The sequence below is a fragment of the Pseudomonas sp. PS01300 genome (assembly GCF_029960155.1).
GTDB lineage: Bacteria > Pseudomonadota > Gammaproteobacteria > Pseudomonadales > Pseudomonadaceae > Aquipseudomonas > Aquipseudomonas palmensis.
The window spans coordinates 1-113,157 of the sequence record NZ_JASCPN010000003.1 but is presented as its reverse complement, the minus strand read 5'-3'; the positions used below and the strand labels follow the sequence as shown (position 1 = coordinate 113,157).

The following is a 113,157-nucleotide window of genomic DNA, read 5'->3' as shown; positions in this document are numbered from 1 at the left end:
GCGCTGGCGCAGCACCAGCAGTGCGGCCTGATCGGGCTCGGCCAGGGCGGCCTGCACCTCGCTCAGCCACGGGGCCATGTGCTGCGCCTGTTCGTCGTCGAGCTGGCGCCACTGACGGCGTACAGAACGGGCGATGCGCAACAGGATCAGCAGCTTCTGGCTGAGCCCGCGAATCGCCCGGGCACGCTGGCGACCCAGGCTGCCTTCGAACCAGGCGTGTTCGCGCTGGGCATCCACCGCGACGATGCGCCCCAGAATCTCCAGAAGGCCCTTGCGCCCCTGTTCCTCGCCGGTCAGGGTCGCACTGGCCGCCTGCAGGCCGCTTTGCCAGGCCTGGCGAGCCTGCCCGCTGAGCTGCTGCTCGACCCGCATCGGCCAGAGCAAGGCGCTGACCAAGGTGGCGCAGATGATGCCCAGGCTGATCTCGGTGCAGCGTGCCACCGCCTGGTCGAACACCAGCAGCGGGTGATTGATGGCCGGCAAGGCGATGATCGCCACGGTGTAGCCGGCCAGCACGAAGGAATACGCCCAGGCGCTGCGCAGCAGGGTCGAGCAGGCCGTGCACAGCGCCAGCCACAGGGCCAGCGCCAGCAGAAACAGCCACGGCGTCTGGGCGAACAGGCCCATGAACACCACTGACATGATCGTGCCGACCAGCGTGCCGAACAGCCGTGCCAGGCCCTTCTGCAGCACCATGCCCGACAGCGGCTGGGCCACGATGAAAGCCGTCATCAACGCCCAGGCCGGTTGTTCCAGCCCCCAGCGCAACGCCAGCCACAGCGCCAACCCTCCGCCAAGCAGGGTTTTCACGGCAAATTGCACAGCGAGTCGGTTGGGCGCCAGCAGGGCCTGCAGAGTGATGGGCACGGATCGAACCTTGGGAAGCGATGAAGTAAAGATAGACACAGATACGCGGGAAAGGTCAGATGCGAATTATTAGCTAGCTAACTACTTATAGTCCAGAATTTTTCTGCCTTCTCGCGCCGGTAAGGCCGGTGCCTACAGGGCCCATCCCGGCAGGCCCCGGTACTGCCACCCCAAATTCCAGGCAAAAAAAATGGGCAACCGAAGTTGCCCTAAATGCCTTGCGTGCTCGTGTATCGGAAAGGATCAGCCCTGCTTGCGCTTGTTCGAGTCCTTCCAGATGAAAATACCCAGGCCTGCGAAAAACAGCAGCATCAGGCCGACTGTCACAACGCCAGCGATAACCACATTATCGAAGAACATATCGGCCTCCATTCGCCTGCACCTGTCTGATGGGGTAACAGTAGCGAATGGGGCGGGAGAGGAAATTGACCGAGGTCAATGGCGCCCATCAACGGACGCGCGAGGCGGGTGCAGGGTTGACCTGCATCAAGAATCAGCGCTTCTTCGGCTTGCCCTTGGGCTTTTTCTTGCCCTTGCCCAGGGGCATTGCCTGCTCGAACGCCTGACGCACTTCGTTCAGGCGCTTTTCCTTGAGGTCGTGCACGCGACGGGCGCGCTCGGCGCCGAAATCGATCAGGTTGTCGTCTTGGCTCATGTTCAGGCTCGTGGAACGGACTGCGGAAGTCGCCATGATGAGGGCTCGCGCCCGCACTGAACAGCCCCGCTCAGACTTCGATGTCCACCAGCAAGCCCTGGCGCGGCTGTTCGCCCATCAACGGCGCCACCGGCACGGTGTTGTCGGCGTTGACCTCGTCGCCCGGCAGGGCCTGGTACAGCTCTTCGTCCGGGGCCTTGCGGCGTTTGCCCTGGCGGCGGCGCTGCTCGTCACGCAGCAGTACCCCCGACTCCTGCGGGTCGCGCTTCTTGAAATCGATATTGCTGTCGGTGGCGCTGGGCTGGGCCGGCACCACGGGGGCGATGGTCGGCGGCTGCTTGACCGGGTCGTGTTGCGTGGTGACCGGGGCGGCACTGAGGGGAATGATGGGCGGCAGCATGGTTGTTGTTCTCCTGTCGCCAATGTGTCGGCTGCCAAACGGCAGCCTTGAGCGCCGATGGCAAAAGTGTGGCACCCGTCACAGCCAGGGGTGTGCCTGAGTATAGTACGCTGCGCTTCCCGTTTTTCGCCCTATTAAGGCAGGAGCCTACGATGCGCATCCCCTATCGCCTCCTGGCGAGTATCGGCCTGGCCACGGCCGGCCTTGCGGCCATGGCCGACCCGGCTCCGGTGCTGTTCGGTGGCTGGCGCAACCTCGCCACGGCGGCCGATGCCGGGTATGTCGAAGAGAACATGGCATTCGCCATGCTGCCGGCAGTGGTTGCCCGCGGCACGCGCATGGCCGTGCTGGACGAGCAGCGCAAGCAGACCGTGTGTTGCCTGGAGGTGGTCAGCGTGCCGCTTGAAGACCGCCTGCTGCGCCACCGTTTCGACCTGCCGGGCGTCTGGGTGAGCGACCTGCGCAATGACTGGAACATCGACCACCGGCCCTACCTGCCCGAGGTGTTCGCCCTGCAACGACGCGACGCCCTGGTCGACTATCACTTCGATGAAAATGGCTACGGCCACCTGGGGGGCCTGCTCGTCCCGGCCGATGCGCGAATCACACCCCAGGGCACGCTGCACACCGGTGGCCAGACGTTCATCGTCGACATCGATACCCAGCCAATGGCCAACGACAACGGCTCGATGAGCCGCTACACCCTGACCGACACACGCAACCCGCAGCACCGCTATACGGTGGAAGTCCCCGTCGCCACCTACTGACGTGCCCTACTGATCGGGGTCGTCATCGTCCGGTTCGGGCGCCGCTTCGCTCCACGGGCGCTTGAGCACGCTGTTCCAGACCTTCTCCAGGTGTTCGCGCAGCACCGGCGGTGCGTCCTTGAGGGTGGGGCCGTCTTCGCGTTCACCACCAAAGGCATCCTCGCCTTCCGGGGCGATCAGCGACTGGCCGTTGATCACGTAGCTGGCGGCCCCTTCGCGCAGTTCCACATGCAGGTCCTGCGGGTCGACACCGCCGCCGCAAAAGGAATGGCTGGCAACGGTCAGCTCGGCCACACCATCGTTGTTCAGGTCGCTGGCGCCGCTGACGTCGGTATAGAAGCCCACGTCCAGGTCCAGCCCCGGGCAGGTGGTTTCATTCTCGATGGTCCAGCGCGCCTTGTAGGTTTGGGCGTCGTGGCTGCGGCCATACAGGGTGGCGGTGAGCACCACCCGGTCGACCTCCTGCTGGGTTTCCTCGTCGCTGACCTGGTCGTCCAGGCGGCTGAGTACCAGCACCGCCTCGCCGTCGCGGTCGCGAAAGTGCACGTTCTGCACCGGCACCTGCACGCCCAGCGCCGCCAGCGCCGGGGGCTCCAGTGGTGGCAGCAGTTCGAAACCCTGCTGGTCGCAGGCGCCGAGCGAGGCCAGGCTGGCCAGTACGATGCAGTGGCGTAACGGGAGGGACAGCAGAGGGTGTCGGAGCATGGGTCGAGGCCTGTGGTGGCAAAGACGGCTTTCGTCGATGAAATCGCCAGACGCTTTGGTCTGTGCAGCCCTATCCGTTAAGATAGTCGCCTTTTGAATGGCGGGAGTCAGGCAGTATGGCGCAGCAGTATCAACCGGGGCAACGCTGGATCAGCGACAGCGAAGCCGAGCTGGGTCTAGGGACCGTTCTGGCACAGGACGGCCGCTTGTTGACCGTGCTCTACCCGGCCACTGGCGACACCCGCCAGTACTCCCTGCGCAATGCGCCCCTGACCCGCGTGCGTTTCTCGCCGGGCGACCAGATCACCCACTTCGAAGGCTGGAAGCTGACCGTGCGCGAAGTCGAGGTCATCGACGGCCTGATGGTCTACCACGGCCTCGATGCCCAGAACCAGGCCTGCACCCTGCCTGAAACCCAGCTGTCGAACTTCATCCAGTTCCGCCTGGCCAGCGACCGCCTGTTCGCCGGGCAGATCGACCCGCTGGCGTGGTTCTCGCTGCGCTACAACACCCTGGAACACACCAGCCGCCAGTTGCAGTCGTCGCTGTGGGGCCTGGGCGGCACCCGTGCCCAGCCGATCGCCCACCAGTTGCACATTGCCCGCGAAGTGGCCGACCGTATCGCCCCGCGCGTACTGCTGGCCGACGAAGTGGGCCTGGGCAAGACCATCGAAGCCGGCCTGGTGATCCATCGCCAGCTGCTCACGGGTCGCGCCAGCCGCGTGCTGATCCTGGTGCCGGAGAACCTGCAGCACCAGTGGCTGGTGGAAATGCGCCGCCGCTTCAACCTGCAGGTGGCACTGTTCGACGCCGAGCGCTTCATCGAAAGCGATGCCAGCAACCCGTTCGAGGATGCGCAACTGGCGCTGGTGGCGCTGGAGTGGCTGACCGAGGATGAAAAGGCCCAGGACGCGCTGTTCGCCGCCGGCTGGGACCTGCTGGTGGTCGACGAGGCGCACCACCTGGTGTGGCACGAAGACCAGGTCAGCCCGGAGTACGCGCTGGTCGAGCAACTGGCCGAGGTCATCCCCGGCGTACTGCTGCTGACCGCCACCCCCGAGCAACTGGGCCAGGACAGCCACTTCGCACGCCTGCGCCTGCTCGACCCCAACCGTTTCCACGACCTGGCCGCGTTCCGCGCCGAGAGCGACAACTATCGCCCGGTGGCCGAGGCGGTGCAGGAGCTGCTCGATGAAGGCCGCCTGTCGCCCAAGGCCCACGCCACCATCCAGGGCTTCCTGGGTGCCGAAGGCGAGGCGCTGCTGGCCGCAGTCAACGATGGCGACACCCAGGCCAGCGCACGCCTGATCCGCGAGCTGCTGGACCGCCACGGCACCGGCCGCGTGCTGTTTCGCAACACCCGCGCCGCGGTGCAGGGCTTCCCGCAGCGCCAGCTGCACGCCTACCCGCTGCCGTGCCCCGACGAGTACATGGAACTGCCGGTGGGCGAGCATGCCGACCTGTACCCGGAGGTCAGCTTCCAGGCCCAGGGCGACAGCGACGAAGAGAGCCGCTGGTGGCGCTTCGACCCACGGGTCGAATGGCTGATCGACACCCTCAAGATGCTCAAGCGGGTCAAGGTGCTGGTGATCTGCGCCCACGCCGAAACCGCGATGGACCTGGAAGACGCCCTGCGCGTGCGCTCGGGCATTCCGGCCACGGTGTTCCATGAGGGCATGAGCATCCTGGAGCGCGACCGCGCCGCCGCCTACTTTGCCGACGAAGAGTTCGGCGCGCAGGTGCTGATCTGCTCGGAAATCGGCAGCGAAGGCCGCAACTTCCAGTTCGCCCACCACCTGGTGCTGTTCGACCTGCCGGCCCACCCCGACCTGCTGGAACAGCGCATCGGCCGCCTGGACCGTATCGGCCAGAAGCACACCATCGAGCTGCATGTGCCGCACCTGCAGAACAGCCCGCAGGAGCGCCTGTTCCAGTGGTATCACCAGGCACTCAATGCCTTCCTCAATACCTGCCCTACCGGCAACGCCCTGCAGCACCAGTTCGGCCCGCGCCTGCTGCCGCTGCTGGAAAGCGGCGACGACGGCGAGTGGGAAGCGCTGGTCAACGAAGCCTGCGCCGAGCGCCAGCGCCTGGAGTCGGAGCTGCACAGCGGCCGCGACCGCCTGCTGGAGCTCAACTCCGGTGGTGCCGGCGAAGGCCAGGCGCTGGTGGAGGCGATCCTCGAGCAGGACGACCAGTTCGCGCTGCCGATCTACATGGAAACCCTGTTCGACGCCTTCGGTATCGACAGCGAGGACCACTCGGAAAACGCCCTGATCCTCAAGCCGAGCGAGAAGATGCTCGACGCCAGCTTCCCGCTGGGCGACGACGAAGGCGTGACCATCACCTACGACCGCAACCAGGCGCTGTCGCGCGAGGACATGCAGTTCATCACCTGGGAACACCCCATGGTGCAGGGCGGCATGGACCTGGTGCTCAGCGGCTCGATGGGCAATACCGCGGTGGCGCTGATCAAGAACAAGGCGCTCAAGCCGGGCACCGTGCTGCTCGAACTGCTGTACGTCAGCGAAGTGGTCGCCCCGCGCGCCCTGCAACTGGGCCGCTACCTGCCGCCGGCAGCGCTGCGCTGCCTGCTCGACACCAACGGCAACGACCTGGCGGCGCGGGTGTCGTTCGAGACCCTCAACGACCAGCTCGAAAGCGTGCCCAAGGCCAGCGCCAACAAGTTCATCCAGGCCCAGCGCGATGTCCTGACCCCGCGCATCAATGCCGGCGAGGCCAAGATCATGCCGCGCCACGCCGAGCGTGTGGCCGAGGCGCAGCGCCGCCTGGCAGCCGAAACCGATGAAGAACTGGCGCGCCTGACCGCGTTGCAGGCGGTCAACCCGACCGTGCGCGACACCGAAATCCAGGCCTTGCGTGCGCAACGCGAGCAGGGCCTGGCGATGCTGGAGAAGGCCGCACTGCGCCTTGAGGCAATTCGGGTACTGGTCGCCGGCTGACCCACTGGCCGGCTCCTGCATGATCGATGCAGGAGCCGGCCTTGCCGGCCAAGGGCGCGACCCGGTTTTAGAACCAAACGCTATCGCCCCAATCTCCAATCCATACAAGTCAATCTGCCATTAATCCCGATGGGTTAATGCTCTCTTCCTATACTCAGCCAAAACCGTCTCCACTCCGCTGGAGGCCGCGTGCACACCGGACCAAGAGGCATGCTATGGAGTGGCAGGGGCTGCATGTACTCGCCGAACTTCCCGCAACCGGACAATTGCTCCTCGATTGCCGGCACAACCCTTACCTGGTGGCACTTGCCTACCTGGTCGCCTGCGCGGGTAGTTTCGCCACCTTCGACATCATCGAACGCGTGGGCAATGCCGAGCACAGCGCCGCCCAACGTCAATGGCGCCTGCTCGGCACCTTCTGCCTGGCCTGCAGCGTGTGGGGCATGCACTTCATCGGCATGCTCGCCTTCCAGGCCCCCCTCGAGGTGCACTACGACCTGGCCCTGACGGCCGTATCGCTGCTGCTGATGCTGCTCGCCGCCTGGAGTGCGATGAACCTGCTCGGCACACCCCAGCCGCGCCTGCACCAGCATGTGCTGGCGGCCATCGCCATCGGCCTGGGCATCGGCGCCATGCATTACACCGGCATGGCAGCCATGCGCTCCAACGCCTCGCAGTTCTACCGCGCCGACCTGCTGGCGAGTTCGGTGGTGGTCGCCTTCGGCGTCAGCCTGCTGGCGTTGCTGCTGACCCGCTACCGCCCGGCCCAGAGCAACTGGCCCAGGTACGTCGCCAGCCTGGTGATGGCCACCGGCATCATCGCCACCCATTTCACCGGCATGTGGGCCCTGACCCTGGTGCTGCCCGTGGACGCGCCGCTGCAGTTGCCGATCACCGACAACAGCCTGCACCTGAGCCTGGCCATCGCCTTCGTCGCCCTGCTGATCAGCGCCAGTTGCATCAGCGCCGCCCTGTCGGACAAGAAGCTGCAGAGCAAGGAGCACGACCTGCGCCGGGTCAACATGCTGCTCAGCCAGCTGGACCAGGCACGGGTCTCGCTGCAACAGGCGGCGCACTACGATGCACTGACCAACCTGGTCAACCGTCGCGGTTTCAACCAGCTGTTCGCCGAGCGCCTGGCCGAACAGGCGGCCAGCGGCGGCATGCTGGCGGTGATGTTCCTGGACATCGACCACTTCAAGCGCATCAATGACAGCCTGGGCCATGACGCGGGGGACCAGTTGCTGCAGGTGATCGCCGCGCAGATCAAGAGCGCCACCCGCAGCCACGACGTGGTGGCCCGCTTCGGCGGCGACGAGTTCTGCATTCTGATCGGCCTGCACAACCGCGACGAGGCCCGCCACCTGGCGCAGCGCATCATGCACAAGGTCAAGGAACCGATCGACCTGAGCGGCCGGCGCATGGTGATGACCACCAGCATCGGCATCAGCGTGTTCCCCGACGATGGCGAAAGCTGCGACGAGCTGCTCAAGCACGCGGACCTGGCGCTGTATCAGTCCAAGGGCTGCGGGCGCAACAACCTGAACTTCTTCAGCAGCAACCTGAAAACCCGCGCCACCCTGGAGCTGCAACTGGAGGAGGAGCTGCGCGTGGCCCTGCTCGAAGAACGCGGGCTGCGCATCCACTACCAGCCGATCTTCGACCTGGCCAGCGGCCAGGTGGCCAAGCTCGAAGCGCTGATCCGCTGGCAGCACCCGCAGCACGGCCTGCTCAGCCCCGACCGCTTCATCGGCATTGCCGAAGCGAACGGCCTGATCGGCGAGCTCGACCTGTGGGTGTTGCGCCGCGCCTGCCAGGACCTGGCGCAGTTGAGCCGCCATGGCTTCGACCAACTCAAGGTCACCGTCAACTGCTCGGCGCTGACCCTGGGCCGCGAAGAACTCGTCAGCGAAGTGGAAGATGCGCTGTTCAGCGCGGGGCTGCCGGCCTGGCGCCTGGAAATGGAGGTGACCGAAAACGCGCTGATGGGCAACATCCACAACACCATCGCCCTGCTCAAGCGTATCCGGGCCAAGGGCGTTTCACTCTCGATCGACGACTTCGGCACCGGCTACTCATCGCTGGCCTACCTCAAGCGCCTGCCGCTGGACACGCTGAAGATCGACCGCTCGTTCATCCAGGACATCCCCCACTCCGAGCAGGACATGGACATCGTGCAGGCCATCATCATCATGGCCCACACCCTGCACCTGAAGGTGGTGACCGAGGGAGTGGAAACCGTCGAGCAGTACCAGTTCCTGCGCCAGCAGGGCTGCGACTTTCTGCAGGGCTACCTGTTCAGCCGCCCGGTACCGATGGGCGAGCTGCACGCGGTGCTCGGCAGCCTCAACCAGTGCAGCGACCTGCCTATGGCTTGCGGCGAAACAGCTCGACCAGGGTTGCGGGATCCTTTTCCAGGTAACCCTGGCTGCCGTGCAAGCGCATCAGCTGCGCCGCCAGGCCGCTGATCGGGGTGGCCGAGCCCTGCTCGCGGGAAAACTTGACCGCCGTATCCAGGTCCTTGAGCAAGGTGCGCACGTGCCACTTAACCGGCTCGTAACGCTGCTCGGCCATTTGCGGGGCCAGGATCTGCAGCGGCCTGGAATCGGCGAAACCGCCCGCCAGGGCTTCGGCGATCAGGCTGGCATCCACCCCTGACTGTTCGGCCAGGGCCACCACCTCGGCAATCACCAGTGCGTTACAGGCCACGATCATCTGGTTGCAGGCCTTGGTCACCTGCCCTGCCCCCACCGCGCCCATGTGCGTGACCCGCTGCCCCAGCACCTGGAGCACCGGGCGCACCCGCTCAAGATCGGCCGCCTCGCCGCCGACCATGATCGCCAGGCTGCCGGCCTCGGCGCCCGGGGTGCCGCCCGACACCGGTGCATCCAGCCAGTGCATGCCGCAGGCCTGCCTCAGCTGTGCGGCCATTTGCCGCGTGGCGCCGGGCTCCAGGCTGGAAAAATCCACCAGCAGCTGCCCGGCCGCGCCGCCTGCGGCGATACCGTCGTCACCGAACACCACCTCGTGCACCACCTGGGTGTCGGCCAGGCACAGCATCACCACGTCCGCCGCCGCGCAGAGCTCTGCCGGGCTGTTCGCCTGGCTCGCCCCGGCGGCCACCAGTGGCGCGCACTTGTCCGATGAACGGTTCCACACGGTCAACGGAAAACCGGCCGCCAGCAGGCGCCGACACATGGGCAATCCCATCAGACCGATACCGGCGAACCCCAGCGAAGGTAGTGCAATGCTCATGACAGCTCCTGGCAAATTAAAGAAGTTGGCGATGCGGACGATTCAGTTCTCAGACGTGACAGGAAAACCCTTAGAGGGTTATAGGGCAGGACCCTATCGCTCACGCCAAAGGCGCACTGATACAGTCGCGAAACTTATCCCGTGATGGCTCGATGATATCGACTTTTACCAGCCGTCCACCCAGGCAAATGGCGCAAAATGACCTCAAAGAATACTTCTGCCACCGCGGTTTCCGAGCTGATGTCATCCTCCACCGCGCTCACCGCCCCGGCGCCTCGAGAATACTACAGCCCGCGCGCGGCTACGCCGCAGCAGTACCTGTATTACACCGAGACCGACATCCAGCGCATCCTGGACAACCTCGACGGCCTGCGCGACCTGGTGTTCCCGCCCAGTGTGCATGTCGAAGATGACACCCAGTTGCGCCTGGACCAGCAGTTCCCTTCGGTGTGCCTGATCGGCCTGGGTCGTTGCGGTTCGAACATTGCCCTGGATGTGGCGGAGCTGGTGTACAACGCCCGCACCTTCTACCTCAACGAATTCAACAACGAAGACCGCCACGCCGGCGAGCAGCCCTACAGCCCGGGCCGCTGGATCCGCAACAACCTGCGCCTGGTGCAGAACAAGGGCGCCAAGCCGGTGTTCCTGGTGGAACCGCTGGTGATGCTGGGCGACCTGGACAAGGATATCGCCGGGCGCATCCGTTTTTCGCGCAAGGGCGAGAAGAGCGGCTTTCTGCGCGACTACAGCAAGATGAAGATCATGGACCTGTCCGAGGTGCATGCGGGCGGCGCCGGCAACGCGCCGATCCTGGGCCAGTACCTGGCCAAGATCATCCTCAACAAGGAAACCCAGCGCTTCTCCAGTGCCGACTGGAAGCTGATCCACTCGTACCTGATCGACTCGTGCGGCATCAAGGCCAACCAGTCGCGCCTGTACTTCTACATCTTCAGCGCCGGTGGCGGTACCGGCTCGGGCATGGCATCGGAGTTCGGCCTGGCCCAGCAGTTCTCGTACATGAACAAGACGTTCGACACCAAGCCGGCCGACGAGAACGACACCAAGAGCGGGCACTCCTTCGTCTTCGAGCCGATCTTCACCAGCGGCATCTGCGTGCTGCCGAACATCTCCGACCACCGCAGCGAGATGTCCGAGGCACTGCACATCAACGCCGGCCGCCTGCTGTGCAAGTACCTGTCGGAGGAATGGGACTTCTCGTACAACTTCGACAACGAGGACAGCAGCGAAGCCAGCGTGATGGGGCGTATCCGTCCGTGGAACGCGATGATGCTGATCTCCAACGACATCATGCGCTATGCCGAGGAGAACGATGACGGCAACATCCAGGACATTGACGTCAATGCCATGGAGAAGCACGCCAACCAGTACATCTCGCAGCAGATCTTCAACATCCTCACCGCCCAGGCGGTGACCACCGACTACGACCAGAACTACTTCCGGCGCGCCGGCATCGACATCGGCGAGACCATCCGCCTGGATGCCAACGACCTGTTCATGAGCCTGGCCGGCCCGGTGGCCATCGCCTACGCCGAATCGGTAGTGCCCGAGCAGCCGACGCCAGGCAACGACAAGTTCAAGGTGTTCGAGAAAGAGAAGCCGCAGCTCAACATCGACGACCTGTTCTTCCGCTCCATCGACCTGCCGCACTTCAACAAGGTGACCCAGGCGATCGAGGGCATCAGCCTGCTGCCGATCGAGTCCAAGCGCTATCGCGCGGCCCTGGAGCAGTACAAGACCTCCGGCTACGACGCCGCGGCGCTGCATGACCTGCACTTCTTCAAGAACTGCTCGTCGGTGGTGTCGATCGTGTCCCTGCCCAAGGACTACAAGCTCTCGTACATGGACCTGAACCGGCTCAAGACCCACCTCAACAGCCTGTTCCCCAACACCACGCTCAAGCGCTACGCGCTGGTGATCGGCGCCTCGGCCAACCTGTCGCTGACCACCCTGATCGCCAAGAGCCCGTGCCTGTCGGACGACTTCCTGACCCTGATCGTGGCGTTCATCAAGCGCTGTTTCGCGCGCACCCCGTACCGTTTCGACGACACGCTGGACAACGCCATCCTCGACTTCATCACCCGTGAGGAATTCGACGAGGACCGTATCGACGACCTGCTCAACGAGTTCGAGAACCCGGCCAAGATCCTCGATACCAACTGGTACGCGATCAAGCCGATGTACGAGAAGAAGTACCGCGAGCTGATCAACGACAAGAGCAAGTTCGTGTCGATCAACGATATCCGCCTGTCACGCGAGTGCGTGAAGAAGGCGGTGAAGTACCTGCGCGAGATCTACCGTCACCGCATCGGCAAGACGCGGGTGATTTCGCTCAACAGCCATACGGGCAAGACAGACTACGAGTAATCTGCGCGGCGGCTTTGCGGCCATCGCGGGTCAAGCCCGCTCCCACCAAGGTCTCCACCAACCTGTGGGAGCGGGCTTGACCCGCGATGAGGCAAGAACTGTTACCGCGTTTTTTGAACCCCTGCCCCACTGTTACCAACAACCACCCCGCCTGAACGCCCTCGCGCACCAAAATCTTCCGGCTGTTCGTTTTTGCGCACCAGATCAGGGCGCGGACTTTTTCTGAATCACGATAAACGGCGAAACCACCACTGCCCAGATCGGCGCAATCGTGTGCGAAAGGTCTAGCGCCTGCTCGGCAGTCACCGGCACGACCGTGCCATCATTTCGCCATTTTTCCACGGTTTCACTGCGGTTTTCGGCCATTGCCGACGCCACCTCGATCAGGTCCAGCGACGGGTCGACCCAAATCAGGTCACCCTTGGCCCAAAAACGCTCCAGCGCTTTCCACTCGATGATTGCAGTCTCGCCGAGCAATTTGGCATAGAGGGTGCTTGGTTGATCTGTCATGGGTTCCTACCAGAAATAATTCGACCACTGAAAGGTCGCTATTTTTGCAGAAAAACCCAGTTTCAAATAAGTAATTGATCGACAAGGCCATGAAGATCACGCCCCGCCGCAGCATGCTGGCAAATTGGCGGCGCCTTTATGTAACTTTCTGTCGATTAGGCGACACCCCCGGATTTTGCCCCGAAAAGCCCGCTTTTCAATCGATCAAGCGGCGCTCTACACTGTACCGGTACAGTTGCCAGGGCATTTTGCGGGGGAACACGGGAAAGGCGGGACGGCGTGGCCGTCACGGTATCCCGGTCCGTAGCCCTGGGCACCAGGACTATAAAAATTACAACAGAATGAGTGGAGCACTATGAGTAAGCAGATTTCCAAGCTGTTCGCCGCAATGGTTCTGGCCGGGGTTGCCAGCCATGCAGTTGCCGCCGATACCATCAAGATCGGCATCGCCGGCCCGAAGACCGGTCCGGTTACTCAATACGGTGACATGCAGTTCATCGGTGCAAAACAGGCCATCAAGGACATCAACGCCAAGGGCGGCGTTGACGGCAAGATGCTCGAAGCCAAGGAATACGACGACGCCTGCGACCCTAAACAGGCCGTGGCAGTCGCCAACAAAGTGGTCAACGATGGCGTCAAGTTCGTGGTCGGCCACCTGTGCTCCAGCTCCACTCAACCAGCGTCCGACATCTATGAAGATGAAGGCGTGATCATGATCACCCCGGCTGCCACCAGCCCGGAAATCACCTCCCGCGGCTACAAGCTGATCTTCCGTACCATCGGCCTGGACAGCGCCCAGGGCCCGGCCGCCGGCAACTACATCGCCGACCACGTCAAGCCCAAGGTGGTTGCGGTACTGCACGACAAGCAGCAGTACGGTGAAGGCATCGCCACCGCGGTCAAGCAGACCCTGGAAGGCAAAGGCACCAAGGTTGCCGTGTTCGAAGGCCTGAACGCCGGCGACAAGGACTTCTCCTCGATCATCCAGAAGCTCAAGCAAGCCAACGTCGACTTCGTGTACTACGGCGGCTACCACCCAGAGCTGGGCCTGATCCTGCGCCAGGCTCAGGAAAAAGGCCTGAAGGCCAAGTTCATGGGCCCAGAGGGCGTTGGCAACGACTCGATCTCGCAGATCGCCCAGGGCGCTTCCGAAGGCCTGCTGGTAACCCTGCCCAAGTCGTTCGACGCCGACCCTGCGAACAAGGCCATCGTCGACGCCATCAAGGCTGACGGCAAGGACCCGAGCGGTCCGTTCGTGTTCCCGGCCTACTCGGCGGTGGAGCTGATCGCCGAAGGCATCAAGGCGGCCAAGAGCGAAGACACCGACAAGGTCGCACAGGCCCTGCACACCGGCACCTTCAAGACCCCTACCGGCGACTTGTCCTATGACAAGAACGGCGACCTGAAGGACTTCAAGTTCGTCGTCTACGAATGGCATTTCGGCAAACCTAAAACCGAAGTTTCCCCTCAGTAATCCCGTCACTCCATGACTACAAGCCCACTGTGCGAGCAGTGGGCTTTGTTTTACGAGGTTCATGGGCCTGATTCCCGCGATCCGGGAGCAGGTTCACCTGAAAATCTTAAAACCGTCACCAGCGGTTCGCTGGCAGTGCCTGTGCGAAGTGGCCTCAGACCACAAGCCGGGACGGGCGCAAGCCCACCAGTGAAATGCGTATCGGGTTTTTAGGAGCGCTGTAATGCCTGAGATCTATCACTTCTTCCAACAGCTGGTTAATGGCCTGACCATTGGCAGCACCTATGCCTTGATAGCCATTGGCTACACAATGGTTTACGGCATCATTGGAATGATCAACTTCGCCCACGGCGAGGTGTACATGATCGGTTCCTACGTGGCCTTCATCGCCCTTGCCGGGCTGGCCATGATGGGCATCGACTCACTGCCGATACTGATGACCGCCGCGTTCATCGCGACCATCGTGGTCACCAGCGCCTATGGCTACAGCATCGAACGGGTCGCCTACCGCCCCTTGCGCAACAGCAACCGGCTGATCCCGCTGATCTCTGCCATCGGCATGTCGATTTTCCTGCAGAACACTGTCTTGCTTGCCCAGGATTCCAAGGACAAGTCGATCCCCAACCTGATTCCGGGGAGCATCTCCTTCGGGCCGGGCGGCGCCGAGGAAGTCCTGATTTCCTACATGCAGATCCTGGTCTTCGTCGTCACCCTGGTGGCCATGACCGGGCTGACCCTGTTCATCTCGCGTTCACGCCTGGGCCGCGCCTGTCGCGCCTGTGCCGAAGACATCAAGATGGCCAACCTGCTGGGTATCAACACCAACAACATCATCGCCCTGACCTTCGTGATCGGTGCGGCCCTGGCGGCCGTGGCAGCGGTACTGCTGAGCATGCAGTACGGCGTGATCAACCCCAACGCCGGCTTCCTGGTGGGCCTGAAGGCCTTTACCGCGGCGGTGCTGGGCGGCATCGGCAGCATTCCGGGCGCCATGCTCGGCGGGCTGGTGCTGGGCGTGGCCGAGGCCTTTGGCGCCGATATCTTCGGTGACCAGTACAAGGACGTGGTGGCATTCGGTCTTCTGGTTCTGGTGTTGTTGTTCCGTCCGACCGGCATCCTGGGCCGTCCGGAGGTCGAGAAAGTATGAGCAGAAATCTCAAATCGGCGTTTTTCAGCGCCTTGCTGGTCTGGGCCGTGGCATTCCCGGTACTGGGCCTGAAACTCAGCATCGTCGGTATCAGCCTGCAGGTGCATGGCCAGGGGCCCCTGGCCCTGAGCGTGATTGTGGTGTGCTCGGTGCTGATGTTCCTGCGCGTGCTGTTCGACAAGCAATGGAGCGCGATGATGCGGTCCGCCCCCCGGGGTGCACTGATATCGCCCAAGGTCAGCAACTTCCTGACCCTGCCGCGCACCCAGCGCTACATCATCCTGGGCCTGATCGCGGTTGCCCTGGTGTGGCCGTTCTTCGGTTCGCGCGGTGCGGTCGACATCGCCACGCTCATCCTGATCTACGTGATGCTGGGCCTTGGCCTGAACATCGTGGTCGGCCTGGCGGGCCTGCTCGACCTGGGCTACGTGGGCTTCTATGCCGTGGGCGCCTACAGCTATGCGCTGCTGTCGCACTACTTCGGCCTGAGCTTCTGGGTGTGCCTGCCCATCGCGGGGATGATGGCGGCCACGTTCGGCTTCCTGCTGGGCTTCCCGGTGCTGCGCCTGCGCGGTGACTACCTGGCCATCGTGACCCTGGGTTTCGGCGAGATCATCCGGCTGTTCCTGCGTAACCTGACCGACCTCACCGGCGGCCCGAACGGCATCAGCAACATTCCCAAGCCGTCGTTCTTCGGCCTGAGCTTCGAGCGCAGGGCGGCTGAAGGCATGCAGACCTTCCACGAGTTCTTCGGGGTGGAATACAACTCGATCAACAAGGTGATCTTCCTGTACCTGGTGGCACTGCTGCTGGCCCTGCTCGCGCTGTTCGTGATCAACCGCCTGCTGCGCATGCCGATCGGACGTGCCTGGGAAGCGCTGCGCGAAGACGAGATCGCCTGCCGTGCGCTGGGCCTGAACCCGACCATCATCAAGCTCTCGGCCTTCACCCTCGGTGCCTGCTTCGCCGGTTTTGCCGGCAGCTTCTTCGCCGCGCGCCAGGGCCTGGTGACGCCGGAGTCGTTCACCTTCATCGAGTCGGCGATCATCCTCGCCATTGTCGTGCTCGGCGGCATGGGCTCTCAGCTGGGCGTGATCCTCGCGGCCATCGTGATGATCCTGCTGCCCGAACTGATGCGCGACTTCAGTGAATACCGGATGCTGATGTTCGGTGCCCTGATGGTATTGATGATGATCTGGCGTCCGCAGGGCCTGCTGCCTATGCAACGTCCACACATGGAGCTGCGTCGATGAGCCGCGAAATTCTGCAAGTGAGCGGCCTGAGCATGCGCTTCGGCGGCCTGTTGGCGGTCAACGGCGTGGCCCTGTCCGTCAAGGAAAAACAAGTGGTGGCACTGATCGGCCCCAACGGCGCCGGCAAGACCACCGTGTTCAACTGCCTGACCGGCTTCTACAAGCCCAGTGGCGGCAGCATCCTGCTCGACGGCCAGCCCATCCAGGGCCTGGCCGGCCACGAGATCGCCCGCAAGGGCGTGGTGCGTACCTTCCAGAACGTGCGCCTGTTCAAGGAAATGACCGCGCTGGAAAACCTGCTGATCGCCCAGCACCGTCACCTGAACACCAACTTCTTCGCCGGCCTGTTCAAGACCCCGGGCTTTCGTCGCAGCGAGCACGAGGCGATGGAGTACGCGCAGTACTGGCTGGAAAAGGTCGACCTGGTCGAGTTCGCCAACCGTAACGCCGGCACCCTGGCCTATGGTCAGCAACGCCGGCTGGAAATCGCCCGCTGCATGATGACCCGCCCGCGGATCCTCATGCTCGACGAGCCGGCGGCAGGCCTGAACCCGAAAGAGACCGAAGACCTCAAGGCGCTGATCGGCACCTTGCGTGAGGAACACGGGGTGACCGTGCTGCTGATCGAGCACGACATGAAGCTGGTCATGAGCATTTCCGACCATATCGTGGTGATCAACCAGGGCACGCCGCTGGCCGATGGCACCCCGCAACAGATCCGGGACAACCCTGAAGTGATCAAAGCCTACCTGGGGGAAGCGTAAATGCTGCAGTTCGAAAACGTTTCCACCTTCTACGGCAAGATCCAGGCGCTGCACAGCGTCAACGTGGAGATTCGCCAGGGCGAGATCGTCACCCTGATCGGCGCCAACGGCGCAGGCAAGTCGACCCTGCTGATGACCCTGTGCGGGTCGCCCCAGGCCCACAGCGGCAGCATCCGCTACATGGGCGAGGAGCTGGTGGGGCAAAGTTCGGCGCAGATCATGCGCAAGAGTATTGCCGTGGTGCCCGAGGGTCGGCGCGTGTTCGCACGCCTGACCGTGGAGGAGAACCTGGCCATGGGCGGGTTCTTCACCGACAAGGGCGACTACCAAGAGCAGATGGACAAGGTGCTGCACCTGTTCCCGCGGCTCAAGGAGCGCTTCAGCCAGCGTGGCGGCACCATGTCCGGGGGCGAGCAGCAGATGCTCGCCATCGGCCGTGCGCTGATGAGCAAGCCCAAGCTGTTGCTGCTCGACGAACCCTCACTGGGGCTGGCGCCGATCATCATCCAGCAGATCTTCGACATCATCGAACAGCTGCGCAAGGATGGTGTAACGGTGTTCCTGGTGGAGCAGAACGCCAACCAGGCCCTGAAGATCGCCGACCGTGCCTATGTGCTGGAGAACGGCCGGGTGGTGATGCAGGGCACCGGTGAAGCGCTGCTGACCGACCCGAAAGTACGCGACGCGTACCTGGGGGGCTGAACCAGACGGCCCCTTCGCCGGCAACGCTGGCTCCTACAGTGCAGGAGCCGGCGTTGTCGGTGAAGGGGCCGGTACCGGCAACGCACCCAGCGCCTGGCTGCCACGCTTGAACCAGCGCACCAGGTAATCGGCCACCACCTGCACGCGTTTGGGCATCCCGCCCTGATACGGGTGCACCAGGAACAACGGCGTACTGCGTGTCTGGTAATCGCGCAGCAACCAGCACAAGCGCCCGTCCGCCAGCTCGGCATGCAACATGTAGGACGGCAGCCGCGCCACCCCCGCCCCCACCAGCACCGCCTTCTTCAACAGGCTGTAGTGATTGCTGGCAAAATTCCCCGCCACCTGCACCCGCAGCAATTCATGCTGCTGGTGGTACAGCCATTCCTCGCGTCCGCTGTAATGACTGTTGAGCAGGCAGCGATGCTCGGCCAGCGCCTGCGGCGTGGTCGGCGTGCCGTGGCGCTCCAGGTACGCCGGGCTGGCGCAGGTCAGCTCCTGCATGGCCAGCAGCGGCCGCGCCACCAGGCGCTCGTCATTGCCCGGGATCTGTCGGATGGCCAGGTCGAAGCCGTCGCGCAGAAGGTCGCGGTAGGCATTGTCCAGTTCCAGTTCGATCTGCAACTGCGGGTACTGGTTGCCCAGCTCCAGCAGCAGGCCTTCGAAGAAGGTTTCACCCAGCGACACCGGCACCGTCACCCGCACCGGGCCCGACAGGTCATCCTTGAGCCGCGACAGCGCCTGGCGCGCCTGGGTCACCTGGCGCACCAGCGCCTGGGCCTGGGGCAGCAGCGCTGCGCCCGCGGCAGTCAGGCTCAGGCGCCGCGTGGTGCGGTGCAGCAGCTTGACCGAATGGCTGCTCTCCAGCTGGCTGATGCGCTTGGACAACTGCCCCTTGCTCCAGCCCAGCTGCTCCGCAGCCAGGGTAAAACTGCCCGCATCCATCAACACCGCAAAGGCCGCCAGATCGTCCAGCTCGCTCATGGATTGTTTCCGCATGAAAACCAAAGGTTGCCTATTAGCAGGCTTATTCACGCAAAAATCCACCCTAGACTGAAACCTCACCCCACACGCGAGGAACAGCCCCATGAAAATCATTCTGATCGGCGCCGGCGGTACCATCGGTTCGGCCGTGGCCCGTGAACTGGAACAGCGCCACGAGGTGATCCGGGTCGGTCGCAACAGCGGCGACCTGCAGGCCGATATCAGCGACAGTGCCTCGATTCGCCGCCTGTTCGAGCAGACCGGGCGCTTCGATGCCCTGGTGTGCGCCGCCGGCAACGTGGTGTTCGCGCCCCTGGACGAACTGGACGAACAGGGGTTTGCCCTGGGCCTGAACGACAAGCTGATGGGCCAGGTCAACCTGCTGCTGATCGGTCGCGAGTTCATCAATGACGGCGGCTCGTTCACCTTCACCACCGGCGTCACCAGCCACGACCCGATCCGTACCGGCACCTCGGCCAGCCTGGTCAACGGTGCCATCGACGCCTTCGTGCGCGCCGCCGCCATCGAGCTGCCACGCGGGCTGCGGGTCAACGCCATCAGTCCGACCGTGCTGCTCGAGGCCATGCCCGACTATGCCCCCTACTTTCGCGGCTTCAAGCCGGTACCGGCGGCCGACGTGGCGCTGGCCTACGCCAAGAGCGTGGAGGGGCTGCAGACCGGGCAGACCTATCACGTGGGCTAGGGCCTTGTGATTGCGCCCCAGGCTGCGTAACGTGACGGCACTTTTCTGGACCCGATGCTGGAGCCCCCCGATGCGTGCCGCCCCTTCGCTGCTGTTAGCCGCCCTGCTGCCCCTGTTCGCCGGTTGCCAGATGCTGGCAGACAAACCCGAGACGGTGTCCACCGTCGGCATGACTCGCCTGCAGGGCGAGCTGTCCGCCGCTGGCGGCCAGTTGCTGTTCAAGCCGTGCGAGGAGAGCCGCCGCTTCGTGGTCCGCGACACCGGCAACACCGGCCTGCTGCAGGAAGCTTCGGCACTGGCGGCAACCCCCGGCACCCTGTTCGCCGACGTGCGCGGCAAGCTGGCCGGCAGCCAGCAGGCCGGCAACGATGGCCAGCTCGACGTGCAACAGCTGTACCGCGTCGAGCACTCCTCCAGCGCCTGCAGCGACCCGAACTTCAAGCGCCTGATCCTGCGCGCCAGCGGCCATGAGCCGGACTGGAACATCAAGGCCAGCGGCCAGGGCATGGTGCTCGACCGCCCTGGCCAGCCCTCGTTGGCGGTGCCGTACCTGGAAGAACAGATGCCCGACGGGCGCCTGTCACTGAGCACCGAAGCCAATGGCCAGCGCATCGACCTGTGGGTCGCCCCGCAGCGCTGCGTGGACATCGCCACCGGCGCGGTCAGCCACCTGAGCGCCGAACTGCGCATCGACGGCCAGACCCTGCGTGGCTGCGGCTACTACGGCGGCTCGCGCAACGACTGACCGGCCGCACGCGTTTAAGCTGCCTTAAGCGCCTGCGAACAGCTTATACTTGGCGGTTTGTGCAAAGCCGCCGGCCCTTTGATGGCCGGGATACTGGACCCTGTCATGCTACGAATCACTGAACTGAAGTTGCCGCTGGATCACCCGGACGAAGCCCTGCGCGAAGCCATCGTGCAGCGCCTGGGGATCAGCGACGACCAGCTGCTGGACTTCACGCTGTTCAAGCGCAGCTACGATGCGCGCAAGAAGAACACCGAACTGCTGTTCATCTACACCATCGACCTGACAGCCAGCAACGAAGCTGAGCTGCTGCAGAAGTTCGCCGACGATCACAACATCACCCCGGCCCCGGACGTCAGCTACAAGCCGGTCGGCCAGGCGCCGGCCGAGCTTGCCGAACGCCCGATCGTGGTCGGCTTCGGCCCGTGCGGGATCTTCGCCGGCCTGCTGCTGGCACAGATGGGCTTCAAGCCGATCATCCTCGAACGCGGCAAGGAGGTGCGCCAACGCACCAAGGACACCTGGGGCCTGTGGCGCAAGAGCGTACTCAACCCCGAGTCCAACGTGCAGTTTGGCGAAGGCGGTGCCGGCACCTTCTCCGACGGCAAGCTGTACAGCCAGATCAAGGACCCGAAGCATCACGGCCGCAAGGTGCTGCACGAGTTCGTCAAGGCCGGTGCGCCGGACGAGATCCTGTACGTCAACAAGCCGCACATCGGTACCTTCCGCCTGACCGGCATGGTCGAGAACATGCGCCAGCAGATCGAAGCCATGGGCGGCGAGGTGCGTTTCGAGCAGAAGGTCACCGACCTGATCAGCGAGGGCGAGCAACTGACCGGCGTGGTACTCGAAAGTGGCGAACAGCTGCATTCGCGCCACGTGATCCTGGCCCTGGGGCACAGCGCCCGCGACACTTTCCGCATGCTGCATGCGCGGGGCGTGTTCATGGAAGCCAAGCCGTTCTCCATCGGCTTTCGCATCGAGCACCCGCAGACCCTGATCGACAAGGCCCGCCTGGGCAAGTATGCCGGACACCCGAAACTCGGCGCGGCCGACTACAAGCTGGTGTACCACGCCAAGAACGGACGTTCGGTGTACAGCTTCTGCATGTGTCCGGGCGGCACGGTGGTAGCTGCCACCAGCGAACCGGGCCGCGTGGTCACCAACGGCATGAGCCAGTACTCGCGCAACGAGCGCAATGCCAACTCTGGCATCGTGGTCGGCATCACCCCCGAGCAGGACTACCCGGGCGGCCCGCTGGCCGGCATCGAACTGCAGGAACGCCTGGAGAGCCTGGCCTATGAGCTGGGTGGCAGCAACTACCAGGCACCGGCGCAACTGGTGGGCGACTTTGTCGCCGGCAAGCCATCCACCGCCCTGGGCAGCGTGGAACCCTCGTACAAGCCGGGCGTGAGCCTGGGCGACCTGGCGCTGAGCCTGCCGGCCTTCGCCATCGAGGCGATCCGTGAGGCACTGCCGGCGTTCGACCGGCAGATCAAGGGTTACAACCTGCCCGATGCGGTGTTGACCGGCATCGAGACGCGTACCTCCTCGCCGCTGCGCATCACCCGCGATGCCAGCTTGCAGAGCCTGAACCTGAAGGGGCTGTTCCCCGCCGGTGAGGGGGCTGGGTATGCAGGCGGGATTCTGTCGGCGGGCGTGGACGGAATTCGTGTGGCCGAGGCAGTGGCGTGCAGCATGCTGGGGCTGGACCTGGAAGCGTGAGGTAGGGCTTGCGGGCCGTTTCGCCGGCAAGATCGGCCCCTGCAGGGGTTGGCCTTGCCGGCGGAAAAGCCGCAATAGCATATAACAAAAAAGAATATAGTTTTTGTTCTAAAGCATATCCCCACAGGGTAGGGTGTTCCTCTTCGAATTTCAGGATGGAGGAGCACCCTTGCCTCTACGCAGCACATTCACGCGTTTCTTCCAGCTCGAATCAGCCAGCGGCCTGCTGCTGATTGCCGCGGCTGTCCTTGCGCTGATCATCAACAACTCCCCCCTCTCCTACCTCTACAACGGCCTGCTCGACGTGCCCGTGGTGGCCCAGGTGGGCGCGCTGCAAATCGCCAAGCCCCTGCTGCTGTGGATCAACGACGGCCTGATGGCACTGTTCTTTCTGCTCATCGGCCTGGAGGTCAAGCGCGAGATCATCGACGGCCACCTGTCCAGGCCCTCGCAGATCGTGCTGCCCGGCGCAGCCGCCATCGGCGGCATGGTGGTTCCGGCACTGATCTACTACTTCCTCAACAAGGACAACCCCGCCGCCGTGGCCGGCTGGGCGATCCCCACCGCCACCGATATCGCCTTCGCCCTCGGCGTGCTGGCCCTGCTCGGCAAGCGTGTACCGGTGTCGCTCAAGCTGTTCCTGATGACCCTGGCGATCATCGACGACCTGGGCGCGATCATCGTCATCGCCCTGTTCTACTCCGGCGCCCTGTCCACCCTGTCGCTGATGCTGGCCGCCGCCTGCCTGGTAGCGCTGGTGGCGATGAACCGGATGGGTGTGGTGAAGCTGGGGCCGTACATGGTGATCGGGTTGATCCTGTGGGTGTGCGTACTCAAGAGCGGCGTGCATGCCACGCTGGCCGGTGTCACCCTGGCGCTGACCATCCCGCTGCGCACTCGCAACGCAGAGCCGTCGCCCCTGCTGGCGCTGGAGCACGCCCTTCACCCCTGGGTGGCGTTCGGTATCCTGCCTCTGTTCGCCTTCGCCAATGCCGGCGTGTCGCTGGCCGGCGTCACCGCCGAGAGCTTTACCCACCATGTGCCGATGGGCATCGCGGTCGGCCTGCTGCTGGGCAAGACCGTCGGGGTGTTCGGCCTGACCTGGCTGGCGATCAAGCTGGGCCTGGCCGCCCTGCCCAGTGGCGCCAACTGGGGCCAGGTGCTGGGGGTGGCGATCCTGTGCGGCATCGGCTTCACCATGAGCCTGTTCGTCGGCTCGCTGGCCTTCGTGCCGGGCAGCAGCGAGTACGCCGGCATGGACCGCATGGGCATTCTCACCGGTTCCATCCTGGCAGCGGTGATCGGCTACGCGGTAACCGCCATGGCCAGCCGCAAGGCCGTCGGCAGTTGATGCCGAACCGGCAATGAAAAACCCCGAACGGCGGTGCCGAGTCGGGGTTTTGTTTGCATGCCCGCATAACCAGAGGGCTGCAGGACAAGGTTCAGTGAGAAACCCGGCTGGTGCCATCCACGGTCATGATGCGAACGCGCTCGCCCACCCGGAAGATTTCGTTCTGCTGAACCTGCTGGACATAGGCGCGCATGCTGCCATCGTCTTCACGCACGGTGATTTCCACACCCTGGGTGCGGGTCAGGCCTTCCTCGGCTGCAGAACCTGCCAGGCCGCCGGCTACCGCACCGATGACCGCCGCGACGATACTGCCACGACCGCCGCCTACCGCGCTGCCGGCCACGCCACCCACGATGGCACCGGCGCCGCCGCCGATCGGGGTCTTGGTGCCTTCGATCTTGACCGGACGCAGCGACTCGATGGTACCCATGCGCACTTGTTGCACGCGACGGGCTTCATCGCGGGAATAGGAATCGCCGGTCAGGTTGGAGGTACAGCCGCCAAGCAGCAGCGACATCGTGGTGAACGACGCCACCAACAAAACTGATTTACGCATAGGATCATCTCCAGAAGACAGGTAGTCATTAGACTCCGCGCGTTGACCACTGTCACGACACACGGTGTATAAAATTGCTTCCATTCAGCGTCGGTACAGGCACTTGATCCCCGCCATGACCCCAACACTCAACAGGCAAGGATAGACATGGATTACTTCATCATCGCCGTAACCACCCTGGCGGGTCTGTATTTTCACGGGTGGCTGTATGTACGCATCAAGCGCTGGATGGACCGCGACCTGGCCCTGTCGCTGGCCGGGGACGACGAGCACAAACGCGTCTTCATGCTACAACGTCTGGACAGCGCCAGGGCGCAAAAGGTCAAACGCAAGGAATTGGCGGCCTGGCTGGAACGCGCGGCCGCCGAATACCGCGCCGGTTAAGGGGCCAGGCGCTCGCGCAGCCACAGGCCCTGTTTGAGCCGGTAGTTGAGACGATCATGCAGGCGGCTCGGGCGGCCCTGCCAGAACTCGATGCGTTCCGGCAGCAGGCGGTAGCCACCCCAGTGCTCGGGGCAGTGCGGCTGGGTATCGCTGAAGCGCTGCTCGGTGGCCTTGACCAGATCCTGCAGCTCTTCACGGTTGGCGATCACCCGGCTCTGCGGCGATGCCCAGGCGCCCAGGCGGCTACCCAGCGGGCGTACCTGGTAATACGCATCGGATTCCTGCGCCGTGACCTTCACCACCTTGCCTTCGATGCGCACCTGGCGTTCCAGGGTGGGCCAGAAGAAGGTCATGGCGGCGAACGGGTTGGCGCGCAGGTGATGGCCCTTGGCACTTTCGTAGTTGGTGAAGAAGGTGAAGCCCTGCTCATCCAGCCCCTTGAGCAGCAGGATACGGCAATGCGGACGCCCCTCGCCGTCCACCGTTGCCAACGTCATGGCGTTGGCTTCGACGGGCGGCTGCTCGGTCTTGACGGCATCCTCGAACCATTGGTGAAACAACGCGAACGGCTCTGCCGGCGCCTGGGTTTCGGTCAGGCCGTCGCGAGTGTAGTCGCGGCGCATATCGGCCAGGGTCTGGGTCATGCTGCGTTTCCTTGACGATCAGTTGGTCTTCGCAGGGCTGGTGCTGCTGGCAACGACTTTCTTCGCAGCCGGGGCGGCTTTCTTGGCGGCCGGCTTGGCAGCGGCTGCAGCCGGCTTCTTCTTGGCCACCGGCTTGGCGGCCGGGGCTTTTTTCGCAGTGGCTTTCGCCGCTGGTTTGGTGGCGGGCTTGGCAGCGGCCTTGACCGGCGCCTTGACGTCCTGCACGGCAACCAGTTCGGCCGGGCTAGGGGTCGGCTGTTGGTACTTGGCCACCAGCGCCAGCATGGTGTTCTGTGGCGTCAACAGCAGCTCGACGCGGCGGTTCAAGGCGCGGCCCTGCACACTGTCGTTGGCGGCGCGCGGCGCCACCGACCCCATGCCACGCAGCATCAGGCGATCACGCTGCAGGCCGCTGAGGCGAAAAATCGCCGATACCGACTGGGCGCGCTCCTGGCTCAGCTTCTGGTTGGCAGCAGCTGCGCCGCTGCTGTCGGCATGGCCGAGTACCAGCACGGCGGTCTTGGAGTCGGTCTCGATCACCTTGGCCACGCGCGTGATCGGGCCGAGGGTGGCCGGCAACAGCATGGCGGGGCGGTCAGGGTTGTACGAAGAGTCGACCGGTACGGTCACCACCAGCACGTCTTCGCGGCGCTCGAGCTCGAACTTGCTGTCCTTGATCGCTTCGCGCAGCTTGGGCTCGTAGTCGTCGAGCCAGGCCTGGGTGGCCTTGACGTCGATCTTGGGTACCGCCTGGGCCTGGCTCTGGGCCTTGTCGCTGTTTCCGAACGGCCACCACCAGCGGCTACTGCTTTCAGACTTGGCATCAGCCTGGGCAACCTTCTCGGTGACCACATCCTTCACGTCCTTTTCGGCCACCTTGTCGGAGCCGAAGGGCCACCAGCCATGGCCGCCATCGGCCGAGCCGTTCTGAGGGTGCTGTGCGCAACCGGTCACGGCCAGGCACAGGGCGAGAGCTAAGGTTTTATGTGAAGACATCAGCGATACACCATGAAAATGAAAGAAATTTGACCCGACAGCGCAGGCTGTTGGAATCCAGAATAGACAATGGGTTCCGGTTGCAGGGACTTACCCGATCAAAGGCAGCCGGCCAGCACCCGAACCAGTTTCTGTGCCCGCGGGTCCATCAGGACATACGGGCCCAGGGTATTGGTGACAAAGCCAAAGGCCACGTCGTGTTCCGGATCGGCAAAACCGACCGAGCCGCCGGCCCCCGGGTGTCCGAAAGCCTTGGCGCCCAGCCCGAACGTGGCGTTGGGCACCTGTGGCTGATCAAGCATGCAGCCCAGGCCGAAGCGGGTCTGGGTCAGCAGGGTCATGTCCTGGCCCAGGCTGTGTTCGCGGGTCAGTTCGTCGAGCAGTTCCGATTCCAGCAGGCTGCCGTCCAGCAGCCCGGCATAGAACCCGGCCAGGCTGCGTGCGTTGCCGTGGCCGTTGGCCGCCGGTTGCTGCATGCGTCGCCACTCAGGCTTGTTGGTACTGGTCAGGATGGCTGGCGGGTTGGTGAAGGCGCGGGTGGACAACGCCTCGGGCTCACGCATCGTCACCTGCAGCAGCCGCTTGGCTGCCTCGTCACCCGGGTTGCCTTTGCCCCGGGCTATGTGCGCGACACGGTAGAACTCTTCATCGTCCAGTCCCACATGGAAATCCAGCCCCAGGGGCCTGGCGGTGCGCGCCACGATCGACTCGCCCGGGCCGCGGCCGTCGGCGCGGCGAATCAGCTCGCCCAGCAGCCAGCCGTAGGTGATCGCGGCGTAGCCGTGGGCGGTGCCGGGGGTCCACCAGGGGGCTTCGGCGGCCAGGGTGTCGACCATGGTCTGCCAGTCGTACAGGGCTTCGGCGGGCAGCAACTGGCGGATCGCCGGCAGGCCGGCCTGGTGGCACAGCAGTTGGCGCAGGGTTACCGAGCTCTTGCCGGCCTGGGCAAATTCTGGCCAGTAGCGAGCGACCGGTGCATCCAGCGCCAGCTTGCCTTCGGCCACCAGTTGCAGGGCGGTGACGGCGGTGAAGGTTTTTGTGCAGGAGAACAGGTTGGCGATGGTATCGCTGTGCCAGGCTTGCTGGCCGTCCTTGTCGGCGGTGCCGGCCCACAGGTCGAGGACCGTTTCGCCACCGACCTGGATGCACAGTGCGGCGCCGCGTTCCTGGGGATCATCGAAAAGTGCTGCGAAGGCTTCGCGTACCGCCTCGAACTGGAGTTCGTAATGACCTTGAATCTGCACCCGTAATTACCCCGCCGTACTGCGCCACAAAATGGCTGGCATTGTTCCAGCACTGGAGGTTTTTGGGAACACCGCAAAGCCAGGCGGTCCCCTTGCGCTCTCAGGCGCCTACCGTGCCGGCATCACCAGCGGCTTGTTCAGTTGCTCCACCACCCCAAGATTGCTCTTGCGCACACTCTCCACAAACCCCTGAAACGGCACGTCGGTAATCCCCACCAAGCCGAAATGCCCATTCTCGCCATCGAGCAAACGCCCGCTGGCCGGCTGATCCAGGTACTGGAACCAGTGCACTCCCACAATCGAAGGCTCCTTCAAGGCCGCCTTGACGAAGTTCGCATAGGCCGGCCCACGGTCCTCCTCACGCGCCACTTCCATCGGCCCCGGCCCGAACGGCCCACGATCACGCGAGCCAAACTGGAACTCCGACACCAGCACCGGCTTGTCCAGCGCATTGAGCTGGGCAAAGTCGTAGCCATCCTGCGGCGTGGGTGCATACACATTGAAGCTCACCACATCACAGTACTTGGCACACGCCGCCACCGCTTCAGGCGTACTGACCGCAAACCGCCCACCCAGCAGCAGGTGATTGGGCGCATGCCATTTCAGCGAGTCGGAGATGGTCTTGAAGTAGGTCTCGGCAAACACCCGCTGGAAATACTTGAAGTCGGCCTCGATTTCCGGGTGCGCGGGGTCGGGCAGCGGCGGCTCGAAACCCGGGTCCTCCATCAGCTCCCACGCCGTCAGTTCGATGCCCCACGCCTTGGACAGGCCTTCCTGGTTGCGGTACTTGTCGCGCAGCTGCTTGAGAAAGGCACGCTTGGCCGGCGAGTCGGTGGTCAGGCGCAAGGTGCCGTAGGCCAGCGCATAACGCTGCTTCGGTTCATTACCCGGCACCGCCCAGGCCAGCTCGTTGTCGGCGAAATAGCCAATCAGCCACGGATCGTCGCGATGGTCGCGCGCGGCAATCGCCACAGCACGTTCGGTGGCCATGGCAAAGCGCGGGTCGAACGGGTCGGGCATCGCACCCCACCAGTCCACCCCCGTGCTGATGCTGGTGTAGTCGCCGCCGATGGACAACGGCAGGGTGTAGGCCAGGCGTTCGCTCTGCAGGCCGTTGTCGCTCCAGTTGCCCAGGGTGTTGAAACCCCAGGCCTGCAGGCGATCCAGGCTCTGGCCCTGCCAGCGCGCCTGGTCGAACGTCGGCGTGGCGTGACCACGGCCCAGGTTGGCGGCGTAGAAGTCGAACCAGCGCCCCTTGCCGAAACCGCGCCCCTGGGAAGAACCGTTGCCGTCCAGGTTGTCGCCCTGGCCGTAGTACTGCGCCAGCGGGGTCTGCGCCTCGGGCAAGGCGGTGAACATCGACTCGCGCCCTTCCACGTAGGTGCGCCCGCCATCGGCCGCCACGGCATTGACCCCCAGCGAGTAGAACGGATGCCCCAGCGGCGTGACCAGAAACCAGCGACCCTCACGCTTTTCGGTGCGAAAGAACCCCTTGGCCTCGAATGCCTCAGCGCCAAGCAGGCCGCCGAACGTGTCCAGCTTGAGCTTGCTGCGCTCGTCCAGCCAGCCCTTGAGCTGCTGCTGCTCGCGCTGGGCAGCCGCCTTGAGCTGGTCGTCACTGCTGATCTTTTCGGGCCAGCGACCACGGGTGGACTGCCCATAACCGTCGATGAGGCCGGCATAGGCGGCCTTTTGCAGCACGTCGTCGTCCTGCACGCCAAAGCGCTCGATCAGCAGACTCTGCGCCACCTTGGGCCTGGGCATCGACAGCGTGACCGATACCACCTGCTTGAGGTCGGCCTTGCCCTCGCTGCTGGTCAGCAGCACCCGCTGGCCCTGATGACGGAACGGCATCGGCGGACCGACGCGCATGCCCTGGGTGAGCGGCGAGCTGGCGGTCAGCGGTACCATCACGGTCTGTGCCGGGCCGGCCGGCAGGTCGATGCGGCTGGTGAGGGTACTGCCGTCGCTGCTGAGCACCGTCACGTCGACGCTCAGCGCCCAGTCCATGGCGCTCTGCATGCGCAAGGTCAGCGCGGTAGCGCCCGTCCAGTCCCACACCCCGGTCTGCGGGCTAAGGCGCAGGCTCGGGCGCTCCACGGGGTTGAACACCACGCGCCGCAGTACCTCGCCCTCGGCTGTCTGCTCCGCGTTGTACTGCGGCAGGCTGGCATCTTCGGTCACCACATTGACCACCGCGGCCGGGCGAACGAAGTTGAACAGCGTCTGTTGCCCGGCCAGCAGCGGCGAGCTGAACAACAGTGCAATCACGGCAGGCAGGGTACGGCGCAACATAGGGCTGGAGTTCTCCTTGATGGCCCTTGCGGGCCTTGATCTGTGCAATAGACAACGGGGCACTGCAAAGCGCTGTGCCGCTCAGGAAATTTCCCGGCGAAACGGCGGCAGCGCATTGAGGATAGCCTTGCCGTAGCGCTGGGTGACCACGCGCCGGTCAAGCAGGGTGATGGTGCCGCGGTCCTGTTCGGTACGCAGCAGGCGCCCGCAGGCCTGGATCAGGCGCAGCGAGGCATCCGGCACGGCGATCTCCATGAACGGGTTGCCGCCACGGGCCTCGATCCACTCGGCCAGGGCCGCCTCGACCGGGTCGTCCGGCACCGCGAAGGGAATCTTGGCGATGACCACGTGCTCGCAATACGCACCCGGCAGGTCGACCCCTTCGGCAAAGCTGGCCAGGCCGAACAGCACGCTGGAGTCACCGCCGTCGACGCGCGCCTTGTGCTTGTTGAGGGTTTCCTGCTTGGACAGGTTGCCCTGGATGAACACCTGCTTGCGCCAGTCGCGGTCCAGGCCGTCGAACACGTCCTGCATCTGCTTGCGCGACGAGAACAGCACCAGCGAGCCACGCGAGCCTTCCACCAGCTCGGGCAGGTCGCGGATGATCGCGGCGGTATGCGCCGGAGCATCGCGCGGGTCGGCGCGCAGGTCCGGCACGCGCAGCACGCCCGCATCCACGTGGTGGAACGGGCTGGGCACCACCGCCGTGACGGCCAGCTTGGGCAGCCCGGCGCGCATGCGAAAGCGATCGAACTTGCCCAGCGCGGTCAGGGTGGCCGAGGTCACCAGGGCGCCATGGGCGACGTTCCACAGGTTGCGGCGCAGCATCTCGGCCGCCAGGATCGGGCTGGCGTTGACCTCGATATCGAACAGCGCACCGCTTTCGGCCAGGGTCAGCCAGCGCGCCATCGGCGGGCTGTCTTCCGGGTCTTCGGCGGTAAAGGCGGTCCACAGCTCCCAGTTGCCCTGGGCACGGGTCTGCAGGCTGCCGAACAACGGGTACCACTCCTCGGCCTGGTGGCTGGGGATGCCGATGCTGACTTCGGCGTCCATGCCTTCCTTGAGCAGGTCGGTGAGTCGGGTGAACAGGTCGGTCAGGCGCGAAAAGCCCTTTTTCAGTTCGATGCCCATCTCGCGCATGTGCTCGGGCACCACGCCGCCGACGAAGCGATAGCGCGGGCGTTCGCGGCCTTCCATGTCTTCGCCCGGGCGAAACTCCGCCACCTGCTCGCAGGCGCTGAACATGAACTGCTGCTGGGCCTTGATCTCGCGGGCCAGTTCCGGCACCTGCTCGATGTACTTGCCCAGGTCGCCCGGCAGCGGGTTCTGCGCCAGCAGCTTGGCCAGGTTCTTGGCGGTCTGCTCGAGCCAGTCGGCGGTCGAGCGCAGGCGGGTGTAATGGGCAAAATGGCCGATGGCCTTGTCGGGCAGGTGATGGCCTTCGTCGAACACATAGATGGTGTCGCGCGGGTCGGGTAGCACGGCGCCGCCGCCCAGGGCCAGGTCGGCCAGCACCATGTCGTGGTTGGTGACGATCACGTCGACCTTGCCCATGCCCTCGCGGGCCTTGTAGAAGGTGCACTGCCCGAAGTTGGGGCAGTGGCGGCCGGTGCACTGGCTGTGGTCGGTGGTCAGGCGCGACCAGTCCTGGTCTTCCAGGGCCTGTGGCCAGCTGTCGCGGTCGCCGTCCCATTTGTTGCCGGCCAGCTTCTCGATCATGCTGGTGAACAGCTTCTGACTGGCCTCGTCCACCTCGATGCGAAAGCCCTCCTCCTCGAACAGCTGCGCGGTGGCGGTCTGGGCGTGGCCTTCCTGCAGCAGCAGGTCGAGCTTGGACAGGCACAGATAGCGCCCACGCCCCTTGGCCAGGGCGAAGCTGAAGTTCAGGCCGCTGTTGCGCATCAGGTCCGGCAGGTCCTTGAACACGATCTGTTCCTGCAGGGCCACGGTGGCGGTGGCGATCACCAGGCGCTTGCCAGCAGCCTTGGCCGCGGGAATCGAGGCGAGGCTGTAGGCCACCGTCTTGCCGGTACCGGTGCCGGCCTCGACCGCGACCACGGCGGGCTCGCCGCTGCGGCGGCCTTCGTCGTCCACGGCGATGTCGCCCAGCACCTTGGCCACTTCGGCGATCATCAGACGCTGGCCGTAGCGGGGCTTGAGGCTCTTGGCTTCGAGAAAACGCGAATAGGCGCCCTGAATCTGGGATTTGAGTTCGTTGCTGATCATGGTGTCGGGGCGCCCGGAGGGCTGGATAAATTTTCAGTGTTTCGAATGGGTCGCTATCATACCCCGCTATTGCCCCTTGCGCCGAATGGAGTTCCCGATGACCGCCTTTGCCATCCCCTACAGCCTGCATTTGCTGGCCGCCCTGATCTGGGTGGGCGGCATGTTCTTCGCCTGGCTGATCCTGCGCCCGGCCATGGTGGCCGCGCTTGACGGCCCTTCACGGCTGACGCTGTGGGTAGAAGTGTTTCAACGTTTTTTCGTGTGGGTCTGGGTGGCGGTCGCGGTGCTGGCGATCACCGGCGTGGGCATGATGCACATGCGCTTCTCGGGGTTCGAGACTGCGCCACGTTATGTGCAGGTGATGATTGGCGCAGGGATTGCGATGTTTGCGCTGTTTCTGAGAATCCAGGCGCTGCTGCTGCCAGAGTTGCGCAAGGCGGTGAAGGCGCAGGACTGGCCCGCCGGGGCCGCAGTGCTCGGGCGCATTCGGCGCCTGGTGGGGATCAACCTGCTGCTGGGTATTGCGGTGGTGCTGGTGGCGTCGAGCCGGCTGCTGGTGTGAGGTGACCGCTTCGCCAGCAAGGCGGGCTCCTGCAAAGGCCATGTTTGCCTGCAGGGGCCGACCTGGCCGGCGAAGCGGCCCTGAAGATCAGAGGCGCTGAAGAATCAGCTCCCCGTCAGCCCCGGCCGCCCCCGGTTGCCCGGGCTGCCCGGGTCTTCCCGTCGCCCCTGCATCGGTGCGGTACACCAGGCAACCCTTGCTGGCCCCGCCTGCGCCCGGCTTGCCCGGCGCACCTGCCAGCCCCGGCGCACCGCCGTCGAGCCTGACCTTGATCTGCTCGGCCGGGAAGCTGGCCGGCAGTGCCAGGCGCACCCGGCCTCCGGGCGCCCCGTCATGGCCATCGCCACCGTTGTCGCCATTGGCGCCACGGCTGGCCTGGCCCCAGGTGCAACCACCCGCCTTGCCGTTGCCGCCATCGAGCCCCACATACCCCGGTGCCCCCGCGCCGCCACGGGCGTCGATGGCCAGTTCTGAAGCCTCCAGCGCCTGAATGCGCAAGCTCAGGTCACGTCCGGGCCTGGCGACCCGCTCATAGGTACCCGGCGCACCGTGGGCAGCAATCTCACTGCCCTGGCCCAATTGCGCCTGGGCCACTTCCATGCTCAGCGCATGCTCGGCCGGCACGATGGCAATGCGCGCCTGGTTGCCCAGGTACAGCTCATCCACCTTCAATTCCACCAGGCTCGCCGGCAGCACCAGGGTGGCCGAATCCGCCACCTCCAGGCGCTGCAGGTGCACCACGCTGGCCTTGTTCGGCAGGCGCAGCACCGAGTGCGCCGCCACGCTGATCGCATCGGCCAGGGCCAACGGGCTGAACAGTGCTGCCAACAACACGACCTTACGCATGACCAGCCTCCTGGCGCGGGGCCGGTATCGATTGGATATGAAAGATGCCGACCAGCAGAATCTGCAAACGGTCGAACCAGCGATGGCTGCGCTCACGCAACCGTCCGTTGAACATCAGCACCTCGAGCACGTGCAGCACCAGCAGCACGGCCCCCGCGAGGTTGATCAGCTGGTGGAACGGCTTGTCTGCCGGCATCAGCAGATTCACCAGTACCACCCACCAGAACACTACCGTCAGGGCCTTGCCCAGCCCCCACAACGCCTTCATACCCGCGCCCCTTGTTGTTGCGTTTTCTTGTTTGGCGGCCCGCTTACGCGACACAGGCACTGCACGCCACATTACCGGCTGGCACCCTCCGGATGCCAGCCCCGCTGTCGATCAATTGAGGTGCAATTCGACCCGGCGATTCTGCGCGCGGCCCGCATCGGTTTCGTTGTCGGCAATCGGCTCGCGCTCGCCACGCCCCTGGCTGGTGATTTTCTGCGGTGCCAGGCCCTGGCTGATCAGGTACTCGGCCACGCTGCTGGCACGCCGCTCGGACAACGCCTGGTTGTAGGCATCGCTGCCACGGCTGTCGGTGTGTCCGATCACCTTGATGCTGGCCACGCTCGGGTCATTGAGCTTGCCGGTCAGGGTACGCAACTGCTGCTGGGCGGCCGGGGTGAGTTCGGCCGAGTCGTAGGCGAACATCACGCTGCCCTGGTCGTTGAGGGTGATCACCTCGGGCTCAGGCGCCGGGGCCTTCTCGCTCGGCGGGTATTGGGGCAACGGGCAACCGTTGTGGCTCACCGGGGTGTTGGGCGGGGTATCGGGGCACCGGTCGCGGCGGTCGAACACGCCATCGCCGTCTTCGTCACCGTCCTGGGCAAAGCAGATCAGGCCACCGGCGATGGCACCCAGCGCCGCGCCGCCACCGGCCCAGGCAGAGCTTTCGATGGCGCCCAGGCCGCCACCCACGGCGCCGCCCAGCAGGCTGCATAGGGGCCAGGTTCTTTGGTTCAACGGGGCGCTGCCATCGCTGTGGGTGGCGCAACCGGACAGCAGGCTGGCGACCACGAGCACGGGCAGCGCAGCCTTGGTGATTACATTCATGGGGAATGCTCCTGTGTCACCGGCCAGTACCGGTCACACAGGAGTAAAGACGCGCCCGCGACACTTCACAAGCCGCGGGGCGCAAGGGCTTCAGCGATCGATGCGAATTTCCACGCGGCGGTTCATCGCGCGTCCGTCGGCGGTGTTGTTGTCTGCCACCGGCTGGGTTTCACCGGCGCCCTGCACCGAAACGAAACTGCTGCGCGCAATGCCGCTCTCGACCAGGTAGTCGGTCACCGAATGGGCGCGGCGCTCCGAGAGTTTCTGGTTGTAGGCATCGCTACCGCGGCTGTCGGTGTGCCCGGTGACGCTCAGGCGTGCGCTCGGGGCTTCGGCCTTGAGGCGCGTGGCGATCTTGTCCAGGCGCAGTTTGTCGGCCGTGGTGAGCCTGGCCGAGTCGAACTCGAACAGCACATCGCGGATCACGATGACCTCTTCCTTGACCACCACGACTTCCTCGACCACCGCGACCGGCTCCGGCGGGCAGCCGTTGGCATCGACCTGAACGCCACGCGGGGTGCCCGGGCACTTGTCACGGCTGTCCGGTACGCCATCACCGTCTTCGTCGCCGTCGCCATGGGCCCAGCAGTAACCGGCCGCCAGGCCGCCGCCGAGCAGCGCGCCCCAGCCGGCCCAGCTGGAGCTTTCGATGGCGCCCAGGGCGGCACCGCCAACGCCCCCGACGGCGGCACACTTCGGCCAGTCGGTTTTTTGCAAACCTGCACAACCAGTCAATACGCTGGTTAGCAGAACCAGAGGCAATGCTGTGCGAACTATGCTCATTTTGTCGCGTCTCCTAGGGGGAATCGGTGCAAAACCGATGCTCTGGGAGTAAAGACCGGTGATTCCATCTGCGCCAGCAATAAGCCATGGCGCTTTGCGCGTGCCTCTATGCCTTGCGTCGCGGGCCGGCTAGTCTTGACGCATTACCGAGGAGCTTCGATGACTGACCGTTTTTCTTCGCGCACGCCCCAGCAGGCCCTCGCCGCCCTGCTGGAGCACCATGCCCCGCGACGCCTGTTGCTGGTGGGCACGTCGTTTCCGGCACTGGAGGCCTTCGCCGCCGCGCACCCGCAGGCGCAGATCGCCGTGGCCCGCCCCGGCGCGCTGCCGGCCGAGCTTGCCGCGCAGCGTTTCGACCTGGCGGTGCTGGTGGACTGCCTGGAACACCTGAGCAACCAGCAGGGCCTGCAACTGCTCGGCGGCATTCGCAACCTCAACGCCAGCCGCGTGGCGGTGCTGGTCGACCTTGCGGCCAGCGGCTGGCGCGACACCGACTTCTACGCACTGGCGCTGCAGGACAGCGAGCGTTTTCAACGTGACGAGCAGGTATTGAACCTGTTCACCTATGATCTACGTGACTACAAACAGGTACCCGACTGGCTCAACGCCAAGTTCTGGGCCAACCCGCAAAATTTTGGAAAGTACTGGTGGTGATGCAATGAGTGTCTCGGTTTGCCCGTGCGGCAGCGGTAACCTGCTCGATGCCTGCTGCGGGCATTATCATGCCGGCCACCCGGCGCCCGATGCACAGACGCTGATGCGCTCGCGCTACAGCGCCTATGTGCTGGGGCTGGTGGATTACCTGATCAAGACCACCCTGCCGGTGCAGCAGGCCGGGCTGGATCGCGCCGGCATTGCCGCCTGGAGCGCGCAAAGCACCTGGCTGGGCCTGGAGGTCGAGAGCGCCGAGGTGTTCGGCGGCCAGCCCGATCACGCGTTCGTCACCTTCACGGCGCGCTGGCACGACAACGACGGCGAGCACAGCCACCGCGAGCGCTCGGCCTTCGTGCACAACGGCGGGCACTGGTACTTCATCGACCCCACGGTGGGCCTCAAGGCCGGGCGCAACGACGCCTGCCCATGCGCCAGCGGGCAGAAGTTCAAGAAGTGCTGCGCCAGCTATGTTTGAACCACAACGAAGAGAGCTTGACGATGCCGCCTATGGACGAGCGTGAAAGAATACTGCGGGAAAGGTATCGACAACAGTTCGATCAGTACAGGCGCTGTGCCGAGCACTTGCGCGAGGAGCTCACCAAGACGCTGCAGGACAATAAAATCAGCGTTCATCTGGTGGAAGCACGGGCCAAGGACGAAAAAAGCTTTATCACAAAAGCCCTGAAACCTGAAAAAGACTACTCGAACCCTTTCCTCGATATCACTGACTTGGTCGGCCTCAGAGTCATTGCCTACTACGAGACCGATCTGGATAACATCGGCGATGCCTTGCTGGCTCGCTTTGGCAAACCGCAGGAACAGCAGAACAAGAAGCCGGAAAACGAGGCGCACTTCGGCTACCGCTCGCAACACTACATCATACCCTTCACTAGCGACCTGGCAGACGCTGCCCAGGTGAGTGGTGTTGAAGGGCTGAGCTTCGAGATCCAGGTGCGGACCGTGTTGCAGCACGCGTGGGCAGCCGTTTCCCACAAACTCGACTACAAGGGCGAAGGCACCGCACACGAGCAACTGAAACGAAAACTGTGCCGACTCTCGGCCCTGTTCGAAATAGCCGACGATGAGTTCGTTTCGCTAAGAAATGCGTACCAGAGCTTGAGCGCCGATATTGCCGACAAACTGAAGGAAAGCGCACAAGGCATTCCGCTGGATGAACTGTCACTGAGCCAGTTTCTCGAGGCGTCGCCGCTTGTAAGGAGTCTGGATGAAAGGGCTCGCGCCGCACACTTCATATTCAACGACCCCTTCAGGACCGAACGGGACGAGCGTGATGCGCTTGCCAAGCTGATTCAACTCTGCGCCCGTGCGGGGCTCAGGACCATCGATGAACTGGCCGAAGTACTCAAAAAAAACGATTTGGATCCTCGTGATTACCTGGGTAGGCAATACCGCGAGAATAAGAAAAAGGGCAGAGCCTACTGGTACGCAACCAGTGCGTTCATCTGCCAGTTGCTGATCATCAAGGAGCACACGCATTCGCTGGACGAAGATGACTTGATAGATCTTGGCTGGGACCAAGCAATGGCCCTGCAAGTTCTGGGGGTCGCCAAGAACTGTTGATGCTCGTCTGCCGCGCCGATGCCGGATCTCGTGATCATCGCTGCCTTCTTTCGATAGCTAGACTAATGTGTCAAAAGGAGATCAGCATGATTAGTCGAGGGTGGATGAGAGCAGCGTTGCTGCTCGCCCTGCTTGGGCTGAGTAGTTGTGCGTCTTGGTTCAGTACCGACACGGCCGCCCCTCTAGTGCATCTGCAGAAGGTCGAAGTGGTGCGTGCCAAACTGATGCAGCAGGAGTTCATCCTGCACTTTCGCATCGACAATCCCAACGACAGCACCCTGCAGGTGCGCAACCTGCATTACGCGGTGTACCTGGCCGACCTGTTGCTGGTCGAAGGCGACCACGGCCAGTGGTTTCGGGTGGACGCGCACAGTCGGCGCACCATCCAGGTACCGGTGCGTACCAACCTGTGGCGCCAGCTCAAGCCCATCGCCAAGCTGCTCAAGCGCCCCGATCAGGCCATCCCCTATCGCCTGGAGGGTGAGCTGAGCACCGGATTATTCTTTGCCCACGACCTGCACTTGTTGCGCAAGGGTGAGATAATTCCCGCCGATCTCATTCCGGAGTAACCCTCGATGACCCAGCAACCCCACGTTCATGGCCCCGACTGCAATCACGATCATGACCATCACGCGCATGATCATGACCACGGCCATGTGCATGGCCCGCACTGCAACCATGCCCCTCAGGAACCTGCGCGCAATGCCCTGAAGGACGTTGGCCGCAACGACCCTTGCCCATGCGGCAACGGCAAGAAGTTCAAGAAGTGCCACGGGGCCTGATGCCTCCCCTGTGGGAGCGGGCCTGACCCGCTCCCACACACGTTGCGCCTCGACATCAAGCACAGTTCCAGCAGACGACCATCAAACGGAGCGTGACCATGATCGACCTGTATTACTGGACCACCCCCAACGGCCACAAGATCACCCTGTTTCTCGAAGAGACCGGCCTGCCCTACACCCTTCACCCGATCAACATCGGCAAGGGCGAGCAATTTGCCGAAGACTTTCTGAAAATCGCCCCCAACAACCGCATCCCGGCCATCGTCGACCACGACACCGCCGACGGCCAGCCGCTGTCGCTGTTCGAGTCCGGGGCCATCCTGCTCTACCTCGCCGAAAAAACCGGGCAGTTCATTCCCAAGGACCTGCGCGGCCGCCAGGAGGCCCTGCAATGGCTGTTCTGGCAAATGGGCGGCCTGGGCCCGATGGCCGGGCAGAACCACCACTTCAACCGCTTCGCCCCCGAGAAGATCCCCTACGCCATCAAGCGCTACGTGGACGAAACCGCGCGCCTGTACGGGGTACTGAACAAGCGCCTGGCCGACCGACCATTCGTCGCCGGCAACGACTACAGCATCGCCGACATGGCGATCTACCCGTGGATCGTTTCGCACACCTGGCAGCAGCAGAACCTGGACGACTTCCCGGCCCTCAAAGGCTGGTTCCAGCGCATCCAGGCACGCCCCGCCACACAGCGCGCCTACGCCCTGGTCGAGCAGATCAACCCGCCGCCAGCCTGAACCACGACAAGGCCGCGCGGTACTTTGAAAATAAAGCCCGCGCCCCCGCTTGCATGGCGTGATCGCGCTCACTAACGTAGCGCCTTTTAGCGCCATCCCCTGCAGGAGCCTTGCCCATGGCCTCGCCAGCCCTTTCCCCCGTTCTACCCCGGTTCGGCGTCGCCGCGACCCTGCTCGGGCTGCTCAGCCTGGGCGGTTGCCAACTGGGCAACCATCAGGACAGCGTCATCCCCACCAGCGGCGTGCAACCGCTCAAGGGGCTGGCACAGAACGTCTCGGTGCGGCGCAACGCCCTGGGCATGCCGCTGATCGAGAGCAGCAGCTTCCACGATGCGCTGTTCACCCTGGGCTATGTGCACGCGGGCGATCGCATCGGGCAGATGGTCGGCATGCGTCTGCTGGCCCAGGGGCGCCTGGCCGAGATGGCCGGCCCGGATGCGCTGGAGGTCGACCGCTTCATGCGCGCGGTCAACCTGAAAAAGAACGCCAGCGACCTCTACGCCGACGCCTCGCCGCGCCTCAAGCGCTTCTTCGAGGTGTACGCACGCGGGGTCAACGCCTACCTGTTCCGCTACCGCGACCGCCTGCCGGCCCCGTTGGCCCAGAGCGGCTACCGCCCCGAGTACTGGAAGCCTGAAGATTCGGCGCTGATCTTCAGCCTGTACAGCTTCAGCCAGTCGGTGAACCTGCAGGAAGAAATCGCCGCACTGACCCTGGCGCAGAAAGTCGGTGCCGACACACTGCCGTGGCTGCTGCCCAGCTACCCGGACGAACCGCTGGCCATGGCCGAAGCCGACAAGCTCAAGGGTTTGAACCCGGGCAGCCAGCTGCCGGGCCTGGCCACACTGAACAAGGTCAGCGAGCAACTGGCCGCGCTCAACCTGCTGGGCACCCCGGCGTCGAGCAACTGGGCCATCGCCCCGCAGCGCAGCCGCAGCGGCCGCAGCCTGCTGGCCAGCGACAGCCAGGGCGCCTGGGCCTTGAGCCCGGTGCAGGTACGCACCACCAAATACCAGGCCGCCGGCTTCAGCCTGGCCGGCCTGCCGTTCGTGCTGTCCGGCTTCAACGGCAAGCTGGCCTGGAGCAGCAGCGCGGCAATGGGTGACAACCAGGACCTGTACCTGGAAAAACTCAAGCGCGAAGGCAACCGCGTGCTCTATGAAGTCGACGGCCGCTGGCAGCCGGTGCAGGCGCGCAACGAGACCTACTTCGTCAATGGCCAGCGCCCGCAACGCGAAACCCTGTACGAAACCCGCCACGGCGCCCTGCTGACCGGCACCCAGGGCAGCCTCGGCCTGGCCCTGAAGATGCCCGAACTCAAGGGCGACAAGAGCCTCGATGCGTTCTTCGACCTGTCGCGGGCACAGAGCGTCGAACGTGCCTTCGACGCCAGCCGCGAAATCGGCGCCGCCGCGCTGAACCTGGTGTTCGCCGACGCCGCCAACGTGGGCTGGCAGGTTACCGGCCGCTACCCCAACCGCCGCGAAGGCCAGGGCCTGCTGCCCTCCCCAGGTGCCGACGGGCGCTATGACTGGGATGGCTACGCCGACGCCATGCTCCACCCCTACGACCAGGACCCGCCGCAAGGCTGGCTGGGCAATGCCAACCAGCGCAGCATTCCCAAGGGCTATGGCCTGCAACTGTCCAACAGCTGGTACTACCCCGAGCGTGCCGAACGCCTGGCGCAGCTGGCCGGCAACGGCAAGCACGACAGCCGCAGCCTGATCGCCATGCAGTACGACCAGACCACCCTGTTCGCCGCCAAGCTCAAGGCCATGTTCGAAGCACCCGGCATGGCCCGGCCGCTCAAGCAGGCCATCGACGCCCTGCCCGCCGAGCAGAAGGCCCGCGCCCGCGAGGCCTACACCCGGCTGATGGCGTTCGACGGGCGCCTGAGCCCGCAATCGGCGGATGCCGCGGTGTACGAGCTGTTCCTGCAGCAAAGCGCCCGGCAGATCTTCCTCGATGAACTGGGGCCTGAAACCAGCCCGAGCTGGCAAGCCTTCGTCGCCAATGCGCGGCTGTCGTACTCGGCCCAGGCCGATCACCTGCTGGGCCGCGACGACAGCCCGTTCTGGGATGACCGCAACAGCCCGGGCAAGCAGGACAAGCCGACGATCCTGGCCCGCAGCCTGGCCGCGGCCATCAGCGCCGGCGAAGCGCAGATGGGCACCGACCGCCGGACCTGGCAATGGGGCAAGCTGCACCAGTACCACTGGCCCGTCAGCGCACCCTATGGCCTGGGCGACACGCTCAAGCGCGGCCCGCTGGCCACCGGCGGCGACCACACCACACTCAACGCCTCGGCCTATGCCTGGGGCCAGGACTTCGATGCCCGCCTGATGCCGTCGATGCGCATGGTGGTCGACTTCGGCCTGGCCGAGCCGCTGCAGGGGGTGAGCAGCAGCGGGCAGTCGGGCAACCCGGCCAGCGCGCATTTCGCCGACGGCCTGGATGCCTGGTTCAAGGGCAGCTACGTGACCTTCCCGATGCAGCCGCAGAACTTCGAACGCGCCTACGGCAGCAAGCGCCTGACCCTGGTGCCCGGCAAGTAACCCCTTCGGCTCGCCGTCGCCCTGGCGGCGAGCCCCTTTCTCACCCCGCGCTGATCCATATCAAAGTGCCACCCTCGTCCATCGGCTATAACCGGGTTTGTCTGATGACCCTATAAAAACGATTGCGGATACGTGCCTACAGGACCACCTGCGGCCGCATCCAAAGGACGATTGCGATGGCTTCTCTTGTATCGCGTCTGGCCATGCTTGGCTCGACGCTGCTGTTTGCGTACCCCGCGTCTGCCAGTGAGCCGCCCCCGGCAACGGCAGCCGAACGCGGCGCCTACATTGCCCGTCTGGGCGACTGCGTGGCCTGCCACACTGCCAAGGGCGGCGAGTTGATGGCCGGCGGCCTCGAACTGACCACGCCGATGGGCACCATCTACTCCAGCAACATCACCCCCGACAAGGTCACCGGCATCGGCCGCTATACCTTCGAGCAGTTCGACCGTGCCATGCGCGAAGGGGTGAACGCGGCCGGCACCAACCTGTACCCGGCCATGCCCTACCCCTCCTACGCGAAAATGACCGAAGGCGACATGCGCGACCTGTACGCCTACCTGATGGAGGACGTGAAGCCGGTCAACCAGCCCAACCTGGAAGCGGACATGAAGTTTCCGTTCAGCCAGCGCTGGGGCCTGTCGCTGTGGAACCTGGTGTTTCTCGACAAGCAACCCTTCGTGGCCGACCCGGCCCGCAGCGACGAGCTCAACCGCGGCGCCTACCTGGTACAGGGCCTGGGCCACTGCGGCGCCTGCCATACCCCGCGCGGCGTGGCCTTCCAGGAAAAGGCCATGGACGACGCCGGCAGCGGCGGCCAGCACTTCCTGGCCGGCGAGACCGTGGAGCACTGGCGCGCCCTGAGCCTGCGCAACCTGTGGACGGTGGACGACACCGTGCAGTTGCTCAAGACCGGGCAGAACCGCTTTGCCACGGTGTCGGGCAACATGGCCGAGGTGATCTCCCACAGTACCCAGCACTTCACCGACGCCGACCTCACCGCCATCGCGCGCTACCTCAAGTCGTTGCCACCGGGCAAGGACGACCTGCCGATGCCGATGGTGGAACGAACCCCTGCCCCAGCGCCGGACAACCTGTTCACCAGCCGCGGCGGGCTGGGCTACACGCAGTTCTGCAGCGACTGCCACCGCCCGGACGGCGCCGGCGTGGCGGGCATGTTCCCGCCACTGGCGCACAACCCCAGCGTGGCCTCGGCCAACCCGACCTCGCTGCTGCACATCACCCTGACCGGCTGGCAGACCGCCGAAACCGTCGCCCACCCGCGGGTGTACACCATGCCCGGGTTCTCGCGCCTGACCGACACCGAGATCGCCGAGATCCTCACGTTCGTGCGCAGCAGCTGGGGCAACGACGGCTCGGCGATCAGCGCAGCGCAGGTGGCCAAGCTGCGCCAGCAGCTCAAGCCCCAGGACCGCGACGCCTCGACCTTCGAGACCCCGCGCCTGGCCGACCTGCTGGCGGCCAGCAATGCCGATCAGGTGGTGCGCGGCATGCGCCTGCACCTGCAGACCCGTGACCTGCTGCCCGACAACGTCGGCAACGCGCTCAACTGCACCAGTTGCCACCTGAACGCCGGCACCGTGGCCGACGGTTCGCCGTTCGTCGGGGTATCGGCCTTCTTCCCCGGCTATGCGCCACGGGCGGGCAAGGTGATCACCCTGGAGGAGCGCATCAACGGCTGCTTCCGGCGCTCGATGAGCGGCTCGCCGCTGCCACCGCAAGGGGCCGACATGCAGGCGATGGTGGCGTACTTCGAGTGGATGAAGAACAACACCAAGCCCGAGGACAAGGTGCCAGGGCGCGGTGTAGGCAAGGTCGACCCGTCGATCAAGCCCGACCTGGACAACGGCAAGCAGGTGTATGCCCAGCAGTGCGCGGTGTGCCATGGCAACGACGGCGAAGGCCTGACCCGTGCCGACGGCACCTGGATCTTCCCGCCGCTGTGGGGCGAGCAGTCGTTCAACATCGGTGCCGGCATGGCGCGCACCTACACCGCGGCCGCCTTCGTCAAACGCAACATGCCGATCGGCATGCACGAGAAGTTCCCGCTCGGCCAGGGCGGCTTGTCCGACCAGGACGCGGTGGACGTGGCGGCCTGGTTCTCCAGCCAGCCACGCCCGGACTTCCCCGACAAGGTCAAGGACTGGCCCAACGGCGGGCGCCCGGTAGACGCGCGCTACTGAAGCAGCCCCCCACTGCAGCGTCGCCGGCAGCACGCCGGCGACGCTTTCGGATCGAACTTCACCGGCCCGGCCGCGCTCCTAGGTTAAACCCCCAGCGCAGCGGCCTTGGCATGGACCTGGTGATTGCACGACCCGAAGGATTGTATTGCCCACCCGGGGATTTCTACATCGACCCGTGGCGCCCCGTTGAACGTGCGGTGATCACCCACGGCCATGGCGACCACGCCCGCAACGGCAACCGCCACTACCTCACCGCCAGCCCCGGCGCGGGCATCCTGCGCAGCCGCCTGGGCGCCGACATCAACCTGCAGACCCTCGACTACGGCCAGCGCCTGGACCACGGCGGGGTGACCCTGAGCTTGCACCCGGCCGGCCATGTGCTGGGCTCGGCCCAGGTGCGCCTGGAGTATCGCGGCGAGGTGTGGGTGGCGTCCGGCGACTACAAGGTCGAACCCGATGGCACCTGCGCACCGTTCGAACCGGTGCGCTGCCACACCTTCATCACCGAGTCGACCTTCGGCCTGCCGATCTACCGCTGGGAGCCCCAGCAGCAGATCTTCGACCAGATCAATGCGTGGTGGCGCGAGAACATCGCACTGGGCAAGGCCAGCGTGCTGTTCTGCTATTCGTTCGGCAAGGCGCAGCGCATCCTGCATGGCCTGGACCCGAGCCTGGGGCCGATCCTGGTGCATGGCGCGGTCGAGCCGCTGAACCGGGTATACCGCGAAGCGGGTGTCGCCCTGCCCGCCACGCTGCATGCCAGCGAGATGGACAAGCACGACCCACGCATGCGCCAGGCGCTGATCCTGGCCCCGCCCTCGGCGGCCGGCAGCAGCTGGATGCGCCGCTTCGGCGACTACAGCGACGCCTTCGCCAGCGGCTGGATGCGCCTGCGCGGCACCCGGCGCCGGCGCGGGGTGGACCGCGGCTTCGTGCTCTCCGACCACGCCGACTGGCCCGGCCTGCTATGGGCCATCGAACAGACCGGGGCGCAGCGGGTGATGGTGACCCACGGCTCGGTGGCCGTGCTGGTGCGCTACCTGTGCGAGCGCGGGCTGGATGCCCAGGCGTTCGTCACCGAATACGGTGACGAGGATGAAGGCGCCCCGACCGAGGCCAGCGCATGAAGGCCTTCGCCGAACTCTACGGCCAGCTCGACGCCACCACCTCGAGCAACGCCAAGCGCGATGCACTGGTGCGCTACTTCGCCAGCGCCAGCCCCGCAGACGCCGCCTGGGCGGTGTACTTCCTGGCCGGCGGGCGGCCGCGCCAGCTGGTACCCACACGGCTGCTGCGCGAACTGGCAATCAGCCTGTCGGGTTTGCCCGACTGGTTGTTCGAGGAGAGCTACCAGGCCGTGGGCGACCTGGCCGAGACCTTTTCGCTGCTGCTGCCCGAAGCCGCCCACAGCAGCGACGCGGGCCTGGCCTACTGGGTCGAGGATTGCCTGCTGCCGCTGCGCGGACTGCCGCCCGAAACCCTGGCGCAGCGCCTGCCGCCCCTGTGGGCACAGCTCGACCGGCAGAGCCTGCTGGTGTGCCTGAAGCTGGTCACCGGCAGCTTTCGTGTCGGCGTGTCGAAGCTGCTGGTCACCCGCGCCCTGGCGCAACTGGCCGACATCGACAGCAAGCGCGTGGCCCAGCGCCTGGTGGGCTACACCGATCTGTCGCATCGCCCCACGGCCCAGGGCTACCTCAAGCTGATCGCGGCCGAGTCCGAAGACGAACATGCCCAGCGCGGCGGCCAGCCGTACCCGTTCTTTCTGGCCCATGCGCTGCAACAGCCGGTGGACCAGTTCGACGCCCTGCTCGGCCCGCCCCAGGCCTGGCAGGCGGAATGGAAGTGGGACGGCATCCGTGCGCAGGTGGTCAAGCGCGAGGGCCAGCTGTGGGTGTGGTCACGCGGCGAGGAGCTGCTGACCGAGCGCTTCCCCGAACTGCAGGCGCTGGCCGCCGTGCTGCCCGATGGCTGCGTGGTGGACGGCGAGATCGTGGTGTGGCGCGACGGCGTGCAGCCCTTCGCCCTGCTGCAGCAGCGCATCGGGCGCAAGACCCTGGGCAAGAAGATCCTGGCCGATGCGCCAGTGGCGCTGTTGGGCTACGACCTGCTCGAATGGCAGGGGGCCGACTGGCGCAGCCGCCCGCAGGCCGAGCGCCGGGCGCAGCTGGAGGCGCTGGTTCAGACCACTGCGCACCCGGCGCTGCGCCTGTCGCCGGTGCTGCAGGGCGACACCTGGGCCGAGCTTGCCGCCCAGCGCGAGGCATCGCGCAGCCTGGGGGTCGAGGGCCTGATGCTCAAGGCCCGCGACGCCCTGTACGGGGTGGGCCGCACCAAGGACATGGGGGTGTGGTGGAAGTGGAAAATCGACCCGTTCAGCGTGGACGCGGTGCTGATCTATGCCCAGCGCGGACATGGCCGGCGCGCCAGCCTGTACAGCGACTACACCTTTGCGGTGTGGGACGCCCCCGCCGGCAGCCCGCAGCGCAGCCTTGTGCCCTTTGCCAAGGCGTATTCAGGGCTCAGCGACGAAGAGATGCGCAAGGTTGATGCAATCATCCGCAAGACCACCGTGGAAACCTTCGGTCCGGTACGCAGCGTGACCCCGACGCTGGTGTTCGAACTCGGCTTCGAGGGCATCGCACTGTCCAAGCGCCACAAGAGCGGGATTGCGGTGCGCTTCCCGCGGATGCTGCGCTGGCGCCTGGACAAACCGGTGGACGAAGCAGACGACCTGGCCACGTTGCAGTCGCTGCTGGGGTAAGCGAAACGCAGCAATTGGGACTATGGTGCGGAAATTGCTGTGAGCTTGATGTCGAGCGGCCAGCGGTAACGCTGCGCAGCCACCCATCACTTGCGCTTGAAGGACCACACCATGAAAAAAGCTCTGCTGACGCTGTCTGCTCTGGCGCTGTGCCTGGCTGCGGGCAACACCCTGGCCAAGGACTACAAGGAACTGCGCTTCGGCGTCGATCCCTCCTACGCCCCTTTCGAGTCCAAGGCCGCCGACGGCAGCCTGGTGGGCTTCGACATCGACCTGGGCAACGCGATCTGCGCCGAGCTCAAGGTCAAGTGCAGGTGGGTCGAGAGCGACTTCGACGGCATGGTTCCGGGCCTCAAGGCCAACAAGTTCGACGGCGTGATCTCGTCCATGACGGTGACCCCGGCGCGGGAGAAGGTCATCGACTTCTCTGACGAGCTGTTCTCCGGGCCTACCGCACTGGTGTTCAAAAAAGGTGCAGGCATGAGCGCCGACCCGGCCTCGCTCAAGGGCAAGACCGTCGGCTATGAGCAGGGCACCATCCAGGAAGCCTATGCCAAGGCCGTGCTGGACAAGGCCGGGGTCAAGACCCAGGCCTACCAGAACCAGGACCAGGTGTATGCCGACCTGATTTCGGGACGCCTGGACGCCTCGATCCAGGACATGCTGCAGGCCGAACTGGGCTTTCTGAAATCGCCACAGGGCGCGGGCTACGAAGTGAGCCAACCGGTGGACAGCGAATTGCTGCCGTCGAAGACGGCAGTGGGCATTAAGAAAGGTAACAGCGAGCTGAAGGCCTTGCTGAACAAAGGTATCAAAGCGTTACACGATGATGGCACCTATGCCGACATCCAGAAGAAGCACTTTGGTGATCTGAACCTGTACAGCGGCAAGTAGGGCCGGCCTCTTCGCCGGCAAGGCCGGCTCCTACACGGGTACGCGGTGCGTGCAAGAGCTGACGCACTGCGTACCCAAGGTCCCACCCGCACAGGCTCGCCCCATGCTTGACGACCTCCTGCAACACCTGGGCCTTGGCGCCTTCAGCCTCAGGGGCTTCGGCCCGCTGCTGCTGCAAGGCACCTGGATGACCCTGCAACTGTCCTTCATGTCGCTGCTGGTCAGCGTCGGCCTGGGCCTGCTCGGCGCCAGCGCCAAGCTCTCCGCGTTGCCGCTGCTGCGCATCCCCGCGCAGCTCTACACCACGCTGATCCGCGGGGTGCCCGACCTGGTGCTGATGCTGTTGATCTTCTACAGCCTGCAGACCGGGCTCACCAGCCTGACCGACGCAATGGAGTGGGACTACATCGAGATCAACCCCTTCGCTGCCGGGGTCATCACCCTGGGCTTCATCTACGGTGCCTATTTCACCGAGACCTTTCGCGGCGCGATCCTCGCGGTGCCGCGCGGCCAGGTCGAAGCGGCCACCGCCTATGGCCTCAAGCGCTTTCAGCGGTTTCGCTTCGTGGTGTTCCCGCAGATGATGCGCTTCGCCCTGCCGGGCATCGGCAACAACTGGATGGTGATGCTCAAGGCCACCGCGCTGGTGTCGATCATCGGCCTGGCCGACCTGGTCAAGGCCGCCCAGGATGCCGGCAAGAGCAGCTACCAGCTGTTCTACTTTCTGGTGGTGGCGGCCTTCATCTACCTGCTGATCACCAGCGCCTCGAACGTGGCCCTGCGCTGGCTCGAACGGCGCTACAACGTCGGCACCCGGGAGGCACTGCGATGATCGAGCTGCTGCAGGAATACTGGCGCGCGTTCCTCTATACCGACGGCACCCACATCACCGGGCTGGCGATGACGATGTGGCTGCTCAGCGCCTCGCTGCTGATCGGCTTCGTGGTATCGATCCCGCTGTCGATTGCACGGGTGTCACGGCGCCTGTGGGTGCGCTGGCCAGTGCAGTTCTACACCTACCTGTTTCGCGGCACGCCGCTGTATATCCAGTTGCTGATCTGCTACACCGGCATCTACAGCCTGGAGGTGGTGCGCGGGCAACCGCTGCTCGACAGCTTCTTTCGCGACGCCATGAACTGCACCATCCTGGCCTTTGCCCTGAACACCTGCGCCTACACCACCGAGATCTTCGCCGGCGCCATCCGCAGCATGCACCACGGTGAAGTCGAAGCAGCCAGGGCCTACGGCCTGCGCGGCTGGAAACTTTATGCTTATATCATCATGCCGTCCGCGTTGCGCCGCTCGCTGCCGTACTACAGCAATGAGGTGATCCTGATGCTGCACTCGACCACCGTGGCCTTCACCGCCACCGTGCCGGACATCCTCAAGGTCGCCCGCGACGCCAACTCGGCCACCTTTCTGACCTTTCAGTCGTTCGGTACGGCCGCCATCATCTACCTGTGCGTGACCTTCGCACTGGTGGGCCTGTTCCGCCTGGCCGAACGACGCTGGCTGGCCTTCCTCGGCCCCGCACACTAGGACCGTTCATGCACCACAAGACCCACGACATCCTGGCCCCGGTGCCGGGGATTTGCCGCCAGATCCACAGCTTCCACTTCGGCCCGCGCGGTGCCGGCAAGGTCTATATCCAGGCTTCGCTGCATGCCGACGAGCTGCCCGGCATGCTGGTGGCCTGGCACCTCAAGCAACGCCTGGGCGAATTGCAGAGCCACGGCCGCCTGCGCCACGAGATCGTGCTGGTGCCCATCGCCAACCCGGTGGGCCTGGAACAGGTGCTGATGGACGTGCCGCTGGGGCGTTTCGAGCTGCAGAGCGGCGAGAACTTCAACCGCCACTTCGTCGACCTGAGCGACACCATCGGTGACCAGATCGAGGCGCACCTGACCCAGGACCCGCGGCACAACGTCGAGCTGATTCGCGAGTGTATGCGCCGGGCGCTGGACGCGCAGCCCGCCGCCACCCCGCTGCAATCCCAGCGCCTGGTACTGCAACGCCTGGCCTGCGATGCCGACATGGTGCTGGACCTGCACTGCGACTTCGAGGCCGTCGCGCACCTGTACACCACCCCGGAAGCCTGGCCCCGGGTCGAGGCGCTGTCGCGCTACCTCGGGGCCCAGGCCAGCCTGCTGGCCACCGATTCGGGCGGGCAGTCGTTCGATGAGTGTTTCACCCTGGTGTGGTGGCAGCTGCAGCAACGCTTTGCCAAGCAGTTTCCCATCCCCCAGGGCAGCTTTTCGGTGACGGTGGAGCTGCGCGGTCAGGGCGATGTGAGCCACCCGCTGGCCAGCACCGACTGCGAGGCGATCCTGAACTACCTGACCCGTTTCGGTGCCATCGAAGGCGAGGCCGCCCCCTTGCCGCCCCTGCCCTACCCGGCCACACCGCTGGCGGCGGTCGAACCGGTGGCCACGCCGCTGGGCGGCCTGCTGGTGTTTCATGTCACCCCGGGCCAGCCGGTGCAGGCCGGGCAACTGATCGCCGAGGTGATCGACCCGCTCAGCGACCGCGTGACCCCGGTATACAACCAGCAGGCCGGGCTGCTGTATGCCCGCTCGCTGCGACGCATGGCCACCGCTGGCATGGTGATTGCGCATGTGGCGGGCAACCAGCCGTACCGCAGCGGCTACCTGTTATCGCCATGAGGGGCCGTGCATGTACAAACTGACCATCGAAGGCCTGCACAAGCGCTACGGCGAGCACCATGTGCTCAAGGGCGTTTCACTGCAGGCCAGCACCGGCGACGTGATCAGCCTGATCGGCGCCAGTGGCTCGGGCAAGAGCACCTTTCTGCGCTGCATCAATTTTCTCGAACAGCCCGACGAGGGCAGCATGACCCTGGACGGCCAGCCGGTGCGCATGGTGCAAGACCGCCACGGCCTGCGCGTGGCCGATGCCGACGAGCTGCAGCGTATCCGCACGCGCCTGGCCATGGTGTTCCAGCATTTCAACCTGTGGAGCCACCTGAGCGTGCTGGAGAACATCAGCATGGCGCCGCGCCGGGTGCTGGGGGTAAGCCGGCACGAGGCCGAGGAACGGGCACGTGCCTACCTGGACAAGGTAGGCCTGGCGCCCCGGGTGGCAGACCAGTACCCGGCGTTCCTGTCCGGTGGCCAGCAGCAGCGGGTGGCGATCGCGCGGGCGCTGGCAATGGAGCCGGAGGTGATGCTGTTCGACGAGCCGACTTCGGCGCTGGACCCGGAGCTGGTGGGGGAAGTGCTGCGGGTGATCCAGGGGCTGGCCGAGGAAGGCCGCACCATGATCATGGTGACCCACGAAATGAGCTTTGCACGGCAGGTATCGAGCCAGGTGCTGTTCCTGCATCAGGGGCTGGTGGAGGAACAGGGCGCACCGGCCGATGTGCTGGGCAACCCCAGGAGCGAGCGGCTGCGCCAGTTCCTGAGTGGCAACCTCAAATAACCCGACGATTGTCACCCGCTAAAACTAATGCCGGGCATTGATGGTCTGTGAAGACACACCCACTGCCCACAAGCGGCCCCGGCATGCGTAAACCGTCCGACCTTGCTGGCCCCTGGTTTGCCACCCGTGGCTGGAAGCCCTTCGCCTTTCAGAAGCGCGTGTGGGCCGCCGTCGTCCGCGGCGAATCCGGGTTGCTGCATGCCAGCACCGGCGCCGGCAAAACCTACGCCCTGTGGCTGGCCGCGCTGCAACACCTCCATGCCCAGGACACGCCACGCGCCAAGCACCCGGCACCGCTGCAAGTGCTGTGGATCACCCCCATGCGCGCCCTGGCCGCCGATACCGCGCGGGCCTTGCAGGCGCCACTGGACGCGTTGCAGATTCACTGGAGCCTGGGCGTGCGCAGCGGCGACACCTCCAGCGCCGAGCGTGCCCGCCAGAGCCGGCGCCTGCCCAGTGCCCTGATCACCACCCCCGAAAGCCTGACCCTGCTGCTGACCCGCGATGCGGCGCAGAGCGAGTTCGCCAGCCTGCGCCTGGTGGTGGTGGACGAATGGCACGAGCTGCTCGGCAACAAGCGCGGTGTACAACTGCAGTTGGCCCTGGCGCGCCTGCGCCGCTGGCACCCGGGCCTGATCGTATGGGGCATCTCGGCCACCCTGGGCAACCTGGAGCATGCCCGCGACGTGCTGCTGCCCGAGGGCGGATGCCTGGTGCAAGGCCGCCAGGACAAGCGCATCGAGGTCGATACCCTGCTGCCCGAAGCCATCGAGCGCTTCCCCTGGGCCGGGCACATGGGGCTCAAGATGCTCGCGCAGGTGCGCGATGAGGTGGCGCGCAGCAGCAGTTGCCTGGTGTTCACCAACACCCGCGCCCAGGCCGAGCTGTGGTATCAGGCGCTGCTGGAGGCGCGCCCCGACTGGGCCGGCATCATTGCCCTGCATCACGCCTCGCTGGCCCGCGAAACCCGCAACTGGGTCGAGCAGAGCCTGAAACAGGGCCAGCTCAAGGCAGTGGTATGTACCTCAAGCCTCGACCTGGGGGTGGATTTTCTGCCCGTCGAACGGGTGTTGCAGATCGGCTCGGCCAAGGGCGTGGCGCGTCTGATGCAGCGCGCCGGGCGCTCGGGGCACGCGCCGGGCCGCCCTTCGCGGGTGACCCTGGTACCGACCCACAGCCTGGAGCTGGTGGAGGCCGCCGCCGCCCGCGAGGCCGTGGCAGCACGCCAGATAGAGGCAAGGCGCTCTCCGGCGCTGTGCATGGATGTGCTGGTGCAGCACCTGGTGAGCATGGCCCTGGGGGCCGGGTTTCGCCCCCCGCAACTGCTCGAGGAAGTGCGCAGCACCTGGGCCTATCGGCACCTGCGCGACGAACAGTGGCAATGGGCGCTGGAATTCGTGCGCAACGGCGGTGCCTCGCTGGGCGCCTACCCTGACTATCACCGGGTCATCGAAGCGCCGGACGGGGTATGGCGGGTGGCCAACGCACGCCTGGCGCGCCGCCACCGCATGGGCATCGGCACCATCGTCAGCGATGCGAGCATCCAGCTGAAGTTCTGGAGCAAGGGAGGCGGCGGGCGCAACCTGGGCAGTGTCGAGGAAGCCTTCGTTGCCCGCCTGCGCCCGGGCGATGCCTTCCTGTTCGCCGGGCGCACGCTGGAGCTGGTGCGCATCGACAACATGACCGCCTATGTGCGTCGCAGCACCGCGCGCAAACCTGCCGTGCCACGCTGGAACGGCGGGCGCATGCCGCTTTCCAGCGAGCTGGCAAGGGCCGTGGTCGAGCAGCTCGACAGCGCCGCGCACGGTCGCTACCACGGGCCGGCCATGCAGGCGGTCAAGCCATTGCTGGAGCTGCAGCGGCGCTGGTCGGTGATCCCCACCCACGACATGCTGCTGGCCGAGACCTGGACCTCGCGTCAGGGCTGCCATCTGTTTCTCTATCCATTTGCCGGGCGCACCACCCACCTTGGGCTGGCCAGCCTGCTGGCGTGGCGCTACAGCCGCAGCCAGCCGGCGAGTTTCTCGATTGCGGTGAACGACTATGGCCTGGAACTGCTGTGCCCTGGCGAAGTGCCGTGGGCGGCCATGCTGCCGGACCTGCTGAGCCCCGATGAACTGCTCGAGGACGTGCTGGCCAGCCTGAATGCCGGCGAAATGGCCATGCGCCGTTTTCGCGAAATCGCGCAGATCTCCGGGCTGGTGTTCGGCGGCTATCCCGGCTCGCACAAGAGCACCCGGCAGATCCAGGCGTCCAGCGGCCTGTTCTTCGAGGTGTTCCGCCAGCACGACGCGGGCAACCTGCTGCTGGGCCAGGCCCGTGACGAGGTGCTGAACGCAGAGCTTGAGATCGACCGGCTGGCGCAGGTACTGAGCCGGCTGGGCGGTTTGCGCCTGCATCTGCAGCCGCTTGCGCGCCCGGGCCCGCTGGCCTTTCCGCTGCTGGTGGAAGGCATGCGCGAAACCCTGAGCACGGAAAAGCTCGCCGACCGCATCGCCCGCATGGTCGCCGACTTGGAAAAGGCCGCGAGCCGGGAGCGCTGAATGAGTCACTGCCTGAACATCGACGTACAGGGCGAGCAGCTCTGGCTGCTGGGGGACAAGGCGCTGTACTGGCCGGCGCGCAGGGTGATGCTGGTGGCCGATGTGCATATCGGCAAGGCGGCGGCATTTCGCGCCCAGCACCTGCCCGTGCCCCGCGGCACCACGCAATCGACCCTGCAACGCCTGGACCGGCTGCTGACCAGCTACCCGTGCGAAGAGCTGATCGTGCTGGGCGACTTTCTGCACGCACGCACCGGCCGCGCCGCGGCCACGCTGGAACGCGTGCGGCAATGGCGGGAGGAGCACGCCCGGCTGAAGATCACGCTGATACGCGGCAACCACGACCTGCATGCCGGCGACCCGCCCGAAGGGCTGCGCATCGACGTGCTGGACGGCCCGCTGCTGCTGGGGCCGTTCGCCTTGCAGCACGAGCCCGAGCCCCATGCCACGCACCTGGTGCTGGCCGGCCACGTACACCCGGTGTATGTGCTGCGGGGGCGCGCGCGGCAACGCCTGCGCCTGCCCTGCTTCGTGATCGGCGAACGGCTCGGCCTGCTGCCGGCCTTCGGGGACTTCACCGGCGGCTGGGCAGTGCAGCCTCAGCCGGGTGAGCGCGTGTACCTGACGGCAGACGCGCAGGTATGGCCGGTCAAGCCCTAGGCTCAGGCAACCGGTGCCGGTGGCGGTTCATCAGGGAGTGTGGGTTCACCCGGTTCCATCGGCGGGTTATCGCCTGGCTGCGCCGGCGACGGGGTGTCCGGGCCAGGCTGGCCGGGGACGCCACCGGCCTGCATCAGTGGCGGCTGCGCAAGCAATGACCAGGCCACCAGCCCGATCTGATTGGGCTGCAGCACGGCAAGTTTGGCGCTGATTGAAGGGTCGAGTTTCATAGGCGGCTCCTGAGCGAAGTCCGACACGCCTCCTGGCGTGCCGGGACGGTTCATCTGCTTGGAGTGCCTTGCCGGCGAGTAATTCCCTCGCTTCGTCGGCTCAGGTGCGCGGCAGGGTCACACCACGCTGGCCCTGGTACTTGCCGCCGCGGTCCTTATAGGACACTTCGCACTCTTCGTCGGACTCCAGGAACAGCATCTGCGCCACGCCTTCGTTGGCGTAGATCTTGGCCGGCAGGGTGGTGGTGTTGGAGAACTCCAGGGTCACGTGGCCTTCCCACTCCGGCTCGAGCGGGGTGACGTTGACGATGATGCCGCAACGGGCATAGGTGCTCTTGCCCAGGCAGATGGTCAGCACGTTGCGCGGGATGCGGAAGTACTCGACGGTGCGCGCCAGGGCGAAGGAGTTGGGCGGGATGATGCACACGTCGCTCTTGACGTCGACGAAGCTGCCGGCGTCGAAGTTTTTCGGATCGACGGTGGCCGAATTGATGTTGGTGAACACCTTGAACTCGTCGGCGCAGCGCACGTCGTAGCCGTAGCTGGAGACGCCGAAGGAGATCAGCCGGTTGTCGCTTTCGCCGCGTACCTGACGCTCGACGAAGGGCTCGATCATGCCGTGTTCCTGCGCCATGCGGCGAATCCACTTGTCCGATTTGATGCTCATGGCGGGTGTCCTGAAATAGCGTGGTGAAGAAATTCTGTGGGGCATCTTACCGGGCCCGGCGCCGGGTTCAAAGTTCCGTGCGGTGTTGGCGGCAAGATCCGCGTCATACGGGCCCCGCGCGGGGTATCGCGGCGCCGTCAGTCTTGAATTGCACGAAAGCTGAACAAGACCATTGGCACGTTCTGGAAAAAGGGTTATGGTGACGCCACTGTGCTGCACGTGTCACTGAGAATCTCTACCTGATGCAAGATCTCGATCAACCCATCTTCATGAATTTTCTGCCTCTTTGCACTCAGTCTCGGCCAGGGCGTTTCCTGAGCCGTAATTAACTTTGTCCAAGGAGACAGACCATGTCCAATCGCCAAACCGGTACCGTTAAGTGGTTCAACGATGAAAAAGGCTTCGGCTTCATCACCCCACAATCCGGTGACGACCTGTTCGTACACTTCAAAGCCATTCAAGCTGACGGCTTCAAAAGCCTGAAAGAAGGCCAGCAGGTCTCTTTCGTCGCTACCCGCGGCCAGAAAGGCATGCAAGCTGAAGAAGTACAAGTTATCTAACTTGCGCTTCACTGCTTGAAAAAAGCCCTGCCCTCACCGGCGGGGCTTTTTTTTGCCTTGCCGGTGGGGCTGCCCGTAGGAGCCGGCGTTGCCGGCGAAGGCAACACCGCAGTGCCTGCCTGGTGAAGCAGTGGGCCCTTCGCCGACAACGCCGGCTCCTACACAGGCGAGGGTATCGACTCAGTCTTCGCTGATGGTGATATTGGGCATCGCCGGCGCCGCCGCTTCCTGCAGCACGATGCGCGCCCCCACCTGCCGTGCCAGTTCCTGGTACACCATGGCAATCTGGCTTTCAGGCTCGGCAATCGCGGTCGGCTTGCCGCTGTCGGCCTGCTCGCGAATCAGCATCGACAGGGGCAGCGAAGCCAGCAGCTCCACACCGTACTGCGCCGCCAGCTTCTCGCCACCACCTTCACCGAACAGGTGCTCGGCATGCCCGCAGTTCGAGCAGATATGCACGGCCATGTTCTCGACCACGCCCAGCACCGGGATATTCACCTTGCGGAACATCTCCACACCCTTTTTCGCGTCCAGCAGCGCAAGGTCCTGCGGCGTGGTCACGATCACCGAACCGGCCACCGGCACCTTCTGCGCCAGGGTCAGCTGGATGTCGCCGGTGCCCGGCGGCATGTCGATCACCAGGTAGTCGAGGTTGTCCCAGGCGGTCTGGGTCACCAGTTGCAGCAACGCGCCGGAGACCATCGGGCCACGCCATACCATCGGCGTGTTGTCGTCGGTAAGAAACGCCATCGACATGACTTCCACGCCATGCGCACGCAACGGCACGAACCACTTCTGGTCGCGGATCTGCGGCCGGGTCCCTTCGGCGATACCGAACATCACGCCCTGGCTGGGGCCATAGATGTCGGCATCCAGGATACCCACCCGCGCCCCTTCACGGGCCAGGGCCAGGGCCAGGTTGGCGGCGGTGGTGGACTTGCCCACACCGCCCTTGCCCGAGGCCACGGCCACGATGTTCTTGACGTTGGCCAGGCCCGGAATCTGCGCCTGGGCCTTGTGCGCGGCGATCACACAGGTGATCTCGACCTGTGCCGAGGCCACGCCCTCGATCCCCTCGACGGCGGTCTGCAGCACCTGGGCCCAGCCGTTCTTGAACAGGCCGGCGGCATAGCCCAGCTCCAGGGCCACGCTGACCCGGTCGCCCTGGATATCGATGCTGCGCACACACCCGGCGCTGACCGGGTCCTGGTTCAGGTAAGGGTCGGTGTATTGGCGAAGGACGGTTTCAACCGCTGCGCGAGTGACGGCGCTCATGGAGACTCCCGATAAAAGACTGAATGAAACAGGTCGCTATGCTAACCCGTGAAACAACGGCAGATACGTCCATGGGGTGAAATATATTTCCCATCGTTTTATAGTGGCCGATCACCGTTCATACCCTGTAGCCGAAAGTAGCCGAGCCCCCATGTCCGAGCCACGCCAGATTCTCGTCACCAGCGCCCTGCCCTATGCCAACGGGTCGATCCACCTTGGCCACATGCTCGAGTACGTTCAGACAGACATGTGGGTGCGCTTCCAGAAGTACCGCGGCAACCAGTGCACCTACGTGTGCGCCGACGACGCGCACGGTTCGGCGATCATGCTGCGCGCCGAGAAAGAAGGCATTACCCCCGAGCAACTGATCGCGAACGTGCAGGCCGAGCACTGCGGCGACTTTGCCGACTTTCTGGTGGAGTTCGACAACTATCATTCGACCCACGCCGACGAAAACCGCGAGCTGTCGAGCCAGATCTACCTGAAACTGCGTGACGCCGGGCATATCGCCACGCGCTCGGTCACCCAGTATTTCGACCCCGACAAGCAGATGTTCCTGGCCGACCGCTTCATCAAGGGCACCTGCCCCAAATGCGCGGCCGACGACCAGTATGGCGACAACTGCGAAAAATGCGGCGCCACCTACGCGCCGACCGAACTGAAGAACCCCAAGTCGGCCATCTCCGGCGCCACCCCGGTGCTCAGGGACTCCCAGCACTTCTTCTTCAAGCTGCCCGACTTCCAGGCCATGCTGCAGCAGTGGACCCGCAGCGGCACACTGCAGGACGCCGTGGCCAACAAGTTGGCCGAATGGCTGGATTCCGGCCTGCAGGAATGGGACATCTCCCGTGATGCGCCGTACTTCGGCTTCGAGATCCCGGGCGAGCCGGGCAAGTACTTCTATGTGTGGCTGGACGCGCCGATCGGCTACATGGCCAGCTTCAAGAACCTGTGCGACCGCACGCCGGAACTGGACTTCGACGCCTACTGGAAAAAAGACTCCAGCGCCGAGCTGTACCACTTCATCGGCAAGGACATCGTCAACTTCCACGCGCTGTTCTGGCCTGCCATGCTCGAAGGCGCCGGCTACCGCAAGCCGACCGCAATCAACGTGCACGGCTACCTGACGGTCAACGGCCAGAAGATGTCCAAGTCTCGTGGCACCTTCATCAAGGCGCGCACCTACCTCGACCACCTGTCGCCGGAATACCTGCGCTACTACTACGCGGCCAAGCTGGGCCGTGGCGTGGATGACCTGGACCTGAACCTGGAAGACTTCGTGCAGAAGGTCAACTCGGACCTGATCGGCAAGGTGGTCAACATCGCCAGCCGCTGCGCAGGGTTCATCCACAAGGGCAACGGCGGCGTGATGGTGGCCGGCGACGCCGCACCGGAGCTGACCGAAGCCTTCCTGGCTGCGGCACCGGGTATCGCCGACGCCTACGAAGGCCGCGACTTCGCCCGTGCGATGCGCGAAATCATGGGCCTGGCCGACCGCGCCAACGCCTGGATCGCCGACAAGGCCCCGTGGTCGCTGGCCAAGCAGGAAGGCAAGCAGGACGAAGTGCAGGCCGTGTGCGCCCAGGGCATCAACCTGTTCCGCCAGCTGGTGATCTTCCTCAAGCCGGTGCTGCCGCAACTGGCCAGCGATGCCGAGGCGTTCCTGAACGTCGCGCCGCTGACCTGGAACGACCACCTGAGCCGTCTCGAGAACCACCAGCTGAACCCGTTCAAGGCATTGATGACCCGCATCGACCCGGTCAAGGTGCAAGCCATGGTCGACGCTTCCAAGCAGGACCTGGCCGCCAGCCAGACCAGCGTGGTCACCGGCAACGGCGAGCTGACCAAGGACCCGCTGTCGGCCGAGATCGACTTCGACACCTTTGCCGCCGTCGACCTGCGGGTAGCGCTGATTCTCAAGGCCGAAGCCGTGGAAGGGGCCGACAAGCTGCTGCGACTGACCCTGGACATCGGTGACGAGCAGCGCAACGTGTTCTCCGGCATCAAGTCCGCCTACCCGGACCCGAGCAAGCTGGAAGGTCGTCTGACCATGATGATCGCCAACCTCAAGCCACGCAAAATGCGCTTTGGCGTGAGCGAGGGGATGGTCATGGCCGCAGGCCCTGGCGGCGAGGAGATCTACCTGCTCAGCCCTGACAGCGGCGCCAAGCCGGGTCAGCGCATCAAGTAAGTGCCACGCCCCGACCCTGACCGGCCGGGGCGTTCTCATTGCACCGTGATTGCCGGATAATGGCGCACAGCCTCTTGCCTGTGGCGCGCCCATGACCGAACTGCTCCTTACCCTTATCAGCGCTGCGCTGGTCAACAACCTCGTGTTGCACCAGGCCCTCGCGCTCGACCCGCTGCTGCAGCCCGTCGAGCCGGCGTCACGTCGCCGGGTGCACGCACTGGGGTTGGCGACGCTGGTGCTGATGGTGCTGGCGCTCGTACCGGGGCAGTTGCTTTACCGCTACGGGTTGCGCCCGCTGCAACTGGAGTACCTGCGCCTGTTCGTGTTCCTGCCGCTGTGCGTTCTGCTGGCAGCGCCGGTGCTGAACCGGTTGCAACGCCAACTGCCACACTGGCCGTTCACCGGCCTCAAACCCTTGCTGCTGGGCAATGCCGCCGTCCTGGGCCTTGCCCTGCAAGCCAGCGATGCCACGCTCGACCCGTTCGCCACCCTGGCCCTGAGCCTGGGCGGCGGCCTGGGCTTCTGGCTGGCGCTGTGCCTGTTCGACGACCTGCGCCAACGCAGCGACGCGGCCCCCGTGGCCTTGCGCGGCCTGCCCATCGAGCTGATCGGCGCAGGGATCATGGCCCTGGCCTTTCTCGGTTTCAACGGACTGTTCACTTCATGAGCCTGATTCAACGCATCGACGCCCTGCTGCCCCAGACCCAATGCGGCAAGTGCGGTCATGCCGGCTGCCAGCCTTACGCCCAGGGGCTGGCAGCGGGCGAGGCGATCAACAAGTGCCCACCCGGCGGCAGCGAGACCATTGCCGCACTGGCAGCACTGCTGCAGGTGCCGGTGATTGCCCTGGATACCGACCGCGGCAGTGCGCCCGCCCAGGTCGCCTTCATTCGCGAGGCCGAATGTATCGGTTGCACTAAATGCATCCAGGCCTGCCCGGTGGACGCCATCGTCGGCGCCGCCAAGCTGATGCACACGGTCATCAGCGCCGAATGCACCGGCTGCGACCTGTGCGTGGCGCCTTGCCCGGTCGACTGCATCGACCTGCTGCCACTGCCTGCCGACAGCCCCATCGTGCCGATCGTCGGCGGCCTGGCGCGCACCCGGCCACAGCAGCTCGCCCGCGCCGCCCGGCGCAGCCATGCACGCCATCGCTTCGAGCAGCGTGCCCAGCGCCTGCAACGCGAAGAGGCGCGCAAGCAGGCCGAACGCATCGCGCGCAGCCAGCGGCCCGCCCCGAACGCGGCGGCTGCGGTGCCGGCCGACGACCCGATCAAGGCCGCGATTGCGCGGGTGCAGGCGCAAAAGGCTGCAGCCGCCGATGCGGCGCTGAAAAAGGCCAAGATTGCCGCGACCATGAGTCGCGCCCAGCTGACCAAGGCGCGCACAGCCTTTGGCGACTCGCCAAGCCCGGCGCAGCAAGCGCAACTGGCTGAGCTGCAGCAAGCGCAGCAACAGGCCCAGGCTCACTTGGAATCACTGCTGGCGGTAAGCGATGCTGCCCGCGCCTGACCCGGGCGAACGCCTGCGCGCCAGCCTGCGCCTGGTGCTGCTGGCGTGCCTGCCCGGCTTGCTGGCACTGACCTGGCTGCACGGTTGGGGCACCCTGCTCAACCTGCTGCTGACCACCACCGCGGCGCTGGCGACCGAAGCGGTGTTGCTGCGCGCCCAGCGCCGCCCGGTACGTGCTGCACTGGGCGATGGCAGCGCCCTGGTCAGCGCCACGCTGCTGGCCATCGCCCTGCCCGCCTACCTCGCCTGGTGGGTGCCGGTGATTGCCAGCGCAAGCGCCCTGGCCCTGGGCAAGCATGTGTACGGCGGGCTTGGCAAGAATCCGTTCAACCCGGCCATGCTCGGCTATGCCGTGGCCCTGGTCAGCTTTCCGGCCCAGATGACCCAGTGGCCCGGACCGCAACCGCTGGACCTGGGCACCAGCCTCGAAGCGGTGTTCGGCTTGGCCGTCCGACCCGACGCCTGGGCCCAGGCGACGGTGCTGGATGTGGTGCGCCACAACCAGAGCCTGACCATCGAAGAACTGTTCGGCCAGCACCCGGCCTTCGGCCGGTTCGCCGGCGCGGGCAGCGAGTGGGTCGCCCTGGCCTTCCTGGCCGGTGGCCTGTTGTTGCTGCAGCGCAAGGTGTTCAGCTGGCATGCCCCGGTGGCCATGCTGGGCAGCCTGTTCATCATGAGCCTGCTGGGCTGGAACGGCTCGGGCTCCGACTCCAATGGCTCGCCGCTGTTTCACCTGCTGGCCGGCTCCAGCCTGTTCGTCGCGTTCTTCATCGTCACCGAACCGGTCAGCGGCCCCAGGGCGGCCAGCGCACGCCTGCTGTTCGGCGCCGGGGTGGGCGTGCTGGTCTATCTGATCCGTACCTGGGGTAGCTACCCCGACGGCAGTGCGTTCGCCGTGCTGCTGATGAACCTGTGCGTGCCGGCGCTCGAACGCTGGGCCGCGCGGCGCCAAGGGCAGCCGGCATGACCCCCCGGGCGCGTGCAGTGCTGCTGGTGGCGGCTGTGGCGTGCCTGGCCATCGGCTGCGCCATTGGCTGGGCGCAGTTGAACGCCGCGCGTATCAGCCAGGCTGAACTGCAGCTCAAGGCCAGGAGCCTGCTGAGCGTGCTGCCGGCAGAGCGCTACGACAACCAGCCGCTGCAACGCCCCCTCGCACTGCCCGCACCGACCCTGGCCCATAGCACCCTGCTGGCCGGCTACCGCGCGACCCTGCTCGGCCAGCCCAGCGCCGTGGTGCTGCACAGCCGGGTTCAGGGCTATGCGGGGCCACTGGACCTGCTGATCGCCATCGACAGCCACGGCCGCCTGCTGGCCACCCGGGTGCTGCAGCACCAGGAAACGCCAGGGCTTGGCGGCAAGTTGAGTGAACCGGGCAACACCTGGCTACGCGGGTTCGAGGGCCGCACGCTGGCGGACACCCCCGATCCGGCCTGGGCCCTCAAGCGCGATGCCGGCCAGTTCGACCAGCTGGCCGGCGCCAGCGTGACCTCCCGCGCAGTGATCCGGGCGGTGCACGATGCCCTGCGCTACTTCGACGAACACTCCCTCTATCTGCTGGGTACCGGTGAACATGAATAGCCGCAGCCTGCTCATCCTCAGCCTGGCCCCGATGCTGGGCGCCAGCCAGACCCTGGCCCAGGCCGCAGCGGTGGCGTTGTTCAGCCTGTTGAGCCTGTGCCTGCACCGGTTGTGCATGACGCCCTTGCGCCCGCTGCTGCAAGGGCTGCAGACCACGCTGGTCAGCGTGCTGCTGGCGGCGATGCTGGTGACCTGCCTGGAGCTGAGCCTGCGCGCCTGGGCCCTGGAGGTTCACGCGCAACTGGGCATCTACCCGGCGCTGATCGCACTGCAATGCGTGCTGCTGGAACAGTGCTTCGAGCGCCATCGCGGCGTCGCGCAAGGCCTGCTGGTGGTCATCGGCTTGTGTACAGTGCACCTGCTGCTGGGCCTGTGCCGCGAACTGCTGGGCTCTGCCGGGCTGCGCCTGGCCCAACTGACCCCGGGCGCACTGATCCTGCTGGGCCTGCTACTGGCCATTTTCAACCGGGTGCGGCGCAAGCCGGCCCCCTCTAGCCGTCAAGGAAGCCTCTGAGCCCATGAATGCTGCCAAACGCCTGGAAATCTTTCGCAGGCTGCACGAAGACAATCCGGACCCGAAGACCGAGCTGGCCTACACCACCCCCTTCGAACTGCTGATCGCGGTCATCCTCTCGGCGCAATCCACCGACGTGGGGGTCAACAAGGCCACTGCACGCCTGTACCCGGTGGCCAACACGCCCCAGGCCATCTACGACCTGGGCGTTGAAGGGTTGTCCAGCTACATCAAGACCATCGGCCTGTACAACAGCAAGGCCAAGAACGTCATCGAAACCTGTCGCCTGCTGATCGAGCGCCACGGCGGCGAAGTGCCGCAAACCCGCGAAGCCCTCGAAGCGTTGCCCGGGGTGGGCAGAAAGACGGCCAACGTGGTGCTCAACACCGCATTTCGCCAGCCGACCATGGCGGTGGACACGCATATCTTCCGGGTCAGCAACCGCACCCGTATCGCCCCCGGCAAGACGGTGCTGGAGGTGGAAAAGGCATTGATGAAGTTTGTGCCCAAGGACTATCTGCTGGATGCGCACCACTGGCTGATACTGCATGGGCGCTATGTATGCCAGGCGCGCAAGCCACGCTGTGGAAGCTGCCGTATCGAGGACCTTTGCGAGTACCCGCAAAAAGCCTCCGACGATTGAACAAATAGTTGAATCGGTTGCGCACGATTGAAAAAATCTTTTTTACCGGCTCTGAAAATATCGCTATAAGGTGCGCCAATAGCCCTCTTGGCATGGAGTGACTTATGAGCACCGATAACGAAGAGCTGGATATCGACGTCGAGCCGGACACGGCAGACGAACAGGAAACGGAAAGCCCGCCCGAAACGGCGAAGACCAACCTCAGCAAGCGTCGCACCATCGACAACATGCTGGAAGAACGCCGCCTGCAAAAGCAGTTGGCCGATTACGACTTCGATCTTTGACGGCCCACTTCAGGTCGCGGGCGGGCCGTCTCTAGCGCATGCAGGGGCCAGGCAGTCGCCCTGGCAAGGTCTGGTTCACACCAGGCCGTTACGCTGGGCCAGTTCGATAAGGTCCACCAGGGATCGCGCATTGAGCTTGAGCAACAGGCGCGTCTTGTAGGTACTCACCGTCTTGTTGCTCAGAAACATGCCGTCGGCAATCTCCTTGTTGGTCTTGCCGCGTGCCAGTTGCTGCAGCACCATCATCTCCCGCCCCGACAGACGTTCGACCATATCCGCTTCGCTGGAACCGCCAAGGTTCGAACGCACCGAGTGCAGGGCCTGGTTGGGGAAGTAGCTGTAACCGGAGAGGACCGCCTTGATGGCGCTGAGCAGCTCGGTAAGGTCCTGCTGCTTGCAGACATAACCCGCGGCGCCCGCCTGCATGCACCGCATCGAAAAATGCCCAGGTGCCTGTGAGGTCAGCACCAGTACCTTTATGTTCACGTCATTGGAGGTCAACCTTGCGATGACCTCCAGCCCATCGAGCTTGGGCATGCCGATATCCAGTATCACGATATCGGGCAGGTGTTTCTTGACCAGCTGCAGCGCGTCCACTCCGTTGTCGGTCTCTGCGACAACTTCATAGCCATGCCGCTCCATCAGCATGCGTACAGCCAGGCGAATGACCGGATGATCATCCACGATCAGCACTTTATTCATGGGCAAAATCCAATTTTCGCTGTTCGATTTTTTGAGCCCGCACAATAGCCTAGTCAACCGGCATAGTGCATTGCAGCTTCCTTGACAGTTGCACGACAAGACCAGACCTACCTAAATAGAAGATTATTCCTACAAAACTTCCTGATAGCAGGCGTTAAGCAGAAACAATCATTGCGTCGTTCGAGGCGTGCATGCAGTGCGAACAAACACTAACACCGCACTCTCGCCACGTTCCATATGACAACGCTCGCCCGCACGCAGGAAATATCCGTGATATTTGACTAACCCGGGTATCAATCCTGTCACGGCGTTTTATCGCGTCGAAGTTGCACCGAAGTATTTCCTGAGGACGATCCATAACCCCCTGAACACCGAAGTACCCAGGCCGCATAGTGGTTCCAAAAACAATGCGAACCCTGACCCTTGCGCCCACGAAACAGCGCTCACGCCGAGCAGCAGGCACGTACATGAGCAACGTCGAACCGAAAAGCCCACTGACGATCATTGCTATTTTCGCGGGAATCATCGAAGCCTCTGCGTTGGCATCACTGCCCTTTCTTGGCGAAGACAGCCAGGGTATCTACACGTGGTTTCTGGTGGGCTTTCCACCCTTTCTGACAATCCTGTTTTTCCTGACGCTCAACTTCAACAGCAAGACGCTGTATTGCCCGGAGTACAACGAGGACACGCCTGAAGTTCCGGATGAACCCAAAGACTGGCCAACTTCAGAACAACGTGAAAGTCACCTGCCGCCTGCCCGTTCTGCCTTTGCACAATTGACCACACAAGCCCCACCCCTGGGTTGCGACGCCATGGCACCCGCTATCTCGACCATCGTCATTTCCGGTGCACACAGCACATCGCTGATCGAATACCTTGTCACTCAGGCCATCACGCAACAGCCCAGGCTGGGCACGCTGGTCATCCACAACCTTGAAACCGGCACGCAGACCACACTGACCACCCATGCCCTGGGCGCCGAGCCACCGCAATGAAGGCATAAAAAAACCCGGCCTCAGGCCGGGTTCCTTTCGTTCAAGCGCCCCTCACACCAGTGAGCGGCCCTTGTTCGCGGCAATGCGCAGGCGCAGTGCGTTGAGCTTGATGAAGCCCGCCGCGTCGGCCTGGTTGTAGGCGCCGCCGTCTTCTTCGAAGGTGGCGATGTTGGCATCGAACAGCGAATCGTCAGACTTGCGACCGGTGACGATCACGTTGCCCTTGTACAGCTTCAGGCGAACCACACCGTTCACGTTCAACTGCGAAGCATCGATCATCTGTTGCAGCATCAGACGCTCAGGGCTCCACCAGTAGCCGGTGTAGATCAGGCTGGCGTACTTGGCCATCAGCTCATCCTTGAGGTGAGCCACTTCGCGGTCCAGGGTGATGGACTCGATCGCACGGTGCGCGCGCAGCATGATGGTGCCGCCCGGGGTTTCGTAGCAGCCACGGGACTTCATGCCCACATAGCGGTTCTCGACGATGTCCAGGCGACCGATGCCGTTCTCGCCGCCGATGCGGTTCAGGGTGGCCAGGACGGTGGCCGGAGTCATCTCGACGCCGTCCAGCGCCACGACGTCGCCGTTGCGGTAGGTCAGTTCCAGGTAGGTAGGAACGTCAGGGGCGTTTTCTGGCGACTTGGTCCAGCGCCACATGTCTTCTTCGTGCTCGGTCCAGGTATCCTCCAGCACGCCGCCCTCGTAGGAGATGTGCAGCAGGTTGGCGTCCATCGAGTACGGCGACTTCTTCTTGCCGTGACGCTCGATCGGGATACCGTGCTTTTCGGCGTAGTCCATCAGCTTCTCGCGCGAGAGCAGGTCCCACTCGCGCCATGGGGCGATGACCTTGACGCCTGGCTTGAGCGCGTAGGCACCCAGCTCGAAACGCACCTGGTCGTTGCCCTTGCCGGTGGCGCCATGGGAAATGGCGTCGGCGCCGGTTTCGTTGGCGATCTCGATCAGACGCTTGGCGATCAGCGGACGTGCGATGGAAGTACCCAGCAGGTACTCGCCTTCGTAGACGGTGTTGGCGCGGAACATCGGGAACACGAAATCGCGGACGAATTCTTCTCGCAGGTCATCGATGTAGATCTCTTTGACACCCATGGCCTGAGCCTTGGCGCGGGCCGGTTCGACCTCCTCGCCCTGCCCCAGATCGGCGGTGAACGTCACCACTTCACAGTTGTAGGTATCTTGCAGCCACTTGAGAATCACCGAAGTATCAAGGCCGCCGGAATACGCCAGTACGACCTTTTTTACGTCCGCCATGCCATCACTCCACGGGTTGTACGGAAAGCCGGTGATTCTACCGGCCTTACCGCAGAATTTACAGTGGGGCGACAGCTTGTGACGACAAAGCGACAGAAATTGTCGTCGGCGCGACCGGCGGTCGCACCGTCGAATCAGGCGGCGGGTTTGCCTGCCTGGGCGGCCGGCGTCTGCGTGGGTGCCGGCGCAGGCGGGGTCGCTGCCGGTTCGGCAGGCTTGTGCGGGGCAACCTCTGCGGGCTTCTCGACCGGGGTGACGCGGTCGAGCTGGATGTTCACCCGGCGGTTGCGTGCCCGATTGGCGGCATTGGTATTGGCCGCCAGCGGATAGCGCTCGCCATGAAAGCGCACGGTGATCTGCTCTTCGGGGATGCCATGGGCCTTGAGGTAGTCCTGCACCGCCAGGGCGCGGCGACGCGAGAGGTCACGGTTGGTCAGGCGGTTGCCGCTGTTGTCGGAGTGGCCATCGAGCTCGATGTGGTTGACCGTGGGGTCGGCCTTGAGGAAGTCGATGATCACGTCCAGGCGGGCACGTGCATCGGCATCCAGATCGATACCGCCGCCCGGAAAGCCCACGCGTGCCTGGCGCACCTGGTCATAGTTCATCGGCAGCAGCTTGGCCGCACAGGCCTGGTAGTCACCGTAGGCACGGTTGAACTTCACCGGCAGCACGCGCACTTCCATGCTGCGCCCGGCTTCGCCGGTGTAGTTGCGCACCACGGTGCTGCGCCCGTCCAGCAGGCCATTGATGAGCCGGCTGGCCTGGCCCTGGGAGCTGTTGAACAGCACGCCGCTGCGCGCCATGCGCACCGTGCCCAGGTTGATGTCGCCACGCCCGGGCTGCCACGGTGCGGCGGCGGCCAGCAGGGTCGCGGAGCCGGCGCCCAGCACATTGCTGGTGGAGCGCAGCTGGAAGGTGGCCTGCTCGCCCGCGCGGCGCACGAACTCGCCGCTGCCGAAATCGGCGATCGGCTGGATCAGCCGGCATTCGAACTGATCGCCCTCGACCTTCCACTCGACGTTCTCCACGCGAGTCTGGAAGGTGAGTGCCACGGCCGGCAGGCTGGCAAACATACTGAGCAGGGCTAGGTAACGCTGGCGCACGGGCGGCTCCACAAATTTCTTACGGCATACCTGCAAGCTATCGGACGCCCTGCGCAAAACTTGATAGCGAGTGCTCGGATCGGGCTTTTCCGGTAGCATTCACCGGGAGTTCGAACCGCCTGGAATCCCCAATGTCCGACCGCCTGACCCTCCTGCGTCCCGACGACTGGCACATCCATCTTCGCGATGGCGCTGTATTGCCCCATACCGTCGGCGACGTGGCGCGCACCTTTGCCCGCGCCATCATCATGCCCAACCTGGTACCGCCGGTACGCAACACTGCCGAAGCCGACGCCTATCGCCAGCGCATCCTGGCCGCCCGCCCTGCCGGCAGCCGCTTCGAACCGCTGATGGTGCTGTACCTCACCGACCGCACCCAGCCCGAGGACATTCGCGCGGCCAAGGCCAGCGGATTCGTGCATGCCGCCAAGATGTACCCGGCCGGCGCGACCACCAACTCGGACTCCGGCGTGACCAGCGTCGACAAGATTTTCCCGGTGCTCGAAGCCATGGCCGAGGTGGGCATGCCACTTCTGGTGCACGGCGAAGTGACCCGCCCCGAGATCGACGTGTTCGATCGCGAGAAGCTGTTCATCGACGAGCATCTGCGCCGTGTGGTCGAACGCTTCCCCACGCTCAAAGTGGTGTTCGAGCACATCACCACTGCCGAAGCCGTGCAGTTCGTCAACGAGGCCCCGGCCAACGTCGGCGCGACCATCACCGCCCAGCACCTGCTGTACAACCGCAACCACATGCTGGTGGGCGGTATTCGCCCGCACTTCTACTGCCTGCCGATCCTCAAGCGCAACACCCACCAGGTGGCTCTGCTCGACGCAGCCACCAGCGGCAGCAGCAAGTTCTTCCTCGGCACCGATTCGGCGCCCCACGCCCAGCATGCCAAGGAAGCCGCCTGCGGCTGTGCCGGCTGCTACACCGCGTTCGCCGCCATCGAGCTGTACGCCGAGGCGTTCGAACAGCGCAACGCGCTGGACAAGCTGGAAGGTTTCGCCAGCCTGCATGGCCCGGCGTTCTACGGCCTGCCGGCGAACACCGACCACATTACCCTGGTCCGCGAAAGCTGGACCGCCCCAGGCAGCCTGCCGTTCGGCGAGCAGACTGTCATCCCGCTGCGCGCCGGTGAGCAACTGCGCTGGCGCCTGCTGGAGGAGACTGTGTGAGCGACGATTACGAAGACGACCAGGAAGGTCAAGGCGGCGGTTCGCGCCATCCGATGGCAGAGCGCTTTCGCGGCTACCTGCCGGTGGTGGTGGATGTTGAAACCGGTGGTTTCAACTGCGCTACCGATGCACTGCTGGAAATAGCCGCAGTCACCATCGGCATGGACGAAAAGGGCTTCCTGTTCCCGGAGCACACCTATTTCTTCCGCGTCGAACCCTTCGAGGGCGCCAATATCGAACAGGCGGCTCTGGACTTCACCGGCATCAAGCTCGATCACCCGCTGCGCATGGCGGTCAGCGAAGAGTCGGCGCTGACCGACATCTTCCGCGGCGTGCGCAAGGCCCTCAAGGCCAATGGCTGCAAGCGCGCGATCCTGGTGGGGCACAACAGCAGTTTCGACCTGGGCTTCCTCAACGCGGCCGTGGCGCGCCACGACATGAAGCGCAACCCCTTCCACCCGTTCTCCAGCTTCGACACCGCCACCCTGGCTGGCCTGGCCTATGGTCAGACCGTGCTGGCGCGGGCCTGCCAGAGTGCCGACATCGACTTTGACGGGCGGGAGGCACACTCGGCGCGCTACGACACCGAGAAGACGGCCGAGCTGTTCTGCGGCATCGTCAATCGCTGGAAGGAAATGGGCGGCTGGCAGGACTTTCGCGACTGACCGCTTCGCCGGCCGGCGCCTGCAGACGCTACGCGACGCAGGAGCCAGCCTTGCTGGCGAACAGGCATAAAAAAACCGGCCACCAGGGCCGGTTTTTTCATGCGTGGCGCTTACAGCTTGCCAGCATTCTCGCTCAGGTAGGCAGCAACGCCTTCTGGCGAAGCGGTCATGCCCTTGTCGCCTTTTTTCCAGTTGGCAGGGCAGACTTCGCCGTGCTCTTCGTGGAATTGCAGCGCGTCGACCAGACGGATCAGCTCTTCCATGTTGCGGCCCAGCGGCAGGTCGTTGACGATCTGCGAACGGACAACACCCTTGTCGTCGATCAGGAACGCGCCACGGAAGGCCACGCCGCCTTCGGACTCGACGTCGTAGGCCTGGGCGATTTCGTGCTTGAGGTCGGCAGCCATGATGTATTTGACCGGGCCGATACCGCCGGCGTTGATCGGGGTGTTGCGCCAGGCGTTGTGGGTGAAGTGCGAGTCGATCGAAACGGCGATCACTTCAACGTTGCGCGCCTTGAAGTCGTCCATGCGGTGATCCAGGGCGATCAGCTCGGACGGGCAGACGAAGGTGAAGTCCAGTGGGTAGAAGAACACCAGGCCGTACTTGCCCTTGATAGCCGAAGCCAGGTTGAAGCTGTCGACGATCTCGCCGTTGCCCAGTACTGCAGGTACGGTGAAGTCCGGGGCGTTTTTGCCTACGAGCACGCTCATTCGATATCTCCTGATGGTATTGAATGGTTTGCGCAGCCGACCCGCAGGTCCGCTGGCATGACACAAGAACTGCCCATCATACACCGACCGACGCCGTGCGCCGAGCGAATGCCAGCCCACTGCCAGACTGACCGCCGGTCGCTCTGGAACGGGCCTCTGCACAAGGTACTTTGACAAGCATTCTCATTAGCATTAAGCTCCCCGACATCAAGCCTTTACCAGCGATGGTCTCCCTTATGTATGTGTGTCTTTGTGTTGGTGTTACCGACGGACAGATCCGCGATGCGATTTACGAAGGATGCTGCAGCTACAAGGAAGTCCGTGCCGCCACCAACGTGGGCACCCAGTGCGGCAAATGTGCCTGCCTGGCCAAGGAAGTGGTACGTGAAACCCTGACCAAACTGCAGGTCAGCCAGGCCGCCCTGCCTTATCCGGTAGAATTTACCGCAGCCTGAAAACAGCGAATTTGAAGAACCGGACCTCGTGTCCGGTTTTTTTATGCCTGCAATTCAAGTAGTTAGGCTTAAAACGCGGAACACAAACATTCTTATTCCGATTAATTTTCATTTATTATTCAATAACTTAGGTTTGACACTGGAAGTTGTCGGGCTCAGACTCGTGCTTATCGACACACTTACGCAGGGCAGGACCCCATCATGAAAGGCGACGTTAGCGTCATCCAGCATCTCAACAAGATCCTCGGAAACGAGCTGGTCGCAATCAACCAATACTTCCTGCATGCGCGCATGTACGAAGACTGGGGTCTGGAAAAGCTCGGCAAGCACGAATACAAAGAATCCATCGACGAGATGAAACACGCTGACAAACTGATCAAGCGCATCCTGTTTCTCGAAGGTATTCCCAACGTCCAGGACCTGGGCAAGCTGCTGATTGGCGAACACACCAAGGAAATGCTCGAGTGCGACCTGCGCCTGGAGCAGAAAGGCCTGATCGACCTGAAGGCGGCGATTGCGCATTGCGAGACCGTGGGCGACTTCGGCAGCCGCGAACTGCTCGAGGACATCCTCGAGGCCGAGGAAGAGCATATCGACTGGCTGGAAACCCAGTTGAGCCTGATCGACAAGGTCAGCCTGGAAAACTACCTGCAGTCGCAGATGGGCGAGTAATCACGCCCAACCGGCTGCAACCAGAGCCCCGCCTGTGCGGGGCTTTTTTTCGCCTGAGGTAACCGGCCTTGCCGGCCACCGGGCCCAGGCAGGCACAAAAAAGCCCCGCAGATGCGGGGCTCTTCAGTGCAGAACCGGATTCAGGCCTTGGCCGCCTCGGCCTTGGCAGCGGCGTCCTTGATCAGGGTCTGCAGCTCGCCGTTGGCAAACATCTCGGCCATGATATCGCTGCCGCCGACCAGCTCACCGCCCACCCACAGTTGCGGGAAGGTCGGCCAGTTGGCGTACTTGGGCAGGTTGGCGCGGATTTCCGGGTTCTGCAGGATATCCACGTAAGCGAACTTCTCGCCACAACCCATCACGGCTTGCGCCGCCTTGGCCGAAAAGCCGCACTGCGGGGCATTCGGCGAGCCTTTCATGTAAAGCAGAATGGTGTTGTTGGCAATCTGCTCTTTGATTGTTTCGATAATATCCATGAAGCACCTCGCGGCTGAACTTTCCGACCTGGTTGTCGGCACGGTGACGCATTGTATCGGAAAGCCGAGCGTGACGCTCGGCCTTGCCGATATCAGGCCGCAACCACCTCTACCACCACCCCGTTGAGCGCCGCATTGCCCGATACCGCGTCGCGCTGACGCTCGTCGGTCAGATCGTTGGCACTGGCCCCTGCTTGCGCCTGAGCGATGCCCAGGCGCATGCCTGGCCGCCCGTGGCCGAAGCCGTGTGGCAGGCTGACCACGCCGGGCATCATATCGGTGCTGGCGAGCACCTCCACCTCGATGCTGCCCACGCGCGAGCTGACGCGCACTCGCTGGCCGTCCTGCAACTGCCGGCCGGCCAGGTCGTCGGGGTGCATCAGCAGCTGGTGGCGCGGCTTGCCCTTCACCAGGCGATGGTAGTTGTGCATCCAGGAGTTGTTGCTGCGCACATGCCGACGCCCGATCAGCACCAGTTGCGTGGCGTGGGGCAAAGCTTGCGCGGCGAAGCGCTGAAGGTCGGCCAGGATCACCGCGGGCGCGGCCTCGACACACTGGCTGGCAGTTTTCAGCCGTGCACCGAGGTTGGGCTGCAACGGCCCCAGGTCGATACCGTGGGGATAGCGCTCGAGGGTGTGCAGCGACAGGTCGAACGCGCTGCCCTGGCCATGGGGCCCGCCGCGCAAGCCCAGGTCGATCATCTGCGCGGGTGTCAGGGTCGGTTTGAGCGGCTTGTCGGCCAGTGCCGCGAAGGCCTTGGCCAGGCCGACGAAGATCTCCCAGTCGTGCAGCGCGCCTTCGGGCTTGGGCAGGATCGCCCGGTTGAAGCGGCTGACGTTGCGCACCGCCAGCAGGTTGAAGGTGGTGTCGTAGTGATCGTTCTCCAGCGCCGAGGTGGACGGCAGGATCAGGTCGGCATGGCGCGTGGTCTCGTTGATGTACAGGTCGATGCTGAGCATGAACTCCAGCCCTTGCAGCGCCTGCTCCAGCTGCCGCCCATTGGGCGTGGAGAGCACCGGGTTGCCGGCCACGGTGACGAGTGCGCGCACCTGCCCTTCGCCCTCGCACAGCATCTCTTCGGCCAGTGCCGCCACCGGCAGCTCGCCTGCGTACTCGGGCAGGCCCGACACACGGCTCTGCCAGGCGTTGAAATGCCCGCCGCTGGTACTGGCCACCAGGTCCACTGCCGGCTGGGTGCACAAGGCGCCGCCGACCCGATCCAGATTGCCACTGACCAGGTTGATCATCTGCACCAGCCAATGGCACAGGGTGCCGAAAGCCTGGGTCGAGATGCCCATGCGCCCATAGCACACGGCCTTGTCGGCGGCGGCGAAGTCACGGGCCAACTGGCGGATCTGCTCGGCCTCGATGCCACAGCGCGGGCCCATGGCTTCGGCTGTGAACGGCGCGATTGCCTCGCGCACCGCGTCCAGCCCGGCCACCGGCAGGTGCGTGGTACGGCTCAGGCCTTCCTCGAACAGGGTGTTGAGCAGCCCGCACAGCAGCGCCGCATCAGTGCCTGGGCGCACGAACAGGTGTCGGTCGGCCATGGCCGCGGTCTCGCTGCGCCGCGGGTCGACTACCACCAGCTTGCCGCCCCGTGCCTGCAGGGCCTTGAGGCGCTTTTCGACATCGGGCACGGTCATGATGCTGCCGTTGGAAGCCAAGGGGTTGCCGCCCAGAATCAGCATGAAGTCGGTATGGTCGATGTCCGCAATCGGTAACAGCAGGCCATGGCCGTACATCAGGTAGCTGGTCAGGTGCTGCGGCAACTGGTCGACCGAGGTCGCGGAAAAGCGGTTGCGCGTCTTGAGCAGGCCCAGGAAATAGTTGCTGTGGGTCATCAGGCCGTAGTTGTGCACGCTGGGGTTGCCCTGGTACACCGCCACCGCGTTCTGACCATGGCGCTGCTGCAGGGCCCAGAGCTTCCGGGCGGCCAGCGCGAACGCCTCGTCCCAGCCGATGGCCTGCCATTGCTCGCCGATGCGGCGCATGGGAGTACGCAGGCGGTCCGGATCGTTCTGGATGTCCTGCAACGCAACGGCCTTGGGACAGATATGGCCACGGCTGAAGGTGTCCAGCGCATCGCCCTTGATCGACGTGATGCGCGGCGCCTGCCCAGGCTCATGGGCCACTTCCAGGGTCAGGCCGCAGATGGCTTCGCACAGATGACAGGCACGGTGATGCACGCTTTTGCTCATGGCCGCCTCTTGTTGTGGGTCTGATTAGCGACCTCGACTATGGCCCTGCCCCGCCCCCCTCGCCAGTGACGTTCGTGGCGTGAATCGCCCGGCATCAGGCAAGGCGATGGTCGCGGCGCGCTGGTACCTGTACCGCGCATGCGTTGCAAAGGCCTCGGCGGGCAGTGTACAAAGCCTGTCCGGCCCAATAAAAAGCGTCACCCAACGGCTTGCAACACATTCGGCAACGTCGAGTTCGCAGCCCCCACTTGGTAAGACGCGACATTTAATTATAGTATTGCGCCTTTCCCTATTTCGTCGCCCCGTGCGGCTTTCGCCGCAGGTCACTTCCGTTGTTTTCGAAAACCGGCTTTTGATGATCTGCGGTCTGTTGCAAAAAGGTAGTCAATGATGAGCGCTAGGCACTTTCTCTCCCTGATGGATTTCACCGCCGAAGAACTGGTCAGTGTGATCCGCCGAGGGATCGAGCTGAAGGACCTGCGTAACCGCGGCGTACTCTTCGAACCCCTGAAAAACCGCGTGCTGGGCATGATTTTCGAAAAATCGTCCACGCGTACCCGGCTGTCGTTCGAAGCCGGCATGATCCAGCTCGGTGGCCAGGCCATCTTCCTGTCGCCACGCGACACCCAGCTGGGCCGTGGCGAGCCGATCGGTGACTGCGCCATCGTCATGTCGCGCATGCTCGACGCGGTGATGATCCGTACGTTTGCCCACAGCACGCTCACCGAGTTCGCCGCCAATTCGCGGGTACCGGTGATCAACGGCCTGTCCGACGACCTGCACCCGTGCCAGCTGCTGGCCGACATGCAGACCTTCCTCGAACACCGCGGCTCGATCCAGGGCAAGACCGTGGCCTGGGTGGGCGATGGCAACAACATGTGCAACAGCTATATAGAAGCGGCCATCCAGTTCGACTTCCAGCTGCGCATCGCCTGCCCCGAGGGCTATGAGCCCAACCCGGCGTTCGTGGCCCAGGCCGGCGAGCGCGTGCAGATCGTGCGCGACCCCAAGGACGCCGTGCGCGGTGCACACCTGGTGAGCACCGATGTCTGGACTTCCATGGGCCAGGAGGAGGAAACTGCACGGCGCCTGGCGCTGTTTGCGCCTTACCAGGTCAACCGCGAACTGCTCGACCTGGCGGCTGCGGATGCCCTGTTCATGCACTGCCTGCCCGCCCACCGTGGCGAGGAAATCAGCCTGGACCTGCTCGACGACCCCCGTTCGGTCGCCTGGGACCAGGCCGAAAACCGCTTGCATGCACAGAAGGCGCTTCTCGAATATCTTGTCGAACCGGCCTATCACCACGCATGAGTCAACCTCTACTGCTTAACCTGCGCGACCTCGCCTGCGGCTATGGCGAGCAGCGCATCGTCCAGAACCTCAACCTGCACCTCAACGCCGGCGACATCGGTTGCCTGCTGGGTTCCTCGGGGTGCGGCAAGACCACCACGCTGCGCGCCATCGCCGGTTTCGAGCCGGTGCACGAGGGCGAGATCAGCCTGGCGGGCGAAGTCATCTCCAAGGCCGGCTTCACCCTGGCCCCGGAGAAGCGCCGCATCGGCATGGTGTTTCAGGACTACGCGCTGTTCCCGCACCTGACCGTGGCCGAGAACATCGCGTTCGGCATCGGCAAGCACCCGCGCCAGCGCCAGGTGGTCGATGAAATGCTCGAGCTGGTGAAGCTGGACAAGCTTGGCGGGCGCTACCCGCACGAGCTGTCCGGCGGCCAGCAACAGCGTGTGGCCCTGGCCCGTGCCCTGGCACCCGAGCCGCAACTGCTGCTGCTGGACGAGCCGTTCTCCAACCTCGACGTGGAACTGCGCCGACGCCTCAGTCATGAGGTGCGTGACATCCTCAAGAGTCGCGGCACCAGCGCGATCCTGGTCACCCATGACCAGGAAGAGGCCTTTGCCGTCAGCGACCATGTGGGCGTGTTCAAGGAAGGCCGCCTGGAGCAGTGGGACACCCCGTACAACCTCTACCACGAACCGTTCACACCGTTCGTGGCCAGCTTTATCGGCCAGGGCTATTTCATCCGTGGCCAGCTGACCAGCCCCGAATCGGTGCAGACCGAACTGGGCGAGCTGCGCGGCAATCGGGCCTACACCCTGCCCCAGGGCAGCGCGGTGGATGTGCTGCTGCGCCCGGACGACATCGTGCATGCGCCCCACAGTGCCTTGAAGGCAAGCATCGTCGGCAAGAGCTTCCTCGGTGCGTCCACCCTGTACCGCCTGCAACTGGGTACCGGCAGCCAGCTCGAAGCGATCTTCCCGAGCCATATCGACCATCAGGTCGGCGGCGAGGTGGGCATTGAAGTGGCGGCGGACCACCTGGTGCTGTTCCCGGTGGCCGGCACGGTGCCGGCACAACTGCCGGTGGCGGAGAACGGCGTGCGACGCTACAGCGCGGCGCTCTGATAACGCTTCGCCAGCAAGGCTGGCTCCTACAGGAAATTGCCTGGCCTACTGTAGGAGCCAGCCTTGCTGGCGAAAAGGGCCGCTAGAGGAACAACGTCCCGCTCGCCACCCGCGTCGCATACCCGCCAATCTTCACCCGCGCCCCCTCCAGGCGGCAGAACAGCTCCCCGCCCCGCGCGGAACACTGCACCGCGTGCAGCTCATCCTCGCCCAGGCGCTGCGCCCAGTAAGGGATCAGCGAGCAGTGCGTGGAGCCGGTCACCGGGTCTTCAGGGATACCGATCCCCGGCGCAAAATAGCGCGACACAAAATCATGCTCGCGCCCTGGCGCCGTGACAATCACGCCCAGCCCCGGCAACGGTACCAGCGCCGCCATGTCAGGGCGACAATCCCGCACCGCCTGTTCGCTTTCGAGCACCACGAACAGTTCATTGGTCTGCCACACCTCGACCACCGGGCACCCCAGCGCCTGCGCCACCGGCGGCAGCTCGGCCAGCGGCTGCGGGTCGTAGCGCGGGAAGTCCAGCACCAGGCGCCCCGCCTCGCGGCTCACGGTCAGCGGCCCCGAACGGCTGTCGAACGCCAGGCGCTCGGCATCTTCCCCATACACCTCGAACAGCACATGCGCGCTGGCCAGGGTCGCATGCCCGCACAGCGGCACTTCGGTGGAGGGCGTGAACCAGCGGATGCGCCAGCGCTGCGCCTCGCGCACGACGAATGCGGTTTCGGCCAGGTTGTGCTCGGCCGCAATCTTTTGCATCAGTTCATCGGGCAGCCATTGCTCCAGGCGATACACCATCGCCGGGTTGCCGCTGAAGGGTTGGGAACTGAAGGCATCGACCTGGTGAAATTCAAGCTGCATGGGTTGGCTCCTGCATGGGAAGGCAGCGAGCATGCCTGCCCGGGCGCTCGCGCTTCCATATACAGAATGGCCGGATTTGGAGGATACAGATGCTACTCGCGGCCGATCGCCGCAAAGCTGCCCCGGGTGTGCTCGGCCAGCACCGCCGCCGCCAGTTCCACCTCCAGCCCGCGCCGCCCAGCGCTGACATGAATGGTTTCGAACTGCTGCGCCGAAGCATCGATGAAGGTGCGCAGGCGCTTCTTCTGCCCCAGCGGGCTGATCCCGCCCACCAGGTACCCGGTGGAACGCTGTGCGGCCATCGGGTCGGCCATTTCGCACTTCTTTGCACCCGCCGCATGGGCCAGGGCCTTGAGGTCCAGGCTGCCCACCACCGGCACCACCGCCACCAGCAACTCGCCCTTCTCGGTGCTGGCCAGCAGCGTCTTGAACACCCGCGCTGGCTCCAGGTTGAGCTTCTCGGCGGCTTCCAGGCCGTAGGAAGCCGCCTTGGGGTCGTGTTCATAACTGTGGGTGCGGTGTTCGGCGCGGGCTTTCTTGAGCAAATCCAGGGCGGGGGTCATGCAGGGCTCCAGGCAGGGTGATCGGTCTCCAGTCGCTGGCTACTTTAGGGCAAAACGCCGGAGCCAACCATTACCCGCCCGGTTGCCACCGACACCACCTGAGCCACCGGCAGTCAGAATATGAATGGCAGTTCACTTTCGACCTTTGACATCAGCGTTTCTTGTCTATATTTTTTCGATTCTGAATATCGAACTGCCCCAATACCGTGCAGTTCTGCCGTCAACCCGACCAGAATGGGGATTCTGCTCGGGTTTTTGTCGAGCGCACACGCGCCTCACAACAACAAGAACCGAGGTCACGAATGACGACTGCTCTACGACAACCAACGCTGTCTGCCCAATGCATGGCCGAATTCCTCGGCACCGCATTGCTCATCTTTTTCGGTACCGGCTGCGTCGCGGCACTCAAGGTCGCGGGCGCCAGCTTCGGCCTGTGGGAAATCAGCATCATCTGGGGCGTGGGGGTCAGCATGGCGATCTACTTCACCGCCGGGGTGTCGGGTGCACACCTGAACCCGGCCGTGAGCATCGCCCTGAGCCTGTTCAGCGGCTTCGAAAAGCGCAAGCTGCCGTTCTACATCGTCGCCCAGGTGGCCGGTGCCTTCTGCGGCGCGGCGCTGGTATACACCCTGTACAGCAACCTGTTCTTCGATTACGAACAGACCCACGCCATGGTGCGCGGCAGCACCGCCAGCCTGGAGCTGGCCTCGGTGTTCTCCACCTATCCGCACCCGTTGCTGTCCACCGGCCAGGCATTTCTGGTGGAGGCCGTGATCACGGCCATCCTGATGGCGGTGATCATGGCCCTTGCCGACGACAGCAACGGCCTGCCCCGGGGCGCACTGGCACCACTGCTGATCGGCCTGCTGATCGCGGTGATCGGCAGTGCCATGGGCCCGCTGACCGGCTTTGCGATGAACCCGGCGCGCGACTTCGGCCCCAAGCTCATGACCTTCCTGGCCGGCTGGGGCAACGTGGCCTTTACTGGCGCACGTGACATTCCCTATTTCCTGGTTCCCATCATTGCGCCGATCATAGGTGCAAGCGTGGGTGCCGCCCTGTATCGCGGCGTGATCGCGCGCAACTTGCCCACGGCAGACGGCGCGAACGCCCAGACCGACGACAACGCTCGGGGCAAGACCCAGGCCTCCTGATGCCGAACCGGCGAGCCAGGCTCGCCCTGCCCCGACTTCCACCTTTTCGAGTGCAAGGCCCACACCATGACCGACACCCCGAACAAGCACTACATCATTGCCCTGGACCAGGGCACGACCAGTTCACGCGCGATCATCTTCGACCGTGACGCCAACGTGGTCGGCACCTCGCAGCGCGAGTTCGCCCAGCATTACCCCCAGGCCGGCTGGGTCGAGCACGACCCGATGGAGATCTTCGCCACCCAGAGCGCGACCATGGTCGAAGCACTGGCCCAGGCGGGCCTGAGCCACGACCAGGTGGCGGCCATCGGCATCACCAACCAGCGCGAGACCACCGTGGTGTGGGACCGCGAAACCGGTCGCCCGGTGTACAACGCCATCGTCTGGCAGTGCCGACGCAGCACCGAGATCTGCGAGCAGCTCAAGCGTGACGGCCACGCGGACTACATTCGCGAAACCACCGGCCTGGTCACCGACCCGTACTTCTCGGGCACCAAGCTCAAGTGGATCCTGGACAACGTCGACGGCGTGCGTGAGCGCGCCGAACGCGGCGAGCTGCTGTTCGGCACCGTGGATACCTGGCTGATCTGGAAGTTCTCCGGCGGCAAGGTGCATGTCACCGACTACACCAACGCCTCGCGCACCTTGATGTTCAACATCCACACCCTGGAATGGGACGAGAAGATGCTGCAGGTGCTGGGCATCCCGAAGCAGATGCTGCCCCAGGTACGCTCGTCGTCAGAGGTGTACGGCCACACCAAGAGCGGCATCGCCATTGCCGGCATCGCCGGCGACCAGCAGGCTGCGCTGTTCGGCCAGATGTGCGTGGAGCCGGGCCAGGCCAAGAACACCTATGGCACCGGCTGCTTCCTGCTGATGAACACCGGCGACAAGGCCGTGCAGTCGTCCCATGGCCTGCTGACCACCATTGCCTGCGGCCCGCGCGGCGAAGTGGCCTATGCCCTGGAAGGCGCGGTTTTCAACGGCGGCTCGACCGTGCAGTGGCTGCGTGATGAGCTGAAGATCGTCAACGACGCCCACGACACCGAGTACTTCGCCAGCAAGGTCAAGGACAGCAACGGCGTGTACCTGGTGCCGGCATTCACCGGCCTGGGTGCGCCGTACTGGGACCCGTACGCGCGTGGCGCCCTGTTCGGCCTGACCCGCGGGGTCAAGGTCGACCACATCATCCGCGCCGCGCTGGAGTCGATCGCCTATCAGACCCGCGACGTGCTCGACGCCATGCAGCAGGATTGCGGCGAGCGCCTGAGCGCACTGCGGGTGGATGGTGGCGCGGTGGCCAACAACTTCCTGATGCAGTTCCAGGCCGACATTCTCGGCACCTGCGTGGAACGCCCGCAGATGCGCGAAACCACTGCGCTCGGCGCCGCCTACCTGGCCGGCCTGGCATGTGGCTTCTGGAGCGGGCTGGACGAGCTGCGCGGCAAGGCCATCATCGAGCGCGAGTTCACTCCGCAGTTGGAGGAGGCGCAGAAAGAGAAGCTGTACGCCGGCTGGCTGAAGGCGGTGGACCGTACCCGCGACTGGGAACCGCACGAGGAATAAAACCTGCGCAGGCTTCTTCGCCAGCAAGGCTGGCGCCTACACTGTAGGCGCCAGCCTTGCTGGCGAGGCGCCCACAGGATCGTTTCAGCCAGCCCCGCGCTGGCGCCCGCCCCCATCCTGCGGCAACATGCAGATTTGCCCGGCAGCCCAAAAGGACCGCCCATGAATCTGCCCCCTCGCCAACAACAAATTCTCGAGCTGGTCCGCGAACGCGGCTATGTCAGTATCGAGGAAATGGCGCAGCTGTTCGTTGTAACCCCGCAAACCATCCGCCGTGACATCAACCAGCTGGCCGAAGTGAACCTGCTGCGCCGCTATCACGGTGGCGCGGCCTATGACTCGAGCATCGAGAACACCGCCTACGCCATGCGTGCCGACCAGATGCGCGACGAAAAGCAGCGTATCGCCGAAGCCATCGCCGCGCAGATCCCCGATCACGCCTCGCTGTTCATCAACATCGGCACCACCACCGAGTCCATCGCCCGCGCCCTGCTCAACCACAACCACCTGAAGATCATCACCAATAACCTGCATGTGGCCTCCATCCTCAGCGCCAAGGACGATTTCGAAGTACTGCTGGCCGGCGGCAACGTGCGCCGCGACGGCGGTGTGGTCGGGCAGGCCAGCGTCGACTTCATCAACCAGTTCAAGGTCGACTTCGCCCTGGTCGGCATCAGCGGCATCGATGAAGACGGCAGCCTGCTCGACTTCGATTACCAGGAAGTGCGCGTGTCCCAGGCCATCATCGCCAATGCGCGCCAGGTGATCCTCGCCGCCGACTCCAGCAAGTTCGGGCGCAACGCCATGGTGCGCCTGGGCTCGATCAGCCTGATCGACTGCCTGGTGACCGACCAGCCTCCCGTCGCCGCCCTCGCCCAGTTGCTCAACCAGCACAAGATCCGCCTGGACGTGGTGTAGCGCCATCGCGGCCCTCGCAACGGGGGTCGCTCGAATGTTCATAATTTTTCATTTATTTATCATCCGATCAGTATTTTCTATTGAAAGCGACTGGCGGGCGCCATTTTGTTGCGCTACCATTTTCGCAAACGAACATTAATGTTCATATTCGATAGAAATCAGAGGCCGCCTCGTGTCCCAGTCCAGCTCGCCATTGCCCGCCCTTGCCGAAATCTACGACGTTGCCGTGATCGGTGGCGGCATCAACGGCGTCGGTATCGCCACCGATGCGGCCGGACGCGGCCTGTCGGTACTGCTCTGCGAGAAGGACGACCTGGCCAGCCATACGTCCTCGGCCAGCAGCAAGCTGATCCACGGTGGCCTGCGCTATCTGGAGCACTACGAGTTCCGCCTGGTGCGCGAAGCGCTGGCAGAACGCGAAGTGCTGCTGGCCAAGGCGCCGCATATCGTCAAGCCGATGCGCTTCGTGCTGCCGCACCAGCCGCACCTGCGTCCGGCCTGGATGATCCGCGCCGGCCTGTTCCTGTATGACCATCTGGGCAAGCGCAAGCAGCTGGGCGCCTCGCGCAGCCTGCGCTTCGGCCCGGGCAACCCGCTCAAGCCGGCCATCACCCGCGGTTTCGAATACGCCGACTGTGCAGTGGACGACGCCCGTCTGGTGGTGCTCAACGCCATGGCCGCGCGTGAGTTGGGTGCGCACATCCTCACCCGTACCCGCTGCGTCAGCGCACGGCGCGTGGGCAAGCTGTGGAACGTGCAGCTCGAACGCCCCGACGGCAGCCAGCAGACCATCCAGGCCCGCGCCCTGGTGAACGCGGCCGGCCCGTGGGTGGCCAGGTTCATCAAGGACGACCTCAAGCTGGAGGCGCCCTACGGCATTCGCCTGATTCAGGGCAGCCACCTGATCGTGCCCCGGCTGTACGAGGGCGAGCATGCCTACATCCTGCAGAACGAAGACCAGCGCATCGTGTTCGCCATCCCGTACCTGGAGCGCTTCACCCTGATCGGCACCACCGACCGCGAGTACAGCGGCGACCCGGCCCAGGTGAGCATCACCGAGGCCGAGACCGACTACCTGCTCAAGGTTGTGAACGCGCACTTCAACCACCAGCTGGGCCGCGCCGACATCCTCAGCACCTATTCCGGTGTGCGCCCGTTGTGCAACGACGAGTCGGACAACCCCTCGGCGGTCACCCGCGACTACACCCTGGCCCTGTCGGCGTCTGCCGGCGAGGCGCCGCTGCTGTCGGTGTTCGGCGGCAAGCTGACCACCTACCGCAAGCTGGCCGAATCGGCCATGGCCGAGCTGGCGCCGTACTTCACCCAGATGACCGGTAGCTGGACCGCCACCTCCAGCCTGCCGGGCGGTGAACAGATGACCACGCCGCAGGCGCTGTGCGACGAGATTCTCGCGCGCTTCGGCTGGCTGCCAGCGGATATCGCCAAGCGCTGGGCGCTGACCTACGGCACCCGCGTATGGCGCCTGCTCGAGGGCGTCCAGGGCCCGGACGACCTGGGCGATGCGATTGGTGGCGGGTTGTTCACCCGCGAGGTGGATTACCTGTGCAGCGAGGAATGGGCGGTCAGCGCCGACGATATCCTGCTGCGGCGCACCAAGCTGGGGCTTTTCACCAGCCCGGCCGAACAACAGGCTCTGCGGGTTTACCTGCAACGGGTAGAACTGAGCCGCGGGCGCATTCAGGCGGCCTGACACCGCCAAACCGCATCGCGGGTCAAGCCTGCTCCCACAAGGTCAGCAAACCAGTGGGAGCGGGTTTGACCCGCGATGAGGCCACTAAAGCACTATCTGTTCGGTTTCCCGAACGAACCATTGGCCCTTAATCGGAAACCCGGACATCCCTCCCCCGCCATACCCCGGCAAAAAATGCCCGCCGCCGCTATTTGCATGGGGTTATGATCAAAATCAGAGTTTGGCATGAGTCATGCTCTACACTCAGTACCCGAATGCGCAACCGCTTCATTGCTGTGTTCGCTGAACGAAAGAGCCCGCCAACGGCTCAATAAGAAAAACAACGTCGAGGAAAATTTGATGCGTATCGTTCCCCATCTGTTGGGCGCCGCCATGGCGACCGCTTTGATCAGCACGCCGGCCCTTGCCGCCGAACTGACCGGCACCCTGAAGAAAATCAACGACTCGGGCACCATTACCCTGGGGCACCGCGACGCTTCCATCCCGTTCTCCTACATCGCCGACGCTTCGGGCAAACCCGTCGGTTACTCCCACGACATCCAGCTGGCTATCGTCGAGGCCCTGAAAAAGGACCTGAACAAGCCGGACCTGAAGGTCAAATACAACCTGGTCACCTCGCAGACCCGCATCCCGCTGGTGCAGAACGGCACCGTTGACGTCGAGTGCGGTTCCACCACCAACAACCTCGAGCGCCAGCAACAGGTCGACTTCTCGGTCGGCATCTTCGAGATCGGTACCCGCCTGCTGTCCAAAAAGGATTCCTCCTACAAGGACTTCCCGGACCTGGCCGGCAAGAACGTGGTGACCACCGCCGGTACCACATCCGAGCGCATCCTCAAGTCGATGAACGCCGACAAGCAGATGAAGATGAACGTCATCTCCGCCAAGGACCACGGCGAGTCGTTCCAGATGCTCGAGTCCGGCCGCGCCGTGGCCTTCATGATGGACGACGCCCTGCTCGCCGGCGAAATGGCCAAGGCCAAGAAGCCGACCGACTGGGCCGTGACCGGTACCCCGCAGTCCTATGAAATCTACGGCTGCATGGTGCGCAAGGGCGATGCCCCGTTCAAGAAAGCGGTCGATGACGCCATCGTCGCCCTGTACAAGTCGGGTGAGATCAACAAGATCTACGACAAGTGGTTCAACCAGCCAATCCCGCCTAAAGGCCTGAACCTGATGTTCCCCATGAGCGACGAGCTCAAGGCGCTGATCGCCAATCCTACCGACAAAGCTGCAGACGAAAAGAAGTCCTGACCCCCAGCTAGTTAGTGTCTAACCTTTCATCCGAGGGCGCCCAGCGCCCCCGGATGCTCGAAGGTGCCCGTGAAACAACCGATCTGAGGGGAGACCCCGATGAATTACAACTGGGACTGGGGCGTTTTTTTCAAGTCCACCGGCGTTGGCAGCGAGACCTACCTGGACTGGTATATCACCGGCCTGGGCTGGACCATCCTGATCGCCGTTGCCGCCTGGATCATTGCGCTGCTGCTGGGCTCGGTGCTCGGCGTCATGCGTACCGTACCGAACCGTCTGGTGTCGGGTATCGCCACGTGCTACGTGGAACTGTTTCGCAATGTGCCGCTGCTGGTGCAGCTGTTCATCTGGTACTTCCTGGTACCCGACCTGCTGCCCGAAGGCCTGCAGGAGTGGTACAAGCAGGACCTCAACCCGACCACCTCGGCGCTGATCAGCGTGGTCATCTGCCTGGGGCTGTTCACCGCTGCACGGGTGTGCGAGCAGGTGCGCACCGGCATCCAGGCACTGCCCCGTGGCCAGGAAGCCGCTGCCCGCGCCATGGGCTTCAGCCTGCCGCAGATCTACAACAACGTGCTGCTGCCGCAAGCCTACCGGATCATCATTCCGCCGCTTACCTCCGAATTCCTGAACGTGTTCAAGAACTCCTCGGTGGCGTCGCTGATCGGCCTGATGGAGCTGCTGGCACAGACCAAGCAGACCGCCGAGTTCTCGGCCAACCTGTTCGAGGCCTTCACCCTGGCCACGCTGATCTACTTCACCCTGAACATGGGGCTGATGCTGCTGATGCGCCTGGTCGAGAAGAAAGTCGCGGTGCCGGGCCTGATCTCCGTGGGGGGTAAATAATGGACATGGATTTCAGTGGAATCGTGCCAGCCCTGCCGGGCCTGTGGAACGGCATGAAGATGACCCTGCAGCTGATGCTCATGGGCATCATTGGCGGCATCGCGCTGGGTACCGTGCTGGCACTGATGCGGTTGTCGTCGAGCAAGCTGCTGTCGCGCCTGGCCGGCGCCTACGTGAACTACTTTCGCTCCATCCCGCTGCTGCTGGTGATCACCTGGTTCTACCTGGCGGTACCGTTCGTGCTGCGCTGGATCACCGGCGAAGACACCCCGGTGGGTGCGTTCACCTCCTGCGTCGTGGCATTCATGATGTTCGAGGCGGCGTACTTCTGCGAAATCGTGCGGGCCGGCGTGCAGTCGATCTCCAAGGGCCAGATGGCGGCTGCCCAGGCACTGGGCATGAACTACGCGCAGACCATGCGCCTGATCATCCTGCCCCAGGCATTTCGCAAGATGACCCCGCTGCTGCTGCAGCAGAGCATCATCCTGTTCCAGGACACCTCGCTGGTCTACACCGTGGGCCTGGTGGACTTCCTCAACTCGGCACGGGCCAGTGGCGACATCATCGGGCGCTCCAACGAGTTCCTGCTGTTTGCCGGCGCCGTGTACTTTGTCATCAGCTTCTCCGCTTCCTTCCTGGTCAAGCGTCTGCAGAAAAGGATAACCGTATGATTTCCATCAAGAACGTCAACAAGTGGTACGGCGATTTCCAGGTTCTGACCGACTGCAGCACCGAGGTCAAGAAAGGCGAAGTGGTGGTGGTGTGCGGGCCGTCTGGCTCGGGCAAGTCCACCCTGATCAAGTGCGTCAATGCGCTGGAACCGTTCCAGAAGGGCGACATCGTGGTCGACGGCACCTCGATCGCCGACCCCAAGACCAACCTGCCCAAGCTGCGCTCGCGGGTCGGCATGGTGTTCCAGCACTTCGAACTGTTCCCGCACCTGACCATCACCGAGAACCTGACCATCGCGCAGATCAAGGTGCTGGGCCGCAGCAAGGAAGAAGCCACCAAGAAGGGCCTGCAACTGCTCGAGCGCGTCGGCCTGTCGGCCCATGCGCACAAGCACCCCGGCCAGCTCTCCGGCGGCCAGCAGCAGCGCGTGGCCATCGCCCGCGCCCTGGCCATGGATCCGATCGTGATGCTGTTCGACGAACCCACCTCGGCACTGGACCCGGAAATGGTCAGCGAGGTACTCGACGTGATGGTGCAACTGGCCCACGAAGGCATGACCATGATGTGCGTGACCCACGAAATGGGCTTTGCGCGCAAAGTGGCCAACCGGGTGATCTTCATGGACAAGGGCAACATCATCGAAGACTGCACCAAGGAAGAGTTCTTCGGTGACCAGAGCGTGCGCGACGAGCGTACCCAGCACTTCCTCAGCAAGATCCTGCAGCACTGATGCCGCCCGGTGCCCCTGCCCGGCCCACGCCGGGCAGAGGGCGCTGGTCGTGACAAGGCCACTGTGATGAAATGCGATCCCACGCTCTTTCGCCCAGCCAAGCCTGACCTTGCCGTGAAACCTCGCCTGATCCGCCACCTGTTCCTGCCCCCACTGGTCCTGCTGCTGATGATCGGCCTGGGTGTGATCGGCTACCTGATCAGCGAGCACAACGGCATCCGCACCCTCAGCGAGACCGGCGAGCGTCAGCTTGAACTGCATGCCCGCGCGGTCGAGAGCGAGATCAGCAAGTACACCTACCTGCCCAGCCTGCTGGAACTCGAAGACAGCGTCTCCAGCCTGCTGAACTCCACCGATGGCGACCAGCGCCAGGCGGTCAACGAATACCTCGAAGGGCTCAACCGGCGCAGCCGCAGCCGCGCCATCTATGTGCTCGACACCACCGGCCGGGTGCAGGCCACCAGCAACTGGCGCGACGTCGACAGCTACCTGGGCGAAGACCTCTCGTTCCGTGCCTATTTCCAGAATGCCGTGCGCGGCCAGCCCGGGCGCTTCTACGGCATCGGCAGCACCACCGGCGAACCTGGCTACTACCTGGCCCATGGCCTGGAGGAACACGGCAAGATCATCGGCGTGGCGGTGATCAAGGTGCGCCTGGAAGCCCTCGAAGAGCGCTGGCAGCGAGCCCGCCTGGAAGCCTTCGTCAGCGACGAGAACGGCATCATCATCCTCTCCAGCGACCCGGCGCGGCGGCTGAAGTCGGTGCGCCCGCTGACCCCGGAAATCAAGGAGCGCCTGGCGCGCAGCCTGCAGTACTACTGGTTCCCGCTCAACGAACTGCAGCCGCTGGCGCGCGAGAAGCTCGCCGACGGGGTCGAGAAGCTGACCTTTCCGGCCAATGCCGAACTGGGCGACAGCAACCGCAAGGTCACCTACCTGGCCCAGACCCGGCGCCTGAGCGACACGCCCTGGCACTTCACCCTGCTGACCCCGCTGCAGGACCTGCGCCACGAATCGATGATCCAGGGCGTGCTGGTGGCCGTGGCCTTCGCCCTGCTGGCGATCCTGCTGATAGCCTGGAACGAGCGACGCAAGGTGATCGCCACCCGCCTGGCCGCCCGCGAGGCGCTGGAAGAAGCCAACAACCAGCTCGAACGCAAGATTGCCGAGCGCACCGCCGACCTGCGTGCCAGCAACGAACGCCTCAAGGGCCAGATCCGCGAACGCCGGCACGCCGAGCAGACCCTGCGCCATGCCCAGGACGAACTGGTGCAGGCCGGCAAGCTGGCGGCCATCGGGCAGATGTCGACCAGCATCGCCCATGAGCTGAACCAGCCGCTGGCGGCGCTGCGCACCCTGTCGGGCAACACCGTGCGCTTTCTGCAGCGCGGTGCGCTGGAAACCGCCAGCGCCAACCTGCTGACCATGAACGAACTGATCGACCGCATGGGCCGTATCACCGCCAGCCTGCGCTCGTTCGCCCGGCGCGGCGACGACCGTGGCCAGGCCTCGCTGGAAAAGGCCGTGACCGCCGCCCTGCAACTGCTCAATGCGCGCATCGAGGGCTGTCACCTGAAACTGCACCTCGAGTACGCCGACCAGCAACTGACCATCGACCAGACCCGCCTGGAGCAGATCCTGGTCAACCTGATCGGCAACGCCCTGGATGCCATGGCCGCGGTGCCGCTGCCGCAACTCTGGCTCGAAGGCGAGCTGGTGGGCGACAAGTACCGCCTGCGCGTGCGCGACAACGGCCATGGCATCGACGATGAAGCGCGCAAGCACCTGTTCGAACCGTTTTTCACCACCAAACCGGGCGAGCACGGCCTGGGCCTGGGCCTGACCCTGTCGGCCAGCCTCGCCGCTGCAGCCGGCGGTACCCTGAACGTCGAACACCCCGCCAGCGGCGGTACCGCGTTCGTGCTCAGCCTGCCGCTGGTCGATGCCCCCACTGAACCTGCCGAGTCCCTATGACCCCATCGCCCCTTACCGTCCTGATCGTCGAAGACGATCCGCATGTGTTGCTCGGGTGCCAGCAGGCGCTGGCCCTGGAAGATATCGCCTGCGAAGGCGTCGGCAGTGCCGAACAGGCACTGGAGCGCATCGGCGATGATTTCGCCGGCATCGTGGTCAGCGATATCCGCCTGCCGGGCATCGATGGCCTGGAACTGCTCAGCCGCCTCAAGGCCCGCGACAAGAGCCTGCCGGTGGTGCTGATCACCGGCCACGGCGACATCGACATGGCCGTGGGCGCCATGCGCAACGGCGCCTACGACTTCATGGAAAAGCCCTTCTCGCCGGAGCGCCTGGTGGATGTGGTGCGCCGGGCGCTGGAACAGCGCGGCCTGGCCCGCGAAGTGTTCTCGCTGCGCCGCCAGCTGGCCGAGCGCAGCACTCTGGAGGGGCGCATCATCGGCCGCTCGCCGGCCATGCAGAACCTGCGCGAGCTGATCGCCAACGTCGCCGATACCTCGGCCAATGTGCTGATCGAGGGCGAGACCGGCACCGGCAAGGAGCTGGTCGCGCGCTGCCTGCACGACTTCAGCCGGCGCCAGAGCCAGCCCTTCGTGGCGTTGAACTGCGGTGGCCTGCCGGAGAACCTGTTCGAGACCGAAATCTTCGGCCACGAGGCCAACGCCTTCACGGGTGCCGGCAAGCGCCGCATCGGCAAGATCGAGCACGCCAACGGCGGCACGCTGTTTCTCGACGAAGTCGAGAGCATGCCGCTCAATCTGCAGATCAAGCTGCTGCGCGTGTTGCAGGAGCGCACCCTGGAACGCCTGGGTTCGAACCAGAGCATTGCGGTGGATTGCCGGGTGATCGCCGCCACCAAATCGGACCTGGATGCCCTCGGCCAGACCGGCCAGTTTCGCAGCGACCTGTACTACCGCCTCAACGTGGTGACCCTGGAACTGCCGCCGCTGCGCGAGCGCCGCGAAGACATCCTGCAACTGTTCGAGCACTTCCTGCAGCAGTCGGCCCTGCGCTTCGACCGCGAGGCACCGCCGCTGGACAGCCAGACCCTGTCGCGCCTGATGGCCCATGACTGGCCGGGCAACGTGCGCGAGCTGCGCAACGTGGCCGAACGCCATGCCCTGGGCCTGCCGGCGTTCAAGAAGGCCGGCGCCAATGTGGCGCAGAGCCTTGGCTTTGCCGAGGCGGTCGAGGCCTTCGAGCGCAACCTGCTCAGCGACGCGCTGCAGCGCACCGGCGGCAACCTCAGCCAGGCCAGCCAGGAGCTGGGCATGGCCAAGACCACCCTGTTCGACAAAGTCAAAAAATACGGCCTGGCCTGAGCGAGCGTTTCGATGGACATGATTCTCAAGGCCTGCCTGGGCGCCGTGGTGGTGCTGATCATCGCGGCCCTGGCCAAGACCCGCAATTACTACGTGGCCGGGCTGGTGCCGCTGTTTCCCACCTTTGCCCTGATTGCCCACTACATCATCGGCAAGGGCCGCTCGCTGGAGGACCTGAAGGCCACCATCGTGTTCGGCATGTGGTCGATCATCCCCTACTTCGTTTACCTGGCCGCGCTGTACGTGCTGGTCGACCGCCTGCGCCTGGAGCTGTCACTGGCGCTGGCGGCAGTGGCCTGGCTGATCGCCGCCACCGTGCTGGTCAGCGTATGGGTGCGCCTGCACTAGCGTTGGGCCAGATGGCCCAGCTCTTCGCGGTGCGCCTTCAGGTAAGGCAGTACCGCCGCCAGCAACGGGGCCTTGAACGGCTCCTGGAAGCGATGCGCCAGGCCCGGTATCAGGCGTAGCTGGCTGCCCTGGATGTGCGCGGCCAGGTGCACGCCGTGCATCACCGGCAACAGCGGGTCGGCCGTGCCGTGCACCACCAGGGCCGGTACCCGCAGGTTGTCGAGCAGCTCGACACGGCTGGGCTCGGCAAGTATGGCCATGACCTGGCGCTGCACGCCTTCGGGGTTGAAGGCCCGGTCGTAGGCGGTGGCGGCCTGCTGCAACAGGGCCTGGCGATCATCCTGCACCTGCGGGCTGCCCAGCGCGGCCAGCAGGTCGGCCTGCTGCTCCAGGGCCACCTGGCGATTCGGCGCACCGCGCCGGGCCAACTGCCGAACCAGCGCCGGCGCAGGCGCCGGCAGCCCCTGTGCACCCGAACTGGACATGATCAGGGTCAGGCTCTCGACCCGCTCGGGCGCCATCGCCGCCAGGTGCTGGGCAATCATTCCACCCATGCTCACCCCCAGCACATGAAAGCGCTGCGCGTGCAGCGCATCCATCAGCGCCAGGCCATCAGCGGCCATGTCGCTCAGGCTGTAGGGCGCCGCCACCGGCAGGCCGAGCCGGTAGCGCAGCGCCTCGACCGTCAGGTTGGCCTGGGCGGGGGGCTGGTTCCAGCGCGACAGGCCGACGTCGCGGTTGTCGTAGCGGATCACCCTGAAGCCCTGCTGGCACAGCGCAAGTACCACCTCGTCGGGCCAGTGGATCAACTGGCCGCCCAGGCCCATGACCAGCAGCAGGGCCGGGTCGCTGTCACGCCCGATGCTCTGATAGGCCAGGCTGACCGGCCCCGCCTCGGCGTATCGGATAGCTGAAGTGATGTCGCAGCGAGGCGCCGCGAACGAAGAAAAGGCGCTGCACAGCGCCACCAGAAACAGGAATGCCCGCATGAAAGAAACACCAGAGTGCAGTTCGCCAGTAAAGCGCGAGTCTGATGAAGTTCATGCCGGCGCGCTGCCACAGATCGGTGACCGTTTGATGACAACTGCCGGGCGGTCGACAGCATCGTCAACATGAGACAAACTCAACGAATTGTCTCATCCATCAAATTCTGTTCATGGAGCACCCTGGTGCTGGAAATTCGCCACCTCAAGACCCTGCACGCCCTGCGCGAAGCCGACAGCCTGGTGGAGGCCGCCGAGCGCCTGCACCTGACCCAGTCGGCGTTGTCCCACCAGTTCAAGGAACTCGAAGAACGCCTGGGCATGCAGCTGTTCACCCGCAAGACCAAGCCGATCCGCTTCACCAGCGCCGGCCTGCGCCTGCTGCAACTGGCCGACGCCACCCTGCCGCTGCTGCGCGGCGCCGAACGGGACATCGCGCGCCTGGCCGGCGGCACTGCCGGGCGCCTGCACATGGCCATCGAGTGCCACAGCTGCTTCCAGTGGCTGATGCCCACCATCGACCAGTTCCGCGATGCCTGGCCAGAGGTGGAGCTGGACCTGGCCTCGGGCTTCGCCTTCGCCCCGCTGCCGGCCCTGGCCCGTGGCGACCTGGACCTGGTGGTGACCTCCGACCCGCTGGAGCTGACCGGTATCACCTACGTGCCGCTGTTCACCTACGAGGCGATGCTGGCGGTGGCCAACCAGCACGTACTGGCCTCCAGGCCCTACGTGGTGCCGCAGGACCTGGCCACGGAAACCCTGATCACCTACCCGGTGGAACGCGACCGCCTGGACATCTTCACGCGCTTTCTGGAGCCTGCCGACATCGAGCCCGGGCAGGTGCGCACCGCCGAGCTGACGGTGATGATGATGCAGTTGGTGGCCAGCGGACGCGGGGTGTGCGGCATGCCGCACTGGGCCCTGCACGAGTACAGCTCGCGCGGCTACGTGAAGGGCAAGCGCCTGGGTGAGAAGGGCCTGTTCGCCACGCTGTACGCCGCAGTGCGCAGCGACATGCTCGATGCACCGTATATGCGCGACTTTCTGCTGACCGCCAAGGACACCTCGTTCTCAACCCTGGATGGGGTCAGTGCGGTGCGCTGAAGGTTCAAGCGGCAAGCATCAAGCCAGTTTGCGTTGTTCCTGCACCAGGCGCAGCGCAAGGGCCGCCAGCACAAAGCCCATCACGTAGCGCTGCAACATCAGCCACAGCGGGTAGCGCGCGAACCAGGCCGACAGGCCGGCGGCGAACAGTGCGATCAGCAGGTTCACGGTGAAGCTCACGCCGATCTGGGTCAGGCCCAGGCCCAGGGTCAGGCTCTGCGCCAGCACCGAGCCGTGTTCGGGCGAAATGAACTGCGGCAGCACCGACAGGTAGAACACCGCCACCTTGGGGTTCAGCACGCTGGTCAGAAACCCCATCGTCACCAGCCGCGCCGGTGAATCCGGGGCCACCTCACGGGGCTCGAACGGCGAGCGCGCACCCGGCTTGACCGCCTGCCAGGCCATCCACAGCAGGTAGCCGGCACCGGCCCAGCGCAGCAGGTCGTAACCCAGCGGCACGGCCATGAACAACGCGGTGAGGCCCACAGCTGCGGCCGTCATGTGCACCAGAAACCCGCCCACCACACCGATCAGCGACGTCACGCCGGCCATGCGGCCCTGGCAGATCGAGCGCGAGATCAGGTAGATCATGTTCGGCCCGGGGGTCAGTACCATCAGCAGCGCGGCGCCGCTGAACAGCAGCCATTCGTGCAGCGGGATCATTGCGCGGCCCGTTGCAGGTGCAGCGGCAGGATCAGGTCGCGGGTCAGCGGCGCCAGTTCGAGGTGATCCACCTGGTGGGCGTCGACCCAGCAGGCTTCCTCGATTTCCGCTGCGGGTTCAAGCGTCAGGTCGGTGTGCAACTGAAACAGCTCGGCTTGCACTTCGAAACCCGGCTCGTTGGCCGCCGGTGCGCTGAACTGGCCCAGGTACTGCGCCTGCTGCGGGTCGATGCGCAGGCCCAGCTCTTCGAACAGCTCGCGGGCCAGGGCATCCACGGGTTGCTCGTGGGGTTCGATCTTGCCGCCAGGCTGCATGAAGGCCAGGGTGCCGCGCTTGCGTACCAACAGGGTTCGGCCCTGAGCGTCGAGCAACAGGGCAGCGGCGATACGGATGGTTTTGCTCATGGTGGGCGGCTCGTGGCGGGGAAGGCGCGCTAGGATCACATGCTGGCGCAGGGCTTTCAATCTTGCCGGCGAAGCGGCCGCAGCAGCCTGACGAAAGCCCCTTGCAACCAGGGCGCAACGACCGCATAAACAGCTGATGAACCTGCCCGCCCGCAATCACCCGGTACTCGACGGCTTCCACCCCGCCGTCCGTGCCTGGTTCCAGCACCGTTTCGCCACGGTGACCGCCGCCCAGGCCCAGGCGTGGCCGCTGATCCGCAGCGGGCAATCGCTGCTGGTGGCGGCCCCCACCGGCTCCGGCAAGACCCTCACCGCGTTCCTCGCGGTCCTCGACGAACTCTTCACCCAGGCCCTGCAAGCCGGCGGCGAGCTGCCCGAACAGACGCTGGTGGTGTACGTCTCGCCGCTCAAGGCGCTGTCCAACGACATCCAGCTCAACCTGCAGGCCCCCCTGGCCGGTATCAGCGCCGAACTGGCCGCCCTCGGGCTGCCCACCCCTACCCTGCGCACCGCAGTGCGCAGCGGCGATACCCCGCAGAAGGAACGCGCGGCCATGCGCCGCCAGCCCCCGCATATCCTGGTGACCACCCCCGAGTCGCTGTACGTGCTGCTCGGCTCGACGTCCGGGCGCCAGGGCCTGGCCTCGGTGCACACGGTAATCGTCGACGAGATCCACGCCGTGGCCGGCAACAAGCGCGGCAGCCACCTGGCGTTGAGCCTGGAACGCCTGCAGGCGCTGTGCCAGCGCCCGCTGCGGCGCATCGGCCTGTCGGCCACCCAGCGTCCGATCGAGCGGGTGGCGCAGTACCTGGTGGGCCATCAGCGCCCCTGCGCCCTGGTGGATATCGGCCATGCGCGCCAGCGCGACCTGGCCATCGAGGTACCGCGCACGCCACTGGGCGCGGTGATGGCCAACGATGTGTGGGAGCTGGTCTACGATCGCCTCGCGCAACTGGCCCGCGAGCATCGCACCACCCTGGTGTTCGTCAACACCCGGCGCCTGGCCGAGCGCCTGGCGCGCCACCTGAGCGAGCGCCTGGGGCGCGAGGCGGTGGCCGCGCACCATGGCAGCCTGGCCAAGGAATTTCGCCTCGACGCCGAGCAGCGTCTCAAGCGCGGCGAGCTGCAGGTGCTGGTGGCCACCGCCTCGCTGGAGCTGGGCATCGACATCGGCGAGGTCGACCTGGTGTGCCAGATCGGCTCGCCTGGCTCGATTGCCGCGCTGCTGCAGAGGGTTGGCCGCTCCGGCCACCAGGTGGACGGCACCCCCAAGGGTCGTGTGTTCGCTACCACCCGCGACGAGCTGATCGAGTGCGTGGCCCTGCTCGACTGCGTGCGCCGTGGCGAGCTGGACGAGCTGCATATCCCCAACGCACCGCTGGACGTGCTGGCCCAGCAGATCGTCGCCGAGGTCAGTTGCCAGCCCTGGGACGAACAGGCGCTGTTTGCGTGCCTCACCCGCGCGATGCCCTACGCCAATCTCGACCAGGCACATTACCAGGCCCTGCTGCGCATGCTCGCCGAAGGCTACAGCGGGCGCCAGGGCGTGCGCGGCGCGTACCTGCACCGCGATGCGGTCAGTGCCCAGTTGCGTGGAAGGCGCGGCAGCCAGCTGGCCGCCCTGACCAGTGGCGGGGCGATACCGGACAACGCCGACTACCGCGTGCTGCTTGAACCCCAGGCCTTGAACATCGGCAGCGTGAACGAAGACTTCGCGGTGGAGAGCATCGCCGGCGACATATTCCAGCTGGGCAACGCGTCGTACCGCATCCTGCGCGTGGAGGCCGGCAAGGTACGGGTAGAGGATGCCCACGGGCAACCGCCGACCATCCCCTTCTGGCTGGGCGAGGCGCCGGGGCGCAGCGACGAGCTGTCCTTCGCGGTGGCACGCCTGCAAGCCGAAATCGACCAGCGCCTGGATACCAGCGGCGGCCAGTTGCAACCGCTGCTGACCTGGCTGCACGCCACGCTCGGGCTGAACGCGGACAGCGCCGAGCAACTGCTCGACTACCTGGCCCGCACCCGCCAGGCCCTCGGCGCCCTACCCTCGCAGGACACCCTGATCATGGAGCGCTTTTTCGATGAGTCCGGCGGTACCCAACTGATCATCCACTCGCCCTTCGGCAGCCGCATCAACCGCGCCTGGGGGCTGGCACTGCGCAAGCGCTTCTGTCGCACCTTCAATTTCGAGTTGCAGGCGGCAGCCAGCGAGGATGCGCTGATCCTGTCGCTGTCGGCCGGCCACAGTTTTGCCCTGGAAGAGGTGTGGCGCTACATTTCCAGCGCCAGTGCCGAGCACCTGCTGACCCAGGCCGTGCTCGATGCGCCGCTGTTCGGCGTGCGCTGGCGCTGGAACGCCGGGGTGTCGCTGGCACTGCCGCGCTATGCCGGCGGGCGCAAGGTCGCCCCGCAGATCCAGCGCATGAAAAGCGAAGACCTCACCGCTGCCGTGTTCCCCGACCAGCTGGCGTGCCTGGAAAACATCGTCGGCGAGCGCGAGATTCCCGACCACCCGCTGGTGGAGCAGACCCTCGACGACTGCCTGCACGAGGCGATGGATTGCGAGGGCTGGGTGAACCTGCTGCGGCGCATCGAAGACAAGCGCATCCGCCTGATCTGCCGCGACCTGCCGGCGCCTTCGCCCCTGGCGGCGGCGATCCTGAATGCACGTCCATACGCCTTTCTCGATGACGCACCGCTGGAAGAGCGGCGCACCCAGGCCGTGCTCAACCGGCGCTGGAGCGACCCGCAAAGTGCCGACGACCTGGGCGCACTGGATCCGCAGGCGATTGCCGCAGTGCGTGCCGAGGCCTGGCCGTTGCCCGGCGGCACCGACGAAATGCACGAGGCACTGATGAGCCTGGCGGCCGTGTGCGATGCCGAGGTGCAGGCCAACCCGGGCTGGCTGGCATGGCTGCAGCAACTGGCCGCCGGCGCACGCGCCTGCCACCTGAAGCTGCCGCAGGGTGGCGGCCTGTGGCTGGCCCGCGAACGCCTGCCGTGGCTGCTGGCGCTGTACCCGCAAGCGGCGCCCACCCCATTGCCCGGGTTCGATCAGCCCATCGATGCCGACAGTGCTGCCGTGGAACTGCTGCGCGCGCGCCTGAGCGGCTTCGGCCCGCTGACCAGCAGCGAGATCGGCGCGCCGCTGTGCCTGAGCCCCTCACAGGTCGAGCAGGCCATGCTGCGCCTGGAAGCCGAGGGCTATGTGATGCGCGGGCACTTCAGCCCGGGCCACACCCCTGAACAATGGTGCGAACGCCACCTGCTGGCGCGCATCCACCGCTACACGCTCAAGCGCCTGCGCCGCGAAATCGAGCCGGTCAGCCTGCAGGACTTCATGCGCTTTCTGTTCGACTGGCAGCACCTTTCGCCCGGCACCCGGCTGGAAGGCCCGGCGGCGCTGGGCGAGGCGCTGACCCAACTGGAAGGCTTCGCCGCAGCGGCCTCGGCCTGGGAAAGCGACCTGCTGCCGAGCCGGCTGCGCGACTACAGCGGGCAGTGGCTGGACGATGCCTGCCGGGCCGGCAAGTTCGTGTGGGCTCGCCTGGCCCCTTCGGGCAAGGCTGCGGCCAGTACCCTGCGCAGCACCCCTGTCGTGCTGTTGCCACGGGCGCGGCTGGGGTTGTGGCGAGCACTGGCCGCCACCGACGACGCCCCGGCACCGTCGCCCCGCGCGCAACGTGTGCTGGCCGCGCTCAGCGAGCACGGCGCACTGTTTTTCGATGAGCTGCGCGACGAGGCACGCCTGTTGCCCAGCGAGCTGGAGACAGCCCTGCAGGAACTGGTGGCGGCCGGGCAGATCAGTGCCGACAGCTTTGCCGGCCTGCGTGCACTGATCACCCCCGCCAGCAAGCGCCAGGCACGCAGCCATCGGCGCGGTCGCGGGGCATTCAGTGGCGGCATGGAGGACGCCGGGCGCTGGGCATTGCTGCGCCGCGCCGGCACGCCGGCCGAGGACGCCCTGGAACAGGTGGCCCTGACCCTGCTGCGCCGCTATGGCGTGGTGTGCTGGCGGCTGCTCGAACGCGAGGCCGACTGGCTGCCGAGCTGGCGGGACCTGCTGCGCACGTTGCACCGCCTGGAGGCGCGTGGCGAGATCCGTGGCGGTCGCTTCATCAGCGGGCTGGCCGGCGAACAGTTCGCCTTGCCCGAGGCCATCGGCGTATTGCGCGAAGTACGCAGGCGCCCGCTGGATGGCAGCCTGGTGGCGGTGAGTGCCAGCGACCCGCTGAACCTGGTGGGCACCTTGCTGCCCGGCAGCAAGGTGGCAGCGGTGAGCGGCAACCGGGTGGTGTACCGCGACGGCGTGGCGGTGGCGGCGCGGGTGGCGGGCAAGGCGCAGTACTGGGTGCAGGAGGATGCGGCGCTGCGTGAGCGGGTGGTGCGCGATGTCCATCACTGATCCCGAAGCTTTGCGGTGTGTGCAGGAGCCGGCATTGCCGGCGAAGGCCGCAACGCTGTCTTGATGGGTTCACTGGCATCCAATCCCCCATTCGATATAAGGTCTTGGATTGCCTGCAAAAGGAACCCGCATGAGCCTCTCCCTCCTCAGCCGTTATGCCTTCTTCGCCGCGTGTGTCGTGTTCACCCTCGCCAGCCTGCCGTTCCTGCACCACGACTGGCTGTGGCCCTTCACCCTGGTCACCGGCCTGCTCAGCCTGCTGGGACTGTTCGACCTGCTGCAGAGCCGCCATGCGGTGCGGCGCAACTACCCGATTCTGGGCAATATCCGCTACCTGGTGGAGGGCATCCGCCCGGAAATCCGCCAGTACCTGCTCGAATCCGACAGCGATGCGCTGCCCTTCTCCCGCGCCCAGCGCTCGCTGGTGTACTCGCGGGCCAAGAACGAAACCGCCGACAAGCCGTTCGGCACCCTGATCGACGTCTACCAGTCGGGCTTCGAGTTCATCGGCCACTCCATGCGCCCGGCACCGCTCAGCGACCCCGAGAGCTTTCGGGTGATCGTCGGCGGCCCGCAGTGCACCCAGCCCTATTCGGCCTCGGTGTTCAACATCTCGGCCATGAGCTTCGGCTCGCTCAGCGCCAACGCCATTCGCGCCCTCAACCAGGGCGCCAAGCTCGGCAACTTCGCACATGACACCGGCGAGGGCAGCATCAGCCCCTACCACCGCGAACATGGCGGCGACCTGACCTGGGAACTGGGCAGCGGCTACTTCGGCTGCCGCACCTCGGACGGTCGCTTCGACCCCGAGCGCTTCGCGCAGCAGGCCAGCAGCCCGCAGGTGCGCATGATCGAAATCAAGATGAGCCAGGGCGCCAAGCCCGGCCACGGCGGCATCCTGCCCAAGCACAAGGTGACCCAGGAAATCGCCGACACCCGCGGCATCATGATGGGCGAAGACTGCATCTCGCCGTCGCGCCACAGCGCGTTCTCCACCCCCATCGAGCTGATGCAGTTCATTGCCCAGCTGCGCGAGCTGTCCGGCGGCAAGCCGGTCGGCTTCAAGTTCTGCCTGGGCCACCCGTGGGAGTTCATGGGCATTGCCAAGGCCATGCTCGAGACCGGCATCCTGCCCGACTTCATCGTGGTCGACGGCAAGGAAGGCGGCACCGGCGCCGCGCCGGTGGAGTTCACCGACCACATCGGCGTGCCGCTGCGCGAAGGGCTGCTGTTCGTGCACAACACCCTGGTGGGGCTGAACCTGCGCGACAAGATCAAGCTGGGCGCCAGCGGCAAGATCGTCAGTGCGTTCGATATCGCCAGCGTGCTGGCCATCGGTGCCGACTGGGCCAACTCGGCGCGCGGCTTCATGTTCGCCATCGGCTGCATCCAGTCGCAAAGCTGCCATACCAACAAGTGCCCGACCGGCGTGGCCACCCAGGACGGCCTGCGCCAGCGGGCGCTGGTGGTGCCGGACAAGGCGCAGCGGGTGTTCAGCTTCCACCGCAACACGCTCAAGGCGCTGGCCGAGATGCTCGCCGCCGCCGGGCTGGATCACCCCTCGCAGCTGGAGGCCAAGCACCTGGTGCGGCGCATGTCGGCCACCGAGATCAAGCTGTTCTCGCAGCTGCACGTGTTCCTCAAGCCGGGTGAACTGCTTACCGGCGAGGTGAACGGCGAGTTCTACTCGCGGATGTGGCAGATGGCGCGGGCAGACAGTTTCGAGCCCAACGCCGAAGCGGCGTAACGGCGTTGCCGACTCCTCACCTGCAGAAGCCGGCATTGCCGGCGAAGGGGCAGTACAGCCACATAAAAACCCCGGCCTGGGCCGGGGTTGTGTACATCAGGATGCGCTGGATGCCGCCACTGCTTCACTGTCGCCCTTGGGCGCCAGCTTGAACACGTGGTACAGCACCGTCAGCATTACAAGGAACGCCGGGCCGATGAACAGCGCCACGCGGGTTTCCTCGAAGTAGGCCATCAGGCCGACCACCAGGATCAGGAACGCCAGGGCCAGGTAGGAACTCAGCGGCCACAGCCACATGCGGTACTTGAGCGCGGCCCGTTCGGCCTGGCTCAGCCCGGCGCGAAAGCGCAGTTGCGCCAGCAGGATCATCACCCAGGTCCAGATCGCGCCGAAGGTGGCGATCGAGGTCACCCACACGAAGACCTTTTCAGGTACCAGGTAGTTGGCCAGCACGCCCAACAGCAGCGCGCCGATCGACAGCAGCAGTGCATTGCGCGGCACGCCGTTGCGCGAGGTGCGCGCAAAGCTGGCCGGGGCCTGGCCGTTCTGCGCCAGGCTGTAGAGCATGCGCCCGGTACTGAAGATACCGCCGTTGCACGACGACAGCGCCGCGGTGATCACCACGAAGTTGATGATGCCGGCTGCGGTCTTGATGCCCAGGCGCTCGAAGGTCATCACGAACGGGCTGCCCTGGCTGCCGATCTCGTTCCACGGGTACAGCGACAGGATCACGAACAGCGCGCCGACGTAGAACAGCAGGATGCGCCAGAACACCGAGCCGATGGCCTGCGGGATGGTCTTTTGCGGGTTGCGCGCTTCACCGGCGGTAAGGCCGATCATCTCCACGCCCAGGTAGGCGAACATCACCATCTGCAGCGACATCAGCACGCCGGTCACGCCGTTGGGCATGAAGCCGCCGTGACTCCACAGGTTGGAGATGCCCAGCGCCACACCGTCGTTGCCGAAGCCGAAGGCGATCACGCCGATGCCGCCCAGCACCATGGCGATGATGGTCACGATCTTGATCAGGGCGAACCAGAATTCGAACTCGCCGAAGGCCTTCACCGCCACCAGGTTGATCGCGCCCATGCTCCCCAGCGCCGCCAGGGCCCAGATCCAGCGCGGTACGTCCGGGAACCAGATGCCCATGTAGATGGCCACCGCGGTGATCTCGGCGACACAGGTCACCAGCCACAGGAACCAGTAGTTCCAGCCGGTCAGAAAGCCCGCCAGCGGGCCCAGGTAGTCTTGTGCGTAGCGGCTGAAGGACCCGGCCACCGGGTTGTGCACGGCCATCTCGCCCAGCGCGCGCATGATCACCAGGATCGCCAGGCCGCCGATGATGTAGGACAGCATGATCGCCGGCCCGGCCATTTCGATGGCCTTGGCCGAACCGAGGAACAGCCCGACACCGATACAGGCGCCCAGCGCCATCAGGCGAATGTGACGTTCGCCGAGTTCCCGCTTGAGTGGGCCGCCCTGGGCGGTCTCACCATGAGAAGGGTGGTTGCCGACTGGCATAGGAATACAACCTCATTTTGTTATTGGATATAACCCTTCGTGCAGGCTGTACAGCGCCGATAGGCTGCTGTTTCGCCGCGCCGGGCTCACCTTGTGGGCAAGCACGTCGACCGGGGCGCGGAGCACCGGCCGAGCGAAAGGGGCGAGCAGTATAGGAAGGCCGCTACAGGGCTTTTCACTATATAAACCCCGATATTTGGCGAGAACTCTCGGCAATTACCGCTTATTCGGAGTGGCATTACCCGCGCTTGGCCGTGCGGGTGTCAACCGGGCGGCTAACATAGCACCAAAACGGGGCAACACAACCTTGCACCAAAGGCGCATGTTCGCGCCGTGATTGGCGAACCTGCCGCTGGCAACCCACAAATTTTTCATCAATTGCGACCAGCGTCTAAGCTTCAGGCAAGCGAGACGAACATACGCAGCCGGGCTGAACACTATGGGCGCACAGTGGCAAACGGAACCAGACAAGACGCAGGCTGCCGCAGAACAACCGGATACTCCCGCATTGCCCAAACGTCCCCGCCGGCGCTATGGCTGGTGGCTGTTCGGCCTGCTGGTGCTGGGGGCCCTGGTACTGCTGGGCCTGGCGATCGCCCGTGAAATGCACACCTCGCGCCTGCAGGCGCGCGAGTTCAGCCAGTTCGCCGCCACCCTGAGCTATTCGATGCACAAGGGCCCCAGCGATGCCGTCATCTACCCGGGCGAAGGCCCGTTCGACAAGCGCCTGGGCTACAGCGCGCTGGGCGAGTTCCTGCCGCGGCTGTTCAAGCGCGATTACGTGATCGTCGAGCAGGCGCGTTTTTCGCCGGCGCTGATGAACTATGTGCAGCACGGGTTCTTCGTGCCCTATACCGAGAAGATCCAGGCCGGCCTGTCGATCACCGACTGCAAGGGCGACGCGCTGTACCAGTTCCATTACCCGCAGCACCTGTACCCGGATTTCGCCTCGATCCCGCCGGTGATCGTGCACAGCCTGCTGTTCATCGAGAACCGCGACCTGCTCGACCCCGCCGATCCGCGCAGCAACCCGGCGGTGGACTGGCCGCGCTTCGCCATGGCCGCCTACAGTCAGGTCGCCAAGCACCTGGCCCTGCCCGGCCAGTCGGCCGGCGGCAGCACGCTGGCCACGCAGCTGGAAAAATACCGCCACTCCCCCGATGGCCTCACGGTGTCGGGCAGCGAGAAACTGCGCCAGATGATTTCGGCCAGCGTGCGCGCCTACCAGGACGGGCCGCAGACCCTGGGCGCACGCCAGCGCATCGTGCGCGACTACCTCAACAGCGTGCCGCTGTCGGCGGTGCCCGGCCACGGCGAAGTGCACGGCATGGCCGAGGGCCTGCGGGTGTGGTACGGCGCCGACTTTGCCGAGGTCAACAAGACCCTGGCCAGTACCGACAGCGACCCGGCCAGCCTGGCCGCGCGTGGCCTGGCACTGCGCCAGGTGCTGTCGCTGATGATTGCCCAGCGCCGCCCGTCGCACTTTCTGTCCAAGGGTCGCAACGAACTGGCCACCCTCACCGACAGCCACGTGCGCCTGCTGGCCGCCAACAACATCATCGACCGCCCGCTGGCCGATGCCGCGCTGGCAAGCAAGGTGGTGTTTCGCGACTGGGTGGCGCAGCCGACCATCGTGCCCATCGTCACCAACAAGGGCATCAGCGTGGCCCGCAGCCGCTTGTCGTCGGCGCTGGGGCGCCCGCTGTACGACCTGGACCGCCTCGACCTGTCGGCCACCAGCACGCTGCAGGCCGACCTGCAGGGGCAGGTCAGCGAGTACCTCAAGAGCCTCGCCGACCCGGCCTTTGCGGCGCAGATGGGGCTGATCGGCGAACGCCTGCTGACCCCCACCAGCACCACCCAGGTGCGCTACAGCTTCACCCTGCTGGAACGCACCGCCGACGGCTCGCGGGTACGGGTACAGACCGACAGCACCGACCAGCCGTTCGACATCAACGAGGGCAGCAAGCTTGAGCTGGGCTCCACCGCCAAGTTGCGGGTGCTGACCCAGTACCTGGAAATCATCGCCGAGCTGCACGACAAGTACGTCGACATGACCCCGGCCCAGTTGAGCAAGGTGGAGGTGGCCGACACCGACTTCATCAGCCGCTGGGCCCTGGATTACCTGGCCCGCAACAAGGACCGCAACATCACCGCGATGCTCGACGCGGCGCTGGAGCGCAAGTATTCGGCCAGCCCCGGCGAAGCCTTTTTCACCGGCGGCGGCATGCATGTGTTCAACAACTTTCGCCGCGAGGACAACGGCCGCATGCCGACCCTCAAGGATGCCCTGCGCGAGTCGATCAACCTGCCCTTCATTCGCCTGATGCGCGACCTGGTGCGCTACAGCACCTATTCGGCACCGGGCAACAGCGGCAAGTTGCTCAAGGACGATGCCGAGCCGCGGCGCCAGGAGTACCTTGCCCGCTTCGCCGACCGCGAGGGCACCGACTTCATGCGCCGGTTCTGGAAGAAGTACCAGCGCAAGACCTCGCAGGAACGCCTGGACACCTTTCTCGACAGCCTGCGGGTCACGCCGATCCGCCTGGCCGCCGTGCACCGCTACCTGTTCCCCGAGGCCGACCAGGCCACCTTCAACGCCTTCGTGCGCGCGCACATGAAGGCCGAGCCAGGGGCGGCCAAGCGGCCACCGCTGAAAAAGGACCAACTGACCGACCAGCGTCTGGAAGGCCTGTATGCCGCCTACGGCCCGGGCACCTACGACCTGCCCGACCAGGGCTACATCGCCCGGGTGCACCCGCTGGACCTGTGGCTGCTGGGCTACCTGCTGAAGAACCCCACCGCAAGCTTTCAGGACGCGGTGCTGGCCAGCCATTTCGAACGCCAGGAAGTCTACAGCTGGCTGTTCAAGAGCCGGCACAAGGGCGCCCGTGACAGCCGTATCCGTACCATGGTCGAGATCGAGGCGTTCCTCGACATTCACCAGCGCTGGAAGCGCGTGGGCTACCCGTTCGATCACCTGGTGCCATCGCTGGCCACCGCCATCGGCAGCTCGGGCGACCGCCCGGCGGCGCTGGCCGAGCTGGTGGGCATCATCCAGAACGACGGCGTGCGCCTGCCGGTGCTGCGTATCGACACCCTGCACTTTGCCGCCGACACGCCCTATGAACTGCGCCTGGCCGGTGACCCGGACCGGGGCCAGCGGGTGCTGTCGGTGGAAGTGGCGCGGGCCCTGCGCGGGGCCATGTCGCAGGTGGTGGACGCCGGTACGGCACGACGGGTGTCGGGGAGCTTCAAGCTGCCCGATGGCACCCTGCTGACCATGGGCGGCAAGACCGGCACCGGGGACAACCGCATCGAGAGCTTCGGTGCTGGCGGGCGGCTGATCGGTTCGCGTTCGTTGAACCGCACCGCGACGTTCGTGTTCTTTCTGGGCGACAACCATTTCGGCACCTTGACGGCGTTCGTGCCGGGGCGCGCGGCCGAGGCATTCAAGTTCACCTCGGCGTTGCCGGTGCAGGTGCTCAAGGGCATGGCGCCGATACTGCTGCCATACCTGCAGCCGGGGGGCAACACGTTGTGCACGCCGCCGCTGGTGGCAACGCAAGACCTTTCGACGCCCTGACGCCATTCGCCCGCCTGCAGCAACCACACGCTTGCGTGCAGGAGCCGGCCTTGCCGGCGAAACAGATCAGCGCCAAATGCGAAAAATAATCATCTCCATGTCTTGCGTTAAGATATATCTTGAGTAATATCTTTAGATACATCGAAACGCAGACAGGAGACAGTCCATGCGTGACCATCACCCACCCCACCGCGACAGCGGCGAGCGCCATGACGGCTTCGAGCGCCGGCACGGCCGTGAACGCGGCGACCGTGGCCCCCGCGTGTTCGCCCCCGGCGATCTCAAGTTGCTGCTGCTGGCCATGCTTTCGGAAAAGCCCGGGCACGGCTACGACCTGATCCGCCAGATCGAGGCCGAGTTCGACGGCGGCTACAGCCCCAGCCCCGGCGTGATCTACCCGACCCTGACCTTTCTCGAAGAGAGCGAGCTGATCAGCGGCGAAGTCCACGGCAGCAAGAAGCTCTACAGCGTCACCGACGCCGGGCGCCAGTCGCTGGTCGACCAGGCCATCGCCCTGGACGGCGTGCGCACGCGCATCGAGGTGAGCAAGCGCTCGATGCGCGTGCACGACCGTCCGCCGGAAATCCACGAAGCCGTCCACAACCTGCGCCATGCCTTGCAGATCCACGCCGGGCGCTGGAACCCCGCAGAGATCGAGCGGGTACGCACCCTGCTCAACGACACCGCAAAAGCCATCGTTGCCGGCCCGGCAACCCCCACCCAGGAGACTTCCGAATGACGGACAGCCCCAACCTTTCGATCCATCGCGTCAACCACGAGATCAAGCGCCGCCGCCTCGAGGTACTGCGCGTGACCGAGCTGACCCCGCGCATGCGCCGCATCACCCTCGGCGGCGCCGAGCTGCAGGGCTTTCTCAGCGTCGGCAGCGACGACCACGTCAAACTCATGTTCGCCTGCTCCCCCGAAGAACAGGTGGCCCTGGACAACCCCGGCGCCACCGACGTGCGACCGACCATGCGCGAGTACACCCCGCGGCGCATCGACCTGGCCGCCGGCGAGCTGGACCTGGACTTCGTGCTGCACGGCGATGGCCCCGCCTCCACCTGGGCGGCCCAGGCCGAACCCGGCCATTACCTGCATATCGCCGGGCCACGCGCCTCGCTGGTGGTGCCGGACATCTTCGACAGCTACCTGCTGGTGGGCGATGAAACCGCCATCCCGGCCATCGGCCGCCGGCTCGAAGAGTTGCCAGCCGGACGCAAGGTGCTGGCGGTGATCGAAATCGAGGACGACCAGGAACGCCAGCCGCTGCCCAGCGCGGCGCAGGTCGAGGTGATCTGGGTACGGCGCCACCAGCAGGACGTGCTGCAGGTGTTGCGCGACCTGAGCCTGCCGTCGGGCACGCTGTATGCCTGGGTTGCCCTGGAAAAGGCGCTGACGCGCAAGGCCAAGAGCCTGCTGCTGGAAGAGAAAGGCGTGAACGAGGCGTACCTCAAGGCGGCCGCCTACTGGCGACTGGACCCCAACGACGAGGAATAAGCGTCGACCTTCAGGGTTGCGCCTGGGCCCGTGCCAGGCGCCTGCCCTGCCAGCGGTCGAGGACGATCAGCAGCACGCCGACCAGAATGAAGCCCCCCAGCATGGCCAGCGCATTGAGCAGCACCTGCGCATAGCCCAGGCTCGCCACATCGACGAACGGGTACGGATAGAAACCGATACCGTGACCGCGCGCCAGCACATACGCAAAGTACCCCAGCGGATACACCAGCCAGCCCAGCAGGTGGGTGAAACGCAACTGCCCCTTGGGCACGCACCACCACCAGTACAGCGCATAGGCCGCCGGCATCACGTCGTGCAGCAGCTCATCGGCCAGCCACTGCCAGCCCTGCGGTTGCCACAGGTGACGCAGCAACAGGCTGTAGGCCAGCGCCACGAACACGATGCTCACCGCCACCCCGGAACTCACCCAGGGCGACAGCCACCAGCGCCGCGCCGCCGATTCACGGCCAAAGGCCGCCTGGGTCAGCACCGTGGCCACCAGGGTATTGCTCAACACCGTGAAATAACCGAACAGATTCACCAGCCCGCCCAGCAGGCTGGCCTGATCCTGCCAGCGCGCCAGCAGCACCAGATACAGCTGGATGGTCAACGCCGCCCAGCCAAGGCCCGCCAGCAGGCCGATGCCCATGCGACGGTCAGCCACCGGCATCGGCTCAGCGACCGCGTTGCAGCTTCAGGTACAGGCGCTCGACCTTCTCCCGCGCCCAGGGCGTCTTGCGCAGGAAGGTCAGGCTCGACTTGATGCTCGGGTCACTCTTGAAGCAGCGGATATCGATGCGCTGCGCCAGCCCTTCCCATTGGTAGTGCGCCACCAGCGCGGTGAGGATCTGTTCCAGTGTCACGCCATGCAGCGGGTTGTTGTCAGCGGCAGTCATGCCTGTGCTCCAGCCAAACGAAGGTGCGCACCTTAGCCCAGGTGCGGCGGCGCGTCAGCACCTGGTGCGGCCTTTCTCGATCAAGGGCACCTGAGGTGATTCTAGTGACCGCGAAGGCTCTGGACAGCACCTTGGCATTTATTGTTTTACGGTAATGTTATATTGTAACCAAAACGATAACTGCCAAGGACCCCACCATGCGTCACCTGCCGCTCCACCTCTCCCCCCTTGCCGCCGCACTGTGGCTGGCCTCGCTGCCCAGCCACGCGGTTGAACTGCAACCCCAGGTCATCACCGCCAACCCGTTGGGCACCCCGCTGGCAGCCCCCAGCAGCGTGCTCGAAGGCGACACATTGACCCTGCAGCAAAAGGGCAGCCTGGGCGAAACCCTGAACACCCAGCCCGGCGTCGCCTCCACCTGGTTCGGCCCGGGCGCCAGCCGCCCGGTGATCCGCGGCCTGGACGGCGACCGGATCCGTATCCTGCGCAACGGCGTGGGTGCACTGGATGCCTCTTCGCTGTCGTACGACCACGCCGTGCCACTGGACCCGGTGACCGTCGAGCGCGTCGAGATCGTGCGCGGCCCGGCCGCCCTGCTCTACGGTGGCAATGCCATCGGCGGGGTGGTCAACACCTTCGACAACCGCATCCCCGACGCGCCGGTGCAAGGCATTCATGGTGCCGGCGAGCTGCGCTACGGGGGCGCCGACACCACCCGCAGCAGTGCGGGCAAGCTGGAAGCCGGCGATGGCCGCTTCGCCCTGCACCTGGACGCCAACAGCCGCCAGTTCAACGATTTGCGCATCCCCGGCTACGCCCGCAGTTCGAAGGTGCGCGATTCCGACGAACCCGGCGGCAAGCATCGCCTGGAAAACAGCGACGGGCGCCAGGACGGTGGTGCCGTCGGCGGTTCGTACAACTGGGAACACGGTTACGCGGGCCTGTCCTACAGCCGCTACGATGCCAACTACGGTTCGGTGGCCGAGCCCGGCGTGCGTCTGGCCATGGAACAGGACCACTACGCCTTTGCCTCCGAACTGCGCGACCTCGACGGCCCGTTCAGCTCGCTCAAGTTCGACGCCGGCTACACCGACTACAAGCATCAGGAGCTGGAAGGCGGCGAGGTGCATACCACCTTCAAGAACAAGGGCTACGAGGCCCGCGTCGAGGCTCGGCACCAGCCGCTGGGGCCGGTGGAAGGCGTGATCGGCGCCCAGGTCACCCGCAACGAGTTCTCGGCGTTGGGCGAAGAAGCCTTCGTGCCGCAGACCGATACCGACAGCCTGGCGCTGTTCGTGCTCGAACAGTGGAAGGCCACCGACCGCCTCGACCTGAGCCTGGGCGCACGCCTGGAGCACACCCGGGTCGACCCCGACAGCCAGGGCAGCGAACGTTTCGCCCAAGCCGACAGCGCCAGCAGCTTCACCGCCGCCAGCCTGTCCTCGGGTGCGGTGTACCAGTTGACCCCGGTGTGGTCGCTGGCCGCCAGCCTGGGCTACACCGAACGTGCACCGACCTTCTACGAGCTGTATGCCAATGGCGCTCACGTCGCCACCGGCACCTACGAGGTGGGCGACCCGGGGCTTTCGAAGGAGAAGGCGATCTCCAGCGACCTGGCCCTGCGTTTCGACAACGGCACGCACAAGGGCAGCGTGGGCGTGTTCTACAGCCATTTCCGCAACTACATCGGCCTGCTGGCCAGCGGCAACCTGCGCGAAGGGCATGATCACGATCACGGGGATGACGATCACGACCATGATCACGAGCATGGCGACGTGCCCGAATACCTCTATCACGGCGTGCGCGCCCGCTTCTATGGCCTCGAAGCCCAGGACCGCTGGCAACTGCTGGAAAACGCCTACGGCAGCTTCGCCCTGGAACTGTCTGGCGACTACACCCGCGCCAAGAACCTGGATACCGGCGAAGACCTGCCTCGCATTGCCCCGCTGCGCCTGAACAGCGGCCTGACCTGGAACCTTGAACGCTGGCAGGCACGGGTCGACGTGCAGCATGCCAGCAGCCAGCATCGCAAGCCGGCCAATGAAACCAGCACCGACGGCTACACCACCCTGGGGGCCAGCGTGGGCTATCGCTTCGAGATCGGCCAGAGTGAATGGCTGGCCTTCGTGCGCGGCGAAAACCTCACCGATCAGACCGTACGCTATGCCAGTTCGATCCTGCGCGACATCGCCCCAGCGCCGGGTCGCAGCGTCCAGGTAGGCCTGCGAACTACCTTCTGAACCCACACCGTTGCCGGATTGTTACCCATCCGGCAACGGTCACTCTTGCTGATCCGGCTTTTTTTCCGGCACGTTCGCCTATATCCTCCCCGCCTCAAGCTGAACCGCTTCACCTATTCCTGATACTGCCTTGCCCTCGACGATGCCTGCATCTCGGGCAATTTGCCGTTCTTCCAACAATCAAAAGACAGCGCTATCTCATGCATCAGTTCCATCATCTGCCCCCCGCCGCCGCGACCTTGCTGGCAGGCCTGGCCGCCAGCACCCTGGCCTGCAGCCTGCAGGCCGCCCCCCTCTTGGACGGCGACTCGCCCTGGATGCTCGGCGACTGGGGCGGCACACGCTCGGCGCTGGCCGAGCGCGGCTACGACTTCACTCTGGGCTACACCGGGGAGATGGGCAGCAACCTGCACGGTGGCCACGACCACAGCAACACCGCCCGCTACAGCGACCAGTTCAGCCTGGGCAGCCACCTGGACCTGCAGAAGATCCTCGGCTGGCAGGGCGCCGAATTCCAGTTGACCGTGACCGAGCGCCACGGCAACAACATCAGCAACGATCGCATCAACGATCCGCGGGTGGGCGGCTTCACCTCGGCCCAGGAAGTCTGGGGCCGTGGCCAGACCTGGCGGCTGACCCAGATGTGGTTCAAGCAGACGTACCTGGACGGCGACCTCGACGTGAAGGTCGGGCGCTTCGGCCAGGGCGAGGACTTCAACAGCTTCCCCTGCGACTTCCAGAACCTGGCCTTCTGCGGCTCGCAGGTGGGCAACTGGGCCGGCAGCATCTGGTACAACTGGCCGGTGAGCCAGTGGGCCCTGCGCGTCAAGTACCACCTAACGCCGGAACTCTACGCCCAGGTCGGTGCCTACGAACAGAACCCCTCCAACCTCGAGCGCCAGAACGGCTTCAAGCTCAGCGGCAGCGGCACCCAGGGCGCGGTACTGCCGGTGGAACTGGTGTGGACGCCGGCCATCGACGGCCTCAAAGGGGAATATCGCGCCGGTTACTACTACAGTAGTGCCAAGGCACAAGATGTTTACAAGGACGGCAACGGCCAACCGGCAGCCCTCAGTGGCCAGGACTATCGCAGCAGCTCGAGCAAGCACGGGTTCTGGTTGGGGGCACAGCAGCAGGTGACGTCGTTGGCCAGCGATCACTCACGTGGCCTGAGCGTTTTTGCCAATGCCACGCTGCACGACAAGAAGACCAATGCCATCGACAACTATGTTCAGGCAGGTGTGGTTTACAAAGGGCTGTTCGATGCCCGCGCCAAGGACGACATCGGCTTCGCCCTCGCTCGCGTGCACGTCAACCCGGCCTATCGCAGGAACGCCGAGGCCCGCAACCGCGCCAATGCCCTCTTCGACTACGACAACCCCGCCTTCCTGCCCGTCCAGGACACCGAGTACAGCGCCGAGCTGTATTACGGCATCCACCTGGCCCAGTGGCTGACCGTGCGCCCGAACCTGCAGTACATCCGCCACCCGGGCGGGGTCGGGCACGTGGACGACGCACTGATCGGCGGCCTCAAGATCCAGAGCAGCTTCTGAACGGGCCCTGCGGCTCGAACCTTTTCACCTTGATGGAGAACACACGATGAGCACTGATGGTGCCTTGAGTAGAACCCGCTGGCTGCCGAGACTGCTCGGCGTGCTGCTGTTGCTGATGGGGCTGGCGCTGCTGGCCGGCGGTATCAAGCTGAGCCAGCTCGGCGGCTCGCTGTATTACCTGATCGCCGGTATCGGCTTTGCCCTGTCGGGCGTGCTGCTGCTGGCACTGCGCCGCACCGCGCTGGGCCTGTACGGCCTGGTGCTGCTGGGTAGCACCCTGTGGGCATTGTGGGAGGTCGGCCTGGACTGGTGGCAACTGGTACCGCGCCTGTCGCTGTGGTTCGCCCTGGGCGTGGTGTTGCTGCTGCCGTGGGCACGCCGCCCGCTGCTGGGCCAGCCCGGCAAGCTCAACACCGGCCTGCTGAGCCTGGCGGTGGTGCTGTCGGGCGCCACCGCAGTGGCGAGCCAGTTCACCTTCCCGGGTGAAATCAAGGGCGAGCTGGGCCGCGACAGCACCGAGCTGAGCAGCACCGCGCCGGCCATGCCCGATGGCGACTGGCAGGCCTACGGGCGCACCGAGTTCGGTGACCGCTACTCGCCGCTGCGCCAGATCACCCCGAACAACGTGCACAAGCTCGAGGAGGCCTGGCGCATTCGCACCGGCGACCTGCCGACCAGCGATGACCCGGTCGAGCTGACCAACGAGAACACCCCGCTCAAGGTCAATGGCAAGCTGTATGCCTGCACCGCGCACAGCAAGGTGCTGGCTCTGGACCCGGATACCGGTGCCGAGATCTGGCGCTTCGATCCGCAGATCAAGAGCCCGGTGGGCTTCAAGGGCTTTGCCCACATGACCTGCCGTGGCGTGTCGTACTACGACGAAAACAACTACGTGAACATGGACGGCGCCCCTGCGCCGAAAATCTCCGAAGCCGGCCAGGCCGTGGTGCGCAGCTGCCCGCGTCGCCTGTACCTGCCCACCGCCGATGCGCGCCTGATCGCGATCAACGCCGACACCGGCAAGGTCTGCGAAGGCTTCGGCAACCAGGGCGTGGTCGACCTGACCCAGGGCATCGGCCCGTTCACCGCCGGTGGCTACTACTCCACCTCGCCTGCTGCGATCACTCGCGAGCTGGTGATCATCGGTGGCCACGTCACCGACAACGAGTCCACCAACGAGCCCTCAGGCGTGATCCGTGCCTACGACGTGCATGACGGTCGTCTGGTCTGGAACTGGGACAGCGACAACCCGGACGAGACCGCGCCGCTGGCACCGGGCAAGACCTACAGCCGCAACTCGGCCAACATGTGGTCGCTGGCCAGCGTCGACGAGAAGCTGGGCATGGTGTACCTGCCACTGGGCAACCAGACCCCTGACCAGTGGGGCGCCGACCGCACCCCAGGTGCCGAGAAGTTCAGTGCCGGCATCGTCGCCCTGGACCTGGCCACCGGCAAGGTACGCTGGAACTACCAGTTCACCCACCACGACCTGTGGGACATGGACGTCGGCAGCCAGCCGACCCTGCTCGACCTGAAGACCGCCGACGGCGTCAAACCTGCGCTGATCGCACCGACCAAGCAGGGCAGCCTGTACGTGCTCGACCGTCGTGACGGCAGTGCCATCGTGCCGATCCGCGAGATCCCGGCGCCCCAGGGCGCGGTCAAGGGCGACCACACCGCACCGACCCAGGCCCGCTCGGACCTGAACCTGCTGGGCCCGGACCTGACCGAGGCGGCCATGTGGGGCGCCAGCCCGTTCGATCAGATGCTGTGCCGTATCCAGTTCCGCGAACTGCGCTACGAGGGCCAGTACACCCCGCCGTCGGAGCAGGGCAGCCTGATCTACCCGGGCAACGTGGGCGTGTTCAACTGGGGCGGCGTGTCGGTCGACCCCGTGCGTCAGCTGCTGTTCACCAGCCCCAACTACATGGCCTTCGTGTCGAAGATGGTGCCGCGTGCCGAAGTGGCCGAGGGCAGCAAGCGCGAAAGCGAGACCAGCGGCGTGCAGCCCAACACCGGCGCACCTTACGCGGTGATCATGCACCCGTTCATGTCGCCCCTGGGCGTACCGTGCCAGGCCCCGGCCTGGGGCTATGTGGCCGGTATCGACCTGACCACCAACAAGGTGGTGTGGAAGCACAAGAACGGCACCAGCCGCGACAGCTCGCCGATTCCGATCGGCCTGCCGGTGGGTGTACCGAGCATGGGCGGCTCGATGGTGACAGCCGGCGGCCTGGGCTTTTTGAGCGGCACCCTGGACCAGTACCTGCGTGCGTATGACGTGAACACCGGCAAGGAGCTGTGGAAATCGCGCCTGCCGGCTGGCGGCCAGGCCACGCCGATGACCTACACCGGCAAGGATGGCCAGCAGTACGTGCTGGTGATGGCTGGCGGGCACGGTTCGCTGGGCACAAAGATGGGCGATTACGTGATCGCCTACAAACTGGCGCAGTGATCGACCGCTGAACCTGGGCTGCCGTGCAGCCCTTCGCCGGCAAGGCCGGCGCCTGCAGGACCATGTGACAGCATGGCCCTGCAG

Annotated in this window: 102 protein-coding genes and 1 pseudogene (1 of these 103 only partly in view); 68 read left to right on the top strand and 35 right to left on the bottom strand. The window is 65.0% G+C overall.

Going from position 1 to position 113,157, the window contains the following annotated elements:
* The 4 genes from QMX96_RS02875 to QMX96_RS02860 form a co-directional block, all read right to left on the bottom strand.
* Positions 1–867: the beginning of an FUSC family protein gene (locus QMX96_RS02875; RefSeq protein ID WP_043862599.1), read on the bottom strand. It extends 1,122 nt beyond the left edge of the window; 867 of the gene's 1,989 nt are visible here — the first part of the coding sequence; it begins with the start codon at positions 865–867; its stop codon lies off the left edge, out of view.
* A gap of 243 nt (positions 868–1,110) precedes the next feature.
* Positions 1,111–1,227 carry a cytochrome c oxidase subunit CcoM gene (ccoM, locus tag QMX96_RS02870; RefSeq protein ID WP_043862641.1) on the bottom strand — a complete coding sequence of 39 codons (117 nt, stop codon included), beginning with the start codon at positions 1,225–1,227 and terminating at the stop codon, positions 1,111–1,113.
* Positions 1,228–1,360: 133 nt separating this feature from the next.
* Entirely contained in the window at positions 1,361–1,522 is a 162-nt protein-coding gene (locus QMX96_RS02865) for a hypothetical protein (RefSeq protein ID WP_088513942.1), read from the bottom strand.
* Between the two features lie 70 nt (positions 1,523–1,592).
* The gene (locus QMX96_RS02860) at positions 1,593–1,922 is read right to left on the bottom strand and encodes a hypothetical protein (protein WP_043862600.1); all 330 of its coding nucleotides are present in this window, start codon (positions 1,920–1,922) and stop codon (positions 1,593–1,595) included.
* 152 nt (positions 1,923–2,074) lie between these two features.
* Between QMX96_RS02860 and QMX96_RS02855 the strand changes: the two genes are divergently transcribed.
* Complete coding sequence (locus tag QMX96_RS02855) at positions 2,075–2,689, top strand: hypothetical protein (protein ID WP_058540984.1); 615 nt, start codon at positions 2,075–2,077, stop codon at positions 2,687–2,689.
* 6 nt (positions 2,690–2,695) lie between these two features.
* On the opposite strand, the gene QMX96_RS02850 is transcribed toward QMX96_RS02855, so the two are convergent.
* Positions 2,696–3,394 (bottom strand): hypothetical protein, encoded by a 699-nt coding sequence (locus tag QMX96_RS02850; protein WP_058540983.1) that lies wholly within the window; start codon positions 3,392–3,394, stop codon positions 2,696–2,698.
* A gap of 116 nt (positions 3,395–3,510) precedes the next feature.
* On the opposite strand from QMX96_RS02850, the gene rapA reads away from it, so the two are divergent.
* Both rapA and QMX96_RS02840 read left to right on the top strand, forming a co-directional pair.
* Positions 3,511–6,357: an RNA polymerase-associated protein RapA gene (rapA, locus tag QMX96_RS02845; protein ID WP_054914722.1), complete on the top strand. Its 2,847-nt coding sequence runs from the start codon at positions 3,511–3,513 to the stop codon at positions 6,355–6,357.
* Positions 6,358–6,572: 215 nt separating this feature from the next.
* Entirely contained in the window at positions 6,573–8,825 is a 2,253-nt protein-coding gene (locus tag QMX96_RS02840) for an EAL domain-containing protein (protein WP_116052149.1), read from the top strand.
* On the opposite strand, the gene QMX96_RS02835 is transcribed toward QMX96_RS02840, so the two are convergent.
* Positions 8,725–9,612, bottom strand: coding sequence for an NAD(P)-dependent oxidoreductase (locus QMX96_RS02835; RefSeq protein WP_043862605.1), 888 nt, complete (start codon positions 9,610–9,612; stop codon positions 8,725–8,727). The genes QMX96_RS02840 and QMX96_RS02835 overlap by 101 nt on opposite strands.
* A gap of 198 nt (positions 9,613–9,810) precedes the next feature.
* Between QMX96_RS02835 and QMX96_RS02830 the strand changes: the two genes are divergently transcribed.
* On the top strand, positions 9,811–11,997 hold the full coding sequence (locus tag QMX96_RS02830; RefSeq protein ID WP_054914724.1) for a hypothetical protein: 2,187 nt from the start codon (positions 9,811–9,813) through the stop codon (positions 11,995–11,997).
* A 204-nt stretch (positions 11,998–12,201) separates the two neighbouring features.
* On the opposite strand, the gene QMX96_RS02825 is transcribed toward QMX96_RS02830, so the two are convergent.
* Entirely contained in the window at positions 12,202–12,507 is a 306-nt protein-coding gene (locus tag QMX96_RS02825; protein WP_043862607.1) for a DUF2288 domain-containing protein, read from the bottom strand.
* Positions 12,508–12,862: 355 nt separating this feature from the next.
* Between QMX96_RS02825 and QMX96_RS02820 the strand changes: the two genes are divergently transcribed.
* The 5 genes from QMX96_RS02820 (at position 12,863) to QMX96_RS02800 (ending at position 17,847) form a co-directional block, all read left to right on the top strand.
* Positions 12,863–13,981: a branched-chain amino acid ABC transporter substrate-binding protein gene (locus QMX96_RS02820; protein ID WP_043862608.1), complete on the top strand. Its 1,119-nt coding sequence runs from the start codon at positions 12,863–12,865 to the stop codon at positions 13,979–13,981.
* A 223-nt stretch (positions 13,982–14,204) separates the two neighbouring features.
* Positions 14,205–15,128 (top strand): high-affinity branched-chain amino acid ABC transporter permease LivH, encoded by a 924-nt coding sequence (gene livH, locus QMX96_RS02815; RefSeq protein WP_043862609.1) that lies wholly within the window; start codon positions 14,205–14,207, stop codon positions 15,126–15,128.
* On the top strand, positions 15,125–16,381 hold the full coding sequence (locus tag QMX96_RS02810; RefSeq protein ID WP_043862610.1) for a high-affinity branched-chain amino acid ABC transporter permease LivM: 1,257 nt from the start codon (positions 15,125–15,127) through the stop codon (positions 16,379–16,381). The genes livH and QMX96_RS02810 overlap by 4 nt, the downstream gene beginning before the upstream one ends.
* The gene (gene livG / locus QMX96_RS02805) at positions 16,378–17,145 is read left to right on the top strand and encodes a high-affinity branched-chain amino acid ABC transporter ATP-binding protein LivG (protein WP_054914726.1); all 768 of its coding nucleotides are present in this window, start codon (positions 16,378–16,380) and stop codon (positions 17,143–17,145) included. Before QMX96_RS02810 ends, livG begins: the two co-directional genes overlap by 4 nt.
* The gene (locus QMX96_RS02800) at positions 17,146–17,847 is read left to right on the top strand and encodes an ABC transporter ATP-binding protein (protein WP_043862612.1); all 702 of its coding nucleotides are present in this window, start codon (positions 17,146–17,148) and stop codon (positions 17,845–17,847) included.
* Between the two features lie 33 nt (positions 17,848–17,880).
* Here QMX96_RS02800 and QMX96_RS02795 read toward each other — a convergent pair whose 3' ends face one another.
* The gene (locus QMX96_RS02795; protein WP_043862613.1) at positions 17,881–18,831 is read right to left on the bottom strand and encodes a LysR family transcriptional regulator; all 951 of its coding nucleotides are present in this window, start codon (positions 18,829–18,831) and stop codon (positions 17,881–17,883) included.
* A gap of 103 nt (positions 18,832–18,934) precedes the next feature.
* Between QMX96_RS02795 and QMX96_RS02790 the strand changes: the two genes are divergently transcribed.
* From QMX96_RS02790 to nhaA, 4 genes are all read left to right on the top strand, one after another.
* The gene (locus tag QMX96_RS02790; RefSeq protein WP_043862614.1) at positions 18,935–19,534 is read left to right on the top strand and encodes a short chain dehydrogenase; all 600 of its coding nucleotides are present in this window, start codon (positions 18,935–18,937) and stop codon (positions 19,532–19,534) included.
* Positions 19,535–19,604: 70 nt separating this feature from the next.
* Positions 19,605–20,279, top strand: coding sequence for a membrane protein (locus QMX96_RS02785; RefSeq protein WP_043862615.1), 675 nt, complete (start codon positions 19,605–19,607; stop codon positions 20,277–20,279).
* Between the two features lie 105 nt (positions 20,280–20,384).
* A complete protein-coding gene (locus QMX96_RS02780) occupies positions 20,385–22,004 on the top strand; it encodes an NAD(P)/FAD-dependent oxidoreductase (RefSeq protein WP_282361160.1) in 1,620 nt (539 codons plus the stop codon).
* A gap of 169 nt (positions 22,005–22,173) precedes the next feature.
* Positions 22,174–23,355 (top strand): Na+/H+ antiporter NhaA, encoded by a 1,182-nt coding sequence (nhaA, locus tag QMX96_RS02775; RefSeq protein WP_282361159.1) that lies wholly within the window; start codon positions 22,174–22,176, stop codon positions 23,353–23,355.
* A gap of 91 nt (positions 23,356–23,446) precedes the next feature.
* Here the strand turns inward: nhaA and QMX96_RS02770 are convergent, their stop codons facing one another.
* Positions 23,447–23,911 (bottom strand): glycine zipper 2TM domain-containing protein, encoded by a 465-nt coding sequence (locus tag QMX96_RS02770; RefSeq protein WP_043862618.1) that lies wholly within the window; start codon positions 23,909–23,911, stop codon positions 23,447–23,449.
* A 147-nt stretch (positions 23,912–24,058) separates the two neighbouring features.
* Between QMX96_RS02770 and QMX96_RS02765 the strand changes: the two genes are divergently transcribed.
* The gene (locus QMX96_RS02765) at positions 24,059–24,295 is read left to right on the top strand and encodes a hypothetical protein (protein WP_043862619.1); all 237 of its coding nucleotides are present in this window, start codon (positions 24,059–24,061) and stop codon (positions 24,293–24,295) included.
* Here the strand turns inward: QMX96_RS02765 and pdxH are convergent.
* From pdxH to dinG, 5 genes are all read right to left on the bottom strand, one after another.
* Positions 24,292–24,939 (bottom strand): pyridoxamine 5'-phosphate oxidase, encoded by a 648-nt coding sequence (gene pdxH, locus QMX96_RS02760; RefSeq protein WP_043862620.1) that lies wholly within the window; start codon positions 24,937–24,939, stop codon positions 24,292–24,294. The genes QMX96_RS02765 and pdxH overlap by 4 nt on opposite strands.
* 18 nt (positions 24,940–24,957) lie before the next feature.
* Complete coding sequence (locus tag QMX96_RS02755; protein WP_054914729.1) at positions 24,958–25,935, bottom strand: OmpA family protein; 978 nt, start codon at positions 25,933–25,935, stop codon at positions 24,958–24,960.
* Positions 25,936–26,033: 98 nt separating this feature from the next.
* Positions 26,034–27,179: a serine hydrolase domain-containing protein gene (locus tag QMX96_RS02750; RefSeq protein WP_054914730.1), complete on the bottom strand. Its 1,146-nt coding sequence runs from the start codon at positions 27,177–27,179 to the stop codon at positions 26,034–26,036.
* A gap of 108 nt (positions 27,180–27,287) precedes the next feature.
* Entirely contained in the window at positions 27,288–29,474 is a 2,187-nt protein-coding gene (locus QMX96_RS02745; protein ID WP_054914731.1) for a beta-galactosidase, read from the bottom strand.
* 81 nt (positions 29,475–29,555) lie between these two features.
* Positions 29,556–31,700 carry an ATP-dependent DNA helicase DinG gene (gene dinG, locus QMX96_RS02740; protein WP_043862624.1) on the bottom strand — a complete coding sequence of 715 codons (2,145 nt, stop codon included), beginning with the start codon at positions 31,698–31,700 and terminating at the stop codon, positions 29,556–29,558.
* A 97-nt stretch (positions 31,701–31,797) separates the two neighbouring features.
* Here dinG and QMX96_RS02735 point away from each other — a divergent pair, with 97 nt between their 5' ends.
* A complete protein-coding gene (locus tag QMX96_RS02735) occupies positions 31,798–32,262 on the top strand; it encodes a CopD family protein (RefSeq protein WP_043862625.1) in 465 nt (154 codons plus the stop codon).
* 87 nt (positions 32,263–32,349) lie between these two features.
* Here the strand turns inward: QMX96_RS02735 and QMX96_RS02730 are convergent, their stop codons facing one another.
* The 4 genes from QMX96_RS02730 to QMX96_RS02715 all read right to left on the bottom strand — a co-directional run bounded on the left by QMX96_RS02730 (position 32,350) and on the right by QMX96_RS02715 (position 34,984).
* Positions 32,350–33,108 (bottom strand): collagen-like protein, encoded by a 759-nt coding sequence (locus QMX96_RS02730; protein ID WP_274096755.1) that lies wholly within the window; start codon positions 33,106–33,108, stop codon positions 32,350–32,352.
* Complete coding sequence (locus QMX96_RS02725; RefSeq protein WP_116052156.1) at positions 33,101–33,376, bottom strand: DUF1145 domain-containing protein; 276 nt, start codon at positions 33,374–33,376, stop codon at positions 33,101–33,103. The genes QMX96_RS02730 and QMX96_RS02725 overlap by 8 nt, the downstream gene beginning before the upstream one ends.
* A 111-nt stretch (positions 33,377–33,487) precedes the next feature.
* Positions 33,488–34,201 carry an OmpA family protein gene (locus tag QMX96_RS02720; protein WP_054914734.1) on the bottom strand — a complete coding sequence of 238 codons (714 nt, stop codon included), beginning with the start codon at positions 34,199–34,201 and terminating at the stop codon, positions 33,488–33,490.
* Between the two features lie 90 nt (positions 34,202–34,291).
* Positions 34,292–34,984, bottom strand: a complete 693-nt coding sequence (locus tag QMX96_RS02715) for an OmpA family protein (protein ID WP_043862629.1) — start codon at positions 34,982–34,984, stop codon at positions 34,292–34,294.
* Positions 34,985–35,143: 159 nt separating this feature from the next.
* Between QMX96_RS02715 and QMX96_RS02710 the strand changes: the two genes are divergently transcribed.
* The 17 genes from QMX96_RS02710 (at position 35,144) to pdeM (ending at position 53,796) form a co-directional block, all read left to right on the top strand.
* Complete coding sequence (locus tag QMX96_RS02710) at positions 35,144–35,638, top strand: DUF6231 family protein (protein ID WP_282361158.1); 495 nt, start codon at positions 35,144–35,146, stop codon at positions 35,636–35,638.
* Between the two features lie 4 nt (positions 35,639–35,642).
* Entirely contained in the window at positions 35,643–36,113 is a 471-nt protein-coding gene (locus QMX96_RS02705; RefSeq protein ID WP_054914735.1) for a YchJ family protein, read from the top strand.
* Positions 36,065–37,219 carry a hypothetical protein gene (locus tag QMX96_RS02700; RefSeq protein ID WP_282361157.1) on the top strand — a complete coding sequence of 385 codons (1,155 nt, stop codon included), beginning with the start codon at positions 36,065–36,067 and terminating at the stop codon, positions 37,217–37,219. The genes QMX96_RS02705 and QMX96_RS02700 overlap by 49 nt, the downstream gene beginning before the upstream one ends.
* A gap of 86 nt (positions 37,220–37,305) precedes the next feature.
* Positions 37,306–37,788: an LEA type 2 family protein gene (locus QMX96_RS02695; protein ID WP_054914737.1), complete on the top strand. Its 483-nt coding sequence runs from the start codon at positions 37,306–37,308 to the stop codon at positions 37,786–37,788.
* A gap of 6 nt (positions 37,789–37,794) precedes the next feature.
* Positions 37,795–38,001, top strand: a complete 207-nt coding sequence (locus QMX96_RS02690; RefSeq protein WP_078480560.1) for an SEC-C metal-binding domain-containing protein — start codon at positions 37,795–37,797, stop codon at positions 37,999–38,001.
* Between the two features lie 98 nt (positions 38,002–38,099).
* Positions 38,100–38,741 (top strand): glutathione binding-like protein, encoded by a 642-nt coding sequence (locus QMX96_RS02685; protein WP_043862633.1) that lies wholly within the window; start codon positions 38,100–38,102, stop codon positions 38,739–38,741.
* Between the two features lie 116 nt (positions 38,742–38,857).
* Complete coding sequence (locus QMX96_RS02680) at positions 38,858–41,296, top strand: penicillin acylase family protein (protein ID WP_282361156.1); 2,439 nt, start codon at positions 38,858–38,860, stop codon at positions 41,294–41,296.
* A gap of 176 nt (positions 41,297–41,472) precedes the next feature.
* Complete coding sequence (locus QMX96_RS02675) at positions 41,473–43,500, top strand: c-type cytochrome (protein WP_282361155.1); 2,028 nt, start codon at positions 41,473–41,475, stop codon at positions 43,498–43,500.
* A gap of 110 nt (positions 43,501–43,610) precedes the next feature.
* The gene (locus QMX96_RS02670) at positions 43,611–44,627 is read left to right on the top strand and encodes a ligase-associated DNA damage response exonuclease (protein WP_054914740.1); all 1,017 of its coding nucleotides are present in this window, start codon (positions 43,611–43,613) and stop codon (positions 44,625–44,627) included.
* The gene (locus QMX96_RS02665; RefSeq protein ID WP_282361154.1) at positions 44,624–46,261 is read left to right on the top strand and encodes an ATP-dependent DNA ligase; all 1,638 of its coding nucleotides are present in this window, start codon (positions 44,624–44,626) and stop codon (positions 46,259–46,261) included. The genes QMX96_RS02670 and QMX96_RS02665 overlap by 4 nt, the downstream gene beginning before the upstream one ends.
* 111 nt (positions 46,262–46,372) lie before the next feature.
* A complete protein-coding gene (locus QMX96_RS02660) occupies positions 46,373–47,155 on the top strand; it encodes a transporter substrate-binding domain-containing protein (protein WP_043861953.1) in 783 nt (260 codons plus the stop codon).
* A gap of 103 nt (positions 47,156–47,258) precedes the next feature.
* A complete protein-coding gene (locus tag QMX96_RS02655; RefSeq protein WP_043861954.1) occupies positions 47,259–47,987 on the top strand; it encodes an ABC transporter permease in 729 nt (242 codons plus the stop codon).
* Positions 47,984–48,694 (top strand): ABC transporter permease, encoded by a 711-nt coding sequence (locus QMX96_RS02650; RefSeq protein WP_043861955.1) that lies wholly within the window; start codon positions 47,984–47,986, stop codon positions 48,692–48,694. The genes QMX96_RS02655 and QMX96_RS02650 overlap by 4 nt, the downstream gene beginning before the upstream one ends.
* Before the next feature lie 8 nt (positions 48,695–48,702).
* Positions 48,703–49,818: a succinylglutamate desuccinylase/aspartoacylase family protein gene (locus QMX96_RS02645; RefSeq protein WP_282361153.1), complete on the top strand. Its 1,116-nt coding sequence runs from the start codon at positions 48,703–48,705 to the stop codon at positions 49,816–49,818.
* A gap of 10 nt (positions 49,819–49,828) precedes the next feature.
* Positions 49,829–50,593 (top strand): ATP-binding cassette domain-containing protein, encoded by a 765-nt coding sequence (locus tag QMX96_RS02640; RefSeq protein WP_210014245.1) that lies wholly within the window; start codon positions 49,829–49,831, stop codon positions 50,591–50,593.
* A gap of 83 nt (positions 50,594–50,676) precedes the next feature.
* Entirely contained in the window at positions 50,677–53,136 is a 2,460-nt protein-coding gene (locus QMX96_RS02635) for a ligase-associated DNA damage response DEXH box helicase (protein WP_282361152.1), read from the top strand.
* Entirely contained in the window at positions 53,137–53,796 is a 660-nt protein-coding gene (gene pdeM / locus QMX96_RS02630) for a ligase-associated DNA damage response endonuclease PdeM (RefSeq protein ID WP_116052164.1), read from the top strand.
* Between the two features lie 2 nt (positions 53,797–53,798).
* On the opposite strand, the gene QMX96_RS02625 is transcribed toward pdeM, so the two are convergent.
* Positions 53,799–54,026, bottom strand: coding sequence for a hypothetical protein (locus QMX96_RS02625; RefSeq protein WP_043861959.1), 228 nt, complete (start codon positions 54,024–54,026; stop codon positions 53,799–53,801).
* A 100-nt stretch (positions 54,027–54,126) separates the two neighbouring features.
* A complete protein-coding gene (gene dcd / locus QMX96_RS02620; protein ID WP_028943496.1) occupies positions 54,127–54,693 on the bottom strand; it encodes a dCTP deaminase in 567 nt (188 codons plus the stop codon).
* A 350-nt stretch (positions 54,694–55,043) separates the two neighbouring features.
* On the opposite strand from dcd, the gene QMX96_RS02615 reads away from it, so the two are divergent.
* Entirely contained in the window at positions 55,044–55,253 is a 210-nt protein-coding gene (locus tag QMX96_RS02615; protein WP_008365925.1) for a cold-shock protein, read from the top strand.
* A 180-nt stretch (positions 55,254–55,433) separates the two neighbouring features.
* Here QMX96_RS02615 and apbC read toward each other — a convergent pair whose 3' ends face one another.
* On the bottom strand, positions 55,434–56,528 hold the full coding sequence (gene apbC / locus QMX96_RS02610) for an iron-sulfur cluster carrier protein ApbC (protein ID WP_058540969.1): 1,095 nt from the start codon (positions 56,526–56,528) through the stop codon (positions 55,434–55,436).
* Between the two features lie 151 nt (positions 56,529–56,679).
* Between apbC and metG the strand changes: the two genes are divergently transcribed.
* The 8 genes and pseudogenes from metG (at position 56,680) to QMX96_RS02570 (ending at position 63,250) form a co-directional block, all read left to right on the top strand.
* Entirely contained in the window at positions 56,680–58,719 is a 2,040-nt protein-coding gene (gene metG / locus QMX96_RS02605) for a methionine--tRNA ligase (RefSeq protein ID WP_274096761.1), read from the top strand.
* Between the two features lie 91 nt (positions 58,720–58,810).
* Positions 58,811–59,386 carry an Rnf-Nqr domain containing protein gene (locus QMX96_RS02600; protein WP_282361151.1) on the top strand — a complete coding sequence of 192 codons (576 nt, stop codon included), beginning with the start codon at positions 58,811–58,813 and terminating at the stop codon, positions 59,384–59,386.
* Positions 59,383–60,198: pseudogene (locus QMX96_RS02595) on the top strand (RnfABCDGE type electron transport complex subunit B); the annotation flags it as partial. The gene QMX96_RS02600 and the pseudogene QMX96_RS02595, both read left to right, overlap by 4 nt.
* Before the next feature lie 16 nt (positions 60,199–60,214).
* On the top strand, positions 60,215–61,198 hold the full coding sequence (locus QMX96_RS02590; protein ID WP_054914748.1) for an RnfABCDGE type electron transport complex subunit D: 984 nt from the start codon (positions 60,215–60,217) through the stop codon (positions 61,196–61,198).
* Positions 61,195–61,809: an RnfABCDGE type electron transport complex subunit G gene (locus tag QMX96_RS02585; RefSeq protein WP_058540966.1), complete on the top strand. Its 615-nt coding sequence runs from the start codon at positions 61,195–61,197 to the stop codon at positions 61,807–61,809. Before QMX96_RS02590 ends, QMX96_RS02585 begins: the two co-directional genes overlap by 4 nt.
* Entirely contained in the window at positions 61,802–62,323 is a 522-nt protein-coding gene (locus tag QMX96_RS02580) for an Rnf-Nqr domain containing protein (protein WP_236176556.1), read from the top strand. Before QMX96_RS02585 ends, QMX96_RS02580 begins: the two co-directional genes overlap by 8 nt.
* A 4-nt stretch (positions 62,324–62,327) precedes the next feature.
* Positions 62,328–62,966: an endonuclease III gene (gene nth, locus QMX96_RS02575; RefSeq protein WP_282361150.1), complete on the top strand. Its 639-nt coding sequence runs from the start codon at positions 62,328–62,330 to the stop codon at positions 62,964–62,966.
* Positions 62,967–63,070: 104 nt separating this feature from the next.
* Positions 63,071–63,250 carry a hypothetical protein gene (locus tag QMX96_RS02570; RefSeq protein WP_043861968.1) on the top strand — a complete coding sequence of 60 codons (180 nt, stop codon included), beginning with the start codon at positions 63,071–63,073 and terminating at the stop codon, positions 63,248–63,250.
* 75 nt (positions 63,251–63,325) lie between these two features.
* Here QMX96_RS02570 and QMX96_RS02565 read toward each other — a convergent pair whose 3' ends face one another.
* Positions 63,326–63,952 carry a response regulator transcription factor gene (locus QMX96_RS02565; RefSeq protein WP_043861969.1) on the bottom strand — a complete coding sequence of 209 codons (627 nt, stop codon included), beginning with the start codon at positions 63,950–63,952 and terminating at the stop codon, positions 63,326–63,328.
* 467 nt (positions 63,953–64,419) lie between these two features.
* On the opposite strand from QMX96_RS02565, the gene QMX96_RS02560 reads away from it, so the two are divergent.
* Complete coding sequence (locus tag QMX96_RS02560; protein WP_282361149.1) at positions 64,420–64,947, top strand: hypothetical protein; 528 nt, start codon at positions 64,420–64,422, stop codon at positions 64,945–64,947.
* 51 nt (positions 64,948–64,998) lie between these two features.
* On the opposite strand, the gene QMX96_RS02555 is transcribed toward QMX96_RS02560, so the two are convergent.
* Positions 64,999–66,216 carry an argininosuccinate synthase gene (locus QMX96_RS02555; RefSeq protein WP_043861971.1) on the bottom strand — a complete coding sequence of 406 codons (1,218 nt, stop codon included), beginning with the start codon at positions 66,214–66,216 and terminating at the stop codon, positions 64,999–65,001.
* A gap of 134 nt (positions 66,217–66,350) precedes the next feature.
* Entirely contained in the window at positions 66,351–67,319 is a 969-nt protein-coding gene (locus QMX96_RS02550; protein WP_282361148.1) for an OmpA family protein, read from the bottom strand.
* Between the two features lie 131 nt (positions 67,320–67,450).
* On the opposite strand from QMX96_RS02550, the gene pyrC reads away from it, so the two are divergent.
* Together pyrC and rnt are read left to right on the top strand one after the other, a co-directional pair.
* Positions 67,451–68,497 carry a dihydroorotase gene (pyrC, locus tag QMX96_RS02545; protein WP_043861973.1) on the top strand — a complete coding sequence of 349 codons (1,047 nt, stop codon included), beginning with the start codon at positions 67,451–67,453 and terminating at the stop codon, positions 68,495–68,497.
* A 53-nt stretch (positions 68,498–68,550) separates the two neighbouring features.
* Positions 68,551–69,162, top strand: coding sequence for a ribonuclease T (rnt, locus tag QMX96_RS02540; protein WP_173925077.1), 612 nt, complete (start codon positions 68,551–68,553; stop codon positions 69,160–69,162).
* A gap of 110 nt (positions 69,163–69,272) precedes the next feature.
* Here rnt and QMX96_RS02535 read toward each other — a convergent pair whose 3' ends face one another.
* On the bottom strand, positions 69,273–69,875 hold the full coding sequence (locus QMX96_RS02535) for a peroxiredoxin C (protein ID WP_043861975.1): 603 nt from the start codon (positions 69,873–69,875) through the stop codon (positions 69,273–69,275).
* 236 nt (positions 69,876–70,111) lie between these two features.
* On the opposite strand from QMX96_RS02535, the gene QMX96_RS02530 reads away from it, so the two are divergent.
* Together QMX96_RS02530 and bfr are read left to right on the top strand one after the other, a co-directional pair.
* Entirely contained in the window at positions 70,112–70,330 is a 219-nt protein-coding gene (locus tag QMX96_RS02530) for a bacterioferritin-associated ferredoxin (protein WP_043861976.1), read from the top strand.
* A gap of 201 nt (positions 70,331–70,531) precedes the next feature.
* Positions 70,532–71,002: a bacterioferritin gene (gene bfr / locus QMX96_RS02525; protein WP_043861977.1), complete on the top strand. Its 471-nt coding sequence runs from the start codon at positions 70,532–70,534 to the stop codon at positions 71,000–71,002.
* A gap of 140 nt (positions 71,003–71,142) precedes the next feature.
* Here bfr and grxD read toward each other — a convergent pair whose 3' ends face one another.
* Both grxD and QMX96_RS02515 read right to left on the bottom strand, forming a co-directional pair.
* The gene (gene grxD / locus QMX96_RS02520) at positions 71,143–71,478 is read right to left on the bottom strand and encodes a Grx4 family monothiol glutaredoxin (RefSeq protein WP_038999109.1); all 336 of its coding nucleotides are present in this window, start codon (positions 71,476–71,478) and stop codon (positions 71,143–71,145) included.
* Positions 71,479–71,570: 92 nt separating this feature from the next.
* Entirely contained in the window at positions 71,571–73,679 is a 2,109-nt protein-coding gene (locus tag QMX96_RS02515; RefSeq protein WP_229589974.1) for a molybdopterin oxidoreductase family protein, read from the bottom strand.
* A gap of 390 nt (positions 73,680–74,069) precedes the next feature.
* Between QMX96_RS02515 and argF the strand changes: the two genes are divergently transcribed.
* A complete protein-coding gene (gene argF, locus QMX96_RS02510; protein ID WP_043861979.1) occupies positions 74,070–74,990 on the top strand; it encodes an ornithine carbamoyltransferase in 921 nt (306 codons plus the stop codon).
* On the top strand, positions 74,987–76,096 hold the full coding sequence (locus QMX96_RS02505; RefSeq protein WP_043861980.1) for an ABC transporter ATP-binding protein: 1,110 nt from the start codon (positions 74,987–74,989) through the stop codon (positions 76,094–76,096). Before argF ends, QMX96_RS02505 begins: the two co-directional genes overlap by 4 nt.
* An 82-nt stretch (positions 76,097–76,178) precedes the next feature.
* Here the strand turns inward: QMX96_RS02505 and QMX96_RS02500 are convergent, their stop codons facing one another.
* The gene (locus tag QMX96_RS02500) at positions 76,179–76,958 is read right to left on the bottom strand and encodes a PhzF family phenazine biosynthesis protein (RefSeq protein ID WP_282361147.1); all 780 of its coding nucleotides are present in this window, start codon (positions 76,956–76,958) and stop codon (positions 76,179–76,181) included.
* A gap of 92 nt (positions 76,959–77,050) precedes the next feature.
* The gene (gene ybaK, locus QMX96_RS02495; RefSeq protein ID WP_282361146.1) at positions 77,051–77,521 is read right to left on the bottom strand and encodes a Cys-tRNA(Pro) deacylase; all 471 of its coding nucleotides are present in this window, start codon (positions 77,519–77,521) and stop codon (positions 77,051–77,053) included.
* A 302-nt stretch (positions 77,522–77,823) separates the two neighbouring features.
* Between ybaK and QMX96_RS02490 the strand changes: the two genes are divergently transcribed.
* The 11 genes from QMX96_RS02490 (at position 77,824) to QMX96_RS02440 (ending at position 90,016) form a co-directional block, all read left to right on the top strand.
* Positions 77,824–78,675: an MIP/aquaporin family protein gene (locus tag QMX96_RS02490; protein WP_043861983.1), complete on the top strand. Its 852-nt coding sequence runs from the start codon at positions 77,824–77,826 to the stop codon at positions 78,673–78,675.
* A 66-nt stretch (positions 78,676–78,741) separates the two neighbouring features.
* A complete protein-coding gene (glpK, locus tag QMX96_RS02485) occupies positions 78,742–80,241 on the top strand; it encodes a glycerol kinase GlpK (protein WP_043861984.1) in 1,500 nt (499 codons plus the stop codon).
* A gap of 162 nt (positions 80,242–80,403) precedes the next feature.
* Entirely contained in the window at positions 80,404–81,159 is a 756-nt protein-coding gene (locus QMX96_RS02480) for a DeoR/GlpR family transcriptional regulator (protein WP_043861985.1), read from the top strand.
* A gap of 172 nt (positions 81,160–81,331) precedes the next feature.
* Positions 81,332–82,870 (top strand): glycerol-3-phosphate dehydrogenase, encoded by a 1,539-nt coding sequence (glpD, locus tag QMX96_RS02475; RefSeq protein ID WP_282361145.1) that lies wholly within the window; start codon positions 81,332–81,334, stop codon positions 82,868–82,870.
* A 339-nt stretch (positions 82,871–83,209) separates the two neighbouring features.
* Positions 83,210–84,124: a glutamate/aspartate ABC transporter substrate-binding protein gene (locus QMX96_RS02470; RefSeq protein WP_043861987.1), complete on the top strand. Its 915-nt coding sequence runs from the start codon at positions 83,210–83,212 to the stop codon at positions 84,122–84,124.
* Between the two features lie 99 nt (positions 84,125–84,223).
* Positions 84,224–84,970, top strand: coding sequence for an amino acid ABC transporter permease (locus QMX96_RS02465; protein ID WP_043861988.1), 747 nt, complete (start codon positions 84,224–84,226; stop codon positions 84,968–84,970).
* Positions 84,970–85,641, top strand: coding sequence for an ABC transporter permease subunit (locus QMX96_RS02460; protein WP_043861989.1), 672 nt, complete (start codon positions 84,970–84,972; stop codon positions 85,639–85,641). The genes QMX96_RS02465 and QMX96_RS02460 overlap by 1 nt, the downstream gene beginning before the upstream one ends.
* Entirely contained in the window at positions 85,638–86,372 is a 735-nt protein-coding gene (locus tag QMX96_RS02455) for an amino acid ABC transporter ATP-binding protein (RefSeq protein WP_043861990.1), read from the top strand. Before QMX96_RS02460 ends, QMX96_RS02455 begins: the two co-directional genes overlap by 4 nt.
* Positions 86,373–86,438: 66 nt before the next feature.
* On the top strand, positions 86,439–88,346 hold the full coding sequence (locus tag QMX96_RS02450) for an ATP-binding protein (RefSeq protein ID WP_043861991.1): 1,908 nt from the start codon (positions 86,439–86,441) through the stop codon (positions 88,344–88,346).
* The gene (locus QMX96_RS02445; RefSeq protein WP_043861992.1) at positions 88,343–89,668 is read left to right on the top strand and encodes a sigma-54 dependent transcriptional regulator; all 1,326 of its coding nucleotides are present in this window, start codon (positions 88,343–88,345) and stop codon (positions 89,666–89,668) included. The genes QMX96_RS02450 and QMX96_RS02445 overlap by 4 nt, the downstream gene beginning before the upstream one ends.
* A gap of 21 nt (positions 89,669–89,689) precedes the next feature.
* Positions 89,690–90,016, top strand: a complete 327-nt coding sequence (locus tag QMX96_RS02440) for a GlpM family protein (RefSeq protein WP_173925076.1) — start codon at positions 89,690–89,692, stop codon at positions 90,014–90,016.
* On the opposite strand, the gene QMX96_RS02435 is transcribed toward QMX96_RS02440, so the two are convergent.
* A complete protein-coding gene (locus QMX96_RS02435; RefSeq protein ID WP_100633593.1) occupies positions 90,013–91,005 on the bottom strand; it encodes an alpha/beta hydrolase in 993 nt (330 codons plus the stop codon). The genes QMX96_RS02440 and QMX96_RS02435 overlap by 4 nt on opposite strands.
* Positions 91,006–91,185: 180 nt before the next feature.
* Between QMX96_RS02435 and metR the strand changes: the two genes are divergently transcribed.
* The gene (metR, locus tag QMX96_RS02430) at positions 91,186–92,103 is read left to right on the top strand and encodes a transcriptional regulator MetR (RefSeq protein ID WP_043861995.1); all 918 of its coding nucleotides are present in this window, start codon (positions 91,186–91,188) and stop codon (positions 92,101–92,103) included.
* Between the two features lie 18 nt (positions 92,104–92,121).
* Here the strand turns inward: metR and QMX96_RS02425 are convergent, their stop codons facing one another.
* Both QMX96_RS02425 and QMX96_RS02420 read right to left on the bottom strand, forming a co-directional pair.
* A complete protein-coding gene (locus QMX96_RS02425; RefSeq protein WP_282361135.1) occupies positions 92,122–92,766 on the bottom strand; it encodes a LysE family translocator in 645 nt (214 codons plus the stop codon).
* Positions 92,763–93,170 (bottom strand): NUDIX domain-containing protein, encoded by a 408-nt coding sequence (locus QMX96_RS02420; protein ID WP_043861997.1) that lies wholly within the window; start codon positions 93,168–93,170, stop codon positions 92,763–92,765. The genes QMX96_RS02425 and QMX96_RS02420 overlap by 4 nt, the downstream gene beginning before the upstream one ends.
* Positions 93,171–93,306: 136 nt before the next feature.
* Between QMX96_RS02420 and QMX96_RS02415 the strand changes: the two genes are divergently transcribed.
* Positions 93,307–97,575 (top strand): DEAD/DEAH box helicase, encoded by a 4,269-nt coding sequence (locus QMX96_RS02415; protein WP_282361133.1) that lies wholly within the window; start codon positions 93,307–93,309, stop codon positions 97,573–97,575.
* A gap of 130 nt (positions 97,576–97,705) precedes the next feature.
* On the top strand, positions 97,706–99,322 hold the full coding sequence (locus QMX96_RS02410; RefSeq protein ID WP_054914757.1) for an FMN-binding glutamate synthase family protein: 1,617 nt from the start codon (positions 97,706–97,708) through the stop codon (positions 99,320–99,322).
* A gap of 96 nt (positions 99,323–99,418) precedes the next feature.
* On the opposite strand, the gene QMX96_RS02405 is transcribed toward QMX96_RS02410, so the two are convergent.
* Positions 99,419–100,843: an amino acid permease gene (locus tag QMX96_RS02405; RefSeq protein ID WP_043862000.1), complete on the bottom strand. Its 1,425-nt coding sequence runs from the start codon at positions 100,841–100,843 to the stop codon at positions 99,419–99,421.
* Positions 100,844–101,282: 439 nt separating this feature from the next.
* Here QMX96_RS02405 and QMX96_RS02400 point away from each other — a divergent pair, with 439 nt between their 5' ends.
* The 3 genes from QMX96_RS02400 (at position 101,283) to QMX96_RS02390 (ending at position 105,929) form a co-directional block, all read left to right on the top strand.
* A complete protein-coding gene (locus QMX96_RS02400; protein ID WP_282361128.1) occupies positions 101,283–104,429 on the top strand; it encodes a transglycosylase domain-containing protein in 3,147 nt (1,048 codons plus the stop codon).
* A 166-nt stretch (positions 104,430–104,595) separates the two neighbouring features.
* On the top strand, positions 104,596–105,168 hold the full coding sequence (locus tag QMX96_RS02395) for a PadR family transcriptional regulator (protein WP_054914759.1): 573 nt from the start codon (positions 104,596–104,598) through the stop codon (positions 105,166–105,168).
* Entirely contained in the window at positions 105,165–105,929 is a 765-nt protein-coding gene (locus QMX96_RS02390; protein ID WP_043862003.1) for a siderophore-interacting protein, read from the top strand. The genes QMX96_RS02395 and QMX96_RS02390 overlap by 4 nt, the downstream gene beginning before the upstream one ends.
* Before the next feature lie 10 nt (positions 105,930–105,939).
* Here the strand turns inward: QMX96_RS02390 and QMX96_RS02385 are convergent, their stop codons facing one another.
* Together QMX96_RS02385 and QMX96_RS02380 are read right to left on the bottom strand one after the other, a co-directional pair.
* The gene (locus QMX96_RS02385) at positions 105,940–106,599 is read right to left on the bottom strand and encodes a Pr6Pr family membrane protein (protein WP_253086752.1); all 660 of its coding nucleotides are present in this window, start codon (positions 106,597–106,599) and stop codon (positions 105,940–105,942) included.
* Between the two features lie 4 nt (positions 106,600–106,603).
* Positions 106,604–106,825, bottom strand: coding sequence for a VF530 family protein (locus tag QMX96_RS02380; RefSeq protein ID WP_043862005.1), 222 nt, complete (start codon positions 106,823–106,825; stop codon positions 106,604–106,606).
* Between the two features lie 197 nt (positions 106,826–107,022).
* Here QMX96_RS02380 and QMX96_RS02375 point away from each other — a divergent pair, with 197 nt between their 5' ends.
* The 3 genes from QMX96_RS02375 (at position 107,023) to QMX96_RS02365 (ending at position 113,073) form a co-directional block, all read left to right on the top strand.
* Positions 107,023–109,065: a TonB-dependent receptor gene (locus QMX96_RS02375; RefSeq protein WP_282361120.1), complete on the top strand. Its 2,043-nt coding sequence runs from the start codon at positions 107,023–107,025 to the stop codon at positions 109,063–109,065.
* A gap of 200 nt (positions 109,066–109,265) precedes the next feature.
* The gene (locus QMX96_RS02370; protein WP_054914764.1) at positions 109,266–110,618 is read left to right on the top strand and encodes a carbohydrate porin; all 1,353 of its coding nucleotides are present in this window, start codon (positions 109,266–109,268) and stop codon (positions 110,616–110,618) included.
* A 46-nt stretch (positions 110,619–110,664) separates the two neighbouring features.
* Positions 110,665–113,073 carry a glucose/quinate/shikimate family membrane-bound PQQ-dependent dehydrogenase gene (locus QMX96_RS02365; protein ID WP_043862008.1) on the top strand — a complete coding sequence of 803 codons (2,409 nt, stop codon included), beginning with the start codon at positions 110,665–110,667 and terminating at the stop codon, positions 113,071–113,073.
* The last annotated feature ends 84 nt before the right edge of the window (positions 113,074–113,157 follow it).

What these genes read in the sequence shown, in the direction of transcription:
- dinG (WP_043862624.1), bottom strand. Translation starts at nt 31,700, where the DNA reads ATGATCAGCAACGAACTCAAATCCCAGATTCAGGGCGCCTATTCGCGT.
- QMX96_RS02600 (WP_282361151.1), top strand. Translation starts at nt 58,811, where the DNA reads ATGACCGAACTGCTCCTTACCCTTATCAGCGCTGCGCTGGTCAACAAC.
- QMX96_RS02650 (WP_043861955.1), top strand. Translation starts at nt 47,984, where the DNA reads ATGATCGAGCTGCTGCAGGAATACTGGCGCGCGTTCCTCTATACCGAC.
- QMX96_RS02480 (WP_043861985.1), top strand. Translation starts at nt 80,404, where the DNA reads ATGAATCTGCCCCCTCGCCAACAACAAATTCTCGAGCTGGTCCGCGAA.
- QMX96_RS02820 (WP_043862608.1), top strand. Translation starts at nt 12,863, where the DNA reads ATGAGTAAGCAGATTTCCAAGCTGTTCGCCGCAATGGTTCTGGCCGGG.
- QMX96_RS02640 (WP_210014245.1), top strand. Translation starts at nt 49,829, where the DNA reads ATGTACAAACTGACCATCGAAGGCCTGCACAAGCGCTACGGCGAGCAC.
- QMX96_RS02725 (WP_116052156.1), bottom strand. Translation starts at nt 33,376, where the DNA reads ATGAAGGCGTTGTGGGGGCTGGGCAAGGCCCTGACGGTAGTGTTCTGG.
- pyrC (WP_043861973.1), top strand. Translation starts at nt 67,451, where the DNA reads ATGTCCGACCGCCTGACCCTCCTGCGTCCCGACGACTGGCACATCCAT.
- dcd (WP_028943496.1), bottom strand. Translation starts at nt 54,693, where the DNA reads ATGAGCATCAAATCGGACAAGTGGATTCGCCGCATGGCGCAGGAACAC.
- QMX96_RS02395 (WP_054914759.1), top strand. Translation starts at nt 104,596, where the DNA reads ATGCGTGACCATCACCCACCCCACCGCGACAGCGGCGAGCGCCATGAC.
- QMX96_RS02420 (WP_043861997.1), bottom strand. Translation starts at nt 93,170, where the DNA reads ATGAGCAAAACCATCCGTATCGCCGCTGCCCTGTTGCTCGACGCTCAG.
- QMX96_RS02560 (WP_282361149.1), top strand. Translation starts at nt 64,420, where the DNA reads ATGAGCAACGTCGAACCGAAAAGCCCACTGACGATCATTGCTATTTTC.
- QMX96_RS02400 (WP_282361128.1), top strand. Translation starts at nt 101,283, where the DNA reads ATGGGCGCACAGTGGCAAACGGAACCAGACAAGACGCAGGCTGCCGCA.
- QMX96_RS02665 (WP_282361154.1), top strand. Translation starts at nt 44,624, where the DNA reads ATGAAGGCCTTCGCCGAACTCTACGGCCAGCTCGACGCCACCACCTCG.
- QMX96_RS02445 (WP_043861992.1), top strand. Translation starts at nt 88,343, where the DNA reads ATGACCCCATCGCCCCTTACCGTCCTGATCGTCGAAGACGATCCGCAT.
- QMX96_RS02470 (WP_043861987.1), top strand. Translation starts at nt 83,210, where the DNA reads ATGCGTATCGTTCCCCATCTGTTGGGCGCCGCCATGGCGACCGCTTTG.
- QMX96_RS02500 (WP_282361147.1), bottom strand. Translation starts at nt 76,958, where the DNA reads ATGCAGCTTGAATTTCACCAGGTCGATGCCTTCAGTTCCCAACCCTTC.
- QMX96_RS02580 (WP_236176556.1), top strand. Translation starts at nt 61,802, where the DNA reads ATGAATAGCCGCAGCCTGCTCATCCTCAGCCTGGCCCCGATGCTGGGC.
- QMX96_RS02425 (WP_282361135.1), bottom strand. Translation starts at nt 92,766, where the DNA reads ATGATCCCGCTGCACGAATGGCTGCTGTTCAGCGGCGCCGCGCTGCTG.
- QMX96_RS02415 (WP_282361133.1), top strand. Translation starts at nt 93,307, where the DNA reads ATGAACCTGCCCGCCCGCAATCACCCGGTACTCGACGGCTTCCACCCC.
- QMX96_RS02390 (WP_043862003.1), top strand. Translation starts at nt 105,165, where the DNA reads ATGACGGACAGCCCCAACCTTTCGATCCATCGCGTCAACCACGAGATC.
- QMX96_RS02490 (WP_043861983.1), top strand. Translation starts at nt 77,824, where the DNA reads ATGACGACTGCTCTACGACAACCAACGCTGTCTGCCCAATGCATGGCC.
- argF (WP_043861979.1), top strand. Translation starts at nt 74,070, where the DNA reads ATGAGCGCTAGGCACTTTCTCTCCCTGATGGATTTCACCGCCGAAGAA.
- QMX96_RS02840 (WP_116052149.1), top strand. Translation starts at nt 6,573, where the DNA reads ATGGAGTGGCAGGGGCTGCATGTACTCGCCGAACTTCCCGCAACCGGA.
- QMX96_RS02450 (WP_043861991.1), top strand. Translation starts at nt 86,439, where the DNA reads ATGAAATGCGATCCCACGCTCTTTCGCCCAGCCAAGCCTGACCTTGCC.
- QMX96_RS02625 (WP_043861959.1), bottom strand. Translation starts at nt 54,026, where the DNA reads ATGAAACTCGACCCTTCAATCAGCGCCAAACTTGCCGTGCTGCAGCCC.
- QMX96_RS02535 (WP_043861975.1), bottom strand. Translation starts at nt 69,875, where the DNA reads ATGAGCGTGCTCGTAGGCAAAAACGCCCCGGACTTCACCGTACCTGCA.
- QMX96_RS02365 (WP_043862008.1), top strand. Translation starts at nt 110,665, where the DNA reads ATGAGCACTGATGGTGCCTTGAGTAGAACCCGCTGGCTGCCGAGACTG.
- QMX96_RS02730 (WP_274096755.1), bottom strand. Translation starts at nt 33,108, where the DNA reads ATGCGTAAGGTCGTGTTGTTGGCAGCACTGTTCAGCCCGTTGGCCCTG.
- QMX96_RS02565 (WP_043861969.1), bottom strand. Translation starts at nt 63,952, where the DNA reads ATGAATAAAGTGCTGATCGTGGATGATCATCCGGTCATTCGCCTGGCT.
- QMX96_RS02530 (WP_043861976.1), top strand. Translation starts at nt 70,112, where the DNA reads ATGTATGTGTGTCTTTGTGTTGGTGTTACCGACGGACAGATCCGCGAT.
- rapA (WP_054914722.1), top strand. Translation starts at nt 3,511, where the DNA reads ATGGCGCAGCAGTATCAACCGGGGCAACGCTGGATCAGCGACAGCGAA.
- QMX96_RS02765 (WP_043862619.1), top strand. Translation starts at nt 24,059, where the DNA reads ATGGATTACTTCATCATCGCCGTAACCACCCTGGCGGGTCTGTATTTT.
- QMX96_RS02700 (WP_282361157.1), top strand. Translation starts at nt 36,065, where the DNA reads ATGCGCCAGCGGGCAGAAGTTCAAGAAGTGCTGCGCCAGCTATGTTTG.
- QMX96_RS02660 (WP_043861953.1), top strand. Translation starts at nt 46,373, where the DNA reads ATGAAAAAAGCTCTGCTGACGCTGTCTGCTCTGGCGCTGTGCCTGGCT.
- QMX96_RS02705 (WP_054914735.1), top strand. Translation starts at nt 35,643, where the DNA reads ATGAGTGTCTCGGTTTGCCCGTGCGGCAGCGGTAACCTGCTCGATGCC.
- QMX96_RS02790 (WP_043862614.1), top strand. Translation starts at nt 18,935, where the DNA reads ATGAAAATCATTCTGATCGGCGCCGGCGGTACCATCGGTTCGGCCGTG.
- livG (WP_054914726.1), top strand. Translation starts at nt 16,378, where the DNA reads ATGAGCCGCGAAATTCTGCAAGTGAGCGGCCTGAGCATGCGCTTCGGC.
- QMX96_RS02850 (WP_058540983.1), bottom strand. Translation starts at nt 3,394, where the DNA reads ATGCTCCGACACCCTCTGCTGTCCCTCCCGTTACGCCACTGCATCGTA.
- QMX96_RS02655 (WP_043861954.1), top strand. Translation starts at nt 47,259, where the DNA reads ATGCTTGACGACCTCCTGCAACACCTGGGCCTTGGCGCCTTCAGCCTC.
- QMX96_RS02380 (WP_043862005.1), bottom strand. Translation starts at nt 106,825, where the DNA reads ATGACTGCCGCTGACAACAACCCGCTGCATGGCGTGACACTGGAACAG.
- QMX96_RS02465 (WP_043861988.1), top strand. Translation starts at nt 84,224, where the DNA reads ATGAATTACAACTGGGACTGGGGCGTTTTTTTCAAGTCCACCGGCGTT.
- QMX96_RS02435 (WP_100633593.1), bottom strand. Translation starts at nt 91,005, where the DNA reads ATGCGGGCATTCCTGTTTCTGGTGGCGCTGTGCAGCGCCTTTTCTTCG.
- rnt (WP_173925077.1), top strand. Translation starts at nt 68,551, where the DNA reads ATGGCAGAGCGCTTTCGCGGCTACCTGCCGGTGGTGGTGGATGTTGAA.
- QMX96_RS02635 (WP_282361152.1), top strand. Translation starts at nt 50,677, where the DNA reads ATGCGTAAACCGTCCGACCTTGCTGGCCCCTGGTTTGCCACCCGTGGC.
- QMX96_RS02800 (WP_043862612.1), top strand. Translation starts at nt 17,146, where the DNA reads ATGCTGCAGTTCGAAAACGTTTCCACCTTCTACGGCAAGATCCAGGCG.
- QMX96_RS02685 (WP_043862633.1), top strand. Translation starts at nt 38,100, where the DNA reads ATGATCGACCTGTATTACTGGACCACCCCCAACGGCCACAAGATCACC.
- QMX96_RS02835 (WP_043862605.1), bottom strand. Translation starts at nt 9,612, where the DNA reads ATGAGCATTGCACTACCTTCGCTGGGGTTCGCCGGTATCGGTCTGATG.
- livH (WP_043862609.1), top strand. Translation starts at nt 14,205, where the DNA reads ATGCCTGAGATCTATCACTTCTTCCAACAGCTGGTTAATGGCCTGACC.
- QMX96_RS02720 (WP_054914734.1), bottom strand. Translation starts at nt 34,201, where the DNA reads ATGAATGTAATCACCAAGGCTGCGCTGCCCGTGCTCGTGGTCGCCAGC.
- QMX96_RS02785 (WP_043862615.1), top strand. Translation starts at nt 19,605, where the DNA reads ATGCGTGCCGCCCCTTCGCTGCTGTTAGCCGCCCTGCTGCCCCTGTTC.
- nth (WP_282361150.1), top strand. Translation starts at nt 62,328, where the DNA reads ATGAATGCTGCCAAACGCCTGGAAATCTTTCGCAGGCTGCACGAAGAC.
- apbC (WP_058540969.1), bottom strand. Translation starts at nt 56,528, where the DNA reads ATGAGCGCCGTCACTCGCGCAGCGGTTGAAACCGTCCTTCGCCAATAC.
- QMX96_RS02825 (WP_043862607.1), bottom strand. Translation starts at nt 12,507, where the DNA reads ATGACAGATCAACCAAGCACCCTCTATGCCAAATTGCTCGGCGAGACT.
- QMX96_RS02410 (WP_054914757.1), top strand. Translation starts at nt 97,706, where the DNA reads ATGAGCCTCTCCCTCCTCAGCCGTTATGCCTTCTTCGCCGCGTGTGTC.
- QMX96_RS02370 (WP_054914764.1), top strand. Translation starts at nt 109,266, where the DNA reads ATGCATCAGTTCCATCATCTGCCCCCCGCCGCCGCGACCTTGCTGGCA.
- QMX96_RS02830 (WP_054914724.1), top strand. Translation starts at nt 9,811, where the DNA reads ATGACCTCAAAGAATACTTCTGCCACCGCGGTTTCCGAGCTGATGTCA.
- QMX96_RS02865 (WP_088513942.1), bottom strand. Translation starts at nt 1,522, where the DNA reads ATGAGCCAAGACGACAACCTGATCGATTTCGGCGCCGAGCGCGCCCGT.
- QMX96_RS02555 (WP_043861971.1), bottom strand. Translation starts at nt 66,216, where the DNA reads ATGGCGGACGTAAAAAAGGTCGTACTGGCGTATTCCGGCGGCCTTGAT.
- QMX96_RS02375 (WP_282361120.1), top strand. Translation starts at nt 107,023, where the DNA reads ATGCGTCACCTGCCGCTCCACCTCTCCCCCCTTGCCGCCGCACTGTGG.
- pdxH (WP_043862620.1), bottom strand. Translation starts at nt 24,939, where the DNA reads ATGACCCAGACCCTGGCCGATATGCGCCGCGACTACACTCGCGACGGC.
- QMX96_RS02455 (WP_043861990.1), top strand. Translation starts at nt 85,638, where the DNA reads ATGATTTCCATCAAGAACGTCAACAAGTGGTACGGCGATTTCCAGGTT.
- QMX96_RS02675 (WP_282361155.1), top strand. Translation starts at nt 41,473, where the DNA reads ATGGCTTCTCTTGTATCGCGTCTGGCCATGCTTGGCTCGACGCTGCTG.
- QMX96_RS02680 (WP_282361156.1), top strand. Translation starts at nt 38,858, where the DNA reads ATGGCCTCGCCAGCCCTTTCCCCCGTTCTACCCCGGTTCGGCGTCGCC.
- QMX96_RS02645 (WP_282361153.1), top strand. Translation starts at nt 48,703, where the DNA reads ATGCACCACAAGACCCACGACATCCTGGCCCCGGTGCCGGGGATTTGC.
- pdeM (WP_116052164.1), top strand. Translation starts at nt 53,137, where the DNA reads ATGAGTCACTGCCTGAACATCGACGTACAGGGCGAGCAGCTCTGGCTG.
- QMX96_RS02570 (WP_043861968.1), top strand. Translation starts at nt 63,071, where the DNA reads ATGAGCACCGATAACGAAGAGCTGGATATCGACGTCGAGCCGGACACG.
- QMX96_RS02670 (WP_054914740.1), top strand. Translation starts at nt 43,611, where the DNA reads ATGGACCTGGTGATTGCACGACCCGAAGGATTGTATTGCCCACCCGGG.
- QMX96_RS02810 (WP_043862610.1), top strand. Translation starts at nt 15,125, where the DNA reads ATGAGCAGAAATCTCAAATCGGCGTTTTTCAGCGCCTTGCTGGTCTGG.
- QMX96_RS02405 (WP_043862000.1), bottom strand. Translation starts at nt 100,843, where the DNA reads ATGCCAGTCGGCAACCACCCTTCTCATGGTGAGACCGCCCAGGGCGGC.
- QMX96_RS02585 (WP_058540966.1), top strand. Translation starts at nt 61,195, where the DNA reads ATGACCCCCCGGGCGCGTGCAGTGCTGCTGGTGGCGGCTGTGGCGTGC.
- QMX96_RS02860 (WP_043862600.1), bottom strand. Translation starts at nt 1,922, where the DNA reads ATGCTGCCGCCCATCATTCCCCTCAGTGCCGCCCCGGTCACCACGCAA.
- grxD (WP_038999109.1), bottom strand. Translation starts at nt 71,478, where the DNA reads ATGGATATTATCGAAACAATCAAAGAGCAGATTGCCAACAACACCATT.
- bfr (WP_043861977.1), top strand. Translation starts at nt 70,532, where the DNA reads ATGAAAGGCGACGTTAGCGTCATCCAGCATCTCAACAAGATCCTCGGA.
- QMX96_RS02460 (WP_043861989.1), top strand. Translation starts at nt 84,970, where the DNA reads ATGGACATGGATTTCAGTGGAATCGTGCCAGCCCTGCCGGGCCTGTGG.
- QMX96_RS02745 (WP_054914731.1), bottom strand. Translation starts at nt 29,474, where the DNA reads ATGTTGCGCCGTACCCTGCCTGCCGTGATTGCACTGTTGTTCAGCTCG.
- QMX96_RS02855 (WP_058540984.1), top strand. Translation starts at nt 2,075, where the DNA reads ATGCGCATCCCCTATCGCCTCCTGGCGAGTATCGGCCTGGCCACGGCC.
- QMX96_RS02615 (WP_008365925.1), top strand. Translation starts at nt 55,044, where the DNA reads ATGTCCAATCGCCAAACCGGTACCGTTAAGTGGTTCAACGATGAAAAA.
- QMX96_RS02710 (WP_282361158.1), top strand. Translation starts at nt 35,144, where the DNA reads ATGACTGACCGTTTTTCTTCGCGCACGCCCCAGCAGGCCCTCGCCGCC.
- QMX96_RS02715 (WP_043862629.1), bottom strand. Translation starts at nt 34,984, where the DNA reads ATGAGCATAGTTCGCACAGCATTGCCTCTGGTTCTGCTAACCAGCGTA.
- QMX96_RS02780 (WP_282361160.1), top strand. Translation starts at nt 20,385, where the DNA reads ATGCTACGAATCACTGAACTGAAGTTGCCGCTGGATCACCCGGACGAA.
- QMX96_RS02385 (WP_253086752.1), bottom strand. Translation starts at nt 106,599, where the DNA reads ATGCCGGTGGCTGACCGTCGCATGGGCATCGGCCTGCTGGCGGGCCTT.
- ybaK (WP_282361146.1), bottom strand. Translation starts at nt 77,521, where the DNA reads ATGACCCCCGCCCTGGATTTGCTCAAGAAAGCCCGCGCCGAACACCGC.
- metG (WP_274096761.1), top strand. Translation starts at nt 56,680, where the DNA reads ATGTCCGAGCCACGCCAGATTCTCGTCACCAGCGCCCTGCCCTATGCC.
- QMX96_RS02755 (WP_054914729.1), bottom strand. Translation starts at nt 25,935, where the DNA reads ATGTCTTCACATAAAACCTTAGCTCTCGCCCTGTGCCTGGCCGTGACC.
- QMX96_RS02735 (WP_043862625.1), top strand. Translation starts at nt 31,798, where the DNA reads ATGACCGCCTTTGCCATCCCCTACAGCCTGCATTTGCTGGCCGCCCTG.
- QMX96_RS02590 (WP_054914748.1), top strand. Translation starts at nt 60,215, where the DNA reads ATGCTGCCCGCGCCTGACCCGGGCGAACGCCTGCGCGCCAGCCTGCGC.
- QMX96_RS02695 (WP_054914737.1), top strand. Translation starts at nt 37,306, where the DNA reads ATGATTAGTCGAGGGTGGATGAGAGCAGCGTTGCTGCTCGCCCTGCTT.
- QMX96_RS02770 (WP_043862618.1), bottom strand. Translation starts at nt 23,911, where the DNA reads ATGCGTAAATCAGTTTTGTTGGTGGCGTCGTTCACCACGATGTCGCTG.
- QMX96_RS02515 (WP_229589974.1), bottom strand. Translation starts at nt 73,679, where the DNA reads ATGAGCAAAAGCGTGCATCACCGTGCCTGTCATCTGTGCGAAGCCATC.
- QMX96_RS02505 (WP_043861980.1), top strand. Translation starts at nt 74,987, where the DNA reads ATGAGTCAACCTCTACTGCTTAACCTGCGCGACCTCGCCTGCGGCTAT.
- glpK (WP_043861984.1), top strand. Translation starts at nt 78,742, where the DNA reads ATGACCGACACCCCGAACAAGCACTACATCATTGCCCTGGACCAGGGC.
- QMX96_RS02690 (WP_078480560.1), top strand. Translation starts at nt 37,795, where the DNA reads ATGACCCAGCAACCCCACGTTCATGGCCCCGACTGCAATCACGATCAT.
- QMX96_RS02795 (WP_043862613.1), bottom strand. Translation starts at nt 18,831, where the DNA reads ATGAGCGAGCTGGACGATCTGGCGGCCTTTGCGGTGTTGATGGATGCG.
- ccoM (WP_043862641.1), bottom strand. Translation starts at nt 1,227, where the DNA reads ATGTTCTTCGATAATGTGGTTATCGCTGGCGTTGTGACAGTCGGCCTG.